The following is a 114859-nucleotide window of genomic DNA, read 5'->3' as shown; positions in this document are numbered from 1 at the left end:
TTTGCCGTTCCGGTACCCGGCGCGGGAGTCGCTGCTGAATCCGTATTTCCTGGCATTGCCGGCCAATGCTACGTGGCGCCAGGCCTTCCTGAAGCTGATCTGACAGGTATCACCACACTCTGTGGGAGCTCAGGATTTCAGCTTCGCCGCCTATATCGCTGGGGCCGCTTTGCGGCCCATCGCCGGCAAGCCAGCTCCCACAAGTACTGCGCAGACTCTCAGCATGGCGCTGCCCTGTGGGAGCTGGCTTGCCGGCGATGGGCTGCGCAGCAGCCCCAACAGCACTAACTGACAGGCATCAGTATTTACCCGCAGTCAGCGGTGCAGCACGTACTGGCCACTGAACTTCACGGCAGGCTCGTCACTCCCGACATTGCTCACTGTTGTCTCCAGCGTCAACCGCGCCCGCCCGCGACGCTGGTACATGTTCACGAACCGCTCCCAGGTTTTCTCATCCGGCGCCGCGCAGCGCGCCACCGCCGCACCGGTAACCGGCAGTGGGTAACTGATCTGCCCCTCCTGGATGACGATATGCCCGTCATCGATCCCCAGCTCACGCAGACGCAGGTGCAGCCAGCCCCAACCCACCAGCACCGCTGCGCAGTACAAACTGCCGCCGAACATGGTGCTCTTGTGGTTGACGTTGGCCGCCAGTGGCAATTGCAGGCGCAGGGTGTGCTGCTGCCAGTCGAGTACTTCCAGCCCCATTTCGCGGGTCAGGGGGATGTCGTCGTGCAGGACGGACTGCAGGTATTGGCTATCGGTGTTCATCAACGGTTGTCCTCATGGTCGTCATGCCCGCCGCTGCCGCCGTCAAAGCTCAAGCCGTGCTTGCGCAGCTTGTCGTGCAGGGTCTTGCGGGGGATGCCCAGCGCCTCGGCCAGGCTGCGCATGGAGCTGTGTGGCTGGGCCAGTTCGGCAGCGATCAGCGAGCGTTCGAACTGCTCGACCTGTTCGCTCAGGTTGCCAATCAGCACGGGCGCTGCAGGGACTGCTGCCGGTGGCGCCTGACCGTCCAGGGCCAGTTCCAGGCCAAGGGCGAAGCGCTCGGCCGCGTTCTGCAGCTCGCGTACATTGCCTGGCCAGTCGTGGCGCAGCAGCACGGCGCGCTGGGCCGGTTGCAGGGTGTGCGGTGGCAGGCCATGACGCTGGCTGGCAGCGTCGGCGAAGTGCTGGAACAGCACCAGAATGTCGTCGCCGCGTTCGCGCAGCGGTGGAATACGCAGCGGTGCCACGTTCAGGCGGTAGTACAGGTCAGCGCGGAAGCGGCCTTGGTCGGCAGACTGGCGCAGGTCTTCCTTGGTTGCGGCAATGATACGGATGTCCAGCGGGATCAACTGGTTGCCGCCCAGGCGTTCGACTACCCGCTCTTGCAGCATGCGCAGCAGCTTCACCTGCACATCCAGGCTCATGCTCTCGATTTCGTCGAGGAACAGCGTGCCGCCGTTGGCAAACTCGAACTTGCCGATGCGGCGCTTCTGCGCGCCGGTGAATGCGCCCGGCTCATGGCCGAACAGTTCGCTCTCGACCACCGACTCGGCCAGTGCGCCGGCATTGATTGCCACGAACGGCCCCTCGCGGCGGCTGGACAGATCGTGCAGGGCGCGGGCCACTACCTCCTTGCCTGCGCCGGTTTCACCCAAAATCAGCACATCGGCGCGGGTACCGGCCAAGGCGCCGATCTGTTCGCGCAGGCGCAGCATGGATGGCGAATGGCCTACCAGTCGGGTGGCCAGTTGCTGGCGGTCGCTCAGCGCCAGGCGCAGGCTGCGGTTTTCCAGCACCAGGCGGCGCAGGGCCAGGGCGCGGCGCACGCTGTCGAGCAGGGCGTCTGTGGCAAAGGGTTTTTCCAGAAAGTCATAAGCCCCGGCGCGCATCGCCTGCACCGCCAGCGGCACATCGCCGTGGCCGGTAATCAGCAGCACCGGTAGCTCACTGTCGCGGCCATGCAATTGCTCCAGCAGTTGCAAGCCATCGATGCCGGGCATGCGAATGTCGCTGACCACCACGCCGGGCCAATCGGCCTCGATACGGTCGGCCAGGCCTTGGGCATCGGCCAGCGCGACCACCTTGAGGCCGGCCAGGTCCAGGGTCTGGCTCAGTGCCTGGCGCAGGTGCGGGTCATCGTCGACCAGGATGACCTGGGCTCGGCTGTCGATCAGTGTCTCGGTGGTCATGCCGAGGGGTCCTCCGAATTGGGCAAAGTAGCGCCAGGCGCGGCCACACGCAGTTGCAAGGTCAGCAGCGCGCCGCCTTCCGGGTGGTTGGCCAGCAGCAGTTCACCGCCCAGGGCACGCATCAGGCTTTCACAGATGGCCAGGCCCAGGCCCAGGCCCTGGGTGCGGGTCTTGGTGGTGAAGAATGGCTCCTTGGCGTGCTCCAGGGCCTGGCGGCTGAAGCCGGGGCCGTTGTCGCGGATGTACAGGTAGACGCAGTCATCACGTTGCTCGGCACTTAGCCACAAGCGGCGCGGGTTGGCTTTTTCGGTCAGGGCGTCGAGGGCGTTGGCCAGCAGGTTGCCCAATACCTGGCGCAGGCGGGTTTCGCCGGCTTGTACCCACAAGGTGGCCTCGGGCAGGTCGCGGATCAGCTCCACGGCCATGGCCCGGCGGCGCTTGGCCAGCAGCGCCAGGGCATCGTCCAGGGCCGGCTGCAGGGCTACGCTTTCCGGGGCGTGCCGGTCGCGGCGGGCGAAGGCGCGCAGGTGGGCAATGATCGAGGCCATACGCCCGGTCAGTTCGCCAATCAGCTTGAGGTTGCCGCGGGCGTCTTCGGTGCGTTGGTGGTCGAGCAGGATCTCGGCGTTTTCCGCATAACTGCGGATGGCCGCCAGTGGCTGGTTCAGCTCATGGCTGATGCTGGCCGACATGGTGCCGAGAACCGACAGCTTGCCGGCCTGCACCAGTTCGTCCTGGGCACGCACCGCTTCCTGCTGAGCGTTCTCGCGTTCCAGCACGGCGCTTTTGAGGCGGGAGTTGAGGCCTTCGAGGTCGGCCGTACGTTCGGCCACACGCTTTTCCAGCTGCTGGCGGCCACGGGCCTCGAAGTCGATACGGTCGATGTAGTGGCGGCGCCGCTGCATCACCAGCCCGGCCAACAGCATCACCACCAGCAGGGTGCCTGCGCCGATGGCCATTACCGTCTGTACCGAACGGTCGACCAGTAGGCGAGGGGCGAGAATGCTTACTTGCCAGCCGGTTTCCTTGATATCGCGGGTCTGGGTGATCCAGGCATCCGGGTTGAGCATCAGGGGTTGCGGTGCCTGGGTCGGGTAGGGCTGGATGGCGATGATGGCCTGGCGTTCGGCTTCGGTCAGCACACGGGTAGCGCGGAAGCGCCAGTCAGGCCGCGAGGTGAGGATGACCACGCCATTGTGGTCGGTCAGCAACAGCTGCTCGGGGGTACGGCCCCAGAGGGTCTCGGTATGGTCGAGGTCAACCTTCACCACCAGCACGCCAACGACACGCTCGCGGTCCCGCACGGCGGCGGCAAAGAAGTAGCCGCGCTTGGCCGAGGTGGTGCCCTGGCCGAAAAAGCGGCCCAGGTGGCCGGCCATGGCTTCGTTGAAGTAGGGGCGGAAGGCGAAATTGCGGCCGACGAAGCTGTCGTGCTTGTCCCAGTTGGATGCGGCCAGGGTGTTGCCGCTGATGTCCATCAGGTACATCACCTCGGCGCCGGTCTGCTGCACGATGTCCTTGAGCAGGCGGTTGGCGTTGGTTACTGCTTCCAGGCGGAACGGGTCGGCCAGTACACCCCGCAGCGCCGGCAGGTCGCCAAGGATTTGTGGCAGGGTCTCATAACGGTGCAGGGTGCCGAGCAGGTTGGCAACGTACAGGTCGAGGGTCTGGCGGTTCTGCGAGGCCAGTTCATCCTGGTAGTAACGCTCGGCCAGGTGGTGCAGGGGCCACAGGAGCGGGGCCAGGCAAAGGGCCAACAGGGCCAGGCTGCGCCAGCGGGGACGGCGTGGGGGCGTGGGTTTTGCAATCATCACGTAAATGCGCCAGAAAAGTCTGGCGCAATTATGCGCTAGTTAAGGCAGCAGTTCCGCCTCTGCCAGTGGCAGGCCGACCTTGTCCTTGTCTGATAACACCGGGGGTTGCTGCAGCCCCCAGTTGATTGCCAATTGTGGGTCGTCCCAGCGGATGCAGCGGTCGGCGTCCGGGTTGTAGTAGTCGGTGGTCTTGTAGAGAAACTCGGCCGACTCGCTCATTACTGCAAAGCCATGGGCGAAACCGGGTGGAATCCACAGTTGACGGTGATTGTCGGCCGACAGATGCACGGCAACCCATTGGCCGAACGTTGGCGAGCTTTTGCGCACGTCAACGGCGATATCACGTATTTCCCCCTGCACCACGCGCACCAGTTTGCCTTGGGTGTTTTTCACCTGGTAATGCAGCCCGCGCAGTACGCCCTTGATGGAGCGTGAGTGGTTGTCCTGGACGAATTCGGCATTCACGCCGGTTTGCCGTGCGAACTCACGCGCGTTGAATGCTTCGAAGAAAAAACCACGGCTGTCACCGAAAACCTTCGGCTCGATAATCAGTACTTCAGGTATTGCAGTAGGAATGATGTTCATAGTGGCTCGCTGGCCCGTTGCCCAAGTATTGACCCTAGTCGGCCCCGCTGGAATTTTCCGCTGGGAGCTGTAACAGGATGCATAAGGTGTGGCTATGGTAGACGTCAGACTGTTATCGGCACCAGACAAGGGCAGATTAGGTTCGATTGTTATCGGTACAAATTTGTCGTTTTAGCGGAAAAGCCCCGACTGTTGGGCTTTAAATATCGATATATATCGGTTATAAATTCACAAACGCCCCAGCACAGTCCGGCTCAGGGCCATCACAGAGGTCACCCATGAAAACCCTCAACACCACGCCCCGTGCCGATGGTTTCCACATGCCCGCCGAGTGGGCCCCGCAAACCCAGGTGTGGATGGTCTGGCCGGAGCGCCCGGACAACTGGCGCCTGGGTGGTAAGCCTGCCCAGGCAGCCCACGTCACCTTGGCCAAGGCCATTGCCCGCTTCGAGCCTGTGACCGTCGCAGCCTCTGCCGGCCAGTACGAAAATGCCCGCCGCCAGCTCGACCAGCCGAACATTCGCGTAGTCGAAATCAGCAACGATGACGCCTGGGTGCGTGACACCGGCCCCACCTTCGTCATCAACGACCAGGGTGAAGTGCGTGGTGTGGACTGGGGCTTCAATGCCTGGGGCGGCTTCGATGGCGGCCTGTATGCACCCTGGAACCGTGACGAGGAGCTGGCCGCCAAAGTGCTGGAGATGGAGCGCTGCCAGCGCTACCACACCGAAGGCTTCGTGCTTGAGGGCGGCTCGATTCACGTGGACGGTGAAGGCACCGTGATCACCACCGAGGAATGCCTGCTCAACCGTAACCGCAACCCGCACCTGAACCGCGAGCAGATCGAAGCGGTGCTGCGTGACCAGCTGGCGGTCGACACTGTGGTGTGGCTGCCGGATGGCCTCTACAACGACGAAACCGACGGCCACGTCGACAACTTCTGCTGTTACGTGCGCCCAGGCGAAGTGTTACTGGCCTGGACCGATGATTCCAACGACCCCAACTATGCGCGCTGCCACGCGGCCATGGAGGTGTTGAAGAACACCCGCGATGCCAAGGGCCGTGAGTTCATCGTGCATAAAATGCCGATTCCGGGCCCGCTGTTCGCCACGGCTGAAGAGTGTGCCGGTGTCGATCATGTGGCCGGTAGCCAGGAGCGTGACCCGTCGGTGCGCCTGGCCGGTTCGTACGTGAACTTCCTGATCGTCAACGGTGGCATCATTGCGCCAAGCTTCGATGACCCGGCAGATGCCGAAGCCAGAGCGATCCTGGCGAAGATCTTCCCCGACCACGAGGTGGTGATGATCCCGGGTCGTGAGCTGTTGTTGGGCGGTGGCAACATTCACTGCCTGACCCAGCAGCAGCCGGCGCCGGTCAAGCGCTGAGCGCGGAGCGAATGAAGAGGCCCGTCATGTGACGGGCCTTTTTTTCGGGCGACGTTCGGAGGCCCGTGCTGGCATAGGTTTTGTATTGTTTTCAAATGGATAGCCAAACAGATAGCCCGGCCAGGCCGCGCTCTCGGATCTGTAACAATACTTACGTAAATTTGCCGCTCACGGGCCAGGGAGTACGTGTAGAAATGAACGCAGCAAGTGAGTCGGCATTGCGCCCATCGGCAGTGAATCACCAATCGCTCAAGCGGGTTGCGAAGTGGTTGAAGCACCATGGAAGCAACAAGGTCAGGACGACCGACCCACAGCGGCTGCTTGCAGGGCGTTACCCCCAGGGGCTGATCAGCGATGCAGAAATGCAGGCGTTGATGGGGGTGTGGCACTGATCGATCGCTTAAACCTGTGCCGGCCTCTTCGCGGTTATTAGTCGCGAAGAGGCCGGCACACGCAATAAAGATCAGAAACTGTAGCTACCCGTCACCACCAGGCTGCGTGGATCCCCCACCATGATCTGCGCAGCACTGGTCGCCGAACTGTAGTAGGTCTTGTCGGCAATGTTGCTCAACGCCGCCCGCACATCCCAGTCATGGGTGCGGTACCCCGCCAGCGCATCCCAGCGGCCATACCCCGGCAGCACCGTGGTGTTCTGGTTGTCTGCGTAACGTTCACCCACCAGCGTCAGGCCGGTTTCGGCATACCAGCCCAGCTCCGGTTTCCAGGTGATGAACAGGCTGCCATTGCGCTTGGCCACATCGTTGATGCGGTTGCCTTCCTGGCCGTTGTTGTCCTTGACGATGATGGCGTCCTGCAGGCCGATGCCGCCGCGTACATACCAGTTGCCGACAATGTTGCCGGTGGCGGTCAGCTCGATGCCGCGTGAACGCTGCAAGCCGCTGAGCAGGATGTTGTTCAGGTTTTCCGGATCACGGGTGCGGCGGTTGTACAGTTCAAGCTCGTAGACGGCCAGGGTGGTGGTCAGGCGTTGGTCGAGCCAGTCGCTTTTCACCCCGATTTCTTTCTGGCGAGTCTCTTCCGGCTTGGCTTCGTTACCGTTGCCCGGCGCACCCGGGGTGATGCCGATCAGGCCGCCGCCCACCGGCGAGAAGGTCTTGCTCCACGAGGCGTAGAACGAATGGTCACGCCATGGCGTGTAGACCACGCCCAGACGCGGGCTGGTGCTGTTGCTGTCCTGCGGTTCGCGCACGCCATCCTTGTTGGTGGTTTCCACGTCGAACTGGTCGAAGCGCACGCCAGCCAGGATTTGCCATTGATCGTTCAGGCGGATCTGGTCTTGCAGGTAAAGGCCGCGGCTATCGACCACAGTGTGGTTGTCACTCGACAGCAACAGCTTGCCATTGTGCTGCTGGTTGTTGCCAGGTCTTCCCAAGCCCGGAAGCGGCTGACTAACGGCGCTATACAGCACCGGGTCTCGCTTCTGGTTACCGATCTCCAGGCCCAGCAGCAGCTTGTGCTCCAGGCCCAACGTATCGAAATCGCCCTCAGCCTCCAGGTTGTTGAACAGGTTGCGGGTGTTCAGGTCCTGCTGCCAGCGCTGGCGGGTCAGGACATTGGTGCCGGCGTTGTAGCCCGTGACATAGGTATTGTCGAACTCACTGTCGAGCTTGAACAGGCCCAAGGTATGGCGCAGCTGCCAGGTTTCGTTCAGCTGGTAGTTCAGGCGTGAGCGCAGGGACTGGGCGTGGTCATCGATGTAGTCGCGCTGGTCGCCGTAGGTGGTACCGCGGCTGACGTCGGCCGGGCGGCCATTCACCCCGGGGATGCCACGGTCGGGCGTGCGGTTGTAGCGGCTGTATTCGTACTGCACCAGCCAGTTCAGGTCGGGGTTGATCTGCCAGCTGATCGATGGGGCGAACAACTGGCGGCTGCCGTCGACCCCGTCGCGGAAGCTGTTGTTGTCCTGGTTGCCCATGTTCAGGCGCAGGCTGACGGTGTCGCTGGGGTCGGCGCTGAGGTCGGCATACAGGCTGCGCAGGTCTTCGCTGCCGGCCTGTGCTTCGATGGTCGAGCGGCGGCCAGGTTCTGGCGCCTTGCTGACCCTGTTGACGATACCGCCCTGGCTGCCACGGCCGTACAGCACTGCTGCTGGCCCTTTCAGTACCTCGACCCGCTCGATGTTGTGCAGGTCGCGGATGTACTGGCTGTCGTCGCGAATGCCGTCCAGGTAGAAGTCGTTGCTGGCCTCGAAGCCACGGATGCGCACGCTGTCGAAACGGGTGTCGGCGCCACTGCTGACGTTGGGGATGCCTTCCAGCGCCTTGCCCAGGGTGTTGCTGCCGTAGTCCAGCACGTTGGCGGTTTTCACCGTGTCGATCGCCTGAGGCACGTAACGCACTGGCGTCGAGGTGCGGGTGGCGGTGCTCACCTCTTTGACACGCGGGTTGTCCTTCTCGCGTTCGCTGTCGGCGGTAACCGACGACTCCGGCAGCGTGGTGGTGGCGGCACTGGCCAGGCTGGCGCTGAACAGCAGCGACAGGCCAAGCGTGAGAGGGGAAAGGCGGCAGGGTACAAGCATGGGCACATCCGGACCGGGCAGGTGAAAAAGAGGTGCGAATGGTAATGCTTGCTATTTGCTCTTGCTTGGGTATTTGTAAAGGCTTGTCTTTACATATGTGTCTATTTGTAACAGGTTCTTCTGCTGCGAAATCGCCCTTCGCAGGGAATTTGTCCGTTCGATCAAAAGGCCTTTTCCGGCACAAGATAAATTGCCCACTGATAGCGCAAGGTGGCGTGAAAATGCACCAGACCTACCGGTCATTTTGGTTATATCAACCTGCATTTCACGACTTTTTGACATTTGTAATCGCACACGGCTAGGATTCGGCCAACGCCTGCTGGCCATGATCTTGGCCAAGCTGCTGCCAAGGGCCGCCGTGTACTTACCGGCAGGCCCACCAGGCTGGATCCGCATAGCGTCGAACCTACGAAGGGGCGTTGGTTCCTGGCGTCATAGTGCAGAGCGTTTTTGATTAAGAAATAAGGAAAACAACATGTTGAAAACCAGGATCAGCCTGGTCGCCCTGGCGATGATCGCCGCGACCCAGGCACAGGCCAATGACCAGGCCGACAGCAAGGGCTTCATCGAGGACAGCCACGCCAACGTCCTTCTGCGCAACGCCTACATCAACCGCGACAAGAAGCACGGCACCGACGACCAGATCGAATGGGGTCAGGCGTTCATCGGCACCTTCAACTCCGGTTTCACCCAGGGCACCGTTGGCGTCGGCGTCGATGCATTCGGCCTGTACGCTGTTCGCCTTGATGGCGGCAAAGGCCACAACGGTGGCGGCGGCGTCGACTTCTTCAAGCCGCACGAAACCACCAACGCCGAAGGCAACGCCAGCTCGCCGCACAACCTGGCCCGCGCCGGTGCAGCAGTGAAATTCCGCATCTCCAACACCGTGCTGAAGTACGGTGACCAGATGCCAGCTCTGCCAGTGCTGCAATACGACGATGCGCGTCTGCTGCCAGAAAGCTACACCGGTACCCTGATCACTTCCAAAGAGATCCAGGGCCTGGAACTGAACGCCGGTCGCTTCACCCAGGAAGCGCGCAAAAGTGCCGAGGGCCGCGATAGTGGCGGTCTGAAGTCGATCAACGTCTTCGGTGGTAGCTACAAGTTCACCGACAACTTCACCGCTTCGTTGTACACCGCCGACACCGAAGACGTGATGAAGAAGCACTACCTGGGCTTGAACTACGTCTTCCCGATTGCCAGCGACCAGTCCCTGACCCTGGACTTCAACGGCTACAAATCGGACATCGACAAGCAGTACGTCCAGGCTGCCGGCCTGAACGGCGACTCCAACACCATCTGGAGCCTGGCTGCCACTTACGCGTACGGTGCACACTCGTTCACCCTCGCCCACCAGCGCAGCACCGGCAGCACTGGCTACAACTACGGCTTCTACCAGAACGCCGGTGGCGTGGGTGACGGTGGTTCGACCATCTACCTGGCCAACTCGTACTGGTCCGACTTCAACGCCGAAGACGAGCGCTCCTGGCAGCTGGGCTATGGCCTGGACTTCGGTGCCTACGGCATCCCGGGCCTGACCTACAAGCTGGCCTACGTCGTGGGTGACAACATCAACACCCGCAACGTCGCCAACCCGCAGGGCTTCGGCGAAGGTAAAGAGCGCGAGATCTTCAACCAGATCCGTTACGTGGTGCAGGACGGCCCGGCCAAGGACCTGTCCATCAAACTGCGTAGCTCGTTCGTGCGTACCAACAACGCCGTGCAGCAGAACGGTTACAACGACGACGGCAACGAAGTCCGCGTATTCGTCGAGTACCCGATCAGCATCTTCTGATCCTGGTCTGATGTATCAACAGCCCTGGCTTATGCCGGGGCTGTTTCTTTTCGGCGCACCGCTTTTGCCGTTATGGGCATCACCTCTCCATTCTCCGGTGCAAAGCTGTCGCTGCGTGCCATTCGCCACATCCGCGCATAAAACTCGCTTTCAATCGAGCCACTGAGCAGTTCGCCTGGCTTGAGGAAGGTGTGCAGGTCCGAAAACAACCCGATTTCGCTGGGGCTGATGCGCCGCGCCAGGTGCTTGGGCTTGAGCTCCGAGGGGTGTTCCAGGCCCGCCGCCGCCAGCATTTCGGCCAGTGCATGCAGTGTGTTGCGGTGGAAGCTGGCTACCCGCTCGGCCTTGTCTGGCACCACCAGGGCACGCTGGCGCAGCGGGTCTTGCGTGGCCACGCCGGTCGGGCATTTGTTGGTGTGGCAGCTCTGCGACTGGATGCAACCAATGGCGAACATGAAGCCGCGTGCCGAATTGACCCAGTCCGCGCCGATGGCCAGCACGCTGGCGATATCGAAGGCACTGACGATCTTGCCCGCCGCACCAATGCGAATGCTGGAGCGCAGGTTCAGGCCGACCAAGGTGTTGTGCACGAACATCAGGCCTTCACGCATGGGCACGCCCATATTGTCGCTGAACTCGCGGGGTGCCGCGCCGGTACCGCCTTCCTTGCCATCCACGACGATGAAGTCCGGGGTGATACCGGTGGCCAGCATGGCCTTGGCGATACCCATGAATTCCCACGGGTGGCCCAGGCAAAACTTGAAGCCAACGGGTTTGCCACCCGACAGCTCACGCAGGCTGGCAACGAACTGCAGCAATTCCACTGGCGTGCGGAAGGCGCTGTGCGCCGCGGGTGAGATGCAGTCTTCGCCTACGCGCACACCACGGGTTTCGGCAATTTCGGGGCTGACCTTGTGCCCTGGCAAGATGCCGCCGTGGCCCGGTTTGGCACCTTGGCTGAGCTTGATCTCGATCATCTTCACCTGCGGCGAGCGGGCCTGCTCGGCGAAGCGTCGAGGGTCGAAGCGGCCGTCCTCGGTGCGGCAACCGAAGTAGCCGCTGCCGATCTCCCAGATCAGGTCACCGCCATGTTCGCGGTGGTACGGGCTGATGCTGCCTTCGCCGGTGTCATGGGCAAAACGGCCCATGCGCGCACCCCGGTTCAGGGCGGCAATGGCGTTGGCGCTGAGGGCGCCGAAGCTCATGGCCGAGATGTTGAAGATCGAGGCCGAGTACGGCAGACGGCATTGCGGCCCGCCAATGGCGATGCGGAACGATGCCGGGTCTGGCGTAGCCACTGGCAGCATGGAATGGCTGATGAACTCGAAGCCGGGCTTGTAGGCATCGTTGAGCGTGCCGAAGGCTTTCTCGGCGCTTTCGTTCTTGGCGCGGGCGTACACCAGCGAGCGCTGCGAGCGGGAAAACGGCAGTTTGTCGTCGTCACCTTCGATCAGGTACTGGCGGATTTCCGGGCGGATGGTTTCGATCAGGTAACGGATGTTGCCCAGAATCGGGTAGTTGCGGCGCACGGCATGGTGGCTCTGGCGCAGGTCGTTCAGCCCGACCAGGCTGAGCAGGGCGGTAATCAGCGTTAGTGGCCAGAGCCAGGCATGCTGGGGCAGCAGTGGCAGGCTGGCGAAGGTGAACAATAGGCAGATGGCAAGGCAGGCGTAGCGGCTGGGCAGAGAGTGTTTCATGGGTCCATCGCAGGCAGGATGACCGGGCATAGGATAGGCAAAGGCGGGCAGGGGAAAACCTGGGTAATCGGTAAAAGACTGTTACCTGATTGCGTATTCCAGAGCGTTCGCGGTCCCCTGTAGGACCGCGTCTGCCTTCAGATGGGCAGCAGTATGCTGACCCGCAACCCACCGCCTTCACGATTTGCCAGCATCAGCTCCCCCCCATGGCTGCTGGCAATCCGTTGAGCGATGCTCAACCCCAACCCATACCCACCGGAAGCCTGGTTACGCGACCCTTCACCGCGCACGAACGGGTCGGTGATGGTCGCTAGCAGCGCTGGCGCAATCCCTGGCCCGCGGTCATCGATATGGATGAACACCCCCGTGGTAGCCCGTTCCAGTGTGACCGAAACGTCCTTGGCGTATCGCAACGCATTCACCAGCAGGTTTTGCAGGCAGCGCTGCAGCAGCAGGGCATCGAGCTGTGAATGACCCGCCTGGCCATGCACCGGTAGCGGTTCTTCAGGGGTAGCCAGTTCGGCGCACTGGCGTGCCACCAGCCGGTCCAGGTCCACTTGCTGCAGGTTCAACTGCTCCCCTGCGCGCAGGTAGTCGAGCACCTGGCCGATCATGTCGTCCATCTGCGTAATGTTCTGCCGCAGACGCTGTCGGTGCTCATCGTCGGGCAGGCGCTCCAGGCGCAGGCGCATGCGGGTCAGCGGGGTACGCAGGTCGTGAGACACGGCGGCCAGGAAGTAGGCCTTGTCGTTGACCATGGCAATCAGGCGTTGCTGCATGGCATTGAAGGCCTGGGCAGCCTGGCGCACTTCCTCCGGGCCATCCAGTGCCAAAGGCGCTTGTTCAAGGTTGCTACCCAGGCCACGTGCGGCATCGGCCAAGCGCCGCAAGGGGCGCAAGCACAGGCGTACGGCTACCAGGCACACCAGCAACACCGCGACGATGCGCAGTGCATACACCCGCAACAGGTAATCGCTGATCAGCACCCAGGCCGACTCGCCGCTCCAGCCTTGCAGTTCCTGGCCATCGATGGTCAGCCAATGGCCATCGGCCAACGGCACCGCGAACTGGATATGCGCCTGGGCCGTGCGCAGCCCGAACAGGCTGCGCCAGACGATTGGCTGGCCCAGCTCATCGGTAAGCTGCACCTTTATCAGACGCACGTCCTGGGCATGCCCCAGTTCGTATTTGAGGGCCTGATGCAGCAACAGCTCGACACGCCTGCGCCCGCGACGTTCGTCATGCTCTGGTGTGGGCAAGGTTTCGGCGCAACGCAGGTGGTAGTGGGCGGGTACCTGCAACGTGCCAGCGTGGCAGTTGGCCTGGGCAATGAGCGGTGCACTGCGTGCAGCGATCAGCCGAATGGGGGCTTCGAGTACCTGGGCGAAACGCACATCGAACCAGATGCTGCTCGACATCAACTGGATCACCAACGTGCCGCTGACCATGATCAGCAGCAGTTGGCCAAACAGGGTTCGTGGCCACAGGCGGCGAAGCCAGCGCATCTCAGGCATCCGCCACGTTACTGGCGATGCTCAGCAGGTAGCCTTCATTGCGGATGGTGAGGATTTGCGCGGCACCTGCCGGTGCGCGGCGCAGGTGCTGGCGCAGGCGGCTGACGCACATGTCCACCGAACGGTCATCGGGCAGGTGGTCGCGGCCGAACGCACTGCGGGTCAGCTGGTCGCGCGAAACGACCCGGTTGTTGGCTTCCAGCAGTTCGCGCAGCACGCGGTAGTCGGAGCGCGGCAGGGTCAGGGTTTCGCCATCGGGGCGGGTGAGCAGGCGCTTCACATGTTCCAGGCGGAAGCCCGCGAACAGTTGGGCATCCACCACGGCAGGCTCTTCTGCGGGTGTTTCCAGGCGTTGCGGGCGCCGCAGCACGGCCTTGATCCGGGCGATCAGCTCACGAGGCTCGAAAGGTTTGGCCAGGTAGTCGTCGGCGCCTACTTCCAGGCCGATGATGCGGTCCAGCGTGCTGCCCTTGGCCGACAGCATGATCACCGCCAGCCCCGGGGTCGCTTGCAACTGGCGGCACAAGCTAAGGCCGTCTTCACCCGGCAGCATCAGGTCGAGCACCACCAGCTCCACTTTGTGCCGTGCCAGCTGGTCGCGCATTTGCTCGCCGTCGGCAGCCGCCAGCACGTTGTAGCCGGCATCTGTCAGGTAATCACAAAGAAGTTCGCGGATCTCGTCGTCATCGTCGACAACCAGCAGGGTCGTGCTCATGCGGAAAAACACCTGTTTGGTGAGGGCCTGTGGCGCTCATTACCTTCAATTACATCCCCGTACATGTCGGGTCTGGAGCCCGGAGGGCCGATCCCTAGAATCCTAACAAAAAATCATCTGCAAATACGAAGCCTTCCCAAATGAATCCCATGAGCATCCCGCAATCCTTCACCCCCATCAGCCGAAGCGGCAACCGCATCAAGCCGCTGGCCTTCTTCGTCGCCGTCGCCATTAGCGGTGGTGCCATGGCGGCCGACAGCAAACCCCTGGAGCTGGACGCCACGCAGATCGAAGACAGCGCCCTGCTGCCCGCCGACGATGCCGGCCAGTTGGGCTACACGGTCGAAAGCACCCGCAGCTCTACCGGCCTGGCGCTGACGCCACGGCAGACGCCACAGTCGGTCACCACCATCACCCGCCAGCAGATGGATGACCGCGACATCCACACCATCGAGCAAGCGCTGGAAACCACGCCGGGTGTAACGGCCAACAAGTCCGAAGTGGGTGGGCGTACCGACTACCGTGCCCGCGGTTACTCGATCAGCAACTGGAAGGTGGATGGCCTGCAGACACAGGGCGGCTCCGACTTCAGCGGCAGCGGCAACGCGCTGAACATGGACCTGTACGAGCGCATCGACATCGTGCGCGGCGCCAACGGCCTGTTGGGCGGCACCGGCGACCCTTCGGCCACGGTCAACCTGATCCGCAAGGCCCCCACCAAAACCTTTGGCGGCAGTGCCTACGCCACCTACGGCAGCTGGGACAAACGCCGCCTGGGCGCCGACCTCAACCTGCCGCTGTCCGAAGACGGCCGCCTGCGTTCGCGCTTCGTCATGACCCAGCAGGACGCCAACTCGTTCCGCGACAACCAGTCCGAGCGTTCCCGCGCCGCGCTGGCCAACTTCGAGTTCGACCTGGACGACGCCACCACCCTGGGTGCCGGCTACCAGTACGAGTACAACAAGGTGGTGGGTGGCGGCTGGGGTGCGAACATCCCGCTGTGGTACCGCGACGGCAGCAAGACCGACCTGCCGCGCAGCACCAACGTGGTGCCGAGCTGGAGCTTTGGCGAGTACACCACCCGCACCGCGTTCGGCTCGCTGGAACACCGCTTCGACAACGACTGGACGCTGGACCTGAAAGCCGCCCAAGCCACTACCGAAGCCCTGAACCACCGTGGCCTGGCCAAAGTCAACTCGGCCGGGCGCGGCACCTATGGCGGCTACTGGGACCAGGATGGCAGCGGCGCCGTGCTCAACGGCCTGCACAGCTCCAGCGACACCACCCAGCAGTCGGCCCAGATCGACCTGTCCGGCCCGTTCCAGCTGTTCGGCCGCACCCACCAGGCGATGGTCGGCTACAACGACAGCCGCACCGTGGGCTGGTCGCCGGAGTACACCTGCACCATGGTTGGCGACGGCATGGCCAGCGCGCCTGCATTGGGTTGCCAGTTCCGCGCCAACAACGGCTTCCCGCTGACCGACTGGCGTAACGGCGTGGACGACGACTACGACATCATCGCCTCACGCACCGGCCGCCACAGCAAGACCACCACCCGCTTGCAGGGCATGTACGCCGCCACCCGCCTGAGCATCACCGACCCGCTGTCGGTGATCGTCGGCGTGCGCACCAGCAACTACTCCTCTGTCACCCGCAGCGTGGCCGGTGCACGCAGTAGCCAGGAAGAAAACGGCATCGTCACCCCCTACCTGGGCGCGGTGTACGACCTCAACGACAACTACTCGCTGTACGCCAGTTACACCGACATCTTCACGCCGCAGACGTCTGAAACCAGCAGCGGCAGTAAGGTGGAGCCGATTCGTGGGCAAAGCTACGAAACCGGTATCAAGGGTGAGTGGTTTGACGGCCGCCTGAACGCCTCGGCGGCGTACTTCCGCACCAAGCAGGAAAACAAGGCCGTGCTGGACGGCGACCTGACCACCCCGACCGGTGGCAACGCCTACAAGGCCGGCTCCGGCCAGGAAACCGACGGCATCGACCTGGAAGTCGCGGGCGCCCTGACCCCCAACTGGAACGTGTATGCCGGCTACACCTACCTGCACTTCCGCCGCGTCGACAGTGACGGTCGCAGCGACCCGTCGCACCTGTTCAAGGCCTCGACCACCTACCGCCTCAGCGGCCCGCTCGACCGCCTGACCCTGGGTGCCGGTGTGACCGCGCAATCCAACATCCGCGCCATTTCCAGCCCGGCTGGCCAGCCCACCAATGGCGTAAGCAACGGCGCCACCGACGTGAACTGGTCCGGTTATGCCATCTGGAATGCCATGGCCAAGTACCAGCTGACTGACGACACCAGTGTCAGCGTTAACGCCAACAATCTGTTCGACAAGCACTACTACACCCAGTACGGGTTCTATGCGGGGGCGATTTATGGTGACCCGCGTAATCTGTCGCTGACTGTCAGCACGGCGTTCTGATCAAAGCCGCTGCCCTTTGTGGCGATTACGGCCGATAGAAATGACAAAGCCCGGGGCGCATGCCCGGGCTTTGTCGTTACTGCAGGCCCGCAAAGAGCCCGCTCAACCACGGTCACTCTTTGATGCAATAGGCCGTCGGCGTCAGGCACCAAGGGAACTTGCGCAAGGTGACCTTGATGTTGCGCGACTTGACGAACTCATCGAACGCCGTCGCCTCACCACCCCATGGCGGCAGGCCGTACTCGTCGAACACCACCACGCCGCCCGGCACCACCAGGTCCCAGAGCTTTTCCAGGGTGTACAGCGTCGGCTCGTACAGGTCCAGGTCGAAGTGCAGCAGGTTGATACGCAGGCCAGGCGTGGCCTCCAGGAAAGGTTCCAAGGTGTCTTGGACCCGCCCCTTGATCAGCCGCGAGCGCTCCCGAGCGAGGATGTTGTCTTCGTTGAACAGCCGGGTCAGGGCGAAGATCTCGCCCTCGACCGACTCGGCCGACCAGCCGCCGGACTTCTTGTCGGCCTGCAGGTCGTTGACCGCCACGCCATCCTTGCTGTTGAAGTCGGACAGGCCTTCGAACGAGTCGAAGCCATAGACTTTCTTGGAGGTGTCGGTGGGCGCGAAGATTTCCAGGAACTTGTGGAAGGTGAAGAATGACACGCCACGCGAAACGCCGAGCTCGACGATGCTCCCCGGCAGGTCCACGGTCATCTTGAACAGTTCGAAATGAGCCAGGAAACGCGTCATCAGGATCCGCTTGGTGTACACCGGCCAATGCGTCAGCGTGTGCAGCGTACCGTGCGGATACTGGGTTTGAATGTCTTCCAGATCGTTCCAGAACTTTTTGTCTTTGTCAGACTGCACCCCGTACATCTGTTCGAGGGGTGCGTCATGCGGGGTTAGATCCCAGATCGCCATAGACCACCTTTACTTTGAAAACTACAACGAAGAAACCACGTTGGGTTTGAACGCATGGCTGATGAATTCTGCATTGCCGAAGTCAGCGATCCTGATTTGGATGGTGAACCGCGAGTGCTGCGCGGACGCGACCGGCCGTGACTTGTGTAGCGTATTGAACTTGAACAGCACCACATCGCCCGGGCAGCACAGCCCTTCGATGGACTGCGCGTGCGCCTGCGGAATCGCCTCGTCCAGCAGCACCGAGTCGGCATAGGTGACATAGGTGTCGCCGGGCCGGGTCCGGTAAAGCCGCCCCTGGGTATGCCGATGGGAGATCAGGTCCAGGCCGCCGGTATTCTGGTCCACCGCTGTCAGTGGCACCCAGGCCACCAGCGATTGCGGCGAACACACCGAAAACCAGTAGTCCTGGTGCCAGTCGAACAGGAAACGGTCCTCACCGAACGAGTCGATGCGGCAATTGATATCGATGATCGCCGGTGACGCCACGTCGCCATGCCGACGGGCCAACGCCAGCAGCTCGGGGGAGCTGGCCAGTCTCATCACCGAAGGTAAACGCTTGAAGGCATTATATAGCAGCCCGCCCAGTGCCCGGTCATGCGCCTTGAAATGGTTCCAGGCCGCGTCCAGCGAGTCGAAGGACTGGCCCGCCAACTGGGCGGCGACGTCGAGCAGTTCCGTCTCGATACCTGAGATGTAAGGCTGGGGAATGGCGTTCGAAAAAATCTCGAAACCATCTGAATCAAGCGAAAAAGCACTCATAAGGCCCCTACGACTTCCTGGACACGCGACTCTCTACGCCGCCTCGTTTCTTCAGCGTTGGGCCTGCAGGCCATGGGTCATGGGCCATTGAGACGGCGGCAGCGCGTTGACTAGCTTATCGTCAGGCCTGGCGAAAGCTTGAGCGCGGCGCTTGGCCCCGGCCTCGGGCTAGGGGGTGTTCTTGTTCAGGCTAACTCTATTCCCATTTGGGCACCATGTTGGCGTGCCAGTCGAGGGCAACCCGTGGCCGCAGATATCCACCTTGGTGTCGTAGCCCATCGTTCTGAGCGCTGCATTCACCGTGTTCTCGGACATTGGTTCTCATGGTCCAACGGGCGAAATCCAGAAACATTTTTGCACCCGTCTGGCGTATGCAACTGCGCTACATTCCCTAGCTTCTGGCTTCCATGCTGCCCGCACCTTTAGTGTTTTTTTCTGGGTACTGCTGTGAGAAAGTTTGCATTCGTCAGTGCTGCAGCTGAGCGTGAGTACAAGGACCTGCCACAGGATGTGCAGGACGACTTCGGAAAGGACCTGCGGCGTATTCAGTGCGGGCAGGACCCTGGGCGGCCGATCAAGTCACTGACGGACTCGGTGGGAGCGGGGGCGATTGAGCTCATCATCAACGGCAGCCCGGCATTCAGATGCGTGTATGTAGCCAAGTACGCAGACATGGTTGTTGTGCTGCATTCGTTCGTGAAAACGACCAACCGCTCTGACCGGCATGCGATGCAGGTCGCTGAAGACCGGTTGAAGGAGCTGAAGCTGGAGCTGAGAAAAATGGGCTACAGGGTTTAGCAACCTTGCGTTTGCGAAATGACAATCTGGGGAAGGGCGCCAGCTTCGTTCGAGGGCAAGACAAGGCTGGTGCGAAAGCCGAGCTTGTCGAGCATATCCATCATGGCGTCCAGCGTAAATTTCTCGATCTTGCCATTGGCCAGCTCGGACACCCGTGACTGTGCCACGTTGAGCCTGGCTGCGGCCTCGTGCTGCTTGAGGCCCATTTTCTTGATGCAGTCTGTGATGAAGATGGACAGGTCCATTTTCAAGGCCATCTTGCTGGCCGTTTCCGCATCGTGGGTGACGTGGAAAGGGCTCTCGTGGAATTGAAGCGCCATTGGCTTGCCTCAGCAGAATTATCTAAAATTTAAGATAAATCGTAGCGGGGCTCGATTGGAGAGTCAAAGCGTTTTTGTTTGAAGGCGTGTCTGTTTTTTGAGTTGCGTTGTTGCCTAGAAAATGTGCTCTCTTGAGATTGCCGGGGCCGCTGCGCAGCCCATCGCAGGCAAGCCAGCTCCTACACCGATCGCGTCGTCTTCAAGGATTTGTGACACCGAAAACAAAAAAGGCCCACCTTTCGGTGAGCCTTTTGAGTACTGCGTATGGTGCCGGCACCAGGAATCGAACCCGGGACCTACTGATTACAAGTTAGTTGCCCTATAGATTAATGGTTGTTGATCATCCTCTACAAACCTATACAAACCAAGGCTTGTAGCCTAGGATCCGCTTTCCCGGCTATCTCTGAAATTTACCATTTTTGATAGCCAGTGCTAGCCGGACTTTAAGGCGGTTGGTGATGACAAAACTGAAATTCTCAAAATCGACACTCGCTGGGTATCCAGTACCTGAGCCTGGGAAGCGTGTGTCCATTTACGATACGGTGGATCACCTCCGCAGGCTCTCGCACCTTTTATGTGATTAAACGCGCTGGATCCTCCATGGCCTGGGTGAAGCTTGGCGTATTTCCTGAGATGACTGTCGAGCAGGCGCGTACTGCGGCGCAACAGATTCTTGCTGAGTTTGCCAAGGGATCAAATCCCGCTGCCGCTAGACGCGCGATTCGGGAGGAGTTCAGTTTTCTTGAAGTGCTGGAGGAGATGCTCCTTAAGAAGAGAAAGCGAGATGGCTCGCGAATCACTGAGCGCACCAGGAAGGACTATCTCGACACCGTCCGGCTTCACATGAGATCAATTGCAGATAGAAAACTATCTCAAATTGCGCGGGCAGATGTGAAAAATATCCACGCGAAGGCTAGTGTCAAAAGCGAACAGGCTGATAAAGCCGTAGCTATTGTATCTTCAGTATATAACTATGCTCTTGATCATGAATTTTTCAATGGCGTTAATCCAGCAGGCCGGATACAGAAGAATCCCGCCCGTTCACGCGACCGCTTTGCTCAGGCGAAAGAGTTACCATACTTGTTAGCTGCTTTTGCTGACTCAAGTAAGGCGGATTTCTTCTTTTTGCTATTACTCACAGGAGCCCGGCGCTCCAATTTGCAGGCAATGCCATGGCGTGACCTCGATCTGGATAGCGGAATATGGCGCATAGAATCGACCAAGAATGGAACCCCTCAGAACGTCACGCTTTCTCCAGAGGCGGTGGCAACCTTGAGGGCGCGAGAGTCAACTCGAAGCTCTTCAAGCTTTGTGTTTCCGAGCAATAGTAAAGCGGGCCATATTGTTGAGCCAAAAAAAGCATGGGCCGACATTCTCCGCAGGGCTAGCGTGCGTCGTTTGCTGGACTACCTCTATCAGGAAAACCATATTACGGTCGGCGAGCTGAATGAAGGAAGGGAGTTAGTCAATCAATCTCCTGGAATGGCCGATAGCCGCTTTCGTGCTACCGCTGCCGTACTGGGGATCGATAATAGCCACTATGATATGAGCGATCTCAGAATGCATGACTTGCGACGAACCTTGGGTAGCTGGCAAGCCCGAGGGGGGGCGTCTCTAGCAATCATTGGGAAATCGCTCAACCACAAGACGCATCAAGCCACGTCAATTTACGCACGTTTGGACTTGGATCCAGTGAGAGAGTCGGTCAATGCAGCAATCAAAGCTATGTTGAGCGCATCTACTGAAGTCACAACCAAGAGTAAGCGTGGTCGGTAATCTAATGAGATCCAGAAAAACTATTTCCCCTAATAGTCAGGATTTAGAAGCGCAGCTCTTGTTATTACTAGAGCGGCTTCGAAAGCCTCCTGCAGACCTACCTGGGTTAACGAAAGCGATAATTTTGCATGTCTCCCATCGTGAAGATTTTCTAAAGAATTACGGAGGGGATGAGCCGCCTGCAATGCAGTTGGAGAGAATTGATAACTACTTGGATTGTCTGAAAGCTTTACGCAAGGCTTGGTCATTTCTGCCCAGGGGGGCGAGAGAAGTGATGCTTGATAATGTCGCCATCTCAAAGTCTACGATGCTTCCAGATCCAATTACGTCAAAACTACCGTCTTTATTCTATGATGATAAAGATAGTTTGCCAGGTTGGCGTAAGCTTGGATTAGATCAAGTTTCGGGATGGGGCTATGATCTGGAAATTATAGATGTTCTTTATGAGTCTGCTTTCTGGTACAAGCTGAATGTTTCTCAGAGGCTCGTTAGAACTGATGGATCCCATGTTGGGCTCGTGGCTAATATAGCTAGTTCCTGTGAAAAGTACGGCATTAAATTATCATTTAAGCCAAGAAGTTTATTTTATAGGATTATTTTGACTGTGTTTCCAGAAATGAGTGATCCAGGGGCTTTGATAAAGTTGGCTTTGGCAACCAGGAGTGTCGAGGTGTCCTATTTGGATGATGTGAGTCCTACGTAATCCAATTGCTAGGGGGATGTATTCCCCCTGGTAACCTGAGTATTCATCCCTCCCAACTCAAGCCCTATCAAGGTCAATCTATCTCCGTCAAATCAAGTTAACGGAGATTTATTAATGCACGCCTTTGAAGTCGTCGCCATTATCAAGTCAGAAATTCTCAGTACCCTGGGTGCCAGCGAGAGGCCACCCTTGCATGTCAGTGACAGAGAAGCGGCAGTCATCCTCGGTGTGAAAACATCAACGCTAGCAGTGTGGCGCTGCGCAGGTAGGTATGACCTTCCATATTTTAAGATTGGCCGGAATGTCAGGTATCGCATTACCGACTTAGCTGAGTTTTTGGCTCGTTCGGTTTTGAATCACACTCAATAGGCTGGTGAGCTATGAGTGTCGACCAGGAACTAAGCGAACAACCAGTAGAACTCGATCTGGAGCTTCTCCCGCCGGCGCGTCTGCTTTCAGTGCAGCTAGTAGCGCTTGGAGCTAAACAGATCGCCACGTTCTTTAAATTCAATCTTGTTAATGTTTACCAGGTTGGCCAAAAGCTGTTTGTTGCTGAAACGGATTTTTATGACATCAAGATTGAAGCTACTACTGCGAAAGCGGTTAGGGAAAAGTCAGTCTGCCCCAGGTATTGGAAAGGAAGGCTAGAAAATAAATCAAATATTGATAGGCTGAATTGGGAGGCCGGACGACGTCTTGTGGGTGGCCCCTCGGATTTTAATAAGCCAATGTACTGTTCAGATGCAACCTTGCGGCGCTATCAAGAAAAGTCAGAGCTGACAAAAGTGGCGCTGGAAAAAATCAAATTGCTCAATTTGAAAACATCAGAAGTTTTCTCGATGGCTGATTTAGCCAAGAGCTCCGCTGCAAGGAGGCTGAGCGAGCTTTATTTTGTAGCAAAAAATCTTGAGTTAATGGCTAAAAGCAAGCACATGTCTTGGCTGTTTGTGACGTTTACTGCCCCACCTGAGTATCACCCTAACCCTACGCATCAACGTAGTAAAAATACTTACAGGAAAGAGCTTGGGCCGAAGTCTAGCCATGAATATATCAGGGACGCATGGGGTCGTATCAGAGCTTACCTAAACAAGAAAGGATTGCAGGCAGGTGCGGAGTCCTACTTTGGTTTTCGGACAGCAGAAACTCATAAAGACGGCAGCGTGCATTGGCACCTTCAAGTTTTTCTGAGGGGGGATGCGGTGGCTAATTTCATTTCCGCCTGTGAGCGGGAGTTCTCGCTGAAGAATCAAGTTAAATTTGTGTTGGGTGACGATAAAAAGGGAAGTGCTTCCAGCTACATATTCAAGTACCTAGTTAAGGAAGTCGATTTCAGCGGCACTGATTCTCTGCCAGTGGCCGTGCCTATTGAGCCATCGGTCGACGAAGAACGAGAGCGCCAGGATCTCGCATCTATCAGGAATGGTTACCGAGTTAAAGCGGCGCTGCGCTCCATGAATGTACGGCAGTATCAGCTTTTTGGAATCGGTGGAGTCATGACGCTATTGAGGGAGATAAACAAGATTGACTTTGAGTCGGTTGCTGAGCCGTTGGGTGATCTTGCTTTTGAAATAAAGAGCAATGTCTGGAGATCGCCTGAGGGCTTAAAGAATCTGATCTCGATTTTGGGGCGGACTAATGGCGATGGCAAACCAGCGATCCATCTCGTTAAAGAAAGCGCTAAAACCACTTACGGGGAGTCTAGGACGAGAGTGGTAGGGGTGACGATTGATGCGTACACCTTTAGATCAACAGGTCGCTACAGGGTTATCTTTTAAAAGTGAAAATTCAACTGTAGTTACAGTTACTCATAATTATCCAAGGGGAAGCTCATGGATCATCCTGAGCTTCGTCGACAAACCACGATCAATAGCTACCATCAATCACTAGGGGCAATACACATGAAATCTTTCCCAAAAGACGAGCAGGCTAAAAAAATTTGCTGGGAATGGGCTGAAGACTTTAAAGCAGTGGGAATGATGGAGGATTGCTTTTTTTGGCTGTCCATCGGCGTTGCGTTTGAAAATGGCACATCGGTGCGTGACTTGTGCATCATCAAAAAGATCAATAGAACTATCCGAATCAAAATCGAGTTGGCACAGGTAGGTGGGATTTTGCCTAAACGTTTGGATAAGGCACTCGTTCAAATCCGGCATGAGGCGAAGTATCTCGAAATGCTTATGACGCATACCTTTGGCTAGCCTAATGACGGTAAGTTCTCATAAGTACAGGCCCTGTGGTGGGTCTGTTGCACAGTAGCTCCTCGGTTTTCAAGCAATTCCAATCGACGAGCCAGAGTGTCCCGTTCCACTTCGAGCGCTAATATATTATTTTGCGCAAGCTGAATATCCCTCTCGCGGAGCGCCAGGGCATTAGATCGCTGCTCCAGGTCGAACTCTTTCATTTGATGTTCGACCTCCTGGTGCGCAGCGATCTGTTGTTTTGATCTCAGATTTTTAGCCATGCTTTGTAACGTTCGACACCTTGAGCGTATGGCCTTCCTAATCTGGAGCTCCCTGGCAGCACACAAAGTGTTGGCCTTTGCTATATTTTCAGCCTCGCGCCAGAGTTTGGTTTTTTTTCCGAACGCAGCCGCAGCATAGTCTTTAATACCTAACGCTGGCGCTGCCCCGGCTGCTTTCATTACAGTATAAAATGCTGCTACATCTCCATGCTTCGCCTTTGAGCCAATCACGCCACGCTCTAGGCCGCGCCTAGAGCCGCAGGCGGCATGGAATTCATCCTGCATTTTCCGAAGTTTAGCAACACCACCGAGAAAATCCCGGCATGACAATCGCCCGTCCTTAGTGCGAGGTACTACATATGCCACTAGATGAGGAGTGGACTCGTCCAGGTGGACAGTCGAGCTGACGACATTTTCTGCCCCATGGCGCTTTTTAAGCCATGTCAGTGCATCAGAAAAATATCCGCTCCCTAGGTCATCCAGATGCCCTCCGTGGCGCATAAACGCCTCAGGTGATGCTGTGATCAGGTATTCAATACACAACACCGCATCGCGTCTTCTCTTGTCCGGAAGCCTAATTTTCATTGCTTGCAGCAGACTGCCAGTACCATGAGCACCGACTGTGCGATTACGGCCTCGCATAGCTGGGTCTGAGTTAGGTGTGGGTTGTTCTCGAAAAGTATGACGCGCCGAGCGGGCGAGCGCGCCAAAGCTCTTTAGCTTTTTCGTGCGCAAAATAGCGTAACTCATATGGATGGCTCGTCAAAACCTATTCGATAAGTCCCACGCTTCCAGGTTGGTATATACGGTTTCACAGCAGGTGGAACTAGCGGCGGAGGCGCTGCTATGGTTGTAGACTCCCCACTGCTACCAGTATTCGATGAAAGAACCTTGTTGATAATGTCCAGTACCATTGCTAGGGCAAGTAAAATGGCATCGAGTAGCGTTACCTCAATCCGCAGCACTTCCCTAAATTCATTTTGATCAGTCTCAATGTACCTGTGTGCTGAACCCGTGTTCTGTAGTTTGAGCAAAGCATCAAATGCCCTAGGAACATCTGTTCGGCGTATTTCATAGAAGTCAGCCGGAGACTGGTCGTTGGGAATGTCGCTTAGTGCCCTGGTAATCACTTCATCAAGTTTTTTACCTGGAAAGTTCGAACATGCCTGGGCTAGCACCAAGCGGTGATTTTGAGGTAAGAGTAGGGGGGTAGGGTGTTTCATTGGCGGCAACTCCGGTCGCTCTCGTTGTTGTCCCCTTAGTATGCAAATGGAGCAGATGGCTGTACAACCCCGCCAGTGACACTACGTGTAACCCACTACACTTTGCATTCGCAAAGGTGGGCCAAAGGGCTATGCCCCTTGGAACCCATGGCCTACGGCCATCAAACATCAAAATCCCCTCCGGGGGCAGGGACTCGCCCCTGTTGCGAAGGGCCTGTGGGAAAGAGCCCCCACAGCCCTTTCGCTGAGGATGCGTGTCTAAGATGTGTCAAGGGTTCGCTTCGCCGCGAGCCTCACCCGTTCCTGCACGCTGCGCTAAGCAGGCTGCGGCTTCGGCTCACGCCCTGGACACCCGAAAATCGGGGAGCTTTAGTAAAAAAATCTGGGGTATGGGACAATCAGCGACTAGCGGGCTAACGATCTGTATGTAAATACAGTATATTGACGCGCCCGTGCGGTATCGAAGCGTGGGTCGGGTGTGAGAGCTCCAAGTGGGCTGGATGCTCAACCCAGTGGGATACCGGAGTGATGGCGGGGGAGCAATAGGCGAGAGCGCTGTTAGCGCTCCTCCATAAACGAATTAATGGCGGTGAGGCTGGGGATTGCGCCCCCGGCCTCACCTAACCAGAGTCCTACTGCTAGGAGTAGACGCAATGGCTAGTGAGCATGGTATGGCAATTGAATCAAATGGTGAAATTTATATTAGATCAGCTGCCATCACTGAGATGCCCGTACCTCCAAAATTGAAAAAATCTCGAGCTAAGAAACAACCGCTACGCACAATTGATCTGTTTTGTGGGGCCGGAGGAATTACCGAGGGTTTCAGGCAGGCTGGTTATGTGAGCCTTTATGGTAACGATGTAATGCCAGAGGCAATCGAGACCTTCAAGCTCAATCACCCTGAAGCTCTTGCGGACTGTCGTTCCATTGAGGCTGTCGACCCAGCCGAAGTAAGAAAGCGTCTGGGCTTGCAACCTGGTGAACTTGACGTGCTTGTTGGTGGGCCTCCTTGTCAGGGATTTTCTATCAATGCCCCAGGTCGCTTTTTGAGCGATCCACGTAATGCTTTGTTCCGCCACTATGAAAGATTTCTTGAAGAATTTCAGCCGAAGACATTTGTTTTTGAGAATGTCCCCGGCCTGCTTTCACTAGGCGATGGCAAAGTATTTCGTCTGATTGTTGAGATTTTTACTGCTCTCGGTTACCACGTGACAGCAAAAATCCTTTTCGCTGCGCACTATGGCGTACCGCAAGAGAGGTGGCGCCTGATCTTGCTCGGTTCTCGGTTCAGTGATGTTGCCCACCCTGAACCCACTCACTATGCGGTCGGACGTGCTAATTTCCGTGGTGGTAACACCATGACCTTCCAGTTGGGAGAAGAAGATCGCAAGCGCCTGTATCCGCATGTATCGGTGCGTGAAGCTATAAGCGATCTTCCAGTTCTGGAGATGGGGGAAGGTGCTGAACTTGTTACCTATACGGTTGAAGCGGATGCCGCCTACGCAACCCTGATGCGTAATGGTTCCGACCAGACCTACAATCATGTGGCTGCTAAGCTTTCGAAGCAAAACGCCGAGCGGATGAAGCATGTCCAGCCTGGTGGTTCGTGGAGAGACATTCCGCATGATTTGCTGCCGAAAGGCATGCAGCGGGCACGTAAATCCGATCACACCAAGCGTTATGGCCGCCTTCATAATGATCGGCTGTCAGGAACAATGCTCACTAAGTGTGATCCGCATTGGGGAACTGTTTTCCTTCCTGACCAAAACCGAACTCTTACAGTTCGGGAAGCTGCTAGGTTCCAGTCTTTCCCTGATACCTATCGTTTTGTAGGCTCTCGCGTTTCGCAATATGAGCAGGTTGGAAACGCTGTCCCTGTATTGATGGCGAAGGCGATTGCCGATCAGCTGAAGGTTCATCTCGCTGCAAACCCTGAAAGCCTGATCAGCGTGCCTAAGGCGCAAGCTGAGCTTTTTGCCTAATCGTTAATCGGATCCATCCAGCGGTGTCTCAAAATCGCCGAAGGCCAGTAAATCTGAGCCTTCGGACTGCTCTACTGCTACGGGATAGACTAATTTGTCGCTGATCCGATCTTCGAAGGTCGGCAGCGGCACTGCCTTACCTCCTGTCAGTCCCTCCACCGAACGCTCTAGCGTAGTAAACCTGACCTCATCTCGAACCAAGCGGGTCTGAGTTTGCCCCTCTACTTCTTCGAATCTCACTACGAACCAGGCGATATCAGCATTCGAGATATCGGCCACATTATCCATTTCGCCGATTGAGTCGAAGAACGCCCGATCAACTACTACAGCCATTTTCTTACCCCAGCGGCGAAGCGTGGGGACTTTGATTTGAAGCTGCGGCATTAGTCGCTTGGGCCCACTGCTACGATAGTCAGGACGACGGCGACCGGCTGGGAAGGTAACCCAATCTACAGATTCATCCTTGATAGCTTCAAACTCACCTCTCATGGCACTTCCTGAGAAATACACCGCCTGGATCTCAAGGGCGGCCCACTCCATTGGCGCGCTTGGATGAGTTTTGGTGCTGACCAGCACCATATCGATTCTGCCGACGTCCTCACCCCCCTCGTTATCTGTGGTTGCACCGGCTTCGAGGAAGCCAACCTCAGCGACGAGTTTTGGATCAGGGTCGTTAAGGATTACCTCTCCCACCCATTTGAAGACCTCTAGATCCTCGTGGAAGCGATATGGGCAGGTAGCCCTCAGTTCACCCTGCCTGCCTTGAACTGGAACACCCATGGCGCGGCCAGTGGCATGTTCGGCATAGGAGTAGAGGCGAAGGGAGCACACCCCTCCTTCCTTTGAGCAGGTCGCTCCTTGTTTCCTAGCTTGGAATGGACATGGCTGAGGCTGCCGCTCTTTTTTAGGCTTGAGCGTTTCTCGGGCTAGCATTTGCCTGGCAGGGCTTGATAGTTGGGGCAGATTTTTCCCGTACCATTCGCCAATTCCGAATCGTGGCGTAAGGTCTTTCGGTTTCCTGGGCGCCCTTGCCATGGCTAATCTCCTGAATACCACAGGGCGGGAAAATGCTAGCCCGGTGCTAGCCCATCGCCCAAGCAAAAAAGGCCCGCATCTCTGCGGGCCTTTCTGTGTATGGTGCCGGCATCAGGAATCGAACCCGAGACCTACTGATTACAAGTCAGTTGCTCTACCATCTGAGCTATACCGGCAATGGGGCGTCATTATAACGATCGTTTGGCGCCTGTAAACCACTTCGTTGCGAATGTTCGCAAAAGACCTAAGTCACCGGCCCAAAAGGAGAATTTTCCTACCAGCCACGGTGGATCGTGGTAACGCTCGGCTCGCTTTTGCCCGGGTTGAAGAACAGCTTGTCGTTGTCGCAGCCGCGCTTGCGGCAAGGGCTTTCGGTGCGCAGGGGCAGGCCGTTGTCGCCGCCCAGTTGCATGCCGGGGTGGTTCCAGCCCAGGTTGCTGTTGGCGTGGGGTGCGGTGCCGCTGGCGCAGCCGGTCAGGGCCAGGGCGAGGGTCAGCAAGGCGAGGGGTTTGGCTTGGGTCACGATGGTCAGGTCCGTTGGTCCACTGTCGGTTCTGGCGCAACGCCAGAAGGTCGCGGGGCTGGCGGGCAGCGCGCGACGTCACTTTTTAATGATTTGGGGGAGGGATCATACACGGTTGCGGGGGTGGGGTATTAGCCCTGTGTTGCCTGTCAGGGCCTTTTCGCGGGTGAGCCCGTTCCCGCAAGGGCCGCGTAAGCGGCTGCAATCTGTGTAAGGTAATTCTGAACCATGGGGCCAGGCGCTTCAGGGTTTGGCTGCTTAGGAAGTATCCTACGCGCGCCGCCGAAGTATCGCTGTTGTCGGGGAAGTGGCTCACGGATACCGTTTTCGGGTCGCTCTGGCGACCGGGTGTGAGAACCCGATTTTGAACGTATCGGCTGCGTAATGGCGACCGTGCGCGGGCAGACCTTGGTCTGGCCGGGCTTCCTATGTTCACTCGGTTTCTCACCTCGTGCACGGTTGCCGCCTTTGTTCCGTGAGAAAGAATGAACACGGCAACTCCTCTGAACTAGGGAGTTTGAAAATTGAAAACGATCGATACTGATTCCAGCAGCCCCAAGCCGATCACCACCGCAGGCGTGGAAACCTTCCTCGCAGCCGGTAACCCCTCCCTCAACCTGCTACGCGTAGAGCCCGGCATCCCGGTCGATGCGGCCTATGAGCATGTTTCGATCCTGATGGGCTACATCAAGCACCTGGTGCGCGAGGGCGATATGGAGGATGACCATAAATTCCTGGGGGCGGCTGATTACTTGTGCGATATGGCCAAGGCGCTGATGAACGATATCGAGATTGCCAAGAATAAATCGCATTGAAAATGTGAGATCGCCGAGGCCGCTTTGCGGCCCTTTCGCGACACAAGGCCGCTCCCACAGACACCTCTTGCGCTAACCACAAGAAATGTTTATGCACAAGTGGCATTGGCGACTTGCGCGAAAGGCATGCCGGATCAATACGCCGCCGGTCTTTGCGCAAACGCCTGTTTTTACTGGGCTTGACGCACAGGCAGGAATAAGCCAAGCGCTTGAAATAGCGTTGGGATCCAACAGGTAATCACAAGCTTGTTCACAGAGTTATCCACAGGTTGTGCTGCGGCTATCGGTCGCGTTCGGCAAGGATGAGCAGGTTGCGCGGGGTCAGCAGGTAGTCGCAGAACAAGCCGAGGCGCACCTCAAAGCCTTGTTCTTCGAGGAACAGGGCGCGATCGAGCACCAGCCACAACTCCAATGGCCGACGGAACAGGTTGCGCACGCGCTCCAGGTTGCGTACTTCGGCCAGGCGTTGCCAGCCGGCGGCTTCCAGAGCGGCCCAGTCCGGGTTGCCATTCAAGGGCAGTTGCTTGAGTTCGGCCAGGTCGCGGCAGTACTGCTCGAAGGGCTTTTCCAGCCAGGCTACCGGCAGCGACGGTGTTGGCAGGTAGTCATCGCGCAGGCGCTGCTGGCGTTGCAGCAGGTCGAAGCCCAGGCGGCGGGCCATCGAAGTGTCACGTTGGCGCCGCACGCGAGCCCCGGCGGTAACGGTTTCGCTCAGGGGCAGGCCTAGATCGTCCAGCGACAGCTGCAGGCCGGACGCTTGCGCGGCTGTGGATAACGGCTGGTATTGCTGCACTGCAATGCGGTTGTAGCAGCAGGGGGCTACGGCCAATTGCCGGCAACCTTGCTGGCTGGCCAGTTGCATCAGGCGTACATGCAGGTCGCCGCAGGCGTGCAGGGCAACCACGCTTTTGTCGCCAGCCAGGTGGCGGGCGCTGTCGCTGGCCATCACATCTTGATGTACGTGCTGTGCGGGCAAGTGATGATGGGTGCTCAGGCCCTGGCCGGCTGCGACCAGTTCGGCATCGTACTCCAGGCAGGTCAGCTGCTGGCCGGGTTGCAGCAGGCGGCGGCCAAGGTGGCCTTTGCCGGAGCACCAGTCCAGCCAGTGGCGGGGCTGGTCGTGGAAGGCCAGGTGGCTGGCGAAGGCTTCGATCTGCTGCCATTTGCGGCCTGGGACGGCGACGTCCAGGCGGTGTGCGGCAGGGGGCAGATCGGTTTGCGGCAGGCTGCCGAGGGCGGCTAGTTGTTGGGCTTGCTGGGCCAGTTGTGGGAACGGAGCCGGCAAGGCGTCAGCGGGGCATTCGGTTTCGGCGTCGGCCAGCGAGCATTGGCGCAGGTGGGTGGCCAGCTCGGGGTGGGTGGTTTCCCAGTCCAGCTGCTGGGTGGTGAAGGGGCGGGGTTTCCACAGCTGTTGGTGCTCGACCAGGAACTGGTCGAGGGCCCGGAAGCGGGTGCTTAGGTGGTGGCTGTGGAGGTGGCTGGGCATGGTGTGTGTTTGGGTTGAGGGCCTCTTCGCGGGTGAACCCGCTCCCACAGGGTTAGCACAGGTTTCAAGGCCTGTGATGTACCTGTGGGAGCGGGTTTACCCGCGAAGAGGCCAGTAAGGTCTCAGCGACCCTGGCAGGCGTCCACGCGCAACCAGCGCTCCAGCAGCTTGAAGCCTTGCACCAACAGGAACGAGATCACCAGGTAGAACACGCCAGCAGCAAAGAAGATCTCCACCGGCAGGTAAGTACGGGCAATGATGGTGCGGGCCATGCCGGTCAGTTCCAGCAGGGTCACGGTACTGGCCAAGGCGCTGGCCTTGAGCATCAGGATCACTTCGTTGCTGTACGCCGGCAGGCCGATGCGCGCAGCACGCGGCAGCATGATGTAGAACAGTGCCTTGCCACGCGACATGCCCAGCGCCCGTGCCGCCTCGATCTCACCTTTGGGGATCGATTGCAGCGCGCCGCGCAGGATCTCGGCGATGTAGGCGGCGGTGTGCAGGGTCATGGTCAGCACCGTGCACCAGAACGGATCGCGCAGGTACGGCCACAGCGAGCTGGAGCGCACTGCATCGAACTGCGCCAGGCCGTAATAGACCAGGAACAGCTGCACCAGCAGCGGCGTGCCGCGGAAGAAGAAGATGTAGCTGAACGGCACGGCGCGCACGTACCAGTGGCGCGAGGAGCGGGCGATGCCCAGCGGGATGGCCAGGATCAACCCGGCAACCACCGCAATGGCCACCAGTTCCAGGGTCAGGACCGCGCCCTCGGCCAGGCGTGGCAGCCATTTGAAGATGACTTCCCAATTCATTATTCAGCCCTCGCAAAGCCGCGAGCGGCGCGTTTTTCCATGAAGTGCATACCGGTCATGGCGATGACGGTCAGGCTCAGGTAGATGCAGGCCGCCACCATGTAGAAGGTGAACGGCTCCTTGGTCACGGTCACGCCGATTTGTGCGTGGCGCATGATTTCTTCCAGGCCGATCACCGACACCAGCGCGGTGTCCTTCATCAAAATCATGAACAGGTTGCCAAGGCCGGGCAGGGCGATGCGCCACATCTGCGGCAGGATGATCCGCGACAGGATGCGGCCCTTGGACAGGCCCAGTGCCAGGCCGGCTTCACGGTGGCCCTTGGGGATCGCCAGGATGGCACCACGGAACACTTCGGTGGCGTAGGCGCCGAAGCACAGGCCCAGGGCGATCACGCCCGCGGCAAAGGCACTGAGCTCAAGGCCCGGCATGTTCAGGGCCTCGCCGAGGGCGTTCATCAACCCGACGGTGCCGAAATAGATAAGCAGAACCCACAGCAGTTCGGGCACGCCACGAACCAGGGTCGAGTAGAAACCGCCAAGCCATTGCAACGGCTTGATCGGGGAGGTTTTGGCCAGGGCGCCGAGCAGGCCCAGCACCAGCCCCAGCAGCAAGGCGCAAAGCGCCAGTTTTACGGTCATCAGGGTGCCGGCCATCATGGCCGGACCGAATCCGTGCAGGTCGATATTCATGGGCAGGTCATATTAGGGACTGGCGCGCCGCAAGGGCGCGCCGGTCAGGGCGGGTCATTCGATGCTGAACGGGAAGTACTTGTCGTTGATCTTCTTGTACGTGCCGTCGGCCTTGATTTCGGCCAGGGCTTTGTTCAGGTCGTCGCGCAGCTTGGTGTCACCTTTGCGCACGGCAATGCCGATCTTGTCGCTGTCCATCACCGGCTCGCCCTTGAACTCGAAGTTCGAGCCGTCTTTGCTCTTCAGCCACTCGTACTGCACGTACTTGTCGGCCAGGATGCCGTCGATGCGGCCGGACACCAGGTCCAGGTAGGCGTTTTCCTGGGTGTCGTACAGCTTGATGTCGACGCCTTTGAAGTTGTCTTCCAGGTAGGTACCGGCCAGGGTTGCGCGCTGGGTGCCGATAACCTTGCCCTTCAACGACTCTTTGTCAGTCTTGAAGTCGACGTTTTTCGGCGCAATGAACTGCAGCTTGTTGGAGTAGTACGGCTCGGTGAAGTCCACGGCCTGCTTGCGCTCGTCGGTGATCGACAGCGAAGACACCAGGAAGTCGAACTTCTTGGCGTTCAGGGCCGGGATGATGCCGTCCCAGTCGGAGGTGACGACCGAGCACTCGACTTTCATCTTGGCGCACAGGGCGTCGCCGATGTCTTTGTCGAAGCCGACCACGTTACCGCTGGCGTCCTTGTTGTTGAACGGTGGGTAGGCGGCTTCGATGCCCATGCGCAGTTTTTCTGCGGCCATGGCGTTTGCCGACATCACCAGCGTGGCAGCAGCTGCCAGGAGGAACTTCTTGTAAGTGTGCATGTATTGCTCCGTTAGCGGTGGCTGGACATGAATTGCTTGCAACGCGCCGAGGTCGGGTTTTCGAAGACCTGTTGCGGCGATCCCTGCTCTTCTACCAGGCCTTGGTGCAGGAAGACGACTTCACTGGACACATGGCGGGCGAAGCTCATCTCGTGCGTCACCAGCAGCATGGTACGGCCTTCTTCGGCCAGTGCGCGGATAACGTTAAGCACTTCCTGGACCATTTCCGGATCGAGTGCCGAGGTTGGCTCGTCGAACAGGATGACCTTGGGCTTCATGGCCAGGGTACGGGCAATGGCGGCGCGCTGTTGCTGGCCACCGGAAAGCTGGGCGGGGTAGCTGTGGCGTTTGTCGTAGATGCCCACCTTGTTCAGCAGCGCTTCGGCGGCTTCGATGGCCTCGGCCTTGCTTTGGCCGAGCACGCGGCGTGGCGCCTCGATGATGTTGTCGAGGATCGACATGTGCGGCCACAGGTTGAAGTTCTGGAAGACAAAGCCGATTTCGCTGCGCAGGCGGTTGATCTGGCGGTTGTCGGCTGCGATCAGGTCGCCGTTCTTGGCGGCCTTGAGCTTGAGGGCTTCGCCGGCAACCAGGATTTCGCCCTGGTGCGGGTTTTCGAGCAGGTTGATGCAGCGCAGCAGGGTGGACTTGCCGGAGCCGGACGACCCCAGGATGGAGATCACGTCACCGTCGCGAGCGGTCAGCGAAATACCCTTGAGAATTTCCTGCTCGCCGTAGCGTTTGTGCAGATTGCGGATTTCCAGCGCGGGCGTGGCCTGAGCCATGTGCGGTCCTCATGTGTTCGGGTGCGTTCCCAGCTGTTGGCGGCCTTCCTGGCGTGCGCCAAGCTAGCATAGCGGCATTATGACGGCCAACAGGGTCGCCGGGGACTGTGGGCACTGGTGGGGCAGTTTGTCGCATCGCTACAGCGTAACGTCGCGCAGATGTCCGCGAAGGTGTCGCCCAGCACCAGAGCCTTGATGAAAAAAGGCGCGATGGTGCCAGCTTTGGCCCGCTCATGGAAGCGGTTTTGGCCCATTCAAGGGGTAAACCCGACCTTTAGGTCAAACGTTTGCAGTGGATGCAGGTTTACCCGCGAATGCGTCAGGCGCTTTTGAGGTTGTACCCATAGGTTGCACTTTTTCGCATTGCAGTGGTGCACAGGTGTTACCGGGGAGCACCTTTGGTGCGTTTGTAAGTGGGTATTTCAGTAATCCGATGATTTGGCGCCCTTTCGGTCAAGGTGTGGCCGAAAGCCCTCCAAACCTTGTCCTAAAAGGCCTGTAGAAGTTTCTGACGAATGCATTCAGCACATGGCCTGCTTATTGCCAGTAGGAAACCGCCGATTGCAGCGACGCCTAGGTCAACCCTTGGCGCGCTCCGTACCCGCAGTCGGAGTGGTCCACTCCTTACAAAGGTAGTTTCAATGAGCGGTAACAATTCCAATGACCTCGCTCAGGGGCTCAAACAACGGCATGTCACCATGCTGTCCATCGCTGGCGTCATCGGTGCCGGCCTGTTCGTAGGCTCTGGCCACGCCATCGCAGCGGCCGGCCCGGCCGTGCTGCTGGCTTACGCTGCTGCCGGTACGCTGGTCGTGCTGGTGATGCGCATGCTGGGTGAAATGGCGGTCGCTTCGCCAGACACCGGTTCGTTCTCTACATACGCCGACCGCGCCATCGGGCGTTGGGCCGGTTTCACCATTGGCTGGCTGTACTGGTGGTTCTGGGTGCTGGTGATTCCGCTGGAGGCCAACGCTGCCGCCGCCATCCTGCACGCCTGGTTCCCTGCGGTCGACCTGTGGGCGTTCTCCCTCATCATTACCCTGGCGCTGACCCTGACCAACCTGTGCAGCGTGAAGAACTACGGCGAGTTCGAGTTCTGGTTCGCCCTGCTCAAGGTGTTGGCGATCATCGGCTTCATCGCCGTGGGTTGCGCAGCCATGTTCGGCTTTGTACCGAGCAGCCAGGTAAGCGGTGCCAGCCACCTGTTCGATACCCAAGGCTTCATGCCCAACGGCTTGGGCGCAGTGCTGGCAGCCATGCTGACCACCATGTTCTCGTTCATGGGTACTGAAATCGTCACCATCGCTGCTGCCGAGTCGAAGGACCCGGGCAAGCAGATCAGCCGCGCCACCAACTCGGTGATCTGGCGTATCTGCCTGTTCTACCTGGTGTCGATCTTCCTGGTGGTGGCCCTGGTGCCATGGAACGACCCGGCCCTGGCCGAGACCGGTTCCTACCAGACCGTGCTGAGCCGCATCGGCGTGCCGAATGCCAAGCTGATCGTCGACATCGTCGTGCTGATTGCCGTGACCAGCTGCCTGAACTCGGCGCTGTACACTTCTTCGCGCATGCTGTTCTCGCTGAGCAAGCGTGGCGATGCCCCGGCCATTGCCCAGCGCACCACCAAGTCGGCGACCCCGCATGTGGCGGTATTGCTGTCCACTGCAGCGGCGTTCCTCTGTGTGTTCGCCAACTTCGTGGCACCGGCTCAGGTGTTCGAGTTCCTGCTGGCCAGCTCGGGCGCCATTGCGCTGCTGGTGTACCTGGTGATTGCCGTGTCGCAACTGCGCATGCGTGCCCAGCGTGAAGCCCGCGGCGAGAAGATTACCTTCAAGATGTGGCTGTTCCCGGGCCTGACCTGGGCGACCATTGCCTTCATCATTGCCATTCTGGTGGTGATGGCGCTGCGTGAAGACCACCGTGCGGAGATCATTGCGACTGCGCTGCTGAGCATTGGTGTGGTGGCGGCTGGCTTGCTGGTGCACCGCAAGCGCGAAGCTGCCGGGCGGGTGGCGCTGGACAACTGATCCGCGCTGGCTGAAATGAAAAGGCCGCGCCCTGTGAGGGGCGCGGCCTTTTTTGTTGCCTGTACCGGCCCTATCGCCGGCAAGCCAGCTCCCACAGGAAGCGTGCTGCCCTTAGGCCTGTGATGAACCTGTGGGAGCTGGCTTGCCGGCGATAGGGCCCGGGCAGGTTACACAGCCCGATCAGCCAAACTGCTTCTGCTGTTGCTGCTGCTTTGCCACCAGTTCGGAAGCGGCAATGTAGGCCTCCTGGAACTCATCGCTCTCCAGCCAGGCCATGGTCGCCTCTTCGTCGGCACCATCCAGCCATTTGCGGTAGGCGTTGAACACCAGCACGATGTAGTCGGTGGCGTGTTCTTCCTTGTGCCCCTTGAGCACCAACGCCAGCAGCGGGTCTACCAGGAACACCGAAATCATCGGTACCAGGCCGCCCTCCTGGGCTTCCTTCATCTTGTTGAACATGGCGTCGTAGCTGCCCGATTCCATGGCCTTGTTGTACACCTGCTCGACACTGGCGCTGTCACCGGCACTGGCCTTGACCGCCTGGCCGCTGCGTACCATGCGGTTCTGCTTGGCCTTGCTGGCGGCGCGCTTGGCGCGTTTCTGTTGCTTGGTAGGGGTGGCCATGGGGCTGGAGTCCTTGGGTGGTGCTGGAAAAGTGCGTATTGAATCGCAGATGGCAGTGAAACCCAAGCGGCATTGGCGGGTCTGAGTCAGGCTGCCGGACATTCGGCATTCGCACACAGGACATTCACGGATGAAAGCACCCCTTTTGCTCGGCCTGCTGGCCGTCGCCCTGGCCGGCTGTGGCAACATCGCCGCAGTCAAATCCTTCAACACACCTTATGGCTCGCCCAGCGCCGGCGACACTGCACGCCTGCGGGTGATTGCTGATGGCATGGTGCGCGCGGTACCGGAAAAGGACTGCGTGGACTGGTACAGCCCAGGCGCTGGCGTGATTGCGGTGCCCACCAAAGGCTTTGCCGACCGTAATGGTGAAACCCTGAACATGCCGGCCGGTGCGCCTGCCCAAGCGGGTGACGCAGTCAGCGAAGTGCTGGTGCCTGCCGGCAAGCCGTTCACCCTGCATTTTCTCGATGGTGGCCGCTCGGCGGGTTACAACAGCGTGCAGAACTGCCTGGGCATGTTCTCGTTCGTGCCGGAAAAAGGCGCGGACTACGAACTGGTCGTGCACGGCTACAGCGCGTGCGGCGGTACGCTCAAGCGTTTGGATAAAACGGAGGAAGTGGCCAGGCGCAAGGCTGACTATTGCAGCGCCATCGCCAATTTTTAGGCTGGGCAGGCGGGCGGGGATAAAAATCACAGACAACAAAAAACCCGCACTAGGCGGGTTTCTTGTTGTCGCTTCGGGTAACTTTGCAACCACCAGAAGCTTGAAGGTGGTGCCCAGAGACGGAGTCGAACCGCCGACACGAGGATTTTCAATCCTCTGCTCTACCGACTGAGCTATCTGGGCGACGAGGTGAATTAAATAGATTTCCGGACCGCTCGTCAACGACTTTTTGAAAAAATTTTAAATTAATTCCGTCGCTTACGATTTTTGGGGTCATTCGGCCGGTGGAACGTAGCCTTCCGCCTGCGCGTATTCTTCGCCGGCGAAAAACTTGTCCATCTCGGCCTGGAGGAATTTGCGGTCCTCGGCGTTCATCATGTTCAGGCGCTTTTCGTTGATCAGCATGGTCTGGTGCTTCTGCCAGTCGGCCCAGGCCTTCTGCGAGATGTGTTCGAAGATGTCCTGGCCCTTGGCGCCTGGGTAGGGCGGGCGTTCCAGGCCTGGCAGTTCTTCTTGGTACTTGCGGCACATCACGGTGCGGGTCATCGGGCGTCTCCTGCAATCAGTTCGTCGGCCGCGCGTTTAAGCAGCTTTTTCACCGGGGCGGCAAGGCCCAGGCGCGGCGGGGTGGCGAGGTTATACCAGAGCCAGTCGGCCTCGGCCATGTGCTGGCCGACCGGGTCGACACGCACCAGCCAGGGCTCGATGGCCAGCTGAAAGTGGCTGAAGGTGTGGGTCAGGCCGTCCATGGCGCGGCTGTCAGCCAGGCGCAGGCCGTGCTGGTAGGCCAGGTCATCGAGTTGGGCGATGTCGTCCAGTTCCGGCAGGCTCCACAACCCTCCCCACAGCCCACTGGATGGGCGGCGGTAAAGCAGGATGGCGCCTTCGTGGTTGGCCAGCAGTGGCATCAGCGTACGCCGCTGCGGCAGTGCCTTGCGCGGCTTGGGCTCGGGGTAGCGGGTTTCTTCACCGTGCAGGTGCGCTTCGCAGCCGCGCTGCAGCGGGCAGATCAGGCAGCTGGGCTTGCTGCGCGTGCACAGCGTGGCGCCCATGTCCATCATCGCCTGGGTGTAGTGGTTGGCGCGCTGGTGCGGGGTAAAGCGCTCGGCCGTGACCCACAGCTGGTTGGCCACCTTGGGTTCGCCGGGGTAGCCCGCCTGGGCGGTGTAGCGGGCCAGTACGCGCTTGACGTTGCCATCCAGAATCGGCGCACGAATGCCCATGCTGATGCTGGCGATGGCGCCTGCGGTGGAGCGGCCGATGCCGGGCAGCTCGGTGAGCTGCTCGACACTGCGTGGGAATTCGCCGCCATGTTGCTCGACGACGATCCTGGCGGCCTTTTGCAGGTTGCGTGCACGGGTGTAATAGCCCAGCCCCGTCCACAGGTGCAGCACTTCGTCCTCCGGCGCTTCGGCCAGGGCCTGCACGGTCGGCAGCGCCTGCATGAAGCGGTCGAAGTAGTTGAGCACGGTGCTGACCTGGGTCTGCTGCAACATGATTTCCGACACCCACACCCGGTACGGGGTGATGCCCTGTTGCCAGGGCAGGTCGTGCCGGCCGTGCTCGTCATACCAATCCAGCACAGCGCTGGAGAACTGCTCGGGGCTCATCGCTTGAACAGCCCCTTGAGCGCGTCTTTCACTTCCGGGCTCACTTTGTCTCCAAGTTTTTCATCAAGCTTTTCGTCAATCTTGTCTTTCAGGCGGTTGCCGGCCAGCTTGGCCGCGACCTTGCCCAGGCCGTTCTGGTCCAGACGGCAGGCCTTGGCACCAAGTTCCAGCGGGCCACGGCAGCGCAGCGGCACTTCAACGCCAACGTAACGCTCGTTGACCTGGCAGGCTGGGTCCGGCATTGCGCGTTGGTCGCCTTCGACGATCACGCCCACGTTGTAGTCCATGCCCAGCACACGCAGGTCGAGGTCGCCGTTACCGTTCACGGTCAGGCCTGGGATGCGTGCCTTGAGGTCGGGGTTGCTGGCGACGCCATTGCGCACTACCAGGCTACCGCGCAGCTCCTGGAACGGGGTGTCCTTGCCGCGTGGCTCGCCGCTCAGGGTCTTGCGGTTGAGCGTGGCGATGGCCTGGCACAGCTGCTGCTCCAGGTTGGCGTTGACCAGCACACCATCGTTGATGGTGAAGTTTGCGCTGCCGTTGAGGGTGTCGACCAGTGCCTTCTGGCTGTTGCCGGTGGCGGTCAGATCACTGGTCAGGGTCAGCAGGCCTTTCACAGGGGGTGCCTGCTCCTTGCCTTCGGTCTTGATGAAGTGCTCCACCGGCACCCGCTGGATGTTGGTGTTCACACCCAGTTGCGGGACGGCAGGGCGCACGTCGACCGTGCCCTTGGCTTCGAAAGTGCCGTTGTACAGCTCGCCGCGCAGGGTTTGCAGGGTCAGCAGGCCGCCCTGGCCGATGGCTTTGAGCTGGGCGTCTTCGATCGGCAGTTTGTCCAGGGTCAGCGAACCGAAGGCCAGGTCGGCCTGCAGGTCCAGGGCCCGCAGGCGGTCGACGGGCAGCAACTTGTCGTCGCTCCAGGCCACTTGGGTCGGGGCATTTGGCAGCGGCGTGGTACCCGCACCGGCCACGGCGCTGGCCTCTTGCTGCTTGACCTCGGCCTGGCGTGCAGCGGTGGCGCCCTTGGCTTCTTCGCTCTTGGCGGGGAAGTAGCGGTCGGCGTCAAAGGCATCGCCCTTGAGCTGCAGGCGCAGGGCCTGCTTGGCGAAGTCTTCCACGGCCACGCGGCCGCTGAAGGTGCTGTCGTCCAGCTTCACGGCCAGGTCTTCCAGCGCCAGGCTGTTGGGCGTGCCCTGCAGGCGGGTGACCAGCTCCAGCTTGGCGAAGGCCGCCGGGTCGTTGGTAGCCGGCAGCGGGCGGCCAATGCTGTCGAGGAAGGTGCGCAGGTTGAACTGGGCGATGGACAGGCCGCCGCTCAGTTGTGGCGCCTTGTCCAGGTCACGCAGGTTCAGCTCGCCCAGGGCACGCAGCTGGTTGGCCGAAACTTTCAGGCCGTTCCAGGAGGCGACATTGGCAGCCAGGTCGACCAGCAGCTGGCCTTGGGCGGCGAATGTCACGGTCTTGCCACCGGTGGGTTCACCCGAGGTTTCGCCCGACAGGCGCATGTCTTCGAAGTTGTAGCGCTTGAGCTTGCGGTCGAAGCGCAGCTCGCCGGCCAGTTCGGTGCGGGCTTTGATGTTCGGCTCGCTGGCGCTGATGAAGGCGCTGGCCTTGAGCGGAATGTTGGCGCCTTCGTGGACCGGGCCCGTGCTTAGCTGGATGCTTTCGGCGCTGTAGCTTTGGCCGGTCTTGGCATCGGTGTACTGCACGCGGGCGTTGTTCACGGTCAGGCTGTCGATGTCCAGCTTGACGGCACGTTCGTTGCCTTCGGCAGGTGCCGGCTTCTGTTCAGCGGGTGCCTGAGCGGTGGCATTGGCCTGCGCTTCGGCAGGGGTGGCGTTTTGCGCGGGCAGTGGTTTGCCGATGTCTTCCCAGTTGCCGTGGCCGTGTTCGTCACGGGCCAGGGTCAGGTTCAGGCCCTCGACGCGTACGTCGCTCATCTGCACTTCGCGGCGCAGCAGCGGCAGCACACGCACGGACAGGCCGAGCATTTGCAGGTCGGCGAACGGTTCCTTGGGTTTGGCCAGGGTGGCAATGCTGGCCTCATGCAGCTCCAGGCCTAGCCACGGGAACAGGCTCCAGCCGATATCCCCGTCGAGTGTCAGTTCGACGTTAGCCTTGTCGCGCGCCAGCTGGCGAATCTCGTCTTTGTAGTCGTTGGGATCAAAGAGGTGGGTCAGGGCGAAGCCCAGCGCCACGATGATCAGCAGCAACCCGAGAAGCCCCAGTCCCAGGATTTTGCCGAACGCTTTCATGGGCGAGTCCTTGTAGTCCGTTAGTGAAATTCAGGCGGCAGAGTATAACGCCGCAGTGGTTGTCCCTGCGTATTCGACCAGAGATACAGGGCATTTCTTACGCTTGCAGCAGATGGTACGGCTTTCCACAAGCAAACATGACCGTTTCAGCCGGGCAAGAATTAACGATATCAGACTGCTTTCGCGCTACTTGGCTCTGCTAACCTTGCGCCGCTTTGCGAGCACCCTCCCTATAAAAAGGATCAGATCCATGACCAGTACCGTCGCGACCGGCTCTGTGGCCAGTGCGCCTGGCTTCCTGTCGAAGGAACGCATCATCGCCCGCCCGGGCTTCAACCGTTGGCTGGTCCCGCCAGCCGCCCTGGCCATTCACCTGTGCATTGGCATGGCCTATGGTTTCTCGGTGTTCTGGTTGCCCCTTTCGCAAGCCCTCGGCATCACCGCGCCTGTCGTCTGTGCAGCGGACATGGGCTTCATGGCCCGTATGTTCAGCGCCGAATGCGACTGGCCGATCTCGATGCTGAGTTGGGTTTACACCCTGTTCTTTGTTTTTCTGGGTTGCTCGGCGGCCGTGCTGGGCGGCTGGCTGGAGCACGCCGGCCCGCGCAAGGCCGGCCTGGTCTCGGCGCTGTGCTGGTGCGGCGGCATGCTGATCTCGGCCATTGGCGTGAAAACCCACCAGCTGTGGCTGATGTGGCTGGGCTCCGGTGTAATTGGCGGTATCGGCCTGGGGCTGGGCTATATCTCGCCCGTGTCGACGCTGATCAAATGGTTCCCTGACAAACGCGGCATGGCCACCGGCATGGCGATCATGGGCTTCGGCGGCGGTGCCATGGTGGGTGCACCACTGGCCACTGCGCTGATGGGGCACTTTGGCAATGAGCACGAAGTGGGCGTATGGCAGAGCTTCGTCGCCATGGCGGCGATCTACTTTGTATTCATGACCGCTGGCGCCCTGGCGTACCGCGTGCCGCCAACTGGCTGGAAGCCCGAAGGCTGGGTCGCTCCGGCCAAAAAAGCTGGCAATGCCATGGTCACCGACCGCCATGTGCACGTCAGTGTGGCCTGGAAAACCCCGCAATTCGCCTTGATCTGGCTGGTGCTGTGCCTGAACGTGTCGGCGGGCATCGGTATTCTCGGCATGGCATCGCCACTGCTGCAGGAAGTGTTCGCGGGCAAATTGCTGGGCAACGAGCTGACTTTCAGTGAGCTGAATGCGGCTCAGTTGGCGCAGATTGCCGCGATTGCTGCCGGCTTTACCGGCCTGTTGAGCCTATTCAACATCGGTGGGCGGTTCTTCTGGGCGTCGTTCTCCGACTACATCGGCCGCAAGAACACCTACTTCGCCTTCTTCGCCCTGGGTGTGGGCCTGTACAGTCTGGTGCCGAACATGGGGCACCTGGGTAACGTTGCGCTGTTCGTGGCGGCGTTCTGCATCATCCTTTCAATGTATGGCGGTGGTTTTGCCACGGTACCGGCCTACCTGGCCGACCTGTTCGGTACGCAGATGGTCGGCGCCATTCATGGTCGCCTGTTGACCGCCTGGGCGGCGGCGGGGGTATTGGGGCCTGTGTTGATCACCTACCTGCGCGAATACCAACTGGCGGCAGGGGTTGAGCGTGCGGCGGCCTACGACATGACCCTGTACATCCTCGCCGGCCTGCTGGTACTGGGCTTTATCTGCAACATGCTGGTGCGACCGGTGGCCGACAAGCACTTCATGAGCGATGCCGAACTGGCGGCCGAGCGAGCGTTGAGCCATGACAAAGGGGCCGACGGTGCGCGTTCGCTGGAGTGGAAAGCGGCACCGGGCAGCCTGCCGCTGGTGCTGCTGGCCTGGGCGGTGGTGGTTGTGCCGTTGGCCTGGGGGGTGTGGGTAACCTTGCAGAAAACTGCGGCGCTGTTCCACTGATCCCGGACATCGGGGTTGCAAAGCAGCCCCGATTACTTGCTTGTATAGACTTGTAGCAGCATCCAGCCCCCGTAATTCCTCGTTTTGCCATATGTCATCCGCGTTTCAAGCTGGCGCGTTCTGGGCCTATAATGGAGCCCTTTTCGCCCAATGATTTTGCGGAGCTGGTGATGGTCGAACGTAAGGCTTCCGTCGAGCGCAATACCCTGGAAACCCAGGTCAAGTGCTCGATCAACCTCGATGGCAGTGGCAAGGCCCGATTCGATATCGGCGTGCCTTTCCTTGAACACATGCTGGACCAGATCGCCCGCCATGGGCTGATCGATCTGGATATCGAGTGCAAGGGTGACACGCATATCGACGATCACCATACCGTCGAAGACGTCGGTATCACCCTGGGCATGGCATTCGCCCAGGCCATCGGTGACAAGAAAGGCATCTTCCGCTACGGCCACGCCTACGTGCCGCTGGACGAAGCACTGTCGCGCGTGGTCATCGACTTCTCCGGCCGCCCAGGCCTGCAGATGCACGTACCTTACACCCGTGCCAGCGTCGGTGGCTTCGATGTCGACCTGTTCCAGGAGTTCTTCCAGGGCTTCGTCAACCACGCCCTGGTCACCCTGCACATCGACAACCTGCGTGGTCACAACACCCACCACCAGATCGAAACCGTGTTCAAGGCTTTTGGCCGCGCGTTGCGCATGGCCGTGACCCTCGACGAGCGCATGGCCGGGCAAATGCCGTCGACCAAAGGGTGCCTGTAAATGCAGACGGTAGCCGTAATCGACTATGGCATGGGCAACCTGCACTCGGTGGCCAAGGCGCTTGAGCACGTCGGCGCCGGCAAGGTGCTGGTCACCAGCGACGCTGCGGTCATCCGTGAAGCTGACCGTGTGGTGTTCCCGGGTGTAGGCGCGATCCGCGACTGCATGGCCGAAATCCGCCGCCTGGGCTTCGACAGCCTGGTGCGCGAAGTGAGCCAGGACCGTCCGTTCCTCGGTATCTGCGTTGGCATGCAGGCACTGCTTGAGCACAGCGAAGAGAACGACGGTGTCGACTGCATCGGCCTGTTCCCCGGCCAGGTGCGCTTCTTCGGCAAAGACCTGAAAGAAGACGGCGAGCACCTGAAGGTGCCGCACATGGGCTGGAACGAAGTGGGCCAGACCATCGACCACCCGCTGTGGCACGACATCCCCGACCGCGCGCGCTTCTACTTCGTGCACAGCTACTACATCAATGCCGGCAAACCGGGCCAGGTGGTCGGTCGCGGCCATTACGGTGTCGATTTCGCCGCTGCGCTGGCCGATGGCTCGCGCTTTGCCGTGCAGTTCCACCCGGAGAAGAGCCATACCCATGGTCTGCAGTTGCTGCAGAACTTCGTCGCCTGGGACGGGCGCTGGTAAATGAGCAGGTCGAAGACCAAGGCCCCGGTCATTACCCTGGCCCCCGAGCAGGAGCGCGACGCGCTCGACACCCTCAAGCGCTTCCTCGAAGACCGTTTCGAGTTGGAGCTGGGGTCGTTCGAGGTGGCCGAGGTCCTTGAGCTGTTCAGCAAAGAAATTGCACCCCATTACTACAACAGGGCGATTGCCGATGTTCAGCTGCACCTCAAGGAGCGGTTCGAGAGCATCGAAAGTGATCTGTGGGCGCTCGAAAAGCCCTGAAACCCTAAGAACAGACAGGTTCCCAAGATGCTGATTATCCCCGCTATCGATCTGAAGGACGGTGCCTGCGTGCGCCTGCGCCAGGGCCGCATGGAAGACTCCACGGTATTTTCCGACGACCCGGTAAGCATGGCCGCCAAGTGGGTCGAGGGTGGCTGCCGCCGCCTGCACCTGGTTGACCTTAACGGCGCTTTCGAAGGCCAGCCGGTCAACGGTGAAGTGGTCACCGCCATCGCCAAGCGCTACCCGACCCTGCCGATCCAGATCGGCGGCGGCATCCGCTCGCTGGAAACCATCGAGCACTACGTCAAGGCTGGCGTCAGCTACGTCATCATCGGCACCAAGGCGGTCAAAGAGCCTGAGTTCGTGGCCGAAGCGTGCAAGGCCTTCCCGGGCAAGGTCATTGTTGGCCTGGATGCCAAAGACGGCTTCGTTGCCACCGATGGCTGGGCCGAAGTCAGCGCGGTACAGGTTATCGACCTGGCCAAGCGTTTCGAGGCGGATGGCGTGTCGTCGATCGTCTACACCGACATCGCCAAGGACGGGATGATGCAGGGCTGCAACGTGCCGTTCACCAAGGCACTGGCCGAGGCCACCCGCATTCCTGTAATCGCCTCGGGCGGCATCCACAACCTGGGCGACATCAAGGCCCTGCTGGACGCCAAGGCCCCGGGCATCATCGGCGCCATTACCGGCCGTGCCATCTACGAAGGCTCCCTCGATGTCGCCGAGGCCCAGGCCTTCTGCGACAACTACCAAGGCTGAGGACTGAACCATGGCACTGGCCAAGCGCATCATCCCTTGCCTGGACGTGGACAACGGCCGGGTGGTCAAGGGCGTCAAGTTCGAGAACATCCGTGATGCCGGCGACCCGGTGGAAATCGCCCGTCGCTACGACGAGCAGGGTGCCGACGAAATCACCTTCCTCGACATCACCGCCAGCGTCGATGGCCGCGACACCACCCTGCATACCGTCGAGCGCATGGCCAGCCAGGTGTTCATCCCGCTGACCGTGGGCGGTGGCGTGCGCACCGTGCAGGACATCCGCAACCTGCTCAATGCCGGTGCCGACAAGGTATCGATCAACACGGCGGCGGTGTTCAACCCGGAGTTTGTGGGCGAGGCGGCGGACCGTTTCGGTTCGCAGTGCATCGTTGTCGCCATCGATGCCAAGAAGGTGTCCGGGCCGGGTGAAGCACCGCGCTGGGAAATCTTCACCCACGGTGGGCGCAAGCCGACCGGGCTGGATGCAGTCGAGTGGGCGAAGAAGATGGAAGGCCTGGGGGCTGGCGAGATTTTGCTGACCAGCATGGACCAGGACGGCATGAAGAACGGCTTTGACCTGGGCGTTACCCGTGCCATCAGCGATGCGCTGGGTATTCCGGTGATTGCTTCGGGTGGTGTGGGTAACCTGCAGCACTTGGCTGACGGCATTCTGGAAGGGCATGCCAGCGCGGTGCTGGCGGCCAGTATCTTCCACTTCGGGGAGTACACTGTGCCTGAGGCCAAGGCTTATATGGCTTCGCGCGGCATCGTCGTTCGCTGACAGATTGATTGGGGCTGCTTTGCAGCCCATCGCGGATAAATCCGCTCCTACAGGGACCGCGCAGGCCCAGTACCATGCGCGATCCCTGTAGGAGCGGATTTATCCGCGATGGGCCGCAAAGCGGCCCCAATTGCATCAACCGTGATTCTTGCCGAGCAAGGCGTGATAAAGCTCGGTATCCCCAAGAATCCCCACCACCCGGTCGTTATCCTGCAACACCAGCTTGTTGCCCGTCTGATAACGAATCTGCAGCGCCTCGCGCATGCCAATATCGGCGTGCACCACCGTCGGCCTGCGCTCCAGCAGCTCCACATCCTGCCCCGGTGCCCAGTTCTGCATGTCCAGCCCGTTCTGGCCCTGGCGTGCACGCTTCAGCGCGCCGCCTTCGCCCAGGTCCAGCCATGAATCGATACCCGGGTCCAGGCACACCGAACCATTGACCCGCTTGCAGTTGTCCAGGCTGCGCATCAGGCTGCGACCGCACAGCACGTTCAGCGGGTTGGTGTGGGCAACGAAGGTACGCACGTACTCGTCGGCCGGGTTGAGCACGATTTCTTCCGGCTTGCTGTACTGGATGATCCGCCCGTCTTTCATGATGGCGATGCGGGTACCCAGCTTCAGGGCTTCGTCCAGGTCGTGGCTGACGAACACGATGGTCTTGCTCAGCTTGGCTTGCAGGCCCAGTAGCTCATCCTGCAGGCCCTGGCGGATCAGCGGGTCGAGGGCCGAGAACGGTTCGTCCATCAGCAGGATGTCGGCATCCATCGCCAGCGCCCGGGCCAGGCCCACGCGCTGCTGCATGCCGCCAGACAACTCGTCCGGCTTCTTGTTGCGCCACTGGGTCAGGCCCACCAGCTCAAGCTTTTCGTCGACCAGCTTGCGCCGTTCCTTTTCCGGGCGGCCCTGCATTTCCAGGCCAAAGCTGATGTTCTCGCGCACCGTCAGCCAGGGCATCAGGGCGAATTTCTGGAACACCATGGCAATGCGCTTGGTGCGCATCATCTTCAGCTCGGCCGGGGTGCAGTGGGCAATGTCGATGTGCTTGCCTTCGTGCTCGACGAAGAGCTTGCCGCGGCTGACGGTGTTCAGGCCGTTGATGCAGCGCAGCAGGCTCGACTTGCCCGAACCGGACAGGCCCATCAGCACGCAGATCTCACCCTTGTTGATGTCCAGGTTGGCCTTTTCGACGCCCACCACCAGGCCGGTCTGCTTGAGGATCTGCTCGCGGGTCTTGCCTTGGTCCAGCAGCGACAGCGCCTCGCGCGGCTTGTTGGAGAAAATGACGTCGACGTCTTCGAAACGAATGATGCTCATGCCTCACCCCTTACCGGCAGTTCCGGTTGCTTGCAGATACGGTCGAGCATGATCGCCAGCAGCACGATCGCCAGGCCCGCTTCGAAGCCCAGGGAGATATCGGCGGTGTTCAGTGCGTTGACCACAGGTTTGCCCAAGCCGTCCGCGCCGACCAGGGCGGCAATGACCACCATCGACAGCGACAGCATGATGCACTGGGTGACGCCGGCGGCGATGCTTGGCATGGCGTGCGGCAGTTCGATACGGGTAAGCAGCTGGCGGCGCGAGCAGCCGAACGCTTTACCCGCGTCCATCAGCTCTTGCGGCACGTCGCAGATGCCCAGGTAGGTCAGGCGAATAGGCGCGGCGATGGCGAACACCACGGTAGAGATCAACCCCGGCACCACACCCAGGCCGAACAGGGTCAGGGTAGGGATCAGGTACACGAAGGTCGGCACCGTCTGCATCAGGTCCAGCACCGGGCGCATGGCGGTATAGAACATCGGTTTGTGCGCGGCAAGGATGCCCAGCGGCACGCCGATCACCACGCACACCACCGTGGCGAACGTGACTTGCGCCAGGGTTTCCATGGTTTCCTGCCAGTAACCCAGGTTGAGGATCAGCAGGAACGACAGGGCAACGAACACGGTCAGCGCCCATTTGCGCTGGATCAGGTGCGCCAGGGCGGCGAACAGGGCGATGAGTACGAATGGGTTGAACCAGGTCAGGGCACTGGTGACCCCATGGATCATGAATTCCAGGCCTTGGGCGATAGCATCGAAATAGTTGGCGCCGTTCTGGGTCAACCACTCGACAAATGAGGCGATGTACTGCCCCAGGGGTATTTTCTGATCGATAAGCATGATAGCGAGCTTCCACCTGCATAGATTGAAATCAACCCGGGGCAGGCACGGTCCTGCCCCGAGGTAGCGCTATTGCGTAGTACGTTATTGCGCGAGCTTGGCCTTGGCTGCCTCAAGGCCCGGTTTGCCATCCACGGTGGTCACGCCGGCCAGCCAGGCATCCAGCTTGCCTGGGTTGTCCTTGAGCCATTTCTTGGCGGCGGCCTCGGGTTTCATCTTGTCGTCCAGGACATAGCCCATCATGGTGCTTTCATCCTTGAGCTCGAACGACAGGTTCTTCAACAGCTGGCCGACGTTGCTGCACTCCTGCGCATAGCCCTTGCGGGTGTTGGTCAACACGGTCGCCTTGCCGAAGTCGGGGCCGAAGAACTCGTCCCCGCCGGTCAGGTACTGCATCTTGAAGCGGGTGTTCATCGGGTGCGGTTCCCAGCCCAGGAACACCAGCGCCTCGCCGCGTTTCTGCGCGCGGTCGACCTGCGACAGCATGCCGGCCTCGCTCGATTGCACGATCTTGAAACCGGCGTCCTTCAGGCCGAAGGCGTTCTTGTCGATCATGCTCTGGATGGTGCGGTTGCCATCGTTACCGGGCTCGATGCCGTAGATCTTGCCGTCCAGTTCCTTCTTGAACTTGGGAATGTCGCTGAAATCCTTCAGCCCCTTGTCGTACAGCGCCTGGGGTACCGCCAGGGTGTACTTGGCGTTTTCCAGGTTGGCGCGCACGGTTTCTACCGTGCCAGCGTCGCGGTACTGCTTGATGTCGTTCTCCATGGTCGGCATCCAGTTGCCGAGAAACACGTCCAGGTCCTTGCCGGTGGCCAGCGACTTGTAGGTCACCGGTACCGAGATCATGGTGGTGTGGGTCTTGTAACCCAGTGCTTCAAGCACAACGCTGGTGGTGGCGGTCGTGACCGTGATGTCGGTCCAGCCGACATCGGAGAAACGTACCGTCTGGCACTGCTCGGGCTCGGCGGCCTGGGCCAGCAACGGCGCGGACAGCAACGCAACCAGCAACAGCGAGGGTGAACCTTTCATGGATGGACTCCTGTGATTTTGTCTTCGGGTTCGCGTGGGTCGCCGGGCTTTCTCAGGGTCCGGTCGACCAGGCCTGCAGAGGGCAGGATGCGTGGCCGTGCTTTACGAGTCGCTTTCGATAATCCTCCAGCGCCGGGCAATCGCCTACTGGTGGGGTCGTAACCAGTACGGAACGGGTCGTATCCAGTATGGGCGATGTCGCTTATGGATTTTTCCACCCCCTCAGCCGCATTTTTACGTCACCAGGCCGCCGGAAAACGGCGAGGTGAGCGCTGCTCTCCCTGTAAAAAACGCGCGGCGCTGCTGGACAAAAGTACGTCGGTTGCAGACGGCGAGGGGGGCGGTAAAAGCCCGATGATGCTGGCATTCAAGGCGGCCCGCTGTTTGAGCCTAGCAGCTGCCCCGCCCTGCGCATGGCGCGCAGAGACAAGCCCAGCAAGAGGTGATTCGACAATGGCCATCAGCGTGTTCGACCTGTTCAAGATCGGTGTCGGGCCTTCCAGCTCCCACACCGTCGGCCCCATGCGTGCTGGCGCCCTGTTCGTCCAGGGGCTGCGCGAACGCGGCGAGCTGGAGCGTGTTAAACGGATCGAAGTGCGCCTGTACGGCTCGCTGTCGGCCACCGGTATCGGTCATGGCACCGACAACGCCACCATCATGGGCCTGATGGGCGAATGGCCTGACGCCATCGACCCTACCCAGATCGTGCCGCGAATCGCCGACCTGCGTGAAACCAACACCCTGCAGCTGGATAGCCGCCTGCCCATCGAGTTTGTCTGGGCTCGCGACATGCTGCTGCTGGACGAGAACCTGCCGTACCACCCCAACGCCATGACCTTGATTGCCGAAGGCGAGCAGGGCGAGCTGCACCGCGATACCTATTACTCGGTGGGTGGCGGCTTCGTGGTCGATGCCGCCCAGGCCGCCAGTGGCGTGCTGGACGCCGACCAGACGGTGCTGCCGTACGATTTCAACAGCGCCGCCGAGCTGCTGCGCCTGTGCAAGCAAAACGACCTCAGCGTGTCGCAATTGATGATGGCCAACGAGAAGGTCTGGCGCAGCGAGGAAGAGATCCGCGCCGGCCTGCACAAGCTCTGGGAAGCCATGCAGGAATGCGTCAACAATGGCCTTAAATACGAAGGTACGCTGCCCGGCGGGCTGAACGTGCGCCGCCGCGCCGCGAAGCTGCACCGCAGCCTGCAGGAAGTCGGCAAGCCCAATGTGATCGGCTCGACCATGAGCGCCATGGAGTGGGTCAACCTGTTCGCGCTGGCGGTCAATGAAGAAAACGCCGCCGGCGGGCGCATGGTCACCGCGCCTACCAATGGCGCGGCCGGCATTATCCCGGCGGTGTTGCATTACTACATGCGCTTCAGCGACGCGGTAAACGAGTCCAACGTGGTGGAGTACTTCCTCGCGGCGGCCGCTGTGGGCATCTTGTGCAAGAAGAACGCGTCGATTTCGGGTGCCGAAGTGGGTTGCCAGGGCGAGGTTGGCTCCGCTTGCGCCATGGCCGCTGCTGGCTTGGCCGAAGTGCTTGGCGCCACCCCGCCACAGGTGGAAAACGCCGCTGAAATCGCCCTGGAGCACAACCTTGGCCTGACCTGCGACCCGGTCGGCGGGTTGGTACAGGTGCCGTGCATCGAGCGCAATGCGATTGCGGCAGTAAAGGCCATCAACGCAGTGCAGATGGCCCTGCGCGGTGACGGCGAACACTTCATCTCCCTCGATCAGGTGATCCGCACCATGCGCGACACCGGCGCCGACATGCACGACAAGTACAAAGAGACCTCCCGCGGTGGCCTGGCGGTCAGCGCTATCGAATGCTGATGCGCCGATTTTGATCTGGCTACTACACGACGCCCCATTCTGGGGCGTTTGTGTTTCTGCCAGTCGCCTGCCAGTCGCCTGCCGGTCGTCGGATGTCGTTATCGATGCTAGCGTTGTCGGTGACACTCAAGAGTGTCGTTTCTGGGCAACCTACACTGTGCGTGTCACCAAATTGCTCAGCCGTTACACGCACGGCGCCTAGCACGCCCGTTTGCGTACACCAGGCCAACTCGATCAAAGCACCTGATTTGCCGAACAAAGGCGTCGTTTTCAGGTTTTTTTGGACAGCCGTTCAATTTCAGGCACGGCGTTTGCGTTGAGATTGGCAACCAAGCCCCGGCACATGAACCGGGGCCATAACAAGAAATCAGTGCCCGCCTGAGGCACACCCTGCATTTGTGTGAGGAGAAATCGCGATGACGTCGTACACCTCCGGGAACCCAACCCAGAACCGCACAACACCCCAGTCCATCGGGTTTCTTCTATTGGACAATTTCACCCTGATTTCCTTGGCATCAGCCGTTGAGCCGCTGCGCATGGCCAACCAGCTGTCCGGCCGCGAGCTGTACCGCTGGCATACCCTGACCGTCGATGGTGGCCAGGTGTGGGCCAGCGATGGCTTGCAGATCACCCCGGACGCCGCCATCAATAATGCACCGCCCATCGACACCGTGATTGTCTGCGGGGGGGTTGGCATTCAGCGTTCGGTCACCCGTGAGCACGTTACCTGGCTGCAAGCTCAGGCTCGCCAGTCGCGCCGTCTTGGTGCGGTGTGCACCGGCAGCTGGGCACTGGCCTGTGCCGGCCTGCTCGACGGCTTCGATTGCAGCGTGCACTGGGAATGCCTGGCGGCAATGCAGGAAGCCTTCCCACGCGTGAACATGAGCACCCGGCTGTTCACCCTCGACCGCAACCGCTTCACCAGCTCTGGCGGCACCGCGCCGCTGGACATGATGTTGCACCTGATCAGCCGCGACCATGGCCGCGAGCTGTCGGCAGCGATTTCCGAGATGTTCGTTTACGAGCGCATCCGCAACGAGCAGGACCACCAGCGTGTGCCGCTCAAGCACATGCTCGGCACCAACCAGCCGAAGCTGCAGGAAATCGTCGCGCTCATGGAGGCCAACCTCGAAGAGCCGATCGACCTGGACGAGCTGGCGGTGTATGTGTCGGTTTCGCGTCGGCAGCTTGAGCGGTTGTTCCAGAAGTACCTGCATTGCTCGCCGTCGCGCTACTACCTGAAACTGCGCCTGATTCGTGCACGGCAGCTGCTCAAGCAAACGCCAATGTCGATCATCGAAGTGGCGTCGGTATGCGGTTTTGTGTCTACGCCACACTTCTCCAAGTGCTACCGCGAGTACTTCGGCATTCCGCCGCGTGACGAGCGTGTGGGCTCCAATACCGCGCAACAGGTGGCGATGATGCCGATTCCACAGGCCATGACCCTGTCGCCGCACAGCGGGCCTATGGCCGCTCTGAGCCAGGCGCGCAACGAGTCGACGTTTGCCAGTGTAAGGCTCTGATGCCGCGTTGACTTCTTCGCGGGCACGCCCGCTCCCACAGGTACTGCGCACGGCTTGAATGTGATGCGGTCGATGTGGGAGCGGGCGTGCCCGCGAAGAGGCCAACACAAATCCACATGTTGATAATGATTCTCGACTACGGGTAACATCGCCGCCCCCGAAACCCTCTGGCATACCCCCCCGTGGCGGACGAAAAACTCCAGCTCTACCTGGCCCATCGGGCGGCATTGCTCGACTATGCCGCGCCGATCGTCGGCTGCCGCGCCCGTGCCGAGGATGTGGTGCAAGAAGCCTGGCTGCGCTTCAGTCGTCAGCAGGACGATGCCGACATCCGCCACCCGGCCAGTTACCTGTACCGTATCGTGCGCAACCTGGCGCTCGATCACACCCGTCGCACCGCCACCGAGAAAGTCCAGCCCGGCGGGGACGAGATACTCGTTGAACTGCCCTCGGCCAGCGCATCACCTGAGCAGGTCGTTACCCAGCAGAACGAACTGGGTGCCATCAGTCGCGCCCTCGAAGCACTGCCGCAACGCACCCGCGTAGCGTTCGAGATGCATCGCCTGGGCGGCCATACCCTGCAGGAAGTAGCCACTCACCTGAATGTTTCGGTCAGCCTGGTGCACCAGCTGGTGCGCGATGCCTTGAGCCATTGCATGGCATGCCTGGAGGATGACCTGTGAAAAAAAACCAGGCGGGTGCGTCTTTTGCGGAGCGGGGCGACTTTGTGCGAACCTGCGCGCCCTTCAGCCCCCAGGAGACTTGCCCGACATGACGTCAGCAGACCTCATATCCAGCCGCCGCGAGCAGGCCCTGGACTGGCTCCTGCGCCTGCAGCAGTCTCCTCACGATCATCAGCTGAGGGATGAGTTCGAGCAATGGTGTGCCAGCGACGCGGCCAATGCACAAGCCTACTTCAAGGCTGAACGGGTCTGGCAACTTACCGGTCAGCTAGCGCCGACCACCACCGAACTGTGGCCAAAGGCCGAAGTGCTACCGCTGCCAGTCAAGCGTCAATCCAGGAGACGCTGGTGGCTGGGAGCGGCCGTTGCAGCTTGCTTGCTGGTGGCAGTCGCGCCTTCTTTGAGCCTGCGATTGCAGGCTGACTACCGCACCGCACAGGGTGAGACCCGCGACGTTACCCTGGCCGATGGCAGCGTGGTGCAGATGGACAGCGATACCGCCATCGCCGTGGACTACAGCGGTGATCATCGGGATGTGAAGCTGCTCGCCGGCCAGGCGTTCTTCGAGGTGATGCCCGACAAGGCCAAGCCCTTCCATGTGCGTGCCGATGACGTGAAGGTCACTGTGACCGGCACGGCGTTCAACGTCGAGCTGCGGCCTGGACGGGTAGGGGTGGATGTGCAGCATGGTTCGGTACGGGTTGAAGACACTTCCGATGCGCAGCTGCTGGCGGGCGCACTGACCGCTGGGCAGCGGCTGCGGTATGCCGAGGGGCGGGTGCAGTTGCAGGCCTTTGTACCTTCGCAAGCGGCTGCCTGGCGGCAGGGGCAGTTGATTGCCGATGACCAGACGGTGGCCGAGCTGGTTCAGGCGCTGGCGCCGTATATGCCAGGTAAGGTGATGCTGCGTGACGATGCTTTGGGTGCCAAGCGGGTGACCGGCGTTTACGACCTGCGCAGGCCCGAGGCGGCGTTGCGGGCTGTGATCCGGCCCCACGGTGGCGAGGTGCGCAGCTATGGGCCTTGGTTGCTGGTACTGAGTAAACCTTGAAATTGCCGGGGCCGCTTTGCGGCCCATCGCCGGCAAGCCAGCTCCCACAGGTACAGTGCAAGCTGCTCTTTGTGGGAGCTGGCTTGCCGGCGATGAGGCCGGTACAGCCACCCAAATTTGCTGTTTGAAATTTTTTTCCGAAATTTCTGAAAATTCCCCGCACTGCCCCGTCTTCTCCCCCGCGCGCAACAACTGATACCGATTCGTATTCTATTTTGCAGCCCGGCGATTGCCGGGGGTGGGGATGTGGGATGACTGAAACATCAAGCCGGAAGCCGCGCAGCGCGCGGGGTTGGTCGTTGCGCCTGAAAAAAGTTGCGGGGGCAGGTGTGCTCGGCATGAGCTGCGCTTTCAACGTTGCGCCCGCCCAGGCTGAGGAGGCGGCCCAGCCGCGCTCGGCGCTAGCCCAGGTTCACTCCTTCGACATCCCGGCACAGAAGCTGGCCATTGCCCTGATCAACTTCGGCCAGCAAAGCGGCCTGCAAGTCAGTGTCGACCCCGACCTGCTCGACGGCCTGCATTCCAGCGCCGTCAGCGGCCAGCTCAGCAGCGAGGCGGCACTGGCGCAACTGCTGCTGGGCACCGGCATCACCTGGGACTACGAATACGGCGCCCTGATGTTTCGCCTGCTGCAAGCCGACAATGGCGCGCTAGAGCTGCACAACACCCTGGTGCTGGGTGATACCGAAGAAAACAGCTTCATGGGTACCACGGTCATCGACCGCAAGGCCATCCAGGCCTTCCCCGGTGCCAACGGCGATATCACCACCTTGCTGCAGATGCACCCGAACGTGCAGTTCAGCACCGAGCAGAAAAGCTCCAACACCCCCGGCGAGATCGACCCCGCCGACATCAGCATCAACGGCGCCAAGTTCTACCAGAACAACTTCATGATCGACGGCATTTCGATCAACAACGACCTCGACCCCGGCGCCCACGGCTACAACGAAACGCGCCAGTTCGACTCGGCACCCAGCCGCTCGCACGGCATCGCCCTGGACGCCGACCTGCTGGAAGAAGTGAGGGTTTACGACAGCAACGTGCCGGTCGAATTCGGTGGCTTCAACGGCGGCGTGGTCGATGCCATCACCCGCAGGCCAAGCCAGGACCTGCATGGCAAGGTGTCCTATGCCATGAGCCGCTCGGAATGGACGCGTTACCACATCACCCGGGAAAACAAGGAAACCTTCGAGACTTCGTCCAACGAAAAGAACCAGCCCGAGTTCAAGAAGACCACCCTGCGCGGCACCCTCGAAGGCCATTTCAACGAAGACTTCGGCGCCCTGTTCAACTTCTCCCAGAAGCGCTCGTACCTGCCACTGCGCGCCTACAAGAATGGCTACAACAGCCCAAACAACGACAATGAAGAAGAGCAGACCCGCGCGCTCGACAACTTCCTGCTGAAAACCTACTGGACGGTCAACGACAGGCTTACCCTGGATACCTCGATCGTTTACGCCCCCCAGGAAAACACCTACTTCCGCGAGGACTACAAAGACTCGCACTACACCAACATCAATGGCGGCTGGCAGGGGTCCTTCAAGGCCACCTATGAGGGCGACCGTGCCACCTGGACCCAGCAGCTGGCGGTGACCAACCTCAACACCTCGCGTGACTCCGACCGTGACGACAACATCATGTGGTACTGGTCCGACGACAAGGACTGGGGCAACCCGGACGGCAATAACCCACGCAGTATCGAAGGCGCCTACGGAAGCCTGTACCAGACCCAGCGTGGCGTTGATTACAAGCTCAAGGCCGATTGGCAAACCATCCCTTTCGCCGGCGGGGTGCACAGCATCACCACTGGCCTGGAGCTGGGTTACCAGCGCGCCACCTGGGAGCGCGAGGACGATGCGCTTTCGGTGATCACCTTCAAGACCGACACCGGCACAAGCTGCGCCGGTGGTGACCCATGGTGCTCGGTCAGCCCCATGCCCAGTGGCGACACACGCCAGTGGGGCCGCGTGTACATGAACTACGGCGCTGGCAAGGTCGACCTTGACCAGAAGAAGTACGCGCTGTTCGTGCAGGACGTGATGGGCTACGGCAACCTCACCCTGCGCCCCGGCCTGCGCTTCGAGGGCGATGACTACATGGAGAAAAAGTCGCTGGCACCGCGCTTTTCCGGTGACTACGACTTCTTCGGCGACCGCAGTACCGTGCTGGTTTTCGGCGCCAACCGCTACTACGGGCGCAACCTGTTCAAGTACCGCTTGGCCGATGGCCGCCAGGCATTCACCTCACGCTACACCCGGGCCAGCCAGGACGGTGAGTGGGTGCTGGCCTCGCAAAACAAGAACCTGAGCAAGTTCTCGACCATGGATATTCCCTATGACGATGAATGGATGGTCGGCCTCAACCAGCGCTGGTTCGACACCGACTTCCAGCTCAAGTACGTCAACCGCAAGGGCCATGACCAGATCTACCGCACGCGCCCCTATTACTACCTGGGCGCGGATGAAATACCCGAGGGCTATAGCAAGGACTACTACGCGTACCTGAATGCCGGCACCAGCGAGAGTGAGAACGTAAGCCTGACCGTTACCCCGATGCAGCCGCTGCGATTCATGGGTACAAGCACCAGCCTGCAGCTCGCCCTGGACTGGTCACGGACCAAGGACGCCTACGGGGCCACCTACGAGGCAGGTGTAGAAAGCGATGAGCTGGCAGGTGCCGATGTGGTGCTGGATGGCAAGCGCATCCCGTACCACGAGCTGCCGGCCAGCGACTACAACCGGCCCTGGACGGCGCGGTTGATGACTATCACCAACATCCCGCAATGGAACCTCACGGTCAGCAACTTCTTCCGTTATCGCGGTGCTTACGACCAGGTGGTCGGCGTGGACCCGGACGTCGAGGTCGCGGGCGAGGTACTCGAAACCTACGAAACGGTCGCCACCCCGGCGGCACCGACCTGGGACTTGCGCCTGGCGTGGGACATACCCACCGGAAAGGACCAAGCGTTCTTCGTCAACGTCGACGTGACCAACGTCACCGACAAGGTCAACAAGATCGCCAGCCGCGAGTCGGTCAGCCTGATCAGCTACGAAGTCGGCCGCCAGTACTGGCTGGAAGTCGGCTACCGCTTCTAACACCATAAAAATCGTGGATACCCTGATGAAAAAGCTCATCGCGGGCCTGCTCGGCCCGCTGTTGCTCGGCGCCTGCGCCACACTGCCCGAGCCAGACGCACCGCTGCCCTGGGATGCCCAAGTGGTGCAGGGCCAATTGGCCAACGGCCTGGCCTACCGGCTGGTGCGCGACACCTCGCAGCCTGGCCGGCTGGACCTGCGCCTGACGGTAAAAGCCGGCTCGGTGGACGAAGCCGACGACCAGGTCGGCGTAGCGCACATGGTCGAGCACCTGGCGTTCCACAGCCGAGCGGGTGGCCAGCAGAAACTGCGTGAACGGATGTCCGGATTCGGCTGGGTACAGGGCCGTCACTTCAATGCCGTAACCAACTATGAACGCACCCAGTACCTCATCGGCCCTCCCGCTGGTGTGCGTCAGGCGCCTCAAGCGTTGCAGGCCTTGCATGACCTGGCCTTCGCCCGCGACTACAACGCTCAGGACCTGGAGCGCGAGCGGCCCATCGTGATTGAAGAATGGCGCGGCGGCCTGGGTGTGGCCCAGCGCATGAACGAGCAGCGTACCGCCTCGCAGCGTGTGGGCTCACGCTACCCCGGGCACCGCACCATCGGCAACGAAGCAGCGATCCGCTCGGCCAGCCTGCACAACCTGCAAGCCTTCCAGAACCGCTGGTACCTGCCCAACAACATGGTGTTGTCGGCGGTTGGCGATTTTGACCCCGAGGCCATGCGCGCCCAGATCGAACAAGCCTTTGGTGCGGCCAAGGCGGGTGAAGTACCGGGCCGGGAGCAGCGCGAGTTGGCGCTGGACAACACGCTGAAAGTGTTCCGCCTGCAAGACCCGCAATCGGGCAGCAATCAGGTGGCGATGCTGTTCCGTTTGCATGAGCCGGACAGCCGCGGCACCACACGCGCCGCATTGCGCGAGCGGTTGATTGACCGCATGACCCTGGCCGCCATGCTCGACAGCCTGCGCCGTCAGCCGCGAGAGCCCGGAGTACGCAGCCTGATTGCGCAGAAAACCCTGATCGGCGAGCACTCCACCGTGCTTGGTATCGCCGCTGGCGTGGAAGGCCAGGCCCATGACCAGGCACTGCAGCAATTGCTGACCGAGACCGAGCGCCTGCGTCAGCACGGCTTCAGCGAAGCCGACTTGCAGCGTGAGCGCGAACATATCCGTGGATTGGGCGACAAGACCCTGGCCAAGCAGGCGCCGCGTACGTTCGAGCAGTGGGTGGAACAGCTCAACAACGCCGCTGTGCAGGACACCACCGTCTCCGACCGGCACGCTATCGCAGCGCGTTACCTTGAAGTACTGGCCAGCATTTCGCTTGGCGACCTGAACGACCGCCTGCGGCGCTGGCTGGCCAGCCCTGACCGGGTATTGCAGGTCAGTGCGGCGGGTACTTCCGAGGTTAGCTTGCCGACCGTGGCGCAGGTCGAGGCACGCCAGGCGAAGCTGGCCGCAAAAGCGCTGCCTGCACCCGTGCAAGTAGCATCGGCAACCGAAGCATCCCCACGCCTGCAAATGCCCACTGCGCCGCCGGCGGCCGCCATCGTCGAGCGCAAGCGCTTCCCGGAGCAGCGTGTGGAGTATTGGCGTTTGAGCAATGGTGACCGGCTGGTCTGGCTCAAACGCAATGGCCCGGAAGGCAAGTGGCTGCTGCAGGCCGACTCGACCGCAGGCTATCAGCTTGCGGGCACCCCGGCCTGGCGGCTGCAAATGGCCGCACAGCTGGCCATGCACAGCGGCCTGTCCGGTATGGATGCGCAGGCCCTGGCAACCTGGCGTCATGAACAGCGCGCCACACTGGGTTTCGACCATCAGCCGCAGCGCCTGCAGCTCAACCTTGGCGCAGCGCCGGAGCAACTGCTGGCGCTGATCCAGAGCTATCGGATAACCCAGCTGGCCAGCATCGACCCGGAACTGTTCACCACCTCGCGGGACGTGTTGCTGCAACGCCTGCACAGCCGCCCGGATGATGTACGCGGGCTGCAAGAACGCCAGCAGCGTGTGCTCAAGTACGGTGTCGACCACTGGCCGTCACCGGATACCGGCGCCCTCGAACAATTGACGGCCGAGCAGCTGAGTGCCGACTGGAAGCTTCTGGCCGGTGCGCCCGTGACGTATTACCTGATGGCGGATATGGCACCCGAACCGCTGGAGAAAATGGTCCGTGAAATGCTCGCAACCCTCCCGCGCAGCACTGCGCTGGCCAGTCAGCAGGCCTTGCAGCAGCCCGGCCAACGCCGTCAAGACCTAGCCATTGCATTGGAACCGCGCGTGGTATTGCAAGCCAGCAGCTTCCAGCCCCAGGCCTGGAGCCCGGAGGCGGCGGTGCGGGTCTCGGTATTGCGCGACCTGGCCAACCAGCGCCTGAAAGCGCAATTGCGCGGCGAGGCCTCGGGTGTGTATCGACTGCGTTTCGACAGCGAGCTGAATGCCGATACGCAGCGAATCGAAAGCAGCCTCAGTTTCACCTGCGACCCGGCCCGGGTCGATGAATTGTGGGCCATGGCGCAGAAGACCCTCGCCAGCTTGCAACCTGACGCCGATTGGGCGGTGGCCGAGCGCCGCGAACTGCTGCGTCAGGAAAGCAAGCGCCGAGATGACCCGCAAACCCAGTTCAAGCGCCTGATCCTCAGTGACCGCCGCTGGCACGACCCACGCTACCTGCAAACCCAGGCGCAATTGCCAGAGGCACTGACCCTGCCTGAATTGCAACGGCAGGCTCAGCAGTTGTTCCCACGGGCCAATCAGGTGCAACTGCGCCTGTTGCCTTCCGCTTCGGCGCTGGAGCAGGCGCTGTGAAAACCCTGCGCACCTTCTACCACCTGAGCCGCCCGTTCTGGCACGACCGTCAGCAGTGGCAGGCCTGGCTCATGCTGGCGGCGGTGATCGGCCTGGGGCTGTTGGTGGTGCAGATCAATGTGCTGATCAATAGCTGGAGCAAGACTTTCTACGACACCCTGGCTGCATTCGATACGTCCGGCCTGTACGGCCTGGTTGGCGAATACGCGCTGTACCTGGGCAGCTATGTACTGATCGTCGTAGCCATGGACTACATCCGCAAAGGGCTGGAACTGCGCTGGCGTCAGGCGATGACCGGGCGCCTGACCGATGCCTGGCTGGCTGACCAGGCCTTCTACCGCCTGGGGCTGACCGGCGAACCGGACAACCCCGACCAGCGCATCGCTCAAGACATCGACCTGATGGTTGGCCTGAGCATCGAGCTGGTGGCATCCCTGGTTATCAACCTGGCGCAGGTCGGTGCGTTCATGGTGATCCTGTGGAACCTGTCCGGTGTGCAAACCTTCAGCCTGTTCGGCGAGACGTTCACGGTTCATGGCTACCTCGTGTGGATCGTGCTGGCCTACACCTTGGCCGGCAGCCTGTTGACGCACCTGATCGGCAAGCCGCTGCACGCGCTGAACTACGCGCGTGAACACCGCGAGGCGGATTTTCGCGCCAGCCTGCTGCGTAAGCGCGACCATGCCGAGCAAATTGCGTTGTACCGGGGTGAAGCGGTCGAACGCGAACACCTGGCCGGGCGCTTTCGCGCCATTGCCGACAACTGGTGGCAACTGATGGGCCGCGAACGTAACCTCAGCTTGTTCACGGTCTCCTATGAGCGTTTGAGCCTGATTATTCCGGTATTTGCCGCCTTGCCGGCATTCATGGCGAAGGCCATCACCCTGGGTGGGCTGATGCAGATCCGCAGTGCCTTCAACGCGGTGCACGGCTCGCTTAGCTGGTTTATCAAGCTCTATCACAAGCTGGTGCGCTGGAGCGCGGCATTGCAGCGGCTTGAGCAGTTCGAGCAGGCCATTGTCGCCAGCCGAGTGCAGGTCACGGCGACTGCGCGAGGTGACTGCCTGTGCACGCGTGGGCTTACGCTCTGCCGGCCAGATGGCAGTGCGCTGCTAAGCGACCTTGACCTGCAAGTGGGGCAGGGGCAGTGGTTACGCCTGGGTGGGCGCAGCGGTCTGGGCAAGTCGACCTTGCTGCGCACCTTGCAGGGCTTGTGGCCTTATTGCCTGGGTGACTGGCAGCTGCCGCCGGGGCGCAGCCTGTTGTTGCCGCAGAAGCCTTACATGCCGCCTATGAGTTTGCGCGGGTTGCTGGCTTATCCACAGGTGCGGTCGATCGACGATGTGCATCTGATCGACGTGCTCGGCAAGGTAGGGCTGGGGGGCCTTATAGGGCAACTGGACAAGCAGGCAGAGTGGGACCGTGTGCTTTCTGGCGGGGAGCAGCAGCGGTTGAGTCTGGCGCGGGCGTTGTTGTATCGGCCGGACACGTTGTACCTGGATGAGGCAACCAGCCAGTTGGACCTGGACAGTGCCCAGGGCTTGCTGGAAATGCTCAGGCGAGAATTGCCGGGTTGTACGGTGGTTGGCGTGACTCACCAGGAGGGGCTGGCGCGGCTGTTCGACCGGACTGTAGAGCTGGAGAAGCTGGCCGAGCCTGCGTAAGGCAGTTCTGGCCCTATCGCCGGCAAGCCAGCTCCCACAGGTTCTGCACAGTCCTCAGGGCCTGTGGAGCTCCTGTGGGAGCTGGCTTGCCGGCGATAGGGCCCGTGCAGGAAGAATGAATCAGGCCCGCTTGTTGAACTGCGCCAGCGCTGGCAACAGCTGTTTGTCGATGGCCTGGCGCACCGCTGGCAGGATCGTCGCGCTGCCGGTATACATCTGCTCGACCATGCCCTTCAGCGCTCGCGCATTGGGCTCGGTCAGCCCCCGCACCACGGCTTCGCAAGCCTGCTCGGCACTGGCCCCGGCCGGAATCTCGAACCCGCGTGCGCGCAGGTGGCCTGCCAGGTCGTCCTGATCAATCAAATCCGCATGCATCATGGCTGTTGTCCCTTTTATCGCTAAGAGAGTGCTGCTGTGATTTACGACCGATTCTGTGACGACGGCGACATGCCCGCAACAACAAGATGCCGGCATGGCTGCTTTGGCTAAGAACAGGTCGTTTACGGCTAAATCCACCTGGCGGGAACTGCGCACACTCAAGCCATCTACAGCAACCGAGGGTTTGGTCACCCTCATTCATGCACAGTGGATGTTGCTCGCTCTTGGCCCCGGATGCTCACGGCTTTCCGGGGTTATTTTTTTGCAAGGCCGATTACACGGCCTACATGAACGGGCGCTTGAAGTTGACGTTGTTCGTCCACTAGCCCCTGTAGTAACCCTGTGCTGTGCTCGCTGAACGGCGCCGACGTCGGCCCCGCCAGATCTACATGCAACAGCATCTGCTCACTGGCTGCCAGCGCTTCATCGAACCCGGCCCGGTGCAGGCTGTGGTACACCTGCAGACGCTTGCGATCAAAACCGATGATCTGCGTCTGCACCCATACCTCGGTGCCCAGCTTCACTTCATGCAGGTAGTTGATGTGCGCCTCCAGGGTGAACAGCGAGTTGCCGCTCTGCCCACGGCTGTCGGCATCCAGGCCGATGCGCTCCATCAGTGCATCGGTGGCATAGCTGAAGATCAGCAGATAGAAGGCATCGCGCAGATGCCCGTTGTAGTCGACCCAGTCCTCCTGGACTGGGGTGCGGTAAGTGATGAGTGCGGGCATCAAGGTTTCCTCAATCGCTGAACGACATGCCGTGCGTTTCTTTGCTGGCCTTCACGGCTTCAAGTACCGCCAGCAGGGTGTCATCACGATAGCGCTCCAGCGCGGCGATGCTGCGTTCGCCCAGTTGCTCCGAGGTGCCGTCCACCACATCGTCGATCAATTTGTCGGTCAGTTCCGGTGCCGGCAGGTAGGTCCAGGGCAGTTTGAGTGCCGGGCCGAACTGCGACATGAAGTGGCGCATGCCCGCGTCGCCACCGGCCAGGGTATAGGTGAGGAAGGTGCCCATGAACGACCAGCGCAGGCCGGCGCCGAAGCGGATCGCGTCGTCGATTTCACCGGTAGTGGCCACGCCGTCATTGACCAGATGCAGGGCCTCGCGCCAGAGCGCTTCGAGCAGGCGGTCGGCGATGAAACCGGGAACTTCCTTGCGCACATGCAGCGGTCGCATACCCAAGGCGGTGTAGATGATCTTCGCTGCCTCGATGGCCTCAGGCGCAGTGCGGTTACCGCCGACGATTTCGACCAGCGGCAGCAGGTACACCGGGTTGAACGGGTGGCCGACCACGCAGCGCTCGGGGTGGGTGGAAGACTCATAGAACTCGCTGGGCAACAGACCTGAAGTACTGGAGCCAATGATGGCATCAGGTTTTGCAGCGGCGCTGATCTTCGCGTGCAGGCCGAGCTTGAGGTCCAGCCGCTCTGGCGCGCTTTCCTGGATGAAATCGGCGTCGCGCACGCATTCCTCGATGGTGGCAACGAACTTCAGGCGGTCTTGTGATGCACCGGCCGCCAGGCCCTGCTTCTCAAGCGCGGGCCAGGCATTGGCAATACGCTTGCGCAGCGCCTGTTCGGCGCCTGGAGCCGGGTCCCAGGCGACTACGTCCAGGCCGTGGGCCAAGGCGCGGGCGACCCAGCCGCTGCCGATCACGCCGCTACCCAGGGCGGCGAAGGTCTTGATCTCGGTGATGAAGGGCATGCGAATTCTCCTGATGGTTTCAGCGGCGCTTGAGGTTCATTTTTTCCCGGCCTTCGGCTGGGGTCAGTACACGGGCGCCTAGGCGCGAGATGATCTCCACGGCGCGTTCGACCAACTGGCCGTTGCTGGCCAGTACGCCACGGTCCAGATACAGGTTGTCTTCCAGGCCCACCCGTACGTTACCGCCCAGCAGTATCGCTTGCGCCGCCATCGGCATTTGCATGCGGCCGATGCCGAAGCCGGCCCAGGTGACGTTGGCTGGCAGGTTGTCGACCATGGCTTTCATGGTGGTGGTGTCGGCCGGGGCGCCCCACGGGATGCCCAGGCACAGCTGGAACAGCGGGTCGTCCAGCAAGCCTTCCTTCATCATTTGCTTGGCGAACCACAGGTGGCCGGTGTCGAAAATTTCCAGTTCGGCTTTCACGCCAAGTTCGGTGATGCGTTTGGCGCCAGCGCGCAGTTGCGCCGGGGTGGAAACGTAGATCGAGTTGCCGTCGCCGAAGTTGAGCGTGCCGCAGTCGAGGGTGCAGATTTCCGGCAGCAGGGCCTCGACATGCGCCAGGCGTTCCAGTGGGCCGATCAGGTCGGTGCCCTGGCCGAACTCCAGCGGCGTTTCGCCGGGGCCGATTTCCAGGTCGCCACCCATGCCGGCGGTAAGGTTGACGATGATGTCCACGTCGGCTTCGCGGATGCGTTCCATCACTTCGCGGTACAGCGCCACGTCGCGGCTGAAACGGCCGGTTTGCGGGTCGCGGACGTGGCAGTGGACTACGGTGGCGCCGGCTTTGGCGGCTTCTACTGCGGCTTCAGCAATCTGCTTGGGGGTGACTGGAACAAGGTGGCTTTTCGAGGCGGTGTCGCCGGCGCCGGTGAGGGCGCAGGTGATGATGACGTCGTGGTTCATGGTGTGTTCCTTGTGGTGTCTGTGTTTGGCTTTTCGCGGGCATGCCCGCTCCCACAGGATCAATGTGATCCTGAGTGTGGAGCTGTACCTGTGGGAGCGGGCGTGCCCGCGAAAGGGCCCAGTCAGTTGGCAGTGAGCTTGAGGTTGTCCGCAGCCGGCTTGCCATCGAAGGTGGTCACACCTTCCAGCCAGCGGGCCTTGTCCTCGGGATGGTCTTTCAGCCACTGGCGGGCCGATTCCAGCGCGTCCTTGTGGTCGAGCAGCGGCTGCATCATGCGGCTCTCGTCCTCGGCGCTGAAGTTCAGGTTGGCCAGCAGGCGGTGGGCGTTGGGGCAGCGTTCGGCGTAGTCCGGTGCGGTTACTGTCCACACCGTGGCGCGGCCTTCGTCAGGGCCGAGCGCATCCTGGCTATCACCCAGGTAGGCCATGTCGATGTTCACGTTCATCGGGTGCGGTGCCCAGCCGAAGAACACCACGGCTTCCTTGCGCCGCACGGCGCGGTCGACAGCGGCGAGCATGCCAGCCTCGCTGGACTCGACCAGCTGGAACTTGCCCAGGTCGAACTGGTTCTTGGTGATCATTGCCTTGATCTGGGTGTTGGCGCCGGAGCCCGGTTCGATGCCATAGATCTTGCCGCCCAGCTCTTTCTCGAACTTATGGATGTCGGCGAAGGTCTTCAAACCCTTGTCGTAGAGGTATTTCGGCACGGCCAGGGTGGCGCGGGCATCCTCCAGGCTTGGTTTCTCCAGTACCTTGACCTGGTTGGCGTCGATGAACGGCGTGATGGTCTGGGTCATGATCGGGTTCCAGTAACCCAGGAACATGTCCAGGCGTTTGTCGCGGATGCCGGCGAAGATGATCTGCTGCGAGGCGCTGGTCTGTTTGGTCTGGTAGCCCAGGCCATCGAGCAGCACCTGGGCCATGGCGCTGGTGGCGATGACGTCGGTCCAGTTGACCACGCCCAGGCGGACGTTCTTGCAGGCCGCAGGTTCGGCGGCGTAAAGCGGGGAGGTGGCGATGCTGCTCAGGGCAAGGGTCAACAGGCTGCGGCGGATCAAGCTGTGCATGGTGGCTCTCCATCGGCAGTGCATATTGTTATGGGGTTCCGACCTCTCTGGGCCGTGTGAACACGCTACGCTGCTGGCAGGGTGAAAAATCGCACCCTGGCGACCAACAGTTGCACGGAGGCGACCACCTTTGCCGTGGAGCATGCAATGCCGCAAATCATTCACTTCCTGCTGTTACCCGGTTTTTCGGCCATGGGCTTCATCAGTGCCCTGGAGCCATTGCGGGTAGCCAACCGCTTCAAGGGGCCTTCGTATCGCTGGCAGGTGTTGAGCCTGGATGGTGGGGCGGTGCAGGCCAGCAACGGCATGTCGGTGAACGCCGATGCGGCGTTGGCGGCGGGGGAGCCAGCCGGCATTTTGCTGATTGTGGCTGGCTTCGACCCCCTGGCCTGCTATGGGCCGACACTGCAGCAGGCGCTGCGGCGCCTGGACCATGACGGGGTGATTCTGGGTGGCATCGATACCGGCGCCGTCGTATTGGCCGAGGCCGGCTTGCTCGACGGCCACCGCGCCACCGTGCATTGGGAGGCGCTGGAAGCGTTCAAGGAAAACTACCCAAGCTTGCAGGCGACCCAGGAGTTGTTCGAGATCGACCGGCGGCGCATCACCTGCGCGGGTGGCACTGCCTCGATCGACCTGATGCTCGACCTGATTGCACAAGCCCATGGCAGTGAGTTGGCGGTGCAGGTGTCGGAGCAGTTCGTGCTCGGGCGTATCCGTCAGCGACAGGACCACCAGCGCATGCAGATCGCCAGCCGCTATGGCATCAGCAACAAGAAGCTGGTGAAGGTGATTGGTGAAATGGAGCGCAACACCGAACAGCCGCTCAATACCCAGGTGCTGGCCGAGGCGGTGCAGGTGACCCGGCGGCAGCTGGAGCGGCTGTTTCGGGTGCACCTGGATGACACGCCAAGCGGGTTCTATTTGCGACTGCGGCTGGACAAGGCGCGGCAGTTGTTGCGTCAGACCGACATGAGTGTGCTGGAGGTGGGGGTGGCGTGCGGGTTTGAGTCGGCTTCGTACTTTACCCGCTGCTATCGGGCGCGGTACCAGCGTTGCCCACGAGAAGACAGGTTGGCCAGGGCTGTGTGATGTTCTCCTGTACCGGCCCCATCACCGGCAAGCCAGCTCCCACAGGTACTCCACAGAACTCAAGACCTGAGCAGCACCTGAAGGAGCTGGCTTGCACAATACTCAAAAGCTGTGGGGCACCTGTGGGAGCTGGCTTGCCGGCGATAGGGCCAGTACAGGAAAGCAGGATTTCACTGTTGACCAATGGACTGCAAATACTCCGACCGGTCATCACTGCGCTGCGCCACGCAGGTGTCCCAGGCCGCCTGAAACGCCTTGCTCCCGGGCTTCTCGGCATAGGTCTCAACCTTGCAATCCGCATCGCGCAGCTGTGTCCACAGCTTCTCGGCCGCATCCATACGCCCGACCAGCGCGGTGGCCTGGTCGCCCTCATCGGCATATTGGTCGCGAATACGCTGAATCAAGTCATCGTAAGCCGACTTCAGCTCACGCTCGGCAGTCTGCTTGTTGAACGCAGCGCACGCGTAGGTCTGCTGGTCGGTCTCGACGTTGTCGCACGGGGTGCTTTCTTCTTCGCCGGCCTGGGCGCCCGACACGACAGCCAGCAGTACCAGCCATGCCAATGATTTCATCCGTTTTCTCCTCAACAGGCTGACGAATCGCAGGGATTCTCGCTCAGCCGAAGGCAAGGCGGTAGCTCTCTGACGAAATGTTCATAAAACGGCCAGAAACGTCGTTATCGAGACTGTCTCTCATCGCCACGCCGCATGCCAGAGGGCGTGTTGTCGCGCATTGACGCTTTCGGCAAACCCCCTGTCGTTTTTGCATCGGGGCGTCATTGGGCACAGGCATATGCTGGCCCCAAAGCGCCGGCAGAAGGTTTGGCGCAGCCCAACTCAATAAAAGGGGACAGCCTGATGAGCCCAGCCGAACTTCACGCCGACAGCATCGTCATCGACGGCCTGATCATTGCCAAGTGGAACCGCGAGCTGTTCGAAGACATGCGCAAAGGCGGGCTGACTGCGGCCAACTGCACGGTGTCGGTCTGGGAAGGCTTCAAGGCAACCGTCGACAACATCGCTGCCAGCCAGAAGCTGATCCGCGACAACAGCGACCTGGTGATGCCGGTGCGCACCACCGCCGACATCCGCAAGGCCAAGGAGCTGGGCAAGACCGGCATCCTCTTCGGTTTCCAGAACGCCCATGCCTTCGAAGACCAGATCGCCTACGTGGACGTGTTCAAGCAGCTGGGCGTGGGCATCGTGCAGATGTGCTACAACACCCAGAACCTGGTAGGTACCGGTTGCTACGAGCGTGACGGCGGCCTGTCGGGCTTCGGTCGCGAAATCGTGGCGGAAATGAACCGCGTCGGCATCATGTGCGACCTGTCCCACGTGGGCTCCAAAACCTCTGAAGAAGTCATCCTCGAATCGAAAAAGCCGGTGTGCTACTCCCACTGCCTGCCCTCGGGCCTGAAGGAGCACCCGCGCAACAAGTCGGACGAAGAGCTGAAGTTCATCGCCGACCACGGCGGCTTCGTTGGCGTGACCATGTTCGCGCCGTTCCTGGCCAAGGGTATCGACTCCACCATCGATGACTACGCCGAAGCCATCGAGTACACCATGAACATCGTTGGTGAAGACGCCATCGGTATCGGTACCGACTTCACCCAGGGCCACGGCCAGGACTTCTTCGAGTACCTGACCCACGACAAGGGCTACGCCCGTCGCCTGACCAACTTCGGCAAGATCATCAACCCGCTCGGCATCCGCACTGTCGGCGAGTTCCCCAACCTCACCGAAACCCTGCTCAAGCGCGGCCATTCCGAGCGCGTGGTACGCAAGATCATGGGCGAGAACTGGGTCAACGTCCTCAAGGACGTCTGGGGCGAGTAAGCCGCTCTCCAAGCCTGATAGCCCCTGCCAGCAACGCCGGGGCACCCACATAAAAATTTTATGGAGTTGAGTTTCCATGGCCAAGATCGCCCCGCAATTGCCAATCGAAGTCGACAGCGAGACCGGTGTCTGGACCAGCGACGCCCTGCCGATGCTGTACGTGCCGCGCCATTTCTTCGTCAACAACCACATCGGCATCGAGGAAGTGCTGGGCGCCGACGCCTACGCCGAAATCCTCTACAAGGCCGGCTACAAGTCCGCCTGGCACTGGTGTGAAAAAGAAGCCGAATGCCATGGCCTGGAAGGCGTGGCGGTGTTCGAGCACTACATGAAGCGCCTGAGCCAGCGTGGCTGGGGCCTGTTCGAAATCCAGGATATCGACCTGGACAAGGGCACTTGCAGCGTCAAGCTCAAGCACTCTGCGTTCGTGTACGTCTATGGCAAGTGCGGCCGCAAGGTCGACTACATGTTCACCGGCTGGTTCGCCGGCGCCATGGACCAGATTCTCGCTGCCCGCGGCAGCAAGATCCGCACCGTGGCCGAGCAGGTCTACGGCGGGTCGGAAGAAGGCCACGAAGATGGCCTGTTCGTTACAAAGCCGTTGTAAGCCGGAGATAGCGTCATGGCATTCGAAGCAATGTTCCAGCCGATCCAGATCGGCAAACTGACCATCCGCAACCGCGTGCTCAGCACCGCGCACGCCGAGGTCTACGCCACTGACGGCGGCATGACGACCGACCGCTACGTGAAGTACTACGAAGAAAAGGCCAAGGGCGGCATCGGCCTGGCGATCTGCGGCGGCTCGTCCGTGGTGGCCATCGACAGCCCGCAGGAATGGTGGGCGTCGGTCAACCTGTCGACCGACCGCATCATCCCGCACTTCCAGAACCTGGCCGACGCCATGCACAAGCATGGCGCCAAGATCATGATCCAGATTACCCACATGGGCCGTCGCTCGCGCTGGGATGGCTTCAACTGGCCGACCCTGATGTCGCCGTCGGGTATCCGTGAACCCGTGCACCGCGCCACCTGCAAAACCATCGAGGTGGAAGAGATCTGGCGGGTGATCGGCAACTACGCGCAAGCGGCACGTCGCGCCAAAGAAGGCGGCCTCGACGGCGTGGAACTGTCGGCGGTGCACCAGCACATGATCGACCAGTTCTGGAGCCCGCGCGTCAACAAGCGTACCGACGAATGGGGCGGCACCTTCGAAGGCCGCATGAAGTTCGGCCTGGAAGTGCTCAAGGCCGTACGCGCCGAGGTCGGTGACGACTTCTGCGTGGGCATGCGTATCTGCGGTGACGAGTTCCACCCCGATGGCCTCAGCCATGAAGACATGAAGCAGATCGCCGCGTACTACGACGCCACCGGCATGCTCGACTTCATCGGCGTGGTCGGCTCGGGTTGCGACACCCACAACACCCTGGCCAACGTCATCCCTAACATGAGCTACCCGCCGGAGCCGTTCCTGCACCTGGCGGCGGGTATCAAGGAAGTGGTCAAGGTACCGGTGCTGCACGCGCAGAACATCAAGGACCCGAACCAGGCCACACGCATCCTTGAAGGCGGCTACGTGGACATGGTCGGCATGACCCGTGCGCACATGGCCGACCCGCACCTGATCGCCAAGATCAAGATGGGCCAGATCGACCAGATCAAGCAGTGCGTCGGTGCCAACTACTGCATCGACCGCCAGTACCAGGGCCTGGATGTGCTGTGCATCCAGAACGCCGCGACCTCCCGTGAATACATGGGCGTGCCGCACATCATCGAGAAAACCACCGGCGTGAAGCGCAAGGTGGTGGTGGTAGGCGCCGGCCCTGCCGGTATGGAAGCTGCTCGTGTAGCGGCCGAACGTGGCCACGACGTGACCCTGTTCGAGAAGAAAGACCAGATTGGCGGGCAGATCACCATCGCCGCCAAGGCACCTCAGCGTGACCAGATTGCCGGTATCACCCGCTGGTACCAGTTGGAGCTGGCGCGTTTGAAAGTCGACCTGCGCCTGGGCACCGCCGCTGACGTGGCCACCATCCAGGACCTGCGCCCGGACGTGATCGTGCTGGCCGTAGGCGGGCACTCGTTCCTGGAGCAGAACGAACACTGGGGCGCTGCCGAAGGGCTGGTGGTCAGCAGCTGGGACGTGCTCGACGGCAAGGTTGCGCCGGGCAAGAACGTGCTGGTGTACGACACCATCTGCGAATTCACCGGCATGTCGGTGGCCGACTTCATCGCTGACAAGGGCAGCCAGGTGGAAATCGTCACCGACGACATCAAGCCGGGCGTGGCCATGGGCGGTACTACCTTCCCGACCTACTACCGCAGCATGTACCCCAAAGAAGTGATCATGACCGGCGACATGATGCTGGAAAAGGTCTACCGCGAAGGCGACAAGCTGGTGGCGGTGCTGGAGAACGAATACACCGGCGCCAAGGAAGAGCGTGTGGTCGACCAGGTGGTGGTGGAGAACGGCGTGCGCCCTGACGAGCAGCTGTATTACGCCCTGAAGGAAGGTTCGCGCAACAAAGGCCAGATCGACGTGGAGGCGCTGTTCGCCATCAAGCCACAGCCGATTCTCAGCCAGCCGGGCGAAGGCTACCTGCTGTATCGCATCGGCGACTGCGTGGCCCAGCGCAACGTGCATGCGGCGATCTACGACGCCTTGCGCCTGTGCAAGGACTTCTGATCGCACCGCCTCTCTAGAGGCGGGACTGGCCCCCCTTGTGGGAGCGGCCTTGTGTCGCGAAAGGGTCGCGAAGCGGCCCCAGGTTTTCAGCTTCGCAGCAGAAATTGCCGGGGCTGCTTCGCAGCCCTTTCGCGACACAAGGCCGCTCCCACAAGGGGTCCGCGCCGCTCTTGAGGTGGCGCAAGAATCCAGCTGTTATGGGAGCCTCCCATGTTGAACACCCTTCTACCCATCCTGCTGTTCGCTGCCCTTGGCCTGGCAGTGCTCGGCGCCCTGCGCCGGGTGCGCATGTGGCGGCGTGGCCGGCCAAGCAAGGTCAACCTGATCGGCGGCCTGCTGGCCATGCCGCGCCGCTATCTGGTGGACTTGCACCATGTGGTCGAGCGCGACAAGTACATGTCCAAGACCCACGTGGCCACCGCGGGCGGCTTTGTGCTGTCGGCCGTGCTGGCCATCCTGGTGCACGGCTTTGGCTTGCAAAGCAAAATCCTCGGCTACGCGTTGCTGGTGGCCACCGTAATCATGTTCAGCGGCGCCATCTTCGTCTTCAAACGCCGCCTCAACCCACCCTCGCGCCTGTCCAAGGGCCCGTGGATGCGTCTGCCGAAGAGCCTGATGGCGTTCGCCGTGAGCTTCTTCATCGCCACCTTGCCGGTTGCCGGCATCCTGCCTGCCAACACCGGCGGCTGGGTGATGGTCGGCGTCCTTGGCCTGGGCGTGCTGTGGGGCGTGTCGGAGCTGTTCTTCGGCATGACCTGGGGCGGCCCGATGAAACACGCCTTCGCCGGTGCCCTGCACCTGGCCTGGCACCGTCGCGCCGAACGTTTCGGGGGAGGCCGTTCCACCGGCCTCAAGCCGCTGGACCTGGAAGACCCGAACGCGCCGCTGGGCGTGGAAAAACCGGCAGATTTCACCTGGAACCAACTGCTGGGCTTCGACGCCTGTGTGCAGTGCGGTAAATGTGAGGCCATGTGCCCGGCGTTTGCCGCTGGCCAGCCGCTGAACCCGAAAAAGCTCATCCAGGACATGGTCATTGGCCTGGCTGGTGGCACCGACGCCCAGTTCGCCGGCAGCCCGTACCCGGGTAAACCGATTGGCGAGCACGGCGGTCACCCGCACCAGCCTATCGTCAATGGCCTGGTCGATGCTGAAACGCTGTGGTCCTGCACCACTTGCCGTGCCTGCGTCGAGGAATGCCCGATGATGATCGAGCACGTCGATGCCATCGTCGACATGCGCCGCCACCTCACCCTGGAAAAGGGCGCTACCCCGAACAAGGGCGCCGAGGTGCTGGACAACCTGATTGCCACCGACAACCCTGGCGGCTTCGCCCCTGGCGGGCGCATGAACTGGGCGGCCGACCTCAACCTGAAGCTGTTGTCCGAGGTGAAAACCACCGAAGTGCTGTTCTGGGTCGGCGATGGTGCCTTCGACATGCGCAACCAGCGCACCCTGCGTTCGTTTGTCAAAGTCCTCAAGGCTTCGGGCGTGGACTTTGCCGTGCTCGGCCTGGAAGAACGCGACAGCGGCGACGTCGCCCGCCGTCTGGGCGATGAAGCGACCTTCCAGCAACTGGCCAAACGCAATATCCAGACCCTGGCCAAGTACAAGTTCCAGCGCATCGTCACCTGCGACCCGCACAGCTTCCATGTGCTGAAGAACGAATACGGCGCCTTGGGCGGCGAATACCAGGTGCAGCACCACAGCACCTACATCGCCGAACTGATCGCGGCCAACAAGCTCAACCTTGGACAGCACAAGGGCGGCAGCGTCACTTATCACGACCCGTGCTACCTGGGCCGTTACAACGGCGAGTACGAAGCCCCGCGTGAAGTGCTCAAGGCGTTGGGTATCGAAGTGCGCGAGATGCAACGTTCTGGCTTCCGTTCCCGTTGCTGCGGCGGTGGTGGCGGTGCGCCGATCACCGACATCCCGGGCAAGCAGCGTATCCCCGATATGCGCATGGACGACATTCGCGAAACCGAGGCCGAGCTGGTGGCCGTGGGTTGCCCGCAATGTACCGCCATGCTCGAAGGTGTGGTCGAACCGCGCCCACAGATCAAGGACCTGGCCGAGCTGGTGGCCGACGTGCTGATCGAAGAGGACGCACCCACTGCCCCAAAGCCGCAAACGGCTAAACGTGAACCTGCGGAGGTGCACTGATGAGCGACATTATCCGCCGCGACCCACGCGCCGAGTGGATCGCCCGTAACCGCCTGCACCCGCTGCACGCGGCCATGCAGACCCAACAGACCAGCTGGATGGGGCCGAACGGCCTCATCCGCAAGAACCCCCATGCGATTGCCGCAGGCTTCATCGGCCCGGCCGGCATCAAGCGCATCGACCGCAGCGGCGCCCAGCAGGGTACCGGTGTGGGCGGGCGGCGCACGGCGGCGGCCGAGGTCAAATTGCCGCTGCATCAGGTGCCGGCGCCGGCGTTCTACATTGCCGTGGTGCCCGACATGGTCGGTGGCCGCCTCAGCAGCCACGACCGCGACCTGCTCGGCCTGGCCCACAGCCTGGCTGGCAGCGATGGTGCGGTGTTGGCGGTGGTGTTCAACGAACACAAGGAAAGCAACTTTTCCACAGCCGGCGTCGACCGCCTGCTGGTCATCGAAGGCGAAGCATTCGAGGGTTATGCACCGGAGCAACTGGTGCAGGGCTTGCGGGCTGTGGATAACCAGTTCACCCCGCGCCACTGGCTGCTGCCTGACAGCCGCACCGGTGGCGGGGAGCTGGGCCGGCGCCTGGGCGCGGCACTGGGCGAACGCCCGGCGACGCGGGTGTGGCAGGTCAAGGACGGCCAGTGCATCGGCCGTGCCGGTGCCGGCCAGCAAGACCTGCAGCGCGCCGTGCCACGCTTGATCCTGGCCGCAGCCGAGTGCGCCGAACCGGTCAGCGAAACCCGTCACGAAGCGCTGCCGGTGGAGTTGTCCACAAGCGTGGCGCGCAGCCTGTCGCGTATCGAAGACCTCGGCTCGGTGGCCGTGGACCCGGCCACCATTGCCATGGCTGAGGCCGAGTTCATCGTCTCGGGCGGCAACGGGGTCAAGGACTGGGATTTGTACCACAAGGCTACCGCAGCCTTGGGCGCCACCGAAGGCGCCTCGCGGGTGGCGGTGGACGACGGCTTCATGCCGCGCAACCGCCAGGTGGGTGCTACCGGTACCTGGGTGACCGCACGGGTCTACGTGGCTGTGGGTATCTCGGGCGCGATCCAGCACCTGCAGGGCATTGGCGCCTGCGACAAGGTGGTGGCGATCAACATGGACCCTGGCTGCGACATGATCAAACGGGCCGACCTGTCGGTGATTGGCGACAGCTCGGCGATTCTCAAGGCACTGATCGAGGCTGTGGACAACTTCCGCAGCGGCGGCCAGCGCGACGCGGCATAAGGGCACGAGCATGAGTACGAAAGTGATCAGCCTGGTTTCCATCGGTGCCCACCCAAGCTCCGGCCGCGCCCGCCGCGCCGAGCAGGATGCCCGCGCTGTGGAGTTGGGATTGCAGCTGGCTGGGGATAACTTGCAGGTGGTGCATGCCGGCGACCCGCGCGAAGAGGCCCTGCGCGCTTATCTGGGCATGGGCCTGGACCACCTGGACGTGCTGGAGCAGCCGGCTGGCGCCGATGTGCTGGGCGTGCTGGGGGACTACCTGCGCGACGCCGGGGCACAGCTGGTGCTGACCGGTAGCCAGGCTGAAACGGGCGAGGGTTCAGGCATGTTGCCGTTCCTGCTGGCGGAAAAGCTCGGGTGGCCGTTGATTGTGGGGTTGGCCGAGGTAGAGTCGATCGACAATGGCACCGCCCAGGTCTTGCAGGCTCTGCCGCGGGGTCAGCGGCGCCGGCTGAAAGTGCGCCTGCCGTTGCTGGCGACTGTGGATAACGCGGCGCCCAAGCCGCGCCAAAGTGCCTTCGGGCCGGCGAGACGGGGAGTTTTGGCGGCACGTAACGTGGCCATTATCGAAGACGAGCTGCTGGCCGAAGCCGAGCTGCAACCGGCCCGGCCACGGCCCAAGCGGTTGAAGGTGATCAAGGCCAAGAGCGGTGCCGACCGGATGAAGGCAGCGACGGCCAAGGCCAGTGGTGGTGGTGGCAAGGTGCTGAAGGATGTTTCGCCACAGGAAGGTGCCGAGGCCATTCTCAAGCTGTTGGTAGAAGAAGGTGTGCTGCGCTGAAGCCCGAGCTGGCCTCATCGCCGGCAAGCCGGCTCTCACAGGATTACTACTGCCTTCGGGCCCTGTGCAATACCTGTGGGAGCTGGCTTGCCGGCGATTGGGCCTGACAGGCTAATGATGTGCCTTGGCCACATTGAACGCCCAACAGCCTAGCGCCTCGCTCACTGGCTCGAATAACACCCGTTCCCCCTTCGATAACACCACATTCACTGCGGCGCAGCGCAAAACCAGGTAATCCCTGCGCCGCCCTTCGGCGCTGATAACCCCAATCCCCCGCTTTTCATCGAACCACTTCACAGTGCCTTCCTGGCGGCTGTGCATAAGTCACTCCTGGGTAATGCCAAAGTAGTGGCCATTACCCAATCACATCGCTGGATTTGGCGAAACTGGCAGAAATATCAGGTACACGTTTGTTTTGCCCACGGAATCTGTTCGCCAAGGTGTGGATAAAGTGTTGGCGCATGGCTGTAAGCCTTATGTCACGGCACTTGCAGAACTTAGATCATAAAATGATCAGCTTTCAACTGGCATAGCCTGATGCAGCCACGCAGTCACCTGCCAGGTTTTGCCCACAATCGCTGTTAGCCGGTCTGTGGATAATCTGTTTGATAGCGGCTGTAGCCCTCGCTGTTAAAGGCCTTAACCTGATCGATCAAAAATCAATCAAATCAGTCTGAAATCGACTTCAGCGCTTGTTTTCTGGGCCTTGAATCGCTTATCCACAGGACGATGGCTGCGTTTTGTCTATTGCCCACAAACTCTGTTGGTTTCTCTGTGGACAAGATGTAATGACTTTTCTGTAGCCAAGAAAAATCGGGGCTTTGCGCAGAGTGATTAAAAAATGATCAGCTGCCACCTGATATTTCTGCTAGTACGTAACCCAGCCTATTGCGGCTAGGGTAGTGGAAAGCTTTGAAGGATTTGTGGATAACCATGGCACGAGCTTACTCACCTTACGGCGTTGTTGCAGGACGCCCAATATCAGTGTTGGCTTTTTGCGGACAACGCCCTGATCAGCTTTTGGGCAGTTACCCGCTGGGAAATGGTTATCGCCACTACAACCCTATGCTAATGCGGTTCCAGAGTCCCGACAGCCTTAGTCCTTTTAACCGCGGAGGCATCAATGCCTATGCCTATTGTGGCGGTGATCCGGTGAACCGAACCGATGAGTCGGGCCGGTCTTGGATCACGGCTTTGACGCATGTGTTTTTCGGCTCAAGTGCCCTGGCAGGCGTAAGCAATATGGTTGTCTCGCGTATGAGAGCCAGGATCAACAATGTTCCACTTCCCAATGGCGTTGCCGAGCCATCTTTACCCAGCTTGCATCCGGCAGTGGTCGCTGGGGCTAATGTCGTCGATACATACGCCTACACTACATCGGTATTGCTTCGTGGACCGAATCTTGCGGAAACCTTCAACCCAGGGTCGATGAGAACCATTCAGCCGGTTATGAATGGGGCGGATCTTGGCCGTTCAGGGGGTGGTTTCTTGGGATTCGCAGCCCTACCCATGAATGCCAGGCATGAGTGGCGTCGTGCGGGGGTGCGCGGCATGCCTAGAGGGCGATTAGTTGCTGACGCTGTGCTGGATGCATACGGCTTGAGCTATATGTGGCAAGGGATGCAGCAAGTCGGCCAAGCCGTGAGCACAGCCGTATCGGGCGCTGTCAGGGGGCTTGTCGCGATGGTGCGGGGGCGTCGTAGGGGAGTTGATGTTGAGGCCGGTATCGATGACACGCGCTTATAAAGCGTTGGAGAGCCCCGCCGTAGCACATGCGTGCGTTGGCGGGGTTTGCGCTTACTGCGCCTGCACTTCTTTCAAATACGGCGCCGGCTCCGCCCCTAGGTTGTTCAGCATCCGCCCGCTGTACCAGTCGATGAAGTTCACCACGCCAAACTCATAGGTCTTCGAATAAGGCCCTGGCTGGTACGCTGTGGAGTTGATCCCACGCTGGTTCTCTTCCGCCAGACGGCGGTCCTGGTCGTTGGTGGCGTCCCACACCTTGCGCATACGCTCCGGGTCGTAGTCCACGCCTTCCACGGCGTCCTTGTGCACCAGCCACTTGGTGGTGACCATGGTCTCTTGAGCGCTGATCGGCCACACGGTGAAGACGATCATGTGGTCGCCCATGCAGTGGTTCCACGAGTGCGGCAGGTGCAGGATACGCATCGAGCCCAGGTCGGGGTTCTTGATGCGGCCCATCAGCTTCTGGCAGGCCTGCTTGCCGTCCATGGTCATCGACACAGTGCCCTTGAGCAGCGGCATGCGCACGATGCGGTTACGCAGGCCGTGGCTCTTGTGCAGGTACGGGATTTTCTCGGCTTCCCAGGCGGCGGCCGAGGCGGCCACGTGGTCCTTGAATTCCTGGCTGGCACGCGGGTCGTTGGTATCGTCCCACTCCAGCAGGGTTTGCAGCAGCTCCGGGTGCGAACCGCTGCAGTGGTAGCACTCGCGGTTGTTTTCCAGCACCAGCTTCCAGTTGGCCTTTTCCATCAAGGTGGTTTGCACCGCCACCTTGGTGTTCTCCATGTCGTACGGTTCCATGTAGTGTTCCAGGGTGGCCAGGAACTCGTCGATGGCAGGCGGGTTTTCCGCCAGGCTGATGAAGATGTAGCCACCGGCCACTTTCACGTTTACCGGCTTCAGGCCGTACTGCTTCATGTCGAAGTCGGCGCCCATTTCGGTGCCGGCGAACAGCAGGCGGCCGTCCAGCTCGTAGGTCCACTGGTGGTAGTGGCACACCAGCTTGGCCACCTTGCCTTTGTCGCTGACGCACAGGCGCGAACCGCGGTGGCGGCAGACGTTATGGAAGGCGTGCACCTTACCTTCGGCACCGCGCACCACCAGGATCGGGTTGTTGCCGATCTGCAGGGTGATGTAGTTGCCTTTCGCCGGAATTTCGCAAGTCATGCCGGCGATCAGCCATTCTTTCTGGAAGATCTCCTGCATGTCGATCTGGAACAGACGCTCGTCGGTGTAGAAAGGCTGGGGCAGCGAGTAGGTTCGCTCGCGGGTCTGCAGCATCTCGGCGGTAGCCTTGCGTGCAGGTTCCAGTGGATCGCCCAGGCTCAGGGTTGCGGTGACGTCCATCGTGTATTCCTCGGGGCCGTGTGCGGCCGGCAAAAGGTGGCTAATCGTTGTTGTGGTGCCGCAAGGCTGTCTTCAAGAAACAGCTTGTTTATTTGCCGTGGAGTGTGCGTCCGAAGCCGCCGCGAACCGTATCCATGGGCGACATGGCCGATGTGAATAACGACGCCACAGCCCTTGTAGCGCGGGGCTGGTCGCGATAAGCACGCCGATGTCGCTGGCAGGAATGTGCATCGCCTTCGGCTTGCGCATTATCCAAGCCATAAAAAGCCCAATAGTCGGCTGCTGGAGATGAACATGTCCGATACCTTCCTCAATCCGGTCACCACCCAGACCTGGGCCAACGGCCGCCACATCGTGCGCTGCGTCAAGGTCATCCAGGAGACCTGGGACGTGCGCACTTTCTGCTTCATGGCCGATCAGCCGATCATGTTCTTCTTCAAACCCGGGCAGTTCGTCACCCTGGAGCTAGAGATCGAAGGCAAGCCGGTGATGCGCTCCTACACCATCTCCAGTTCACCGTCGGTGCCCTACAGCTTCTCGATCACCGTCAAGCGTGTACCGGGCGGGCTGGTGTCCAACTTCCTGCACGACACCATGCACGAAGGTGCCGAGCTGCCGGTGCACGGGCCGGTGGGGTTGTTCAACGCCATCGACTTCCCGGCAGGCAAGGTGTTGTACCTGTCGGGTGGCGTGGGCATTACCCCGGTCATGTCGATGGCGCGCTGGTTCTACGACACCAACGCCAACGTCGACATGGTGTTCGTACACAGCGCCCGCTCGCCGAAGGACATCATCTACCACCGCGAACTGGAGCAGATGGCGTCACGCATCCCCAACTTCAGCCTGCACATCATTTGCGAGAAGCATGGCCTGGGCGAGCCGTGGGCGGGGTATCGCGGCTATCTCAACCAGCGCCTGATGGAGCTGATTGCCCCGGATTACATGGACCGCGTGGTGTTCTGCTGCGGCCCGACGCCCTACATGACGGCGGTCAAGCGCATGCTCGAAGCGGTCGGCTTCGACATGAAGAACTACCACGAGGAGTCGTTCGGCGCGACACCGGCCGAGGCCAAGGCCGATGCAGTGGAGCACGCCGAGCAGGCGGCCGATGCACCGGAGCTGGATGTTTCCGACCTCAACCTGGTGGAGTTCATCGGCAGCGAGAAGAGCATCCGCGTCGCCCCGGGCGAGACCGTGCATGCGGCGGCGGCCAAGGTTGGCTTGATGATCCCGAAAGCCTGCGGCATGGGCATTTGCGGCACCTGCAAGGTGCTCAAGCTGGGCGGTGAGGTGGAGATGGAGCACAACGGCGGCATTACCGAAGAGGACGAAGCCGAGGGTTACATCCTGTCGTGCTGCAGTGTGCCGAAAGGGGATGTGCGGATCGATTACTGATCCGGAATTACAGGGGGCTGCTTTGCAGCCCATCGCCGGCAAGCCAGCTCCCACAGGTACTGCACAACCCAGAAAAGGTGCGCGGTCGGTGTGGGAGCTGGCTTGCCGGCGATGGGCCGCAAAGCGGCCCCAACTGTTTCAAGTACGGAACCGGGCTACAAGGCCATTGAGGTCCACGGCAAGGCGCGACAACTCGGCACTCGCCGCACTGGTCTGATGCGCCCCGGTAGCACTCTGCACCGACAGGTCATTGATGTTTACCAGGTTGCGGTCCACTTCCCGCGCCACCTGCGCCTGTTCTTCCGCCGCGCTGGCAATCACCAGGTTACGCTCGTTGATCTGCGCCACCGCCCCGGCAATGGTATCCAGCGCCATGCCCGCACCACGGGCGATGTTCAGGGTGGATTCGGCGCGTTCGGTGCTGGTGCGCATCGACTCCACCGCTTCTTCCGTACCGCCCTGGATGCTGCCGATCATGCGCTCGATTTCGCTGGTCGACTGCTGGGTGCGATGGGCCAGAGCACGCACTTCGTCCGCCACCACGGCAAAACCACGGCCCGCCTCACCGGCTCGCGCTGCTTCGATGGCGGCGTTCAGCGCCAGCAGGTTGGTCTGATCTGCCAGGCCACGGATCACGTCGAGTACCTTGCCGATGTCACGCGACTGTTCGGCCAGGTGGGTAATCAGTTTGGCAGTGGCTTGCACATCACCGCTCATGCGCTCGATGGCACCCACGGTTTCCATCACCAGGTCACGACCGTCGCCGGTGGAGCGGCTGGCTTCACTGGACGCTTCAGAAGTGCTCACGGCATTGCGCGCCACTTCTTCGACAGCGCTGGTCATTTCAGTAACGGCTGTGGCGGCCTGTTCGATTTCGTTGTTCTGCTGTTGCAAGCCACGGGCACTTTCGTCGGTGACGGCATTCAGCTCTTCGGCTGCCGAGGCCAGTTGCGTGGCCGAGCCGGCAATCTGCTGCAGGGTGTCGCGCAGCTTGTCCTGCATGCGGGCCATGGCGCGCAGCAGGCGGGCGGCTTCGTCGGTGCCTTCGGCGCGGATGATGTGGGTCAGGTCACCGTCGGCGACCTGTTCGGCGCTCTTGAGCGCTTCTTCGATCGGCTTGACGATGCTGCGGGTCAGCAGGAAGGCGCAGGCGAAGGTCAGCACGGTAGCGGCCACCAGCAGGCCGATCACCAGGGCGAAGGCCGCAGCATACTGGTTGGCAGCCTTCTCGTTGGTGGCGCGGGTCTGGTCTGTGTTGATGCGCACCAGGGTGTCCATGACCTTGTTGATCTGCTCGGAGTTGGCCAGCAGATCACGGTTCAGCAGGTCGCGCAGCTCGTCCAGGCGGTCGGCCTGGCTCAGGGTGCGCATGCGTGACTCCAGCTGGCGGTACTGGTTGAGCAACTGGCCATACTGGTCGAACGCGGCCTGTTCGTCGGCGGCGCCGATCATGGGCAGGTAGGCCTGGCGTGCGCGGTCTATCTGGCTGTTGCGCTGGTCCAGCAGGTTGAGGGTGTCGCGCTGGGTGTCCGGCTCGCGGTTGAGCAGCAGGCGGTAGGAGAGGGTGCGCATGCGCAGGTTCAGCGCGGTGAGCTCGTCGAGGATCTTGATGCTGGGCACGCTGACCTGTTCGATGGCCACGCCGGCCTGGCGGATGTTGCCCATCTGTACCAGCGAGAAGATGCCAAGGCCAAGCATCAGCAGGCCGATAAGCGCGAAGCCGAGCAGCGCGCGCGGGGCGATGTTCATGTTGCGTAGAGACATGGAGGGGAGGGTCCAGGCAAGGGGAAAAGGTGCGCAAGGTGCGACAAAACAAGACTTGTCTGGCTATCGGTCGTGACTGATCAGTCTTGAGTGCGACCCGCAAAATTTGTGAGGTGGCTAACCTTTTCCTGACCGGCGGTTGACCCAAGTCGGAACAAGGGGGTGCTTACCCTGTCAATCTGCGGGTTAGACACCTTATGAATCCGATATTTAATGGCGATGGGCGGCACTTTTCTTTATCGTGTGCGCCCCTCGCAACAACCTGAGATAGACCCATGCTGGAAGCTTCCCTGAATCAAATCGAGCAACTGGTCAGCGACCTGATGCAGAAAAACGCTCAACTCACCGAGCAGAACGCTACCCTCGGCACGCAATTGGCACAGGCCAAGGAAGAGAACGAAACCCTGCAGCTGTCGCTGATGGAGCAGGAAGAGAAGAACGGCACCACCGCCGCCCGCCTGCAGGCCCTGGTTGAGCGCGCCAGCGCTGTCGGCGCATGAGATTGCACGAGCAGCCGGTCAATGTCGTGTCGATTCTCGGCATCGACTATTCGATCAAGGCGCCAGAGGGCCAGGAAGAAACCCTGGCTCAGGCGGTGCGGATGCTCAACACCGCCCTGAACGAGACCAAGCGTCAGTACCCGACCCTGATCGGTGACAAACTGCTGGTGCTGGCTGCCCTTAACCTGTGCTCCAGGCAGGTTGAACTGCAGAAAGAACACCAGCAAACCCTGGCACGTACCCAGGCGCAGATCGACGCCACGGTGGACGCCATCGTGCGGACCATTGCCGAGCAATGACGGCTTGATGCCGAGCCCCCTGTGGGAGCGGGCGCGCCCGCGAACACCGGCGCAGCCGGTGCCAGACACCGCGTCGTGTTCTTCGCGGGCACGCCCGCTCCCACAGGATCTGTGTTGTTGTTCTAGATCACTGGATTAACTGGATACGCAAGTGTATACACTTCTCGCAAAACAATAATGTGCGGGGAGTAGGGGCATGCGTATCTGGCGTAAAAGCATCCAGTGGCAGTTGATCACCAGCATGGGCGCCGCCCTGCTGGCCAGCATCCTGGTGGTGGTCATCATTTTCACCGTGGCGCTCAATCGCCTCACCGATCGCTACCTGGTCGACACTGCGCTGCCGGCCAGCATCGAGGCCATCCGCAATGACATCGAGCGCATGCTCGGCCAGCCGCTGGTAGCTGCTGCAGACATTGCCGGCAACACCCTGCTGCGCGACTGGCTGGCTGCTGGCGAAGACCCCGCCCAGGCCCCGCAATTCATCGAATACCTGGCCGCCGCCAAGCAGCGCAACAAGGCTTTCACCACCCTGTTTGCCTCGACCGAAACCGGCCACTATTACAACGAGAATGGCCTGGACCGCACCCTCAGCCGCAGCAACCCCAAGGACAAATGGTTTTACGGCTACATCGACAGCGGCGCCGAGCGGCTCATCAACATCGACATCGACGGCGCCACTGGCGAGCTGGCGTTGTTCATCGACTACCGCGTGGAAAAGCACGGCCAACTGGTGGGCGTGGCCGGCATGGGCCTGCGCATGACCGAGCTGTCGAAGCTGATTCACGACTTCAGTTTCGGCGAACACGGCAAAGTATTTCTGGTGCGTAACGATGGCTTGATCCAGGTGCATCCGGACGCTGCCTTCAGTGGCAAGCGCCAGCTTGCCGAGCAGCTTGGCGCGGACGCAGCCAAGGGTGTCATGACGGGAAGCGAAGGCCTGCGCAGCAGCCGCTTCAGCCGTGACGGCGAACGCTACCTGGCGCTTGGTTTGCCCCTGCGCGACCTCAACTGGACCCTGGTGGCCGAAGTGCCAGAGTCGGAAATCTACGCGCAAATGCACCAGGCCGTCTGGCTGACCAGTCTGATCGGTGGTGCTGTAGCGTTGGTTTCGCTGCTGTTGGTGGTGCTACTGGCGCGTGGCCTGGTGCGGCCGATCCGCCGCGTTACCGCTGCACTGGTGCAAATCGGCAGTGGTGGGGGCGACCTCAGTCATCGTCTGGATGACACGCGCCAGGACGAACTGGGTGACCTGGCGCGTGGCTTCAACCGCTTCCTCGACAGCCAGCGCAGCCTGATTGGTGAGGTGTTGCAAACTTCCGAACGCCTGCACCGGGCGGTTGAGCAGGTGACTCAGGTGGTGGACAACACCGCCGAGCGTTCCGGACGGCAGCAGGAAATGACCGAGATGGTCGCCACCGCTGTACACGAGATGGGCCTGACCGTGCAGGACATAGCCCGCAATGCCGGTGATGCGGCGCAGGCCTCGCAGTCGGCACGGGACGAGGCCTTGCAGGCGCGTGAGGTGGTGCAACGCTCGATTCGTGGTATCGAGGGCATGTCGGGCGACATCGGCAAAGCCGCCGATGCCGTCAGCCAGTTGGCCGATGAAGTCGCCTCGATCGATGAAGTGCTCGCGGTAATCCGTAGCATTTCTGAACAAACCAATTTGCTGGCGTTGAACGCTGCCATCGAGGCCGCAAGGGCAGGGGAGATGGGGCGTGGGTTTGCCGTGGTGGCCGATGAGGTGCGTACGTTGGCCCGGCGAACACAGCTGTCCACCGATGAAGTGCAGCAGATGATCCAGCGCCTGAAGCAGGGCGCGGGTTCGGCGGTGAGCTCGATGCAGGCGGGGCAGCAGGCGACTGGCAGTGGCGTGGAATCGAGCCAGCGCACCGGGGCGTCGCTGGGGGCGATTACCGATCAGGTGGAGCACATCAGCGATATGAACCATCAGGTGGCTACGGCGACGGAAGAGCAGTCAGCGGTGACTGAGGAAATCAACCGGACAGTGCAGGGGATTTCCGACTTGGCGCGGGAGACGGCGGCCGAAGTGCAGGGATGTCGGGAAGAATGCCAGGCGTTGCGCGGCTTGGCGGATGACCTGGCTCGGCAGATGGGTGGGTTCAAACTCTAGATCGGTGTTGGCTTCTTCGCGGGCTTGCCCGCTCCCACAGGTACTGCACAGCGTTTGAAGGCGCTGTAATCCTGTGGGAGCGGGCATGCCCGCGAATGCGGCCTGTCAGGCGGTGATGATGCTGCGGATATCCGCAGCCAGCTCACGCACCCGCTCTTCCTCGGTATCCCAAGAACACATGAACCGCGCCCCGCCGCTACCAATAAAGGTATAGAACCGCCACCCCTTGCCCCGCAGTGCTTCAATCGCAGGCTCCGGCATTTGCAGGAACACCCCGTTGGCCTCCACCGGGAACATCAGTTCCACACCCGGCAAGTCACTCACCAACGACGCCAGCAACTGCGCGCAATGGTTGGCGTGATTGCCATGGCGCAACCAGGCGCCATCTTCCAGCAGGCCCACCCACGGTGCCGACAGGAAGCGCATCTTCGAGGCCAGTTGCCCGGCCTGCTTGCAGCGGTAGTCGAAGTCTTCGGCCAGCTGGCGGTTGAAGAACAGGATCGCCTCACCCACGGCCATGCCGTTCTTGGTGCCGCCAAAGCACAGCACATCTACACCGGCCTTCCAAGTCAGTTCGGCCGGGCTGCAGCCGAGAAACGCGCAGGCATTGGTAAAGCGCGCGCCGTCCATGTGCAGGTTGAGGCCCAGCTCCTTGCAGGTGGCGCTGATCGCTCTGAGCTCATCTGGGCGATAAACGGTGCCTACTTCGGTGGCCTGTGTGATGGTGACCACCCGTGGTTTTGGGTAGTGGATGTCCTGGCGCTTGAGCGCCACTTCGCGGATGGATTCCGGCGTCAGCTTGCCGTTGACGCTGGCCGCCGTCAGCAGCTTGGAACCGTTGGAGAAGAACTCCGGCGCACCGCATTCGTCGGTCTCGACGTGGGCGGTCTCGGAGCAGATGACGCTGTGGTAGCTCTGGCACAGCGAGGCCAGGGCCAGGGAGTTGGCAGCGGTACCGTTGAAGGCGAAGAACACTTCGCAGTCGGTTTCGAACAGGTTGCGGAAGTATTCCGAGGCGCGCTCGGTCCACTGGTCGTCGCCGTAGGCGCGGTCGTGGCCGTGGTTGGCCTTTTCCATTGCTGCCCAGGCTTCGGGGCAGATGCCGGAATAGTTGTCGCTGGCGAATTGTTGGCTCTTATCTGTCATGACACGGTCCTGTGAACGACGCAGAACAGCACTCTAAACCATCGATTCAGCAGTTGCCTATACAAGCGGTGCATAGGCTGATGGCTGTGCTGTCTGTACCGGCCTCTTCGCGGGCACGCCCGCTCCCACAAGGACCGCGCAGGCCAGGAACCATGGGCCTGTGCAAATTCCTGTGGGAGCGGGCGTGCCCGCGAAGAAGCCAACGCCGCAACGAATGTCGTAAACGCGCCATTGCAAGGCGTGCGCAGGCATCTGACCCGCCCCGACCAGTCATAACATCGCCACAAAGGGCCACAGTGCCCCACGACAAAAAACGATCGCTGCCGGGAGATACACGATGTTCAGCAAGCAAGACCAGATCCAGGGTTACGACGACGCACTGCTGGCGGCGATGAATGCCGAAGAACAGCGCCAGGAAGATCACATCGAGCTGATCGCCTCGGAGAACTACACCAGCAAGCGCGTCATGCAGGCCCAAGGCAGCGGCCTGACCAACAAGTACGCCGAAGGCTACCCGGGCAAGCGCTACTACGGTGGCTGCGAGCACGTGGACAAGGTAGAAGCCCTGGCCATCGAGCGCGCCAAGCAGCTGTTCGGCGCCGACTATGCCAACGTCCAGCCGCACTCCGGCTCGTCGGCCAACGGCGCTGTCTACCTGGCCCTGCTGCAGGCCGGTGACACCATCCTCGGCATGAGCCTGGCCCACGGCGGCCACCTGACCCACGGCGCCAAAGTGTCGTCCTCGGGCAAGCTGTACAACGCTGTTCAGTACGGCATCGACACCAACACCGGCCTGATCGACTACGACGAAGTCGAGCGCCTGGCCGTCGAGCACAAGCCGAAAATGATCGTTGCCGGCTTCTCGGCCTACTCCAAAACCCTCGACTTCCCACGCTTCCGCGCCATCGCCGACAAGGTCGGTGCGCTGCTGTTCGTCGACATGGCCCACGTTGCCGGCCTGGTTGCTGCTGGCCTGTACCCGAACCCGATCCCGTTCGCCGACGTGGTGACCACCACCACCCACAAGACCCTGCGCGGCCCACGTGGCGGCCTGATCCTGGCCAAGTCGAACGAAGAGATCGAGAAAAAGCTGAACGCCGCCGTATTCCCGGGCGCCCAAGGCGGCCCGCTGATGCACGTGATCGCCGCCAAGGCCGTGTGCTTCAAGGAAGCGCTGGAGCCAGGCTTCAAGGCCTACCAGCAACAAGTGATCGAAAACGCCCAGGCCATGGCCCAAGTGTTCATCGACCGTGGCTACGACGTGGTATCCGGTGGCACCGATAACCACCTGTTCCTGGTCAGCCTGATCCGTCAGGGCCTGACGGGTAAAGATGCCGACGCCGCCCTGGGCCGCGCGCACATCACCGTCAACAAGAACGCCGTGCCGAACGACCCGCAGTCGCCGTTCGTCACCTCGGGCCTGCGCATCGGTACCCCGGCCGTCACCACCCGTGGCTTCAAGGTTGCCCAGTGCGTGGCCCTGGCCGGCTGGATCTGCGACATCCTCGACAACCTCGGTGACGCAGACGTCGAAGCCGATGTGGCGAAGAACGTCGCTGCCCTGTGCGCCGACTTCCCTGTTTACCGCTGAGTGGAGTAAACGACCATGCAACGCTACTCGGGCTTCGGCCTTTTCAAACACTCCCTCAGCCACCACGAAAACTGGCAGCGCATGTGGCGCACGCCCACCCCTAAAAAGGTGTACGACGTGGTTATCGTCGGCGGTGGCGGCCATGGCCTGGCCACGGCCTATTACCTGGCCAAAGAGCACGGCATCACCAACGTCGCCGTGATCGAGAAGGGCTACCTGGGCGGCGGCAACACCGCCCGTAACACCACCATCGTGCGTTCCAACTACCTGTGGGACGAGTCGGCGCACCTGTACGAGCACGCCATGAAGCTGTGGGAAGGCCTGTCCCAGGACCTGAACTACAACGTCATGTTCTCCCAGCGTGGTGTGTACAACCTGTGCCACACCCTGCAGGACATGCGTGACTCCGAGCGCCGTGTCAGCGCCAACCGCCTGAACGGCGTGGATGGCGAGCTGCTGAACACCGCCCAGGTTGCCGCAGAAATCCCGTACCTGGACTGCTCCAAGAACACCCGCTACCCGATCCTGGGCGCCACCGTACAGCGCCGTGGTGGCGTGGCCCGTCACGACGCCGTGGCCTGGGGCTTCGCCCGTGCGGCCGACGCCCTGGGCGTTGACCTGATCCAGCAAACCGAAGTGATCGGCTTCCGCAAGGAAAACGGCGCGGTCATCGGTGTGGAAACCAACAAAGGCTTCATCGGCGCCAAGCGCGTCGGCGTAGTCACCGCCGGTAACTCCGGGCACATGGCCAAGCTGGCCGGCTTCCGCCTGCCGCTGGAATCGCACCCGCTGCAAGCGCTGGTGTCCGAGCCGATCAAGCCGATCATCGACAGCGTGATCATGTCCAACGCCGTACACGGCTACATCAGCCAGTCCGACAAGGGCGACCTGGTGATCGGTGCCGGTATCGACGGCTGGGTCGGCTACGGCCAGCGCGGTTCGTACCCGGTGATCGAGCACACCCTGCAGGCCATCGTCGAAATGTTCCCCAACCTGTCGCGTGTTCGCATGAACCGCCAGTGGGGCGGCATCGTGGATACCTCGCCGGACGCTTGCCCGATCATCACCAAGACCCCGGTCAAGAACATGTTCTTCAACTGCGGTTGGGGCACTGGCGGCTTCAAGGCAACCCCGGGTTCGGGCAACGTCTTCGCCGCGAGCCTGGCCAAGGGCGAAATGCACCCACTGGCCGCGCCGTTCTCCATGGACCGTTTCTACAACGGCGCACTGATCGACGAACACGGCGCCGCCGCCGTCGCCCACTAACCGGAGACACCGTCATGTTGCATATTTTCTGTCCCCACTGCGGCGAGCTGCGCTCCGAAGAAGAGTTCCACGCCTCTGGCCAGGCGCACATCGCCCGCCCGCTGGACCCTAACGCCTGCTCCGACGAGGAGTGGGGCACCTACATGTTCTACCGTGACAACCCACGCGGGATTCACCATGAACTGTGGGACCACGTTGCCGGCTGCCGCCAGTACTTCAACGTCACCCGCGACACCGTGACCTACGAGATTCTGGAAACCTACAAGATTGGCGAGAAGCCGCAAGTGACCGCCAACGGTAAAGCTGCAAACGCACCGTCGACCGTCAAAGGCCAAGGGGAAAAAGTATGAGCCAGACCTATCGCCTCGCCAGCGGCGGCCGTATCGACCGCAGCAAGGTCCTGAACTTCAGCTTCAACGGCAAGACCTACCAGGGTTATGCCGGTGACAGCCTGGCCGCCGCGTTGCTGGCCAACGGCGTCGACATCGTTGGCCGCAGCTTCAAGTATTCGCGCCCACGCGGCATCATCGCCTCGGGTACCGAAGAGCCGAACGCCATCCTGCAGATCGGCTCCAGCGAAGCCACCCAGATCCCCAACGTGCGTGCCACCCAGCAGGCGCTGTACGCAGGCCTTGTCGCCACCAGCACCAACGGCTGGCCGAACGTCAACAACGACGTCATGGGCATCCTTGGCAAGGTGGGCGGCAGCATGATGCCGCCGGGCTTCTACTACAAAACCTTCATGTACCCGAAATCGTTCTGGATGACGTACGAAAAGTACATCCGTAAGGCTGCCGGCCTGGGCCGTGCACCGCTGCAGAACGACCCGGACAGCTACGACTACATGAACCAGCACTGCGACGTGCTGATCGTCGGTGCCGGCCCTGCTGGCCTGGCCGCTGCACTGGCGGCTGCGCGCAGCGGTGCCCGTGTGATCCTGGCCGACGAGCAGGAAGAGTTTGGCGGCAGCCTGCTCGACACCCGCGAAACCCTCGACGGCAAGCCTGCCGCCGACTGGGTCAACGCCGTGGTCAAAGAGCTGGAAGGCCTGCCGGAAGTGACCCTGCTGCCACGCGCCACGGTCAACGGCTACCACGACCATAACTTCCTGACCATTCACGAGCGCCTCACCGACCACCTCGGCGACCGCGCCCCGATCGGCCAGGTTCGCCACCGTGTGCACCGTGTACGCGCCAAGCGCGTGGTACTGGCTGCCGGCGCCCACGAGCGCCCGCTGGTGTACGGCAACAACGACGTGCCGGGCAACATGCTGGCCGGTGCTGTTTCCACCTACGTACGCCGTTACGGCGTGGCCCCAGGCCGCAAGCTGGTGCTGTCGACCAACAACGACCACGCCTACCGCGCCGCGCTGGACTGGCACGACGCTGGCCTGCAAGTGGTCGCCATCGCCGACGCCCGCCACAACCCACGTGGTTCGCTGGTTGAAGAAGCGCGTGCCAAGGGCATTCGCATCCTTACCTCCAGCGCCGTGGTCGAGGCCAAAGGCAGCAAGCACGTTACCGGCGCCCGCGTGGCCGCCATCGATGTGCAGGCGCACAAAGTCACCAGCCCAGGCGAAACCCTCGAGTGCGACCTGATCGCAAGCTCCGGTGGCTACAGCCCGATCGTTCACCTGGCTTCGCACCTGGGCGGTCGCCCGGTATGGCGTGACGATATCCTCGGCTTCGTGCCGGGCGATGCGCCGCAAAAACGCGAATGCGTGGGTGGTATCAATGGCGTCTACGCCCTTGGCGACGTGATTGCCGATGGTTTCGAAGGCGGCGTGCGCGCAGCCACCGAAGCAGGCTTCAAAGCCACTGTCGGCACCCTGCCAAAAACCGTTGCACGCAAGGAAGAGGCCACTGTGGCGCTGTTCCTGGTGCCACACGACAAAGGCACCAAGGGGCCAAAGCAGTTCGTCGACCAGCAGAATGACGTGACCGCTGCCGGTATCGAGCTGGCCACCCGCGAAGGCTTCGAGTCGGTCGAGCACGTCAAACGCTACACCGCACTGGGCTTCGGTACCGACCAGGGCAAACTGGGCAACATCAACGGCTTGGCCATCGCCGCCCGTTCGATCGGCATCACCATCCCGGAAATGGGCACCACCATGTTCCGCCCCAACTACACGCCGGTCACCTTCGGCGCCGTAGCGGGCCGTCACTGTGGTCACCTGTTCGAGCCGGTGCGCTTCACCGCCCTGCATGCCTGGCACGTGAAGAACGGCGCCGAGTTCGAAGACGTCGGCCAGTGGAAGCGCCCGTGGTACTTCCCGAAAGCCGGTGAAGACATCCATGCCGCCGTGGCCCGTGAATGCAAGGCCGTGCGCGACAGCGTGGGCCTGCTGGACGCCTCCACCCTGGGCAAGATCGACATCCAGGGCCCGGACGCGCGCGAATTCCTCAACCGCATCTACACCAACGCCTGGACCAAGCTCGACGTGGGCAAGGCCCGCTACGGCCTGATGTGCAAGGAAGACGGCATGGTCTTCGACGACGGCGTAACCGCCTGCGTTGGCGACAACCACTTCATCATGACCACCACCACCGGCGGTGCCGCCCGCGTGCTGCAGTGGATGGAGCTGTACCACCAGACCGAATGGCCAGAGCTGAAGGTGTACTTCACCTCGGTCACCGACCACTGGGCCACCATGACCCTGTCCGGCCCCAACAGCCGCAAGCTGCTGAGCGAGCTGACCGACATCGACATGGACAAGGAAGCCTTCCCGTTCATGACCTGGAAGGAAGGCAACGTGGGCGGCGTGCCAGCCCGTGTGTTCCGAATCTCGTTCACCGGTGAGCTGTCGTACGAAGTGAACGTGCAGGCCAACTACGCCATGGGCGTGCTGGAACAGATCATCGAGGCCGGCAAGAAGTACAACCTGACCCCGTACGGCACCGAGACCATGCACGTACTGCGTGCCGAGAAGGGCTTCATCATCGTTGGCCAGGACACCGACGGTTCGATGAACCCGGACGACCTGAACATGAGCTGGTGCGTGGGCCGCAACAAGCCGTTCTCGTGGATCGGCCTGCGTGGCATGAACCGTGAAGACTGCGTGCGCGAGAACCGCAAGCAACTGGTAGGCCTGAAGCCGGTCGACCCGACCAAGTGGCTGCCGGAAGGTGCCCAGCTGGTGTTCGACCCGAAACAGCCGATCCCGATGGACATGGTTGGCCACGTGACCTCCAGCTACGCGTCCAACTCCCTGGGCTATTCGTTCGCCATGGGCGTGGTCAAAGGCGGCCTCAAGCGCATGGGCGAGCGGGTGTTCTCGCCGCAGGCGGATGGCAGCGTGATCGAGGCGGAGATCGTGTCTTCGGTGTTCTTCGATCCGAAGGGTGAGCGGCAGAACGTCTAAAGGCCCCCGGATAGCGGCGCAGCCCAAAACCCGGTGCTGCGCTGCCCTGACGAACAAGAATTCAAGGCAGGTAAGAAATGAGCGCTATCAACGTCTTCCAGCAAAACCCCGGCGCCGAGGCCAAGGCCCAGTCGCCACTGCACCACGCCGACCTGGCCAGCCTGGTTGGCAAAGGCCGCAAGAACGCAGGCGTGACCCTGCGTGAACGCAAGTTCCTTGGTCACCTCACCCTTCGCGGCGATGGCCACAACCCGGAATTCGCCGCAGGCGTGCACAAGGCCTTGGGCCTGGAACTGCCGGTGGCCCTGACCGTGGTCGCCAAAAACGACATGTCGCTGCAATGGGTCGGCCCGGATGAATGGCTGCTGATCGTACCCGGTGGCCAGGAACTGGCGGTCGAGCAAAAGCTGCGTGCAGCCCTTGAAGGCCAGCACATCCAGGTGGTGAACGTGAGCGGCGGGCAAAGCCTGCTGGAACTGCGCGGCCCGAATGTGCGTGAAGTGCTGATGAAGTCCACCAGCTATGATGTTCACCCGAACAACTTCCCGGTGGGCAAGGCTGTGGGCACCGTATTCGCCAAGTCGCAACTGGTGATCCGCCGCACCGCCGAAGACACCTGGGAACTGGTGATCCGCCGCAGCTTCTCCGACTACTGGTGGCTGTGGCTGCAGGACGCTTCGGCCGAGTACGGCCTGAGCATCGAAGCCTAAGGAGCGCAGAACATGAGTCGGGCACCGGATACCTGGATTCTCACCGCCGACTGCCCGAGCATGCTCGGCACCGTCGACGTGGTGACGCGTTACCTCTTCGAGCAGCGCTGCTACGTGACGGAGCACCACTCCTTCGATGACCGGCAGTCGGGGCGTTTCTTCATTCGCGTGGAGTTCCGCCAGCCGGACGATTTCGACGAGGCGGGCTTCCGGGCCGGCCTTGCCGAGCGCAGCGAAGCGTTCGGCATGACGTTTGAGCTGACCGCGCCGAATCACCGCCCCAAGGTGGTGATCATGGTGTCCAAGGCCGATCACTGCCTGAACGATTTGCTGTACCGCCAGCGCATCGGCCAGTTGGGTATGGACGTGGTTGCGGTGGTGTCCAACCATCCCGACCTGGAACCGCTGGCCCAGTGGCACAAGATTCCTTACTACCACTTCGCGCTCGACCCCAAGGACAAGCCTGGGCAAGAGCGCAAGGTGCTGCAAGTGATCGAGGAAACCGGCGCCGAGCTGGTCATCCTTGCCCGTTACATGCAGGTGCTGTCGCCCGAGCTGTGCCGGCGCCTGGATGGTTGGGCGATCAACATTCACCACTCGTTGTTGCCGGGGTTCAAGGGTGCCAAGCCTTATCACCAGGCTTACAACAAGGGCGTGAAGATGGTCGGCGCGACTGCGCATTACATCAACAACGACCTGGACGAAGGGCCAATCATTGCCCAGGGCGTTGAAGTGGTGGACCACAGCCATTACCCCGAAGACCTGATTGCCAAAGGGCGCGATATCGAGTGCCTGACCCTGGCGCGGGCAGTGGGTTATCACATCGAGCGGCGGGTGTTCCTTAACGCTAACCGGACGGTCGTTCTCTAGCGTCTGTACCGGCCTCTTCGCGGGCGTGCCCGCGAAGAGGCCGGTACAGGCTGCCACCTCTGTTACTTTCCTCCATACCCTCCAACGACACCCCTGCCGCTAAAAGGCATCTCCCTGTCGCTCCCAGTCAGTGCATCCCGCCGTATCCGGCCCACAATTCCCTGCATTCCAGAAACACATGCCGCCCATGGATGGCGGCGCGTTCAACCACCGCTGCATAAATACAAATCAAGCGAGGTAAGAGCATGTCTGGCAATCGTGGAGTGGTATATCTCGGCGCCGGCAAGGTCGAGGTGCAGAAGATCGACTACCCGAAAATGCAGGACCCGCGCGGCAAGAAGATCGAGCACGGCGTGATCCTGAAGGTGGTCTCCACCAACATCTGCGGCTCCGACCAGCACATGGTCCGCGGCCGCACCACTGCCCAGGTCGGCCTGGTCCTGGGCCACGAAATCACCGGTGAAATCGTCGAGAAGGGCAGCGACGTCGAGCGCATGCAGATCGGCGACCTGGTGTCGGTACCGTTCAACGTCGCCTGCGGCCGCTGCCGCTCCTGCAAAGAGATGCACACCGGCGTATGCCTTACCGTCAACCCGGCCCGCGCCGGCGGTGCCTACGGCTATGTCGACATGGGCGACTGGACCGGTGGCCAGGCGGAATACGTGCTGGTGCCATACGCCGACTTCAACCTGCTGAAACTGCCCGAGCGCGACAAGGCCATGGAGAAGATCCGTGACCTGACCTGCCTGTCCGACATCCTGCCTACCGGCTATCACGGCGCTGTAACTGCCGGCGTAGGCCCAGGCAGCACCGTTTACGTCGCGGGTGCTGGCCCGGTCGGCCTGGCTGCCGCTGCCTCGGCCCGCCTGCTGGGCGCTGCCTGCGTCATCGTCGGTGACCTGAACCCGGCCCGCTTGGCCCACGCCAAGTCCCAGGGCTTCGAAGTGGTCGACCTGTCCAAGGACACCCCGTTGCACGAGCAGATCGTCGATATCCTCGGCGAGCCTGAAGTGGACTGCGCTGTCGATGCCGTAGGCTTCGAGGCCCGTGGCCATGGCCACGAAGGTGCCAAGCACGAAGCCCCGGCCACCGTGCTGAACTCGCTGATGCAGGTTACCCGCGTTGCCGGCAGTATCGGTATTCCCGGCCTGTATGTGACCGAAGACCCGGGCGCGGTGGATGCCGCCGCTAAGATCGGCGCGCTGAGCATTCGCTTTGGCCTGGGCTGGGCGAAGTCGCACAGCTTCCACACCGGCCAGACCCCGACCATGAAGTACAACCGCCAGCTGATGCAGGCGATCATGTGGGACCGGATCAACATTGCCGAAGTGGTGGGCGTGCAGGTGATCAACCTGGATCAGGCGCCGGAAGGGTATGGCGAGTTTGATGCAGGTGTGCCGAAGAAGTTTGTGATTGACCCGCATAAAATGTGGGGGGCGGCGTAATCAGCGCCCGTTAATAAGAACCCCTCGGATCGAGGGGTTCTTTATTTTTCAGACGTCAGGATTAAATGCCCATCTGCCTTTATCTTTACGCACATCCCACATTGTTTTCTGGGTGTTGATCGGGTTTTGAGGCTGAGTGGTTTTGTGTCTATAAGGCACGTGTTTGATAGATTGTTGGAGGCTTAAATTTAAAGTCTCTGCAAACTGGCTGTCTTCGTATTCTACTTCAACTGCAATGTCAATGTTATGTTTTTTGGCATATGCTCGGTCTTTTTCTGAAAGTCTCTGATTTGATGTTGGGATTTCTGCTTTTTCGTAGTACTTTAAGTTTTCTTTGTGGTTTTTTTTAAGTATATTTCCCGCTGTATCCTTGTTGGGTCGATCTGGGAACTGATTCATTTTGGAGTTTTGATAATTAATATTTTTATTGTAGTTATCAATTCTATTTATCTTGTTGGCTTTCCTGCCAAAGAGGTTTTTAAATCCTTTGCCGATTGATGGGAACTTGAAGTGTCCTGTCGGGTCTATGTTGTTTATAGGATCGCACTCACAATAGGCATAGGAGTTAAGCCAGCCCCTGCCGAAGGGGCTGAGGTTGTCAGGACTCAGGAAACGCTGAAGAACGGGGTTGTATAGTCTATATCCATTGCCCAGCATATACGCTTCTGTAGCAGTGTCGAGGCGTTGTCCGTTAAAGGCAAGAAGCTCTGTACTTTTTGACTGTTTCAAGTACCCATAAGGTGTATATGCTTTCGAGCCGGCAGGAATGCCCAGCACAGACTTGTTTTGGTCACTTGCTAGAAACCTGAAAGCTTGTATAGGCTCAAGCTCAGCCATAGGTGTTTCTTGCGCCCACAAAATTCGACGATTATCATGCTCAGATACCTGTGCAGAAATATTGGCATTTTGATAAAAAAGTCTGGTCTGATCGTTCGTCATTTTTTGCTGTCTCTGAGGATTTGTGATAGTCAACTCTGCATGTCTTCATGGGTAGCAACAACTAGCAAATTTATCAGTTCGCGAACGGTAGGAACCAACCTCCAGATTATGAGTCGAATTCATCGTTTTCCCAGCCATCCCGGCCCACGAGGTCCCGCCCAATGAAAGCATTCACCCTGGCAACCCTGATGACCCTGGCCGCAAGCCCGGTGTTCGCATTCAACCTCAGCGATGCCGCCAACGCCGTGTCGGCCATGCAAAACCAGAATCAGAGCCAGCAAGCCCAGGTGCAGGCGCCCGAGGCGCAGGCCAATTTGCTCAATACCTTGGGCAGCGAACTGAAGATCACTCCAGAGCAGGCCGTGGGCGGGGCGGGGGCGATGTTGGGGCTGGCGCGCAATAACCTGAGCAGCGAGGACTATGGGCAGCTGACCAAGGCGGTGCCGGGGCTGGACATGCTTTCAGGGGTCAATGCGCTGGGTGGGTTGAGTGGTTTGGGTGAGCTGCTGGGCAAGAACAGTGAGAGCCAGTTGGCATTGAGCAATGCGCTGGGCAACAACGTGGAAAACCGCAGCGATCTGGAGACTGCGTTCAAGGCACTGGGCATGGATACCGGGATGATCGGGCAGTTTGCGCCGTTGATTCTGCAGTACCTGGGGCAGCAGGGGATTGCTGGGTCGTTGCTGGAGAATCTGGGGAGTTTGTGGACTACTCCGGCGCCGTTGACTCTGCCTTCGGTCTGAAGGTTTTGCCGATCGATGCAGGAGCGGCCTTGTGCCGTGAAAGGGCTGCGTAACAGGCCTGGCAATTTTGGTGGCGGTGCTGAACTCAGGGGCCGCTTTGCGGCCCTTAAGCTCCTCCATATCGCGTCCAGTCAGTCCTGGGAATTTGTCCTTTGGTTCTATACCGTAACCACATAAGAGTTGCTTAGACATAAAGGCTTGGCTTTTACCGTCTGCGCACATCAACAATGCTTTGGGAAGGGAGAGGGACACTGGGCAGAAACGTGCGGTATTGTTTGCTTGTGGGCAATATAGGGTATTTAAAAAATGGGATGCCATCGGGAGCTATGTTGAATACCTCATTGTACGAAGGTGCGCTGGGTTCAATGGATATTATACTCAACCGAGGAGCGCTGGGTGCATAGGCTAACTTAGCATTATTAAATAATTCCACTGCGCGTTCGCGCTTTTTAATAAGCGTATCAAGAGCGTTGTCAAGCTTGTCCGCATGGTTTTCCATTCTGGAAAGTGTTGCGCTTACGGGGGACTTTCCATGCTGTTCAAGATGCTTACGCTCTATGGATTTTCCTCGTTCATATATTGCCTCAAGTTCTTTTCCGTGTTTTAAATTTTTTCTGATTTTCTGGTCTATCCTGAGTAGTTTTTTTTGGTAATGCCATGGTCCCTTTGCTTGAGGTGCAGGCATGTGCCCGGTAGGGTCTGTCAAGTTTACCGGGTCACCTATACAATACCCGTACGCGTTCAATCCACCTGCATTGAAAGGGCTCATACTATCCGGCGAAAGAAAGCGCATTATTTTTGTCGAGTACGTTCGGTAGCCTAGTCCCAGTAAATAGCTCTTAGCAGTTTTATCAAAATACTCGCCAGTGAAACCCAGCTGCGTCATGTCCGAGGGCAGATCGGGCGTATGCCCATAGGCGGAATAGGCATGTTGCTCTGTGCTTATTGCGTTTTTGACCTGCAGTACAGACCTTGCTTCATCTGTCGCTAAAAGGTTAGTAGTTTGCGTGCTGCCAACGCCATATTCAGCTAAGGCGTGGTTGCCGACACGAAAAACTGCTCGGTTCAGAGCGCCAGACTTTACAGTGATGAGCTTGTTTTTCTGATAGAAGAGTTGGGTGGCGCAGGCCTTCATTCTCATCGGTTTGACCTTTATTAAGAATCAGATGCATGCTCACCTTCGATGACTTGAGTGCCCAAGTGATCTTGAACTATATAAACCGCGTCTGATGTATGTATTACTACCGTCGTTGGAGAGATTCTTTATAAGGACCCCGTTTTTAGGTGTCAGTGTCCTACCGCTGAGCACGTGCATGCAACTGTTAGAACTGCTAGGTTCGTATGGTGAACGAGCTGACTTTTACAACGGTTTGCAAAGCACAGTCATAGGGGCGCTGTACAGCATCATGCGCGATGCAAGGCCGTTCCCGAAAAAGCGGACTTGCATCGACCCAGCAGGTCAGGCGGCTTCGGTGAAATCTACCAGGCGCACCGGGCGGCGGAAGCCGGCGGTCAGCACTGCCAGGTACGCAAGGCCTAGCCGAAGGACACCAGGGCTGGGAGGCCGAGGACACGGCGGAGCTGGGTTGGAGTGGAGCTGGGTGGGTTGGCCATCGATCGATCCAAGGTATTTTTGTAGTTGTGCTTTGATCGATTTTTATCCACTTAGGTGGGGGATGACAAAAAAGTAATCCTTATGCTGATTATTAGCCTGGGTTTTAATCGGGCTTTTGCAGTGGGGGCCAGTACAGGTCAGCTCATTTCCTGCCGCAGCAGCTCTATCCGCTGGTCCTTCTCCACCCAAAGCTGATTCACCCAGGCCTGCACCGTCTGGCGGAACTCGGGATCATTCTCGTAATCCCCCGCCCACAACGCCGGGTCGAGCTCCCGCACCTGAATGTCGATAATCACCCGACTAATGCTGCCATTGAGCAAATCCCAGAACCCCGGCGCCTTGTTGCCGGGGTACACGATGGTCACGTCCAGCAAGGCATCCAGCTGTTCACCCAACGCTGCCAGCACAAACGCCACGCCCCCAGCCTTGGGCTTGAGCAGGTAGCGATACGGCGACTGCTGTTCCTGGCGCTTGGCCTCGGTGAACCGCGTGCCTTCGAGGTAGTTGACCACGGTCACCGGCTGGCGCTTGAACAGCTCGCAGGCGGCCTTGGTGATCTCCAGGTCCTTGCCCTTGAGTTCCGGGTGCTTCTCAAGGAAGGCCTTGCTGTAGCGCTTCATGAACGGGTAATCCAGCCCCCACCAGGCCAGGCCCAGCAGTGGTACCCAGATCAATTCCTTCTTCAGGAAGAACTTGAAGAACGGTGTGCGGCGGTTGAGGCTTTCGATCAGCGCGGGGATGTCGACCCAGGTCTGGTGGTTGCTCACGGCCAGGTACGAGGTGTCTTTGCGCAGGTTCTCGACGCCGCGAATGTCCCATTGGGTAGGGATGCACAAGGCGAAGATCGCCTTGTCGATTTCCGACCAAGTTTCGGCCACCCACATCACCGCCCACGACGCATAGTCGCGGCCACGGCCCGGCAACACCAGTTTGAGCAGGGCGAAGACCAGCAGCGGGCAGATCAACACCACGGTATTGAGCAGCAGCAGGGTGGTAGTGAGAATGCCGGTCAGCAGGCGACGCATAAAGAGACTCTTGTTGTGGGAGATAAACGGTTGGCAATGATAAGCAGCGCCGTGGCCTACGCCAAATGTCCAATGCCCGACGGCAGGGACAAATGTTTCACAACATGTTGGTTAACCTTGTGACAGCGAACCTATCCTGCCCGTGCAGTCTAAGCACTGACCCCTCTCAAGGAAGCCTGCCTGTGAAACCTCTGCTTGCCCTGTTGTCGTTGTTGGCACTGCCGGTAATGGCCGCCGAGCCTACGATCTATGGCCGTTACGAGAACATCACCCTGCCCGAACTGGGCGAAACCCTTAAAGCCAAGATGGACACCGGTGCCTTCACCGCTTCGCTGTCGGCCAAGGACATCGAACTGTTCACCCGTGATGGCGAGGAATGGGTGCGCTTCCGCCTGGCCACGAAAGACTCGGACGGCAAGGTGTACGAGCACAAGGTATCGCGCATCAGCAAGATCAAGGGCCGCGCCGATGAAGAGGAAGAAGGCGATGCGCCGGAAATCTCCAAGCGCCCGGTGGTGGACCTGGAGCTGTGCCTGGGTGACGTGAAGCGCACCGTGGAGGTGAACCTGGTGGACCGCAGCAGCTTCAACTACCCGCTGCTGGTGGGTTCCAAGGCCCTGCGCGAGTTCAAGGCTGCCGTGAACCCCGCCAAGAAGTTTACTGCTGGCAAGCCTGACTGCTAAGCAGCTGCAAGCCCTTAGCTGCAAGCTGCAAGTGAGAACAGATCAGTGTAAGTTCACCTGATCCGCTTTTACTTGAAGCTTGCAGCTTGAGGCTTGTAGCTCGATGCCCCATATCCTCATCGTCGAAGACGAAGCCGCCATCGCCGACACCTTGGTCTATGCCCTTCAGGCAGACGGCCATAGCACCGAATGGGTGACCTTGGGCAGCGCCGCCCTCGACCAGCAACGCCAGCGCCCGGCCGACCTGATCATCCTCGACATCGGCCTGCCCGACATCAGTGGCTTCGAAACCTGCCGCCAGTTGCGCCGTTTCACCGAGGTGCCGGTGATGTTCCTCAGTGCCCGCGACGGTGAGATCGACCGGGTGGTAGGCCTGGAAATCGGTGCCGACGACTACGTGGTCAAACCCTTCAGCCCGCGCGAAGTGGCCGCACGGGTACGCGCGATCCTCAAGCGCATGGCGCCCCGGGCCGAGCCTGCCACCGATACTTCGCTGTTCCAGCTCGACACCCTGCGCATGCAGATCACGTACCGTGGCCAGCCACTCACCCTGACCCGCCACGAGTTCCGTCTGCTGCAATCCCTGCTGGAACAACCGCAGCGGGTGTTCAGCCGCGAACAGTTGCTCGACGCCTTGGGCGTGGCCTCCGATGTGGGCTACGAGCGCACCATCGACAGCCATATCAAGAGCCTGCGCGCGAAACTGCGCCAGGTAGCGGGCGACGCCGAGCCGATCCAGACCCACCGCGGCCTCGGCTACAGCTACAGCCCGGACCATGCCTGATGCGCCTGGGCATCCGGATTTTCCTGGTGTACTTCCTGTTCGTCGGGTTGGCGGGCTACTTTTTGCTCAATACCGTGCGCGAACAGATTCGTCCGGTGGTGCGCCAGTCGTCTGAAGAAACACTGGTAGACACCGCCAACCTGCTGGCCGAGATCCTGCGTGATGACGTCAAGGCCGGTACCCTGAACCAAAGCCATCTGCCCGAAGTGCTCAAGGCCTATGGCACGCGTAGCCCAGGCGCGCAAATCTGGGGCCTGGCCAAAACCCAGGTCAGCCACCGCATCTATGTCACCGATGCCAAGGGTATCGTGCTACTGGATTCCACCGGCGAGGCCCTGGGCAAGGACTATTCGCAGTGGAATGACGTGCTGAAGACCCTGCGTGGCGAGTACGGCGCCCGCTCGACCCGCAGCGACCCGAGCGATGAAAGCACCTCAGTGATGCATGTGGCTGCACCGATCGTGGATGAGAGCAAGGTCATCGGCGTGGTCACCGTGGCCAAGCCCAACAGCTCGCTGCAACCGTACATCGACCGCTCCGAACAGCGTTTGCTTACCCTGGGCCTCGGACTGATCGGGCTTGGCCTGCTGATCGGTGCAGCGTTGTCGTGGTGGTTGTCGCGCTCGTTGCGTCGGCTGGCTCGTTATGCGCAGGCTGTGAGCGAAGGCGAGCGTGCTGCGTTACCCCATTACAAGGGCGGCGAGCTGGCGCATTTGGCCCAGGCCGTGGAACGCATGCGCACGCAGCTGGAGGGCAAGGCCTATGTCGAGCGTTACGTGCATACCCTGACCCACGAGCTGAAAAGCCCGCTGGCGGCCATTCGCGGGGCGTCCGAGCTGTTGCAGGACGACATGCCGGCCGACCAGCGCGCGCGGTTTGCCGGCAATATCGAGCGTGAGAGCGAACGCTTGCAGCAGATGGTCGAGCGTCTGCTCAACCTGGCCCGGGTCGAGCAGATGCAGGCGCTGGAAGACGAGCAGCAGGTGGCACTGGCGGCGCTGGTGGACGAGTTGTTGTTGGCCCATGCGGCGCGCATCGACGGGGCCAGTCTGCACGTGCGTCAGCGGGTGCCTGCCGGGTTGCGTTTGCTGTGTGATCCGTTCCTGATGCGCCAGGCGCTGGCCAACCTGCTGGATAACGCGCTGGACTTCACCCCCGAAGGGGGGGCGCTGCTGTTCGACCTTGAACGCGATGGCGAGCGGGTGGCGTTGAGCCTGTTCAACCAAGGGCAGGCGATACCGGCGTATGCCATCGGGCGGGTCAGCGAGCGGTTCTACTCGCTGCCGCGGCCAGGGAGTGGGCGCAAGAGCACCGGCTTGGGGCTGAACTTTGTGGCTGAAGTGATGCAGCTGCATGGTGGGGCGTTGGCGGTGGATAACGTCGATGGTGGCGTGCGGGTGAGGTTGTGGCTGCCGGTGCGGCGTATCAGCTGAGATAGCCGGGGCTGCTTTGCAGCCCATCGCCGGCAAGCCAGCTCCCACAGGTACAGCGCCAGGCTTGAAAGCTGTGGAGGCCTGTGGGAGCTGGCTTGCCGGCGATGAGGCCCTTGAAAGTACACACGATCTCCACACAACCTCCCTGAAGCCTCCACGCAAGGCGCAGACACTGCGCCCACTGCCACAGGAGGCCCCATGACCAAGACCCTCGGTTACAAACTCGGCATGATCGCCGTGCTCATAGTGCTGCTGCTCATCCCGTTGCTGCTGATCAACGGCCTGATCGATGAGCGCCAGGCCATGCGCGACGACGTACTGCGCGACATCGCGCAAAGTGCCAGCTTCGACCAGCAGCTCAGCGGCCCGCTGCTGGTGGTGCCGTACCGCAAGTACCAGCGCCGCTGGATCGAAAAGGATGGCGAGCGTACTCAGGAAACCAGCACTGTTGCCGGCCACCTGTACTTCCTGCCGGAAACCTTTGACGCCGACCTGGGTGTGGACACCGAACTGCGTGCCCGAGGTATCTACCAGGCCCGCCTGTTCCACGCCAAAGGCCGCATCAGCGGCCGTTTCAAGCTCCCGGAGCGCTGGGGCATCGACAAGGACTTCGACGATTACCGCTTCGACAAGCCGTTCCTGGTGGTGGGCATCAGCGATATCCGCGGCATCGAGAACGGCCTGGAACTGAGCATGGATGAGCAAAAGGTGCCGTTCGAGGCCGGTACCCGGCTCGACTGGATGCGCGGCGGCGTGCATGCCAGCCTGCCAGCGTTGGACGGCCTGCAGGCGCGGGAATTCAGCTACGGCTTCGATCTGGCGCTGCAAGGCACTGGCCAGTTGCACATCGTGCCCGTGGGCCGCACCAGCAGCGTGGACATGCGCGCCAACTGGCCGCATCCAAGCTTCGTCGGCAGCTACCTGCCCAACCGCCGCGACATCGATGCCCAGGGCTTCAGCGCCCATTGGCAGACTTCGTTCTTTGCCACCAACCTTGAAGACGCCCTGCGCCAATGCGCCATTGCCGGGCAGTGCGCCGACTTCAGTGAACGCAGCTTCGGCGTGAGCTTTGTCGACCCGGTGGACCAGTACCTGAAAAGCGAACGGGCGATTAAATACGCGCTGTTGTTCATTGCGCTGACCTTTGCCGGCTTCTTCCTGTTCGAAGTGCTGAAAAACCTGAGCGTACACCCGGTGCAGTACATCCTGGTGGGGGTGGCACTGGCGTTCTTTTACCTGTTGTTGCTGTCGTTGTCCGAGCACATCGGGTTCGGCCTGGCGTATGGGTTGTCGGCCTCGGCGTGCGTGCTGCTGATCGGCTTTTACCTCAGCCATGTGCTGCGCAGCCTGGCGCGAGGGGTTGGCTTTGCGGCGGGGTTGGCGGCGTTGTATGCGCTGCTCTACGGGCTGCTGAGCGCCGAGGATTATGCGCTGCTGATGGGCTCGCTGCTGTGCTTTGGCTTGCTGGGGGTGTTCATGGTGCTGACCCGGCGGCTGGACTGGGCGCGGGTGGGGAGGGCGGCATGAGGGAGGACAGAGAGATTGGGCGGTGGTTGGCCCAGAGGGTCGGGCAGCTGTTTCCTGTTGTACCTAGGTGAGGCCTTCGCGGGCATGCCCGCTCCCACAGGTACGGCGCACATCTTGAAATTGGCGCCATACCCTGTGGGAGCGGGCGTGCCCGCGAAGAGGCCCTGTCAGGCCACTGGAGAGGTAGCGACCATCGACGGTCGCTTGGCCACCTCGGCATACCACGCCGCCAACCCAGGCTGGCGCTCACGCCAGCCAAACTCCGGCTGACGCAAATCCAGATACCCCAGCGCACAAGCCACGCCAATTGCCGCCAGGTCGAACCCGGACATCAGCTCGGGCAAATGCTCCTGCTCCAGGTTGGCCAGGCTACGGCGGATCTTGTCGCCCTGCGCCTGCAACCAGCCATCCCAGCGTTTGTCTTCGGGCCGCAGGAAGCTTTCATAGCGCGACGACACCGCCGCATCCATGATCGCATCGGCCTGCGACACCAGCGTCATGCGCCGCCAGCGCGCCGAGCCCTCTCGCGGCAACAGCGGCAGGCCGACGTGTTGCAGGTCGAGGTACTCGCAGATCACCCGGCTGTCATGCAGCACGGTGCCGTCTTCCAGGCGCAGGGCCGGGATCTTGCCGATCGGGTTGTCCTGGTTGAGCTGCGGGTCGCCGCTTACCGGGCTGATGTTCACCGGCTGCAGTTGCACCCGCTCAAGCTGGCCGGTCTCATGCAACACCACCATGACCTTGCGCACGAAAGGCGACAACGGCGAGTGGAACAGGGTCATCGTGCTCATGCTTCAATTGCCCTGCAGGCTGGGTGGCAGGCATACACCGGTGCCGCCGATGCCGCAGTAGCCGTCCGGGTTCTTGGCCAGGTACTGCTGGTGGTAGGCCTCGGCAAAGTACACGGTCGGCGCCTGGTCGATTTCAGTGGTGATTTCACCAAAGCCGGCCTTGCTCAGTTCGGCCTGGAAGGCGTCGCGGCTGGCCTTGGCCTGTTCCAGCTGTTCCGGGCTGGTGCAGTAGATGGCCGAGCGGTACTGGGTGCCGACGTCATTGCCCTGGCGCATGCCCTGGGTGGGGTTGTGCAGCTCCCAGAACATGGCCAGCAGCTCGCGGTAGCTGACTTTGTCTTTGTCGAACACAACCAGCACCACCTCGGTGTGGCCGGTCAGGCCCGAGCAGACTTCTTCGTAGGTAGGGTTTGGGGTGAAGCCGCCGGCGTAGCCGACCACGGTGCTGACTACGCCCTCGCGCTGCCAGAAGCGGCGCTCGGCGCCCCAGAAGCAACCCAGGCCGAAGATGGCGAAGTCGATGGCGCCTTCGAAGAACGGGCCGAGCAGCGGGGTGCCTTCGAACACGTAGTGGAACTCGGGCAGGGCCATTGGCGTTTCGCGGCCAGGCAGCGCCTGTTCCGCAGTTGGCATGACGTTTTTGTTCACCAGGATTTCCGAACGCAGGACCATGGCCGTTCCTCTGTGTTTATTCAGTTGGATAGGTGGTGGGGCCATCGCCGGCAAGCCAGCTCCCACAGGGATACCACAGGTCTGGAAATCTGTGCGGTCCCTGTGGGAGCTGGCTTGCCGGCGATAGGGCCCGAATGGTCTCTATAGTGCCCGAGGTTTGAGCTGCTGTCAGGCCACCGGGCCACGCGGATAGCGTTTCAGCCGCTCAGCCAGCTCCCGCCCCGGAATCGGCCGGTCGAACAGGTAACCCTGGCCCACGTCGCAGCGGTGCCTGCGCAGAAACGCCAGCTGCTCTGGCGTCTCGATCCCTTCAGCCACCACCTTCAACTTGAGGTTATGCGCCATGGCCACCACCGCCGAGGTAATTTCCATGTCGTCCTGGTTGTCGGGGATCTCATTGATGAAGCTGCGGTCGATCTTGAGAATGTCGATCGGAAACTTCTTCAGGTAGCTCAGTGACGAGTAACCGGTGCCGAAGTCGTCCATGGCCAGGGTCAGGCCCAGGGCCTTCAGCTCGTCCAGCTGGCGGTGGGTATCTTCGGAGGCTTCCAGCAGCAGGCCTTCGGTCAGTTCCAGCTCCAGCAGGTGCGGGGGCAGGGCTTCTTCCTTGAGGATGGTGCTGATAGAGGCTACCAGGTCGGGGTCGGAAAACTGCTTGGGCGACAGGTTGATCGCGACGTGCAGGTTGCCCAAGCCGGCCTCGCGCAGTTGCTGGCTCATGCTGCATGACTGGCGTATCACCCATTTGCCAATGGGAATGATCAGGCCGGTTTCTTCTGCCACGCTGATGAACTGGTCCGGGCGGATCATGCCGCGCTCGGGGTGGTTCCAGCGCAACAGCGCTTCCAGCCCCAGCAGGCGACCGCTGCGCAGGCAGATCTTGGGCTGGTAGAAGACTTCCAGCTCGTTCTGGGTAAGGGCACGGCGCAGGTTGTTCTCGACGAACAGCTTGTAGCTGGCTTCGGCATTGAGCACTTCGGTAAACACCTGCACCTGATGCTTGCCGTTGGCCTTGGCCTTGTGCAACGCCAGGCCGGCGTTTTTCATCAGGCTGGCCGGGTCAGCGCCGTGCAGCGGCGCGTAGGCCAGGCCCACCGAGGCCGTGACGTTGATCAACTGGTTGTCGACGAACATCGGCTTGTCGAGGGTGCGCAGCAATTGTTGAGCAACGCCCTGGCCATCTTCCAGGCTGGTGTCGTCAAGCAATACCGCGAACTCGTTACTGGCAAAGCGCGCCAGGATACCGCCGGTGTGCAAGCTGTTGCGCAGGCGGCGGGCCAGGCTGATCAGCAGCTTGTCGCCGGTCTGGTGGCCAAGGCTGTCGTTGATGCGCTTGAAGTTGTCGATGTCCACCAGCAGCAGGCACATCGCGCTTTCGCCATCGCGGGCAAAGCACTCGTCCAGGCTGCGGATGAACGCCGGGCGGTTGCCCAGGTTGGTCAGGTTGTCGGTGTAGGCCAGTCGTTCGATGCGCTGCTGGGCCAGCTTGGTCTGGGTGACGTCTTCGTAAATGCCGATGTAGTGGGTCAGCTCACGGTTATCGCCGTACACCTTGGAAATCGACAACTGGCCCCAGTAGGGCTCTAGGTTCTTGCGCCGGCTCTTGAACTCGCCCTGCCAGCTGTTGCCCATGGCCAGGCTCGACGGCGAGTCGAACAGCAATTCGCTGAGGTTCTCCAATGCCGGCAGCTCACCCAGGTGGCGGCCTTGCACTTCTTCGGTGCTGTACTGGGTGATGGCGGTGAAACTCGGGTTGACGTACTCCACCCGGCCATCGCGGTTCACCAGCAAAAAGGCGCTGGCGCTTTGCTCGACGGCACGCTGGAACAGGTGCAATGCGCTGGCCGCAGTGCGCCGGTTGTGGTTGGTGATGACCTGGGCGAACTGGTCGGCCAGCTCACCTGCAAAGGCAATCTCGTCCGACTGCCAGGCCCGTGGCTGGCCGGTCTGCTCCAGGCACAGCACGCCGACTACCTGGCCATCGACACGGATACTGGCGTCGAGCATGGCCTTGTTTTCCGGGCGCAGGCTTTGCGCCAGGGCGCGGGTGCGCGGGTCGTGGCCGGCGTTGTGGGCGTCGATGGCGCGGCTGGCGTGCAGCGCGTCGAGGTAGTCGGGGAAACGGCTGGCATCGATGGCTTCGGGCTGGCGATGCTCCTGTGCATCGCGGTACCAGGCGGTGATCGGTTCCAGGCGCTGGTCGTCCAGGTGCCAGATGCTGGCGCTGTCGACCTTGTAGATTTCGCAGGCGCTGCGGGTAATCAGCTGGGCAGCTTCCAGCAGCGAGTTCCCGGCACTGTAGCGCTGGCGAGCCAGGCGCAGGATCAGGTCCTGCTGGCCGCGCACGCGCTCCAGGTGTTCCAGCTGCTCTTGCTGGGCGCGCTGGTTCAGTTGCAGGGCCAGCTGCAGGCGGTTGTTGCGTGACTCAAGGTCGCTGGGGTCGGCTTCGCCGGTATCGTCCTGCTGGTCATCGAGCACGCTCAGGTAGCCGCGCAACAGCTGGCGGTTATGCTGCTTGTAGGCTTCACCCACCTCCAGCAGGCGCAGCGAGGCGCTGGGCGTGTGCAGGGTGTAGCGCACGCGGTAGTACCCGCGCTGGGCCAGTTGCAGTTGGACCTCGTCGTGCAACCGGTAGCGAACTTCGGGTTCCATCAGGCTGGCGTAGGGTGCGTCTACCAAGGCACACAGGTCGCCGGCGTGCAGGCCGAACTGGCGCTCGCAGGCCGGGTCCAGGTAGAGCATGGCCCAGGTGGCTTCGTTGAGCCGTTCGAAACGCAGCATGCCGAGCCGCGAGGGCACGGGTAACGGCGTGACGACCTCGGCCGCCACACGGCTGGCGGCATCGGGTTGGCTTTTCATCGAAGACTCGCTTGAAGAGGGAACGCGGCCTTGCGGCGGCGGCAGATTCGGCAAGGTTGCATCATGTCCCGAGGGCTGGCAAGCGGCCATGCGTGATGCTGTGTACGGGTTATCGGCTGTCAGGGCTGATTCTGTAGTTTGGCTGGAAATTTTAGGGCCGCTTTGCGGCCCATCGCCGGCAAGCCAGCTCCCACAGGAATAGCGCAATTTCTGAACTGTGCGCGGTACCTGTGGGAGCTGGCTTGCCGGCGATGGGCTGCATCGCAGCCCTAATGTGCCTTATGTCAGGCAAAAAAAGCCCCGCCAATCGACGGGGTTGAGGTACGAGCGTGGCAGCTCGAAAAGGGTACTGCCCCTCGCAAGGAGGGGCAGCGGGCTGCCTTACAGCAGCATGGTGCGGATATCGCCCAGCACGTCGCCCAGGCGCTTGGTGAAGCGCGCGGCGGCTGCGCCGTTGATCACACGGTGATCGTAGGACAGCGACAGTGGCAGCATCAGCTTAGGCTGGAAGGCCTTGCCATCCCAGACTGGCTGCATGGTCGCCTTGGAGACGCCCAGGATAGCCACTTCCGGCGCGTTGACGATCGGCGTGAAGCCGGTGCCGCCAATGTGGCCGAGGCTGGAGATGGTGAAGCAGGCGCCTTGCATCTCGTCGGCCGACAGCTTCTTGGTGCGGGCTTTTTCGGCCAGCGCAGCCGCTTCGGCAGCCAGTTGCAGCAGGCTCTTCTGGTCGACGTTCTTGATCACAGGGACCAGCAGGCCGTCCGGGGTGTCCACGGCGAAGCCGATGTGCACGTACTTCTTGCGGATGATGGCCTTGCCGCTTGGCGCCAGCGAGCTGTTGAAGTCTGGCAGTTCCTTGAGCAGGAAAGCACAGGCCTTGAGCAGCAGTGGCAGCACGGTCAGCTTCACGCCAGCCTTCTCGGCCACGGCCTTCTGCGCAACGCGGAAGGCTTCCAGCTCGGTGATGTCGGCGGAGTCGAACTGGGTCACGTGCGGCACGTTCAGCCAGCTGCGGTGCAGGTTGGCGGCACCGACCTGCATCAGGCGGGTCAGGGCCACTTCTTCCACTTCACCGAACTTGCTGAAGTCCACGGCAGGGATCGGCGGGATGCCGGCGCCGCCGGTTGCACTGGCGGCTGCCGGAGCTTCCTTGGCCTTCTGCATCATCGCTTTGACGTAAACCTGCACGTCTTCTTTCAGAATGCGGCCGTGCGGACCGGTGGCGGCAACAGCGCCCAGGTCGACACCAAATTCACGGGCCAGCTGACGAACGGCTGGGCCTGCGTGAACCTTGGCGTTGCTGCCAGCGGCCGGTGCGGTAGCAGCCGGTGCCGGGGCAGCAGCCGGGGCAGCAGCGGCAGGTGCGGCTGCCGGAGCAGCCTCAGCCTTGGCTGGCGCCGGGGCAGCAGCGGCAGGTGCGGCTGCCGGAGCAGCCTCAGCCTTGGCTGGCGCCGGGGCAGCAGGGGCCGGAGCGGCAGCCGGGGCTGCGCCTGCCACTTTCAGCTTGAAGATCAGGTCGCCAGTGCCGACTTCGTCTTCCAGCTTGCACAGCACTTCTTCGACCACGCCAGCAGCTGGCGACGGGATTTCCATGGAGGCCTTGTCGGACTCCAGGGTAATCAGCGACTGGTCGGCTTCGACGGTGTCGCCGACCTTGACCAGCACTTCGATGATCTTGGCCTTGCCCGACGAGCCGATGTCCGGCACGTGGATGTCCTGCACGCTGGCGGCAGCCGGGGCTGCGGCTGGCGCAGGGGCAGCTTCGGCAGCAGGCGCTGGGGCAGCAGCCGGGGCCGCAGCTGCAGCGGCCGGAGCCTCAGGGGCCGCAGCAGCGGCGCCCTCGGCTTCCAGAACCAGCAGCTCGTCGCCTTCTTTCAGGCGGTCGCCCAGCTTGACCTTCAGTTCCTTGATGACGCCGGCCTTGGGGGCCGGGATTTCCATGGAGGCCTTGTCGGACTCCAGGGTCAGCAGGCTTTGGTCAGCCTCGATACGGTCACCGACCTTGACGAACAGCTCGATGATTTCACCTTCACCGCTGCCGATGTCAGGTACGCGAATGAGTTCGCTCACTTAAAAATACTCCTCAGCAGTCCAGTGGGTTGCGCTTGTCCGGGTCGATACCGAACTTGACGATAGCGTCTGCAACAACCTTGGGTTCGATCTCGCCACGGTCAGCCAGGGCTTCCAGAGCAGCCAGCACCACGAAGTGGCGGTCGACTTCGAAGAAGTGACGCAGCTTCTTGCGGCTGTCGCTGCGACCGTAACCGTCGGTACCCAGGACCTTGAACTCTTTGCTCGGCACCCACTGGCGAATCTGTTCGGCGAACAGCTTCATGTAGTCGGTAGAGGCGATGACCGGGCCTTTGCGGCCGTTCAGGCACTGCTCGACGTAGGTCTCTTGTGGCTTCTGGCCAGGCTTCAGGCGGTTGGCGCGTTCTACGGCCAGGCCGTCGCGGCGCAGTTCGTTGAAGCTGGTGACGCTCCACACGTCGGCACCGACGTTGAACTCTTCACGTAGGATCTTCGCGGCTTCGCGGACTTCGCGCAGGATGGTGCCGGAGCCCATCAGCTGTACATGGTGCGCGGCTTCGCGGGTGTCTTCTTCCAGCAGGTACATGCCCTTGATGATGCCTTCCTCGACACCGGCCGGCATGGCTGGCTGCTGGTAGGATTCGTTCATCACGGTGATGTAGTAGAAGATGTCCTGTTGCTCTTCGGTCATCTTCTTCATGCCGTCCTGGATGATCACCGCCAGCTCGTAGCCGTAGGTTGGATCGTAGGTGCGGCAGTTCGGGATGGTGCCCGCCATCATGTGGCTGTGACCGTCTTCGTGCTGCAGGCCTTCACCGTTCAGGGTGGTACGGCCGGCGGTACCGCCGATCAGGAAGCCGCGGGTGCGGCTGTCGCCAGCGGCCCAGGCCAGGTCGCCAATGCGCTGGAAGCCGAACATCGAGTAGAAGATGTAGAACGGCAGCATCGGCTGGTTGTGGCAGCTGTACGAGGTACCGGCAGCGATGAACGACGACATGGCGCCGGCTTCGTTGATGCCTTCCTCGAGGATCTGGCCCTTCTTGTCTTCGCGGTAGAACATCACCTGGTCTTTGTCGACTGGCTCGTAGAGCTGGCCGACCGACGAGTAGATGCCCAGCTGGCGGAACATGCCTTCCATACCGAAGGTACGGGCTTCGTCCGGGATGATCGGGACGATGCGCTGGCCGATTTCCTTGTCCTTGACCAGCTGCGCCAGAATGCGCACGAAGGCCATGGTGGTGGAGATTTCGCGGTCGCCCGAGCCGTCCAGGATCGCTTTCAGCGTTTCCAGTGGCGGGGTCGGTATGCTGAAGCTCTTGGCACGGCGCTGTGGCACGAAACCGCCCAGGGCAGCACGGCGCTCGGCCAGGTACTTGGCTTCGGCAGAACCTTCTTCCGGCTTGAAGAACGGCAGGTTTTCGAGGTCGGCATCCTTGACCGGGATGTCGAAGCGGTCACGGAAGTGACGCAGGCTATCGACGTCGACCTTCTTGGTGTTGTGCGCGGTGTTCTTGGCTTCGCCGGCACCGGTACCGTAACCCTTGATGGTTTTGGCCAGGATGACGGTAGGCTGGTCTTTGTGGTTGACCGCCTGGTGGTACGCCGCGTAGACCTTGTACGGGTCGTGGCCGCCACGGTTGAGCTTCCAGATCTCGTCGTCAGACAGGTCTTCGACCATGGCCTTGAGCTCTGGGGTGTTGAAGAAGTTTTCACGAACGTACGCGCCATCTTTGGCTTTGTAGTTCTGGTATTCGCCGTCGATGACTTCGTCCATGCGGCGCTGCAGGGCACCGTCGGTGTCCTTGGCGAACAGTGGGTCCCAGAAGCGGCCCCAGACAACCTTGTTGACGTTCCAGCCACCGCCACGGAACACGCCTTCGAGTTCCTGGATGATCTTGCCGTTGCCGCGAACCGGGCCGTCGAGGCGCTGCAGGTTGCAGTTGATGACGAAGATCAGGTTGTCCAGCTTCTCGCGACCGGCCAGGGCGATTGCGCCCAGGGATTCCGGCTCGTCACACTCGCCGTCGCCCATGAAGCACCAGACTTTCTGCTTGCCGGCCGGGATGTAGCCGCGCGCTTCCAGGTACTTCATGAAGCGTGCCTGGTAGATGGCCTGGATCGGGCCCAGACCCATCGATACGGTCGGGAACTGCCAGAAGTCAGGCATCAGCCATGGGTGCGGGTACGAAGACAGGCCGTTGCCGTCCACTTCCTGACGGAAGTTGTTCATCTGGTCTTCGTTGATGCGGCCTTCCATGAAGGCGCGGGCGTAGATGCCTGGGGAGGCGTGGCCCTGGAAGAAGATCAGGTCGCCGCCGTGTTCTTCGGTCGGGGCCTGGAAGAAGTAGTTGAAGCCGATGTCGTACAGGGTGGCACTGGAGGCGAAGCTGGAGATGTGTCCGCCCAGGTCCGAGTCTTTCAGGTTGGTGCGCATGACCATGGCCAGGGCGTTCCAACGCACCATCGAGCGAATGCGGCGTTCCATGAACAGGTCGCCAGGCATGCGTGCTTCGTGGGTGACAGGGATGGTGTTGCGGTATGGCGTGGTGATCGCATACGGCAGCTGGGAGCCACTACGGGTGGCCAGCTCGCCCATACGGGTCATCAGGTAATGAGCGCGGTCTTCGCCTTCTTTGTCGAGGACCGACTCCAGGGCATCCAGCCATTCCTGGGTTTCGATTGGATCGAGGTCTTGCATGGCTTGCTCCAGGGCGGAAAGGCAACCAGAATCGATTGCCTGAAGTTGCGACTGGCCTTATGGGCAGACGTCGTGAATTCTTGGATTACCGGGGTGTCTTCCGGCGCGTTGTAGTTTTACTACATTTGCTTTCGCATTTCATGCATTTACACGACACGAGTAGTAGTAAAACTACATTTGTGCGACGTTTGGTCGCACCTTGGCTTGTGAGGAAAAACGTTCATGTTGGTTGGCATTGTGTCGCGAACGGGTGGTTCTTGATGATTGTTGCCAAGTTTTCGTTTTTTTCAGCTATTTCCAACTTTTGTACGACAGTCCAACCGTGGTCCGGCTTCCCCTTGGCCGCTTTTTCCCCTCTATTTCACGCCGATCAAGGATAGACCATGCGCCTGCCTTTGCCGTCCGATCTGCCCGCCATCCTTCAGCCACTGGTCGCTCGCAACCAGCAATTTCTCAGCGATGCGCTAGCGGCTCACCCTGAGCTCGACCTGAATGCCTGGAGCCCGCTGCACCGGCAGCAATTCGACCAGGTGGCCGCGGCCAGCGATTTTGTCCTGGGCCTGGCCCAGCGCGAGCCGGCCATGCTGTTCGGCCTGCTGACCAGTGGCGAGCTGGAGCGCCGTTATGCACCGGGTGAGCTGCGCGGGCACATCGCTGCGGCCGCTCAGGCGGCGCAAAGCGACGATGAGCTCGCGCGCAACCTGCGCCGCGAGCGCAACCGCCAGCAGTTGCGCATCATCTGGCGCGACATCACCCGCCAGGCCGAACTGAGCGAGACGTGCCGCGACCTGTCGGACCTGGCCGATGCCGCCATCGACGAAGCCTACCAGTGGCTGTACCCGCGCCATTGCCAGCAGTTCGGCACGCCCATCGGCAACCGCAGCGGCCAGCCGCAGCACATGGTGGTGCTGGGCATGGGCAAACTGGGGGCGGTGGAGCTGAACCT

The 114859-nt window shown here is 61.0% G+C and carries 98 protein-coding genes, 2 tRNA genes and 1 pseudogene (2 of these 101 running past the window's edge); 54 read left to right on the top strand and 47 right to left on the bottom strand.

Features of this window, described 5'->3' with window-relative positions:
• Positions 1–103 carry the final stretch of a 3'(2'),5'-bisphosphate nucleotidase CysQ gene (gene cysQ, locus A0O30_RS18025; RefSeq protein ID WP_105947385.1) on the top strand. Its footprint begins 716 nt before the window's first position, so only the last 103 of its 819 coding nucleotides appear in the window; its start codon lies beyond the left edge, outside the window; the stop codon is at positions 101–103.
• A gap of 212 nt (positions 104–315) precedes the next feature.
• On the opposite strand, the gene A0O30_RS18020 is transcribed toward cysQ, so the two are convergent.
• From A0O30_RS18020 to rfbC, 4 genes are read right to left on the bottom strand one after another with little or no spacing between them, the layout of a single operon-like run.
• The gene (locus A0O30_RS18020; protein WP_105947384.1) at positions 316–771 is read right to left on the bottom strand and encodes a YiiD C-terminal domain-containing protein; all 456 of its coding nucleotides are present in this window, start codon (positions 769–771) and stop codon (positions 316–318) included.
• Positions 771–2177 (bottom strand): sigma-54 dependent transcriptional regulator, encoded by a 1407-nt coding sequence (locus tag A0O30_RS18015; protein WP_105947383.1) that lies wholly within the window; start codon positions 2175–2177, stop codon positions 771–773. The genes A0O30_RS18020 and A0O30_RS18015 overlap by 1 nt, the downstream gene beginning before the upstream one ends.
• Entirely contained in the window at positions 2174–3988 is a 1815-nt protein-coding gene (locus A0O30_RS18010) for an ATP-binding protein (RefSeq protein ID WP_060501232.1), read from the bottom strand. Before A0O30_RS18010 ends, A0O30_RS18015 begins: the two co-directional genes overlap by 4 nt.
• A gap of 42 nt (positions 3989–4030) precedes the next feature.
• Positions 4031–4576, bottom strand: coding sequence for a dTDP-4-dehydrorhamnose 3,5-epimerase (rfbC, locus tag A0O30_RS18005; RefSeq protein WP_019096884.1), 546 nt, complete (start codon positions 4574–4576; stop codon positions 4031–4033).
• A gap of 278 nt (positions 4577–4854) precedes the next feature.
• Here rfbC and aguA point away from each other — a divergent pair, with 278 nt between their 5' ends.
• A complete protein-coding gene (gene aguA, locus A0O30_RS18000; protein ID WP_019096883.1) occupies positions 4855–5961 on the top strand; it encodes an agmatine deiminase in 1107 nt (368 codons plus the stop codon).
• Between the two features lie 194 nt (positions 5962–6155).
• Positions 6156–6353 (top strand): hypothetical protein, encoded by a 198-nt coding sequence (locus tag A0O30_RS17995; protein ID WP_019096882.1) that lies wholly within the window; start codon positions 6156–6158, stop codon positions 6351–6353.
• 71 nt (positions 6354–6424) lie between these two features.
• On the opposite strand, the gene A0O30_RS17990 is transcribed toward A0O30_RS17995, so the two are convergent.
• Positions 6425–8500, bottom strand: a complete 2076-nt coding sequence (locus A0O30_RS17990; protein WP_105947382.1) for a TonB-dependent siderophore receptor — start codon at positions 8498–8500, stop codon at positions 6425–6427.
• 475 nt (positions 8501–8975) lie between these two features.
• On the opposite strand from A0O30_RS17990, the gene A0O30_RS17985 reads away from it, so the two are divergent.
• Entirely contained in the window at positions 8976–10295 is a 1320-nt protein-coding gene (locus A0O30_RS17985) for an OprD family porin (RefSeq protein ID WP_105947381.1), read from the top strand.
• Positions 10296–10324: 29 nt separating this feature from the next.
• On the opposite strand, the gene A0O30_RS17980 is transcribed toward A0O30_RS17985, so the two are convergent.
• From A0O30_RS17980 to A0O30_RS17970, 3 genes are all read right to left on the bottom strand, one after another.
• Positions 10325–11992 (bottom strand): FMN-binding glutamate synthase family protein, encoded by a 1668-nt coding sequence (locus tag A0O30_RS17980; protein ID WP_105947380.1) that lies wholly within the window; start codon positions 11990–11992, stop codon positions 10325–10327.
• 137 nt (positions 11993–12129) lie between these two features.
• Positions 12130–13497 (bottom strand): ATP-binding protein, encoded by a 1368-nt coding sequence (locus tag A0O30_RS17975; protein ID WP_105947379.1) that lies wholly within the window; start codon positions 13495–13497, stop codon positions 12130–12132.
• Between the two features lies 1 nt (position 13498).
• Complete coding sequence (locus A0O30_RS17970) at positions 13499–14221, bottom strand: response regulator (protein ID WP_105947378.1); 723 nt, start codon at positions 14219–14221, stop codon at positions 13499–13501.
• Positions 14222–14361: 140 nt separating this feature from the next.
• Here A0O30_RS17970 and A0O30_RS17965 point away from each other — a divergent pair, with 140 nt between their 5' ends.
• Complete coding sequence (locus A0O30_RS17965; protein ID WP_105947377.1) at positions 14362–16659, top strand: TonB-dependent siderophore receptor; 2298 nt, start codon at positions 14362–14364, stop codon at positions 16657–16659.
• A 112-nt stretch (positions 16660–16771) separates the two neighbouring features.
• Here the strand turns inward: A0O30_RS17965 and A0O30_RS17960 are convergent, their stop codons facing one another.
• Both A0O30_RS17960 and A0O30_RS17955 read right to left on the bottom strand, forming a co-directional pair.
• Entirely contained in the window at positions 16772–17572 is an 801-nt protein-coding gene (locus A0O30_RS17960) for a TylF/MycF/NovP-related O-methyltransferase (RefSeq protein WP_105947376.1), read from the bottom strand.
• Positions 17573–17593: 21 nt separating this feature from the next.
• Positions 17594–18334, bottom strand: coding sequence for a phytanoyl-CoA dioxygenase family protein (locus A0O30_RS17955; RefSeq protein ID WP_105947375.1), 741 nt, complete (start codon positions 18332–18334; stop codon positions 17594–17596).
• 447 nt (positions 18335–18781) lie between these two features.
• Here A0O30_RS17955 and A0O30_RS17950 point away from each other — a divergent pair, with 447 nt between their 5' ends.
• Positions 18782–19132, top strand: coding sequence for a type II toxin-antitoxin system RelE/ParE family toxin (locus A0O30_RS17950; RefSeq protein WP_105947374.1), 351 nt, complete (start codon positions 18782–18784; stop codon positions 19130–19132).
• On the opposite strand, the gene A0O30_RS17945 is transcribed toward A0O30_RS17950, so the two are convergent.
• Entirely contained in the window at positions 19129–19452 is a 324-nt protein-coding gene (locus tag A0O30_RS17945) for a helix-turn-helix domain-containing protein (RefSeq protein WP_105947373.1), read from the bottom strand. The two genes, A0O30_RS17950 and A0O30_RS17945, sit on opposite strands and share 4 nt — an antisense overlap.
• Positions 19453–19974: 522 nt before the next feature.
• On the opposite strand from A0O30_RS17945, the gene A0O30_RS17940 reads away from it, so the two are divergent.
• The 5 genes from A0O30_RS17940 to A0O30_RS17925 all read left to right on the top strand — a co-directional run bounded on the left by A0O30_RS17940 (position 19975) and on the right by A0O30_RS17925 (position 24129).
• Positions 19975–21228 (top strand): tyrosine-type recombinase/integrase, encoded by a 1254-nt coding sequence (locus A0O30_RS17940; protein ID WP_371921626.1) that lies wholly within the window; start codon positions 19975–19977, stop codon positions 21226–21228.
• Positions 21218–21931: a hypothetical protein gene (locus tag A0O30_RS27710; protein ID WP_146256316.1), complete on the top strand. Its 714-nt coding sequence runs from the start codon at positions 21218–21220 to the stop codon at positions 21929–21931. Before A0O30_RS17940 ends, A0O30_RS27710 begins: the two co-directional genes overlap by 11 nt.
• Positions 21932–22045: 114 nt before the next feature.
• A complete protein-coding gene (locus tag A0O30_RS17935; protein ID WP_105947372.1) occupies positions 22046–22300 on the top strand; it encodes a helix-turn-helix domain-containing protein in 255 nt (84 codons plus the stop codon).
• Positions 22301–22311: 11 nt separating this feature from the next.
• Complete coding sequence (locus A0O30_RS17930) at positions 22312–23706, top strand: replication endonuclease (RefSeq protein ID WP_105947371.1); 1395 nt, start codon at positions 22312–22314, stop codon at positions 23704–23706.
• Between the two features lie 54 nt (positions 23707–23760).
• Entirely contained in the window at positions 23761–24129 is a 369-nt protein-coding gene (locus A0O30_RS17925) for a hypothetical protein (RefSeq protein ID WP_105947370.1), read from the top strand.
• Here A0O30_RS17925 and mobV read toward each other — a convergent pair.
• Together mobV and A0O30_RS27705 are read right to left on the bottom strand one after the other, a co-directional pair.
• Positions 24126–25142, bottom strand: coding sequence for a MobV family relaxase (gene mobV / locus A0O30_RS17920; protein WP_105947369.1), 1017 nt, complete (start codon positions 25140–25142; stop codon positions 24126–24128). The two genes, A0O30_RS17925 and mobV, sit on opposite strands and share 4 nt — an antisense overlap.
• Positions 25139–25615: a hypothetical protein gene (locus tag A0O30_RS27705; RefSeq protein ID WP_146256315.1), complete on the bottom strand. Its 477-nt coding sequence runs from the start codon at positions 25613–25615 to the stop codon at positions 25139–25141. The genes mobV and A0O30_RS27705 overlap by 4 nt, the downstream gene beginning before the upstream one ends.
• A 653-nt stretch (positions 25616–26268) precedes the next feature.
• Between A0O30_RS27705 and A0O30_RS17915 the strand changes: the two genes are divergently transcribed.
• Positions 26269–27597: a DNA cytosine methyltransferase gene (locus A0O30_RS17915; RefSeq protein WP_218274921.1), complete on the top strand. Its 1329-nt coding sequence runs from the start codon at positions 26269–26271 to the stop codon at positions 27595–27597.
• A 3-nt stretch (positions 27598–27600) separates the two neighbouring features.
• On the opposite strand, the gene A0O30_RS17910 is transcribed toward A0O30_RS17915, so the two are convergent.
• The 3 genes from A0O30_RS17910 to A0O30_RS17900 all read right to left on the bottom strand — a co-directional run bounded on the left by A0O30_RS17910 (position 27601) and on the right by A0O30_RS17900 (position 29155).
• Positions 27601–28530, bottom strand: a complete 930-nt coding sequence (locus A0O30_RS17910) for a NotI family restriction endonuclease (protein WP_256589718.1) — start codon at positions 28528–28530, stop codon at positions 27601–27603.
• Between the two features lie 202 nt (positions 28531–28732).
• A tRNA-Thr gene (locus A0O30_RS17905) sits at positions 28733–28808 on the bottom strand.
• Between the two features lie 98 nt (positions 28809–28906).
• Positions 28907–29155, bottom strand: a complete 249-nt coding sequence (locus A0O30_RS17900; protein WP_016714488.1) for a hypothetical protein — start codon at positions 29153–29155, stop codon at positions 28907–28909.
• A 524-nt stretch (positions 29156–29679) separates the two neighbouring features.
• On the opposite strand from A0O30_RS17900, the gene A0O30_RS17895 reads away from it, so the two are divergent.
• A complete protein-coding gene (locus tag A0O30_RS17895) occupies positions 29680–29970 on the top strand; it encodes a DUF3077 domain-containing protein (protein WP_105947367.1) in 291 nt (96 codons plus the stop codon).
• Positions 29971–30250: 280 nt separating this feature from the next.
• On the opposite strand, the gene A0O30_RS17890 is transcribed toward A0O30_RS17895, so the two are convergent.
• The 5 genes from A0O30_RS17890 to A0O30_RS17870 all read right to left on the bottom strand — a co-directional run bounded on the left by A0O30_RS17890 (position 30251) and on the right by A0O30_RS17870 (position 34552).
• A complete protein-coding gene (locus tag A0O30_RS17890; RefSeq protein ID WP_105947366.1) occupies positions 30251–31456 on the bottom strand; it encodes a methyltransferase in 1206 nt (401 codons plus the stop codon).
• 122 nt (positions 31457–31578) lie between these two features.
• Complete coding sequence (locus A0O30_RS17885) at positions 31579–32268, bottom strand: ABC transporter permease (protein ID WP_016497592.1); 690 nt, start codon at positions 32266–32268, stop codon at positions 31579–31581.
• Complete coding sequence (locus tag A0O30_RS17880) at positions 32268–32960, bottom strand: ABC transporter permease (RefSeq protein WP_105947365.1); 693 nt, start codon at positions 32958–32960, stop codon at positions 32268–32270. Before A0O30_RS17880 ends, A0O30_RS17885 begins: the two co-directional genes overlap by 1 nt.
• Before the next feature lie 54 nt (positions 32961–33014).
• Positions 33015–33767, bottom strand: a complete 753-nt coding sequence (locus A0O30_RS17875) for an ABC transporter substrate-binding protein (RefSeq protein WP_011953233.1) — start codon at positions 33765–33767, stop codon at positions 33015–33017.
• A gap of 11 nt (positions 33768–33778) precedes the next feature.
• Positions 33779–34552: an ABC transporter ATP-binding protein gene (locus A0O30_RS17870; RefSeq protein WP_003255746.1), complete on the bottom strand. Its 774-nt coding sequence runs from the start codon at positions 34550–34552 to the stop codon at positions 33779–33781.
• 641 nt (positions 34553–35193) lie between these two features.
• Between A0O30_RS17870 and gabP the strand changes: the two genes are divergently transcribed.
• Positions 35194–36579, top strand: a complete 1386-nt coding sequence (gene gabP, locus A0O30_RS17860) for a GABA permease (protein WP_060499161.1) — start codon at positions 35194–35196, stop codon at positions 36577–36579.
• Between the two features lie 180 nt (positions 36580–36759).
• Here gabP and A0O30_RS17855 read toward each other — a convergent pair whose 3' ends face one another.
• On the bottom strand, positions 36760–37203 hold the full coding sequence (locus tag A0O30_RS17855; protein WP_012270086.1) for a hypothetical protein: 444 nt from the start codon (positions 37201–37203) through the stop codon (positions 36760–36762).
• Between the two features lie 130 nt (positions 37204–37333).
• Between A0O30_RS17855 and A0O30_RS17850 the strand changes: the two genes are divergently transcribed.
• A complete protein-coding gene (locus A0O30_RS17850) occupies positions 37334–37870 on the top strand; it encodes a hypothetical protein (protein WP_105947364.1) in 537 nt (178 codons plus the stop codon).
• A gap of 107 nt (positions 37871–37977) precedes the next feature.
• On the opposite strand, the gene A0O30_RS17845 is transcribed toward A0O30_RS17850, so the two are convergent.
• The 4 genes from A0O30_RS17845 to A0O30_RS17830 all read right to left on the bottom strand — a co-directional run bounded on the left by A0O30_RS17845 (position 37978) and on the right by A0O30_RS17830 (position 41735).
• A tRNA-Phe gene (locus A0O30_RS17845) sits at positions 37978–38053 on the bottom strand.
• A 90-nt stretch (positions 38054–38143) separates the two neighbouring features.
• The gene (locus A0O30_RS17840; RefSeq protein ID WP_003255742.1) at positions 38144–38416 is read right to left on the bottom strand and encodes an oxidative damage protection protein; all 273 of its coding nucleotides are present in this window, start codon (positions 38414–38416) and stop codon (positions 38144–38146) included.
• On the bottom strand, positions 38413–39480 hold the full coding sequence (mutY, locus tag A0O30_RS17835; RefSeq protein ID WP_105947363.1) for an A/G-specific adenine glycosylase: 1068 nt from the start codon (positions 39478–39480) through the stop codon (positions 38413–38415). Before mutY ends, A0O30_RS17840 begins: the two co-directional genes overlap by 4 nt.
• Positions 39477–41735, bottom strand: a complete 2259-nt coding sequence (locus A0O30_RS17830) for an AsmA family protein (protein ID WP_105947362.1) — start codon at positions 41733–41735, stop codon at positions 39477–39479. The genes mutY and A0O30_RS17830 overlap by 4 nt, the downstream gene beginning before the upstream one ends.
• Positions 41736–41985: 250 nt before the next feature.
• Between A0O30_RS17830 and A0O30_RS17825 the strand changes: the two genes are divergently transcribed.
• From A0O30_RS17825 to hisF, 6 genes are all read left to right on the top strand, one after another.
• Complete coding sequence (locus tag A0O30_RS17825; RefSeq protein ID WP_105947361.1) at positions 41986–43647, top strand: OFA family MFS transporter; 1662 nt, start codon at positions 41986–41988, stop codon at positions 43645–43647.
• 170 nt (positions 43648–43817) lie between these two features.
• Positions 43818–44411: an imidazoleglycerol-phosphate dehydratase HisB gene (hisB, locus tag A0O30_RS17820; RefSeq protein WP_009682881.1), complete on the top strand. Its 594-nt coding sequence runs from the start codon at positions 43818–43820 to the stop codon at positions 44409–44411.
• Positions 44412–45050 carry an imidazole glycerol phosphate synthase subunit HisH gene (gene hisH / locus A0O30_RS17815; protein WP_016714499.1) on the top strand — a complete coding sequence of 213 codons (639 nt, stop codon included), beginning with the start codon at positions 44412–44414 and terminating at the stop codon, positions 45048–45050. It begins immediately after the preceding gene.
• The gene (locus A0O30_RS17810; RefSeq protein ID WP_050703409.1) at positions 45051–45311 is read left to right on the top strand and encodes a DUF2164 domain-containing protein; all 261 of its coding nucleotides are present in this window, start codon (positions 45051–45053) and stop codon (positions 45309–45311) included.
• A 27-nt stretch (positions 45312–45338) separates the two neighbouring features.
• Positions 45339–46076 (top strand): 1-(5-phosphoribosyl)-5-[(5-phosphoribosylamino)methylideneamino]imidazole-4-carboxamide isomerase, encoded by a 738-nt coding sequence (gene hisA, locus A0O30_RS17805; RefSeq protein WP_105947360.1) that lies wholly within the window; start codon positions 45339–45341, stop codon positions 46074–46076.
• A 10-nt stretch (positions 46077–46086) separates the two neighbouring features.
• Positions 46087–46857 (top strand): imidazole glycerol phosphate synthase subunit HisF, encoded by a 771-nt coding sequence (hisF, locus tag A0O30_RS17800; protein ID WP_003255729.1) that lies wholly within the window; start codon positions 46087–46089, stop codon positions 46855–46857.
• A 135-nt stretch (positions 46858–46992) separates the two neighbouring features.
• Here the strand turns inward: hisF and choV are convergent, their stop codons facing one another.
• The 3 genes from choV to A0O30_RS17785 all read right to left on the bottom strand — a co-directional run bounded on the left by choV (position 46993) and on the right by A0O30_RS17785 (position 50045).
• Positions 46993–48171: a choline ABC transporter ATP-binding protein gene (gene choV, locus A0O30_RS17795; protein ID WP_019471303.1), complete on the bottom strand. Its 1179-nt coding sequence runs from the start codon at positions 48169–48171 to the stop codon at positions 46993–46995.
• The gene (gene choW / locus A0O30_RS17790) at positions 48168–49016 is read right to left on the bottom strand and encodes a choline ABC transporter permease subunit (RefSeq protein ID WP_174244689.1); all 849 of its coding nucleotides are present in this window, start codon (positions 49014–49016) and stop codon (positions 48168–48170) included. Before choW ends, choV begins: the two co-directional genes overlap by 4 nt.
• An 81-nt stretch (positions 49017–49097) precedes the next feature.
• A complete protein-coding gene (locus tag A0O30_RS17785) occupies positions 49098–50045 on the bottom strand; it encodes a choline ABC transporter substrate-binding protein (protein ID WP_105947359.1) in 948 nt (315 codons plus the stop codon).
• A 453-nt stretch (positions 50046–50498) separates the two neighbouring features.
• On the opposite strand from A0O30_RS17785, the gene A0O30_RS17780 reads away from it, so the two are divergent.
• The 7 genes from A0O30_RS17780 (at position 50499) to A0O30_RS17750 (ending at position 62700) form a co-directional block, all read left to right on the top strand.
• On the top strand, positions 50499–51875 hold the full coding sequence (locus A0O30_RS17780; protein WP_016714505.1) for an L-serine ammonia-lyase: 1377 nt from the start codon (positions 50499–50501) through the stop codon (positions 51873–51875).
• A gap of 416 nt (positions 51876–52291) precedes the next feature.
• Positions 52292–53398 carry a GlxA family transcriptional regulator gene (locus A0O30_RS17775; protein WP_019096860.1) on the top strand — a complete coding sequence of 369 codons (1107 nt, stop codon included), beginning with the start codon at positions 52292–52294 and terminating at the stop codon, positions 53396–53398.
• Between the two features lie 182 nt (positions 53399–53580).
• Positions 53581–54081, top strand: coding sequence for a sigma-70 family RNA polymerase sigma factor (locus tag A0O30_RS17770; protein WP_105947358.1), 501 nt, complete (start codon positions 53581–53583; stop codon positions 54079–54081).
• Between the two features lie 88 nt (positions 54082–54169).
• Complete coding sequence (locus tag A0O30_RS17765; RefSeq protein WP_105947357.1) at positions 54170–55132, top strand: FecR family protein; 963 nt, start codon at positions 54170–54172, stop codon at positions 55130–55132.
• Between the two features lie 338 nt (positions 55133–55470).
• Positions 55471–58227, top strand: coding sequence for a TonB-dependent receptor (locus tag A0O30_RS17760; RefSeq protein ID WP_256589704.1), 2757 nt, complete (start codon positions 55471–55473; stop codon positions 58225–58227).
• Positions 58228–58252: 25 nt separating this feature from the next.
• Positions 58253–61036 (top strand): M16 family metallopeptidase, encoded by a 2784-nt coding sequence (locus A0O30_RS17755; protein ID WP_105947355.1) that lies wholly within the window; start codon positions 58253–58255, stop codon positions 61034–61036.
• A complete protein-coding gene (locus A0O30_RS17750; protein WP_105947354.1) occupies positions 61033–62700 on the top strand; it encodes an ABC transporter ATP-binding protein/permease in 1668 nt (555 codons plus the stop codon). Before A0O30_RS17755 ends, A0O30_RS17750 begins: the two co-directional genes overlap by 4 nt.
• 120 nt (positions 62701–62820) lie before the next feature.
• Here A0O30_RS17750 and A0O30_RS17745 read toward each other — a convergent pair whose 3' ends face one another.
• The 5 genes from A0O30_RS17745 to choX form a co-directional block, all read right to left on the bottom strand.
• Positions 62821–63078 (bottom strand): hypothetical protein, encoded by a 258-nt coding sequence (locus A0O30_RS17745; protein WP_012270100.1) that lies wholly within the window; start codon positions 63076–63078, stop codon positions 62821–62823.
• Positions 63079–63332: 254 nt separating this feature from the next.
• Positions 63333–63806 (bottom strand): thioesterase family protein, encoded by a 474-nt coding sequence (locus A0O30_RS17740; RefSeq protein WP_105947353.1) that lies wholly within the window; start codon positions 63804–63806, stop codon positions 63333–63335.
• A gap of 10 nt (positions 63807–63816) precedes the next feature.
• A complete protein-coding gene (locus A0O30_RS17735) occupies positions 63817–64782 on the bottom strand; it encodes an L-carnitine dehydrogenase (protein WP_105947352.1) in 966 nt (321 codons plus the stop codon).
• Between the two features lie 19 nt (positions 64783–64801).
• Complete coding sequence (locus A0O30_RS17730) at positions 64802–65686, bottom strand: 3-keto-5-aminohexanoate cleavage protein (RefSeq protein WP_105947351.1); 885 nt, start codon at positions 65684–65686, stop codon at positions 64802–64804.
• Between the two features lie 122 nt (positions 65687–65808).
• Positions 65809–66753 carry a choline ABC transporter substrate-binding protein gene (gene choX, locus A0O30_RS17725; protein ID WP_105947350.1) on the bottom strand — a complete coding sequence of 315 codons (945 nt, stop codon included), beginning with the start codon at positions 66751–66753 and terminating at the stop codon, positions 65809–65811.
• A gap of 147 nt (positions 66754–66900) precedes the next feature.
• Here choX and A0O30_RS17720 point away from each other — a divergent pair, with 147 nt between their 5' ends.
• Positions 66901–67845, top strand: coding sequence for a GlxA family transcriptional regulator (locus A0O30_RS17720; protein WP_105947349.1), 945 nt, complete (start codon positions 66901–66903; stop codon positions 67843–67845).
• A gap of 170 nt (positions 67846–68015) precedes the next feature.
• Here the strand turns inward: A0O30_RS17720 and A0O30_RS17715 are convergent, their stop codons facing one another.
• Positions 68016–68417 carry a lysozyme inhibitor LprI family protein gene (locus tag A0O30_RS17715; protein ID WP_019096853.1) on the bottom strand — a complete coding sequence of 134 codons (402 nt, stop codon included), beginning with the start codon at positions 68415–68417 and terminating at the stop codon, positions 68016–68018.
• 285 nt (positions 68418–68702) lie between these two features.
• Here A0O30_RS17715 and A0O30_RS17710 point away from each other — a divergent pair, with 285 nt between their 5' ends.
• The 6 genes from A0O30_RS17710 (at position 68703) to A0O30_RS17680 (ending at position 76539) form a co-directional block, all read left to right on the top strand.
• Positions 68703–69680: a dipeptidase gene (locus A0O30_RS17710; RefSeq protein ID WP_003257506.1), complete on the top strand. Its 978-nt coding sequence runs from the start codon at positions 68703–68705 to the stop codon at positions 69678–69680.
• Positions 69681–69756: 76 nt separating this feature from the next.
• A complete protein-coding gene (locus A0O30_RS17705) occupies positions 69757–70287 on the top strand; it encodes a DUF5943 domain-containing protein (protein ID WP_008091518.1) in 531 nt (176 codons plus the stop codon).
• Between the two features lie 15 nt (positions 70288–70302).
• On the top strand, positions 70303–72363 hold the full coding sequence (gene dgcA, locus A0O30_RS17700; protein ID WP_019096852.1) for a dimethylglycine demethylation protein DgcA: 2061 nt from the start codon (positions 70303–70305) through the stop codon (positions 72361–72363).
• 210 nt (positions 72364–72573) lie between these two features.
• The gene (dgcB, locus tag A0O30_RS17690) at positions 72574–74526 is read left to right on the top strand and encodes a dimethylglycine demethylation protein DgcB (protein WP_105947348.1); all 1953 of its coding nucleotides are present in this window, start codon (positions 72574–72576) and stop codon (positions 74524–74526) included.
• The gene (locus tag A0O30_RS17685) at positions 74526–75758 is read left to right on the top strand and encodes an electron transfer flavoprotein subunit alpha/FixB family protein (RefSeq protein WP_016714515.1); all 1233 of its coding nucleotides are present in this window, start codon (positions 74526–74528) and stop codon (positions 75756–75758) included. The genes dgcB and A0O30_RS17685 overlap by 1 nt, the downstream gene beginning before the upstream one ends.
• Positions 75759–75768: 10 nt before the next feature.
• Positions 75769–76539 carry an electron transfer flavoprotein subunit beta gene (locus tag A0O30_RS17680; protein WP_105947347.1) on the top strand — a complete coding sequence of 257 codons (771 nt, stop codon included), beginning with the start codon at positions 75769–75771 and terminating at the stop codon, positions 76537–76539.
• Positions 76540–76650: 111 nt separating this feature from the next.
• Here A0O30_RS17680 and A0O30_RS17675 read toward each other — a convergent pair whose 3' ends face one another.
• The gene (locus A0O30_RS17675) at positions 76651–76860 is read right to left on the bottom strand and encodes a cold shock domain-containing protein (protein ID WP_019096467.1); all 210 of its coding nucleotides are present in this window, start codon (positions 76858–76860) and stop codon (positions 76651–76653) included.
• 612 nt (positions 76861–77472) lie between these two features.
• Here A0O30_RS17675 and A0O30_RS28235 point away from each other — a divergent pair.
• Positions 77473–78285: an RHS repeat-associated core domain-containing protein gene (locus A0O30_RS28235; protein ID WP_105947346.1), complete on the top strand. Its 813-nt coding sequence runs from the start codon at positions 77473–77475 to the stop codon at positions 78283–78285.
• A 51-nt stretch (positions 78286–78336) separates the two neighbouring features.
• Here A0O30_RS28235 and gbcA read toward each other — a convergent pair whose 3' ends face one another.
• The gene (gbcA, locus tag A0O30_RS17665; RefSeq protein ID WP_105947345.1) at positions 78337–79629 is read right to left on the bottom strand and encodes a glycine-betaine demethylase subunit GbcA; all 1293 of its coding nucleotides are present in this window, start codon (positions 79627–79629) and stop codon (positions 78337–78339) included.
• A gap of 294 nt (positions 79630–79923) precedes the next feature.
• Between gbcA and gbcB the strand changes: the two genes are divergently transcribed.
• Positions 79924–81024 (top strand): glycine-betaine demethylase subunit GbcB, encoded by a 1101-nt coding sequence (gbcB, locus tag A0O30_RS17655; protein WP_105947343.1) that lies wholly within the window; start codon positions 79924–79926, stop codon positions 81022–81024.
• A 138-nt stretch (positions 81025–81162) separates the two neighbouring features.
• Here gbcB and A0O30_RS17650 read toward each other — a convergent pair whose 3' ends face one another.
• A complete protein-coding gene (locus tag A0O30_RS17650) occupies positions 81163–82788 on the bottom strand; it encodes a methyl-accepting chemotaxis protein (protein WP_105947342.1) in 1626 nt (541 codons plus the stop codon).
• A 275-nt stretch (positions 82789–83063) separates the two neighbouring features.
• On the opposite strand from A0O30_RS17650, the gene A0O30_RS17645 reads away from it, so the two are divergent.
• From A0O30_RS17645 to A0O30_RS28225, 4 genes and pseudogenes are all read left to right on the top strand, one after another.
• Positions 83064–83288 (top strand): hypothetical protein, encoded by a 225-nt coding sequence (locus A0O30_RS17645; RefSeq protein WP_105947341.1) that lies wholly within the window; start codon positions 83064–83066, stop codon positions 83286–83288.
• Entirely contained in the window at positions 83285–83587 is a 303-nt protein-coding gene (locus A0O30_RS17640; protein WP_060499136.1) for a cell division protein ZapA, read from the top strand. The genes A0O30_RS17645 and A0O30_RS17640 overlap by 4 nt, the downstream gene beginning before the upstream one ends.
• A gap of 196 nt (positions 83588–83783) precedes the next feature.
• Positions 83784–84857: pseudogene (gene mcpH / locus A0O30_RS28230) on the top strand (methyl-accepting chemotaxis protein McpH); the annotation flags it as partial.
• Positions 84858–84983: 126 nt separating this feature from the next.
• Positions 84984–85721, top strand: a complete 738-nt coding sequence (locus A0O30_RS28225) for a methyl-accepting chemotaxis protein (RefSeq protein WP_371921628.1) — start codon at positions 84984–84986, stop codon at positions 85719–85721.
• A 105-nt stretch (positions 85722–85826) separates the two neighbouring features.
• Here A0O30_RS28225 and A0O30_RS17625 read toward each other — a convergent pair whose 3' ends face one another.
• Positions 85827–86867 (bottom strand): low specificity L-threonine aldolase, encoded by a 1041-nt coding sequence (locus tag A0O30_RS17625; RefSeq protein WP_105947338.1) that lies wholly within the window; start codon positions 86865–86867, stop codon positions 85827–85829.
• A gap of 337 nt (positions 86868–87204) precedes the next feature.
• On the opposite strand from A0O30_RS17625, the gene A0O30_RS17615 reads away from it, so the two are divergent.
• The 7 genes from A0O30_RS17615 (at position 87205) to fdhA (ending at position 96110) form a co-directional block, all read left to right on the top strand.
• A complete protein-coding gene (locus tag A0O30_RS17615) occupies positions 87205–88458 on the top strand; it encodes a serine hydroxymethyltransferase (RefSeq protein WP_003255681.1) in 1254 nt (417 codons plus the stop codon).
• Positions 88459–88473: 15 nt separating this feature from the next.
• Positions 88474–89724: a sarcosine oxidase subunit beta family protein gene (locus A0O30_RS17610; protein ID WP_003255680.1), complete on the top strand. Its 1251-nt coding sequence runs from the start codon at positions 88474–88476 to the stop codon at positions 89722–89724.
• Positions 89725–89738: 14 nt separating this feature from the next.
• The gene (locus tag A0O30_RS17605) at positions 89739–90074 is read left to right on the top strand and encodes a sarcosine oxidase subunit delta (RefSeq protein ID WP_012270119.1); all 336 of its coding nucleotides are present in this window, start codon (positions 89739–89741) and stop codon (positions 90072–90074) included.
• Positions 90071–93085 (top strand): sarcosine oxidase subunit alpha, encoded by a 3015-nt coding sequence (locus A0O30_RS17600; RefSeq protein ID WP_105947337.1) that lies wholly within the window; start codon positions 90071–90073, stop codon positions 93083–93085. Before A0O30_RS17605 ends, A0O30_RS17600 begins: the two co-directional genes overlap by 4 nt.
• A 77-nt stretch (positions 93086–93162) precedes the next feature.
• Positions 93163–93795, top strand: a complete 633-nt coding sequence (locus A0O30_RS17595; protein WP_105947336.1) for a sarcosine oxidase subunit gamma — start codon at positions 93163–93165, stop codon at positions 93793–93795.
• Between the two features lie 12 nt (positions 93796–93807).
• A complete protein-coding gene (gene purU, locus A0O30_RS17590; RefSeq protein ID WP_019096474.1) occupies positions 93808–94665 on the top strand; it encodes a formyltetrahydrofolate deformylase in 858 nt (285 codons plus the stop codon).
• A gap of 245 nt (positions 94666–94910) precedes the next feature.
• Positions 94911–96110 (top strand): formaldehyde dehydrogenase, glutathione-independent, encoded by a 1200-nt coding sequence (gene fdhA, locus A0O30_RS17585; RefSeq protein WP_012270123.1) that lies wholly within the window; start codon positions 94911–94913, stop codon positions 96108–96110.
• 48 nt (positions 96111–96158) lie between these two features.
• Here fdhA and A0O30_RS17580 read toward each other — a convergent pair whose 3' ends face one another.
• Positions 96159–97049 carry an RHS repeat-associated core domain-containing protein gene (locus A0O30_RS17580; protein WP_105947335.1) on the bottom strand — a complete coding sequence of 297 codons (891 nt, stop codon included), beginning with the start codon at positions 97047–97049 and terminating at the stop codon, positions 96159–96161.
• Between the two features lie 161 nt (positions 97050–97210).
• Here A0O30_RS17580 and A0O30_RS17575 point away from each other — a divergent pair, with 161 nt between their 5' ends.
• Positions 97211–97792 (top strand): DUF2780 domain-containing protein, encoded by a 582-nt coding sequence (locus A0O30_RS17575; protein ID WP_105947334.1) that lies wholly within the window; start codon positions 97211–97213, stop codon positions 97790–97792.
• A gap of 205 nt (positions 97793–97997) precedes the next feature.
• On the opposite strand, the gene A0O30_RS17570 is transcribed toward A0O30_RS17575, so the two are convergent.
• Both A0O30_RS17570 and A0O30_RS17565 read right to left on the bottom strand, forming a co-directional pair.
• Complete coding sequence (locus A0O30_RS17570; RefSeq protein WP_105947333.1) at positions 97998–98933, bottom strand: RHS repeat-associated core domain-containing protein; 936 nt, start codon at positions 98931–98933, stop codon at positions 97998–98000.
• Positions 98934–99544: 611 nt separating this feature from the next.
• Entirely contained in the window at positions 99545–100432 is an 888-nt protein-coding gene (locus A0O30_RS17565) for an acyltransferase (RefSeq protein WP_105947332.1), read from the bottom strand.
• Positions 100433–100614: 182 nt separating this feature from the next.
• Here A0O30_RS17565 and A0O30_RS17560 point away from each other — a divergent pair, with 182 nt between their 5' ends.
• The 4 genes from A0O30_RS17560 (at position 100615) to creD (ending at position 104859) form a co-directional block, all read left to right on the top strand.
• The gene (locus A0O30_RS17560) at positions 100615–101115 is read left to right on the top strand and encodes an ATP-dependent zinc protease (protein WP_019096441.1); all 501 of its coding nucleotides are present in this window, start codon (positions 100615–100617) and stop codon (positions 101113–101115) included.
• 103 nt (positions 101116–101218) lie between these two features.
• Entirely contained in the window at positions 101219–101899 is a 681-nt protein-coding gene (gene creB, locus A0O30_RS17555; RefSeq protein WP_105947331.1) for a two-component system response regulator CreB, read from the top strand.
• Positions 101899–103332 carry a two-component system sensor histidine kinase CreC gene (gene creC / locus A0O30_RS17550; RefSeq protein WP_105947330.1) on the top strand — a complete coding sequence of 478 codons (1434 nt, stop codon included), beginning with the start codon at positions 101899–101901 and terminating at the stop codon, positions 103330–103332. The genes creB and creC overlap by 1 nt, the downstream gene beginning before the upstream one ends.
• A 198-nt stretch (positions 103333–103530) precedes the next feature.
• Entirely contained in the window at positions 103531–104859 is a 1329-nt protein-coding gene (gene creD / locus A0O30_RS17545) for a cell envelope integrity protein CreD (RefSeq protein WP_105947329.1), read from the top strand.
• A 167-nt stretch (positions 104860–105026) separates the two neighbouring features.
• Here creD and A0O30_RS17535 read toward each other — a convergent pair whose 3' ends face one another.
• The 5 genes from A0O30_RS17535 to aceE all read right to left on the bottom strand — a co-directional run bounded on the left by A0O30_RS17535 (position 105027) and on the right by aceE (position 113913).
• Positions 105027–105650 (bottom strand): glutathione S-transferase, encoded by a 624-nt coding sequence (locus A0O30_RS17535; protein WP_027615926.1) that lies wholly within the window; start codon positions 105648–105650, stop codon positions 105027–105029.
• A 3-nt stretch (positions 105651–105653) separates the two neighbouring features.
• Positions 105654–106322, bottom strand: a complete 669-nt coding sequence (gene msrA / locus A0O30_RS17530; RefSeq protein WP_060499122.1) for a peptide-methionine (S)-S-oxide reductase MsrA — start codon at positions 106320–106322, stop codon at positions 105654–105656.
• A 168-nt stretch (positions 106323–106490) separates the two neighbouring features.
• Positions 106491–109181 carry a bifunctional diguanylate cyclase/phosphodiesterase gene (locus A0O30_RS17525; protein WP_105947328.1) on the bottom strand — a complete coding sequence of 897 codons (2691 nt, stop codon included), beginning with the start codon at positions 109179–109181 and terminating at the stop codon, positions 106491–106493.
• Between the two features lie 381 nt (positions 109182–109562).
• Positions 109563–111254, bottom strand: a complete 1692-nt coding sequence (gene aceF / locus A0O30_RS17520; protein ID WP_105947327.1) for a dihydrolipoyllysine-residue acetyltransferase — start codon at positions 111252–111254, stop codon at positions 109563–109565.
• A 13-nt stretch (positions 111255–111267) separates the two neighbouring features.
• Positions 111268–113913 carry a pyruvate dehydrogenase (acetyl-transferring), homodimeric type gene (gene aceE / locus A0O30_RS17515; RefSeq protein ID WP_105947326.1) on the bottom strand — a complete coding sequence of 882 codons (2646 nt, stop codon included), beginning with the start codon at positions 113911–113913 and terminating at the stop codon, positions 111268–111270.
• A 383-nt stretch (positions 113914–114296) separates the two neighbouring features.
• On the opposite strand from aceE, the gene glnE reads away from it, so the two are divergent.
• On the top strand, positions 114297–114859 hold the start of the coding sequence (glnE, locus tag A0O30_RS17510) for a bifunctional [glutamate--ammonia ligase]-adenylyl-L-tyrosine phosphorylase/[glutamate--ammonia-ligase] adenylyltransferase (protein WP_105947325.1). 2371 nt of this gene lie beyond the right edge of the window; the window shows 563 of its 2934 coding nt (coding positions 1–563); its start codon is at positions 114297–114299; its stop codon lies off the right edge, out of view.

Source organism: Pseudomonas sp. LLC-1, from assembly GCF_002992185.1.
GTDB lineage: Bacteria > Pseudomonadota > Gammaproteobacteria > Pseudomonadales > Pseudomonadaceae > Aquipseudomonas > Aquipseudomonas monteilii.
The sequence above is the reverse complement of the archived record's forward strand: the minus strand, read 5'-3'. Positions and strand labels throughout refer to the sequence as shown.

Coding starts and splice junctions, on each gene's coding strand:
- A0O30_RS18020 (WP_105947384.1), bottom strand. CDS start 771: ATGAACACCGATAGCCAATACCTGCAGTCCGTCCTGCACGACGACATC.
- A0O30_RS18015 (WP_105947383.1), bottom strand. CDS start 2,177: ATGACCACCGAGACACTGATCGACAGCCGAGCCCAGGTCATCCTGGTC.
- A0O30_RS18010 (WP_060501232.1), bottom strand. CDS start 3,988: ATGATTGCAAAACCCACGCCCCCACGCCGTCCCCGCTGGCGCAGCCTG.
- rfbC (WP_019096884.1), bottom strand. CDS start 4,576: ATGAACATCATTCCTACTGCAATACCTGAAGTACTGATTATCGAGCCG.
- aguA (WP_019096883.1), top strand. CDS start 4,855: ATGAAAACCCTCAACACCACGCCCCGTGCCGATGGTTTCCACATGCCC.
- A0O30_RS17995 (WP_019096882.1), top strand. CDS start 6,156: ATGAACGCAGCAAGTGAGTCGGCATTGCGCCCATCGGCAGTGAATCAC.
- A0O30_RS17990 (WP_105947382.1), bottom strand. CDS start 8,500: ATGCTTGTACCCTGCCGCCTTTCCCCTCTCACGCTTGGCCTGTCGCTG.
- A0O30_RS17985 (WP_105947381.1), top strand. CDS start 8,976: ATGTTGAAAACCAGGATCAGCCTGGTCGCCCTGGCGATGATCGCCGCG.
- A0O30_RS17980 (WP_105947380.1), bottom strand. CDS start 11,992: ATGAAACACTCTCTGCCCAGCCGCTACGCCTGCCTTGCCATCTGCCTA.
- A0O30_RS17975 (WP_105947379.1), bottom strand. CDS start 13,497: ATGCGCTGGCTTCGCCGCCTGTGGCCACGAACCCTGTTTGGCCAACTG.
- A0O30_RS17970 (WP_105947378.1), bottom strand. CDS start 14,221: ATGAGCACGACCCTGCTGGTTGTCGACGATGACGACGAGATCCGCGAA.
- A0O30_RS17965 (WP_105947377.1), top strand. CDS start 14,362: ATGAATCCCATGAGCATCCCGCAATCCTTCACCCCCATCAGCCGAAGC.
- A0O30_RS17960 (WP_105947376.1), bottom strand. CDS start 17,572: ATGGCGATCTGGGATCTAACCCCGCATGACGCACCCCTCGAACAGATG.
- A0O30_RS17955 (WP_105947375.1), bottom strand. CDS start 18,334: ATGAGTGCTTTTTCGCTTGATTCAGATGGTTTCGAGATTTTTTCGAAC.
- A0O30_RS17945 (WP_105947373.1), bottom strand. CDS start 19,452: ATGGCGCTTCAATTCCACGAGAGCCCTTTCCACGTCACCCACGATGCG.
- A0O30_RS17935 (WP_105947372.1), top strand. CDS start 22,046: ATGCACGCCTTTGAAGTCGTCGCCATTATCAAGTCAGAAATTCTCAGT.
- A0O30_RS17930 (WP_105947371.1), top strand. CDS start 22,312: ATGAGTGTCGACCAGGAACTAAGCGAACAACCAGTAGAACTCGATCTG.
- A0O30_RS17925 (WP_105947370.1), top strand. CDS start 23,761: ATGGATCATCCTGAGCTTCGTCGACAAACCACGATCAATAGCTACCAT.
- mobV (WP_105947369.1), bottom strand. CDS start 25,142: ATGAGTTACGCTATTTTGCGCACGAAAAAGCTAAAGAGCTTTGGCGCG.
- A0O30_RS27705 (WP_146256315.1), bottom strand. CDS start 25,615: ATGAAACACCCTACCCCCCTACTCTTACCTCAAAATCACCGCTTGGTG.
- A0O30_RS17915 (WP_218274921.1), top strand. CDS start 26,269: ATGGCTAGTGAGCATGGTATGGCAATTGAATCAAATGGTGAAATTTAT.
- A0O30_RS17910 (WP_256589718.1), bottom strand. CDS start 28,530: ATGCTAGCCCGAGAAACGCTCAAGCCTAAAAAAGAGCGGCAGCCTCAG.
- A0O30_RS17890 (WP_105947366.1), bottom strand. CDS start 31,456: ATGCCCAGCCACCTCCACAGCCACCACCTAAGCACCCGCTTCCGGGCC.
- A0O30_RS17885 (WP_016497592.1), bottom strand. CDS start 32,268: ATGAATTGGGAAGTCATCTTCAAATGGCTGCCACGCCTGGCCGAGGGC.
- A0O30_RS17880 (WP_105947365.1), bottom strand. CDS start 32,960: ATGAATATCGACCTGCACGGATTCGGTCCGGCCATGATGGCCGGCACC.
- A0O30_RS17875 (WP_011953233.1), bottom strand. CDS start 33,767: ATGCACACTTACAAGAAGTTCCTCCTGGCAGCTGCTGCCACGCTGGTG.
- A0O30_RS17870 (WP_003255746.1), bottom strand. CDS start 34,552: ATGGCTCAGGCCACGCCCGCGCTGGAAATCCGCAATCTGCACAAACGC.
- gabP (WP_060499161.1), top strand. CDS start 35,194: ATGAGCGGTAACAATTCCAATGACCTCGCTCAGGGGCTCAAACAACGG.
- A0O30_RS17855 (WP_012270086.1), bottom strand. CDS start 37,203: ATGGCCACCCCTACCAAGCAACAGAAACGCGCCAAGCGCGCCGCCAGC.
- A0O30_RS17850 (WP_105947364.1), top strand. CDS start 37,334: ATGAAAGCACCCCTTTTGCTCGGCCTGCTGGCCGTCGCCCTGGCCGGC.
- A0O30_RS17840 (WP_003255742.1), bottom strand. CDS start 38,416: ATGACCCGCACCGTGATGTGCCGCAAGTACCAAGAAGAACTGCCAGGC.
- mutY (WP_105947363.1), bottom strand. CDS start 39,480: ATGAGCCCCGAGCAGTTCTCCAGCGCTGTGCTGGATTGGTATGACGAG.
- A0O30_RS17830 (WP_105947362.1), bottom strand. CDS start 41,735: ATGAAAGCGTTCGGCAAAATCCTGGGACTGGGGCTTCTCGGGTTGCTG.
- A0O30_RS17825 (WP_105947361.1), top strand. CDS start 41,986: ATGACCAGTACCGTCGCGACCGGCTCTGTGGCCAGTGCGCCTGGCTTC.
- hisB (WP_009682881.1), top strand. CDS start 43,818: ATGGTCGAACGTAAGGCTTCCGTCGAGCGCAATACCCTGGAAACCCAG.
- hisH (WP_016714499.1), top strand. CDS start 44,412: ATGCAGACGGTAGCCGTAATCGACTATGGCATGGGCAACCTGCACTCG.
- A0O30_RS17810 (WP_050703409.1), top strand. CDS start 45,051: ATGAGCAGGTCGAAGACCAAGGCCCCGGTCATTACCCTGGCCCCCGAG.
- hisA (WP_105947360.1), top strand. CDS start 45,339: ATGCTGATTATCCCCGCTATCGATCTGAAGGACGGTGCCTGCGTGCGC.
- hisF (WP_003255729.1), top strand. CDS start 46,087: ATGGCACTGGCCAAGCGCATCATCCCTTGCCTGGACGTGGACAACGGC.
- choV (WP_019471303.1), bottom strand. CDS start 48,171: ATGAGCATCATTCGTTTCGAAGACGTCGACGTCATTTTCTCCAACAAG.
- A0O30_RS17785 (WP_105947359.1), bottom strand. CDS start 50,045: ATGAAAGGTTCACCCTCGCTGTTGCTGGTTGCGTTGCTGTCCGCGCCG.
- A0O30_RS17780 (WP_016714505.1), top strand. CDS start 50,499: ATGGCCATCAGCGTGTTCGACCTGTTCAAGATCGGTGTCGGGCCTTCC.
- A0O30_RS17775 (WP_019096860.1), top strand. CDS start 52,292: ATGACGTCGTACACCTCCGGGAACCCAACCCAGAACCGCACAACACCC.
- A0O30_RS17765 (WP_105947357.1), top strand. CDS start 54,170: ATGACGTCAGCAGACCTCATATCCAGCCGCCGCGAGCAGGCCCTGGAC.
- A0O30_RS17760 (WP_256589704.1), top strand. CDS start 55,471: ATGAGCTGCGCTTTCAACGTTGCGCCCGCCCAGGCTGAGGAGGCGGCC.
- A0O30_RS17755 (WP_105947355.1), top strand. CDS start 58,253: ATGAAAAAGCTCATCGCGGGCCTGCTCGGCCCGCTGTTGCTCGGCGCC.
- A0O30_RS17745 (WP_012270100.1), bottom strand. CDS start 63,078: ATGATGCATGCGGATTTGATTGATCAGGACGACCTGGCAGGCCACCTG.
- A0O30_RS17740 (WP_105947353.1), bottom strand. CDS start 63,806: ATGCCCGCACTCATCACTTACCGCACCCCAGTCCAGGAGGACTGGGTC.
- A0O30_RS17735 (WP_105947352.1), bottom strand. CDS start 64,782: ATGCCCTTCATCACCGAGATCAAGACCTTCGCCGCCCTGGGTAGCGGC.
- A0O30_RS17730 (WP_105947351.1), bottom strand. CDS start 65,686: ATGAACCACGACGTCATCATCACCTGCGCCCTCACCGGCGCCGGCGAC.
- choX (WP_105947350.1), bottom strand. CDS start 66,753: ATGCACAGCTTGATCCGCCGCAGCCTGTTGACCCTTGCCCTGAGCAGC.
- A0O30_RS17720 (WP_105947349.1), top strand. CDS start 66,901: ATGCCGCAAATCATTCACTTCCTGCTGTTACCCGGTTTTTCGGCCATG.
- A0O30_RS17715 (WP_019096853.1), bottom strand. CDS start 68,417: ATGAAATCATTGGCATGGCTGGTACTGCTGGCTGTCGTGTCGGGCGCC.
- A0O30_RS17710 (WP_003257506.1), top strand. CDS start 68,703: ATGAGCCCAGCCGAACTTCACGCCGACAGCATCGTCATCGACGGCCTG.
- A0O30_RS17705 (WP_008091518.1), top strand. CDS start 69,757: ATGGCCAAGATCGCCCCGCAATTGCCAATCGAAGTCGACAGCGAGACC.
- dgcA (WP_019096852.1), top strand. CDS start 70,303: ATGGCATTCGAAGCAATGTTCCAGCCGATCCAGATCGGCAAACTGACC.
- dgcB (WP_105947348.1), top strand. CDS start 72,574: ATGTTGAACACCCTTCTACCCATCCTGCTGTTCGCTGCCCTTGGCCTG.
- A0O30_RS17685 (WP_016714515.1), top strand. CDS start 74,526: ATGAGCGACATTATCCGCCGCGACCCACGCGCCGAGTGGATCGCCCGT.
- A0O30_RS17680 (WP_105947347.1), top strand. CDS start 75,769: ATGAGTACGAAAGTGATCAGCCTGGTTTCCATCGGTGCCCACCCAAGC.
- A0O30_RS17675 (WP_019096467.1), bottom strand. CDS start 76,860: ATGCACAGCCGCCAGGAAGGCACTGTGAAGTGGTTCGATGAAAAGCGG.
- A0O30_RS28235 (WP_105947346.1), top strand. CDS start 77,473: ATGGCACGAGCTTACTCACCTTACGGCGTTGTTGCAGGACGCCCAATA.
- gbcA (WP_105947345.1), bottom strand. CDS start 79,629: ATGGACGTCACCGCAACCCTGAGCCTGGGCGATCCACTGGAACCTGCA.
- gbcB (WP_105947343.1), top strand. CDS start 79,924: ATGTCCGATACCTTCCTCAATCCGGTCACCACCCAGACCTGGGCCAAC.
- A0O30_RS17650 (WP_105947342.1), bottom strand. CDS start 82,788: ATGTCTCTACGCAACATGAACATCGCCCCGCGCGCGCTGCTCGGCTTC.
- A0O30_RS17645 (WP_105947341.1), top strand. CDS start 83,064: ATGCTGGAAGCTTCCCTGAATCAAATCGAGCAACTGGTCAGCGACCTG.
- A0O30_RS17640 (WP_060499136.1), top strand. CDS start 83,285: ATGAGATTGCACGAGCAGCCGGTCAATGTCGTGTCGATTCTCGGCATC.
- A0O30_RS28225 (WP_371921628.1), top strand. CDS start 84,984: ATGACCGAGATGGTCGCCACCGCTGTACACGAGATGGGCCTGACCGTG.
- A0O30_RS17625 (WP_105947338.1), bottom strand. CDS start 86,867: ATGACAGATAAGAGCCAACAATTCGCCAGCGACAACTATTCCGGCATC.
- A0O30_RS17615 (WP_003255681.1), top strand. CDS start 87,205: ATGTTCAGCAAGCAAGACCAGATCCAGGGTTACGACGACGCACTGCTG.
- A0O30_RS17610 (WP_003255680.1), top strand. CDS start 88,474: ATGCAACGCTACTCGGGCTTCGGCCTTTTCAAACACTCCCTCAGCCAC.
- A0O30_RS17605 (WP_012270119.1), top strand. CDS start 89,739: ATGTTGCATATTTTCTGTCCCCACTGCGGCGAGCTGCGCTCCGAAGAA.
- A0O30_RS17600 (WP_105947337.1), top strand. CDS start 90,071: ATGAGCCAGACCTATCGCCTCGCCAGCGGCGGCCGTATCGACCGCAGC.
- A0O30_RS17595 (WP_105947336.1), top strand. CDS start 93,163: ATGAGCGCTATCAACGTCTTCCAGCAAAACCCCGGCGCCGAGGCCAAG.
- purU (WP_019096474.1), top strand. CDS start 93,808: ATGAGTCGGGCACCGGATACCTGGATTCTCACCGCCGACTGCCCGAGC.
- fdhA (WP_012270123.1), top strand. CDS start 94,911: ATGTCTGGCAATCGTGGAGTGGTATATCTCGGCGCCGGCAAGGTCGAG.
- A0O30_RS17580 (WP_105947335.1), bottom strand. CDS start 97,049: ATGACGAACGATCAGACCAGACTTTTTTATCAAAATGCCAATATTTCT.
- A0O30_RS17575 (WP_105947334.1), top strand. CDS start 97,211: ATGAAAGCATTCACCCTGGCAACCCTGATGACCCTGGCCGCAAGCCCG.
- A0O30_RS17570 (WP_105947333.1), bottom strand. CDS start 98,933: ATGAGAATGAAGGCCTGCGCCACCCAACTCTTCTATCAGAAAAACAAG.
- A0O30_RS17565 (WP_105947332.1), bottom strand. CDS start 100,432: ATGCGTCGCCTGCTGACCGGCATTCTCACTACCACCCTGCTGCTGCTC.
- creB (WP_105947331.1), top strand. CDS start 101,219: ATGCCCCATATCCTCATCGTCGAAGACGAAGCCGCCATCGCCGACACC.
- creC (WP_105947330.1), top strand. CDS start 101,899: ATGCGCCTGGGCATCCGGATTTTCCTGGTGTACTTCCTGTTCGTCGGG.
- creD (WP_105947329.1), top strand. CDS start 103,531: ATGACCAAGACCCTCGGTTACAAACTCGGCATGATCGCCGTGCTCATA.
- A0O30_RS17535 (WP_027615926.1), bottom strand. CDS start 105,650: ATGAGCACGATGACCCTGTTCCACTCGCCGTTGTCGCCTTTCGTGCGC.
- msrA (WP_060499122.1), bottom strand. CDS start 106,322: ATGGTCCTGCGTTCGGAAATCCTGGTGAACAAAAACGTCATGCCAACT.
- A0O30_RS17525 (WP_105947328.1), bottom strand. CDS start 109,181: ATGAAAAGCCAACCCGATGCCGCCAGCCGTGTGGCGGCCGAGGTCGTC.
- aceE (WP_105947326.1), bottom strand. CDS start 113,913: ATGCAAGACCTCGATCCAATCGAAACCCAGGAATGGCTGGATGCCCTG.